The sequence below is a fragment of the Chromohalobacter sp. genome (genome assembly GCF_039830575.1).
Taxonomy (GTDB): Bacteria; Pseudomonadota; Gammaproteobacteria; order Pseudomonadales; family Halomonadaceae; genus Chromohalobacter; species Chromohalobacter israelensis.
The window spans coordinates 57,672-169,095 of record NZ_JBDOOX010000003.1; the positions used below are offsets into that span (position 1 = coordinate 57,672).

The 111,424-nt window shown below is 64.4% G+C and carries 113 protein-coding genes (2 of these 113 only partly in view); 55 read left to right on the forward strand and 58 right to left on the reverse strand.

From position 1 onward, the window contains the following. A protein-coding gene (locus tag ABGX75_RS01200) for a glucan biosynthesis protein D (RefSeq protein ID WP_110060906.1) crosses the window boundary here: on the reverse strand, positions 1–1,111 show its 5' portion. Its footprint begins 542 nt before the window's first position; 1,111 of the gene's 1,653 nt are visible here — the first part of the coding sequence; the start codon lies at positions 1,109–1,111; the stop codon falls past the left edge of the window. Positions 1,112–1,304: 193 nt separating this feature from the next. Then, positions 1,305–1,838: a lactoylglutathione lyase gene (gloA, locus tag ABGX75_RS01205; protein ID WP_110060907.1), complete on the reverse strand. Its 534-nt coding sequence runs from the start codon at positions 1,836–1,838 to the stop codon at positions 1,305–1,307. A 205-nt stretch (positions 1,839–2,043) separates the two neighbouring features. On the opposite strand from gloA, the gene ABGX75_RS01210 reads away from it, so the two are divergent. From ABGX75_RS01210 to ABGX75_RS01225, 4 genes are all read left to right on the forward strand, one after another. Continuing rightward, positions 2,044–4,140 (forward strand): FUSC family protein, encoded by a 2,097-nt coding sequence (locus tag ABGX75_RS01210; protein ID WP_347410881.1) that lies wholly within the window; start codon positions 2,044–2,046, stop codon positions 4,138–4,140. After that, a complete protein-coding gene (locus ABGX75_RS01215) occupies positions 4,130–4,345 on the forward strand; it encodes a DUF1656 domain-containing protein (RefSeq protein WP_181396247.1) in 216 nt (71 codons plus the stop codon). Before ABGX75_RS01210 ends, ABGX75_RS01215 begins: the two co-directional genes overlap by 11 nt. 12 nt (positions 4,346–4,357) lie before the next feature. Beyond that, entirely contained in the window at positions 4,358–5,302 is a 945-nt protein-coding gene (locus ABGX75_RS01220) for an efflux RND transporter periplasmic adaptor subunit (protein ID WP_110060910.1), read from the forward strand. Between the two features lie 201 nt (positions 5,303–5,503). Next, positions 5,504–6,667, forward strand: coding sequence for a zinc-dependent alcohol dehydrogenase (locus ABGX75_RS01225; RefSeq protein WP_035414942.1), 1,164 nt, complete (start codon positions 5,504–5,506; stop codon positions 6,665–6,667). A gap of 145 nt (positions 6,668–6,812) precedes the next feature. On the opposite strand, the gene ABGX75_RS01230 is transcribed toward ABGX75_RS01225, so the two are convergent. Further along, entirely contained in the window at positions 6,813–8,132 is a 1,320-nt protein-coding gene (locus ABGX75_RS01230; protein ID WP_347410880.1) for an MFS transporter, read from the reverse strand. Positions 8,133–8,307: 175 nt separating this feature from the next. Between ABGX75_RS01230 and nfsA the strand changes: the two genes are divergently transcribed. Further along, positions 8,308–9,039 carry an oxygen-insensitive NADPH nitroreductase gene (gene nfsA / locus ABGX75_RS01235; protein WP_110060912.1) on the forward strand — a complete coding sequence of 244 codons (732 nt, stop codon included), beginning with the start codon at positions 8,308–8,310 and terminating at the stop codon, positions 9,037–9,039. 62 nt (positions 9,040–9,101) lie between these two features. Here nfsA and ABGX75_RS01240 read toward each other — a convergent pair whose 3' ends face one another. Then, on the reverse strand, positions 9,102–10,457 hold the full coding sequence (locus ABGX75_RS01240) for a PepSY domain-containing protein (protein ID WP_347410879.1): 1,356 nt from the start codon (positions 10,455–10,457) through the stop codon (positions 9,102–9,104). A gap of 114 nt (positions 10,458–10,571) precedes the next feature. Beyond that, positions 10,572–10,967 (reverse strand): DUF2946 domain-containing protein, encoded by a 396-nt coding sequence (locus tag ABGX75_RS01245; protein WP_347410878.1) that lies wholly within the window; start codon positions 10,965–10,967, stop codon positions 10,572–10,574. A 265-nt stretch (positions 10,968–11,232) separates the two neighbouring features. On the opposite strand from ABGX75_RS01245, the gene ABGX75_RS01250 reads away from it, so the two are divergent. Next, on the forward strand, positions 11,233–11,952 hold the full coding sequence (locus tag ABGX75_RS01250) for an aspartate/glutamate racemase family protein (protein WP_179152503.1): 720 nt from the start codon (positions 11,233–11,235) through the stop codon (positions 11,950–11,952). Between the two features lie 14 nt (positions 11,953–11,966). Then, positions 11,967–12,317, forward strand: a complete 351-nt coding sequence (locus tag ABGX75_RS01255) for a DUF427 domain-containing protein (RefSeq protein ID WP_179152502.1) — start codon at positions 11,967–11,969, stop codon at positions 12,315–12,317. A gap of 88 nt (positions 12,318–12,405) precedes the next feature. Here ABGX75_RS01255 and ABGX75_RS01260 read toward each other — a convergent pair whose 3' ends face one another. Further along, positions 12,406–12,966 (reverse strand): XRE family transcriptional regulator, encoded by a 561-nt coding sequence (locus ABGX75_RS01260; RefSeq protein ID WP_287124404.1) that lies wholly within the window; start codon positions 12,964–12,966, stop codon positions 12,406–12,408. Between the two features lie 114 nt (positions 12,967–13,080). Between ABGX75_RS01260 and rhtA the strand changes: the two genes are divergently transcribed. Continuing rightward, positions 13,081–13,974, forward strand: a complete 894-nt coding sequence (gene rhtA / locus ABGX75_RS01265; protein ID WP_347410877.1) for a threonine/homoserine exporter RhtA — start codon at positions 13,081–13,083, stop codon at positions 13,972–13,974. Positions 13,975–14,023: 49 nt separating this feature from the next. On the opposite strand, the gene ampC is transcribed toward rhtA, so the two are convergent. Then, positions 14,024–15,190, reverse strand: a complete 1,167-nt coding sequence (gene ampC, locus ABGX75_RS01270; RefSeq protein ID WP_287124405.1) for a class C beta-lactamase — start codon at positions 15,188–15,190, stop codon at positions 14,024–14,026. A 215-nt stretch (positions 15,191–15,405) separates the two neighbouring features. Here ampC and folE2 point away from each other — a divergent pair, with 215 nt between their 5' ends. Next, positions 15,406–16,320, forward strand: a complete 915-nt coding sequence (gene folE2 / locus ABGX75_RS01275) for a GTP cyclohydrolase FolE2 (protein ID WP_347410876.1) — start codon at positions 15,406–15,408, stop codon at positions 16,318–16,320. Between the two features lie 98 nt (positions 16,321–16,418). Here folE2 and ABGX75_RS01280 read toward each other — a convergent pair whose 3' ends face one another. Beyond that, positions 16,419–17,246, reverse strand: a complete 828-nt coding sequence (locus ABGX75_RS01280; RefSeq protein WP_287124407.1) for a metal ABC transporter permease — start codon at positions 17,244–17,246, stop codon at positions 16,419–16,421. After that, positions 17,243–17,965, reverse strand: a complete 723-nt coding sequence (locus ABGX75_RS01285; RefSeq protein WP_287124408.1) for a metal ABC transporter ATP-binding protein — start codon at positions 17,963–17,965, stop codon at positions 17,243–17,245. The genes ABGX75_RS01280 and ABGX75_RS01285 overlap by 4 nt, the downstream gene beginning before the upstream one ends. Before the next feature lie 126 nt (positions 17,966–18,091). Here ABGX75_RS01285 and ABGX75_RS01290 point away from each other — a divergent pair, with 126 nt between their 5' ends. Continuing rightward, on the forward strand, positions 18,092–19,078 hold the full coding sequence (locus ABGX75_RS01290) for a zinc ABC transporter substrate-binding protein (RefSeq protein WP_347410875.1): 987 nt from the start codon (positions 18,092–18,094) through the stop codon (positions 19,076–19,078). Positions 19,079–19,190: 112 nt separating this feature from the next. After that, complete coding sequence (locus ABGX75_RS01295; protein ID WP_347410874.1) at positions 19,191–19,898, forward strand: metal-binding protein ZinT; 708 nt, start codon at positions 19,191–19,193, stop codon at positions 19,896–19,898. A gap of 64 nt (positions 19,899–19,962) precedes the next feature. On the opposite strand, the gene ABGX75_RS01300 is transcribed toward ABGX75_RS01295, so the two are convergent. Beyond that, complete coding sequence (locus ABGX75_RS01300) at positions 19,963–20,844, reverse strand: DMT family transporter (protein WP_128689648.1); 882 nt, start codon at positions 20,842–20,844, stop codon at positions 19,963–19,965. Between the two features lie 123 nt (positions 20,845–20,967). Here ABGX75_RS01300 and ABGX75_RS01305 point away from each other — a divergent pair, with 123 nt between their 5' ends. The 7 genes from ABGX75_RS01305 to ABGX75_RS01335 all read left to right on the forward strand — a co-directional run bounded on the left by ABGX75_RS01305 (position 20,968) and on the right by ABGX75_RS01335 (position 26,301). After that, positions 20,968–21,867, forward strand: a complete 900-nt coding sequence (locus tag ABGX75_RS01305; protein ID WP_035414983.1) for a LysR substrate-binding domain-containing protein — start codon at positions 20,968–20,970, stop codon at positions 21,865–21,867. 100 nt (positions 21,868–21,967) lie between these two features. Next, positions 21,968–22,492 (forward strand): NlpC/P60 family protein, encoded by a 525-nt coding sequence (locus ABGX75_RS01310; protein WP_347410873.1) that lies wholly within the window; start codon positions 21,968–21,970, stop codon positions 22,490–22,492. Between the two features lie 116 nt (positions 22,493–22,608). Continuing rightward, positions 22,609–23,646, forward strand: coding sequence for an ABC transporter substrate-binding protein (locus ABGX75_RS01315; RefSeq protein ID WP_347410872.1), 1,038 nt, complete (start codon positions 22,609–22,611; stop codon positions 23,644–23,646). Further along, a complete protein-coding gene (locus tag ABGX75_RS01320; protein ID WP_347410871.1) occupies positions 23,643–24,404 on the forward strand; it encodes an ABC transporter permease in 762 nt (253 codons plus the stop codon). Before ABGX75_RS01315 ends, ABGX75_RS01320 begins: the two co-directional genes overlap by 4 nt. Next, positions 24,401–25,183 carry an ABC transporter ATP-binding protein gene (locus ABGX75_RS01325; protein ID WP_347410870.1) on the forward strand — a complete coding sequence of 261 codons (783 nt, stop codon included), beginning with the start codon at positions 24,401–24,403 and terminating at the stop codon, positions 25,181–25,183. The genes ABGX75_RS01320 and ABGX75_RS01325 overlap by 4 nt, the downstream gene beginning before the upstream one ends. After that, positions 25,180–25,482, forward strand: a complete 303-nt coding sequence (locus tag ABGX75_RS01330; protein WP_110060928.1) for a hypothetical protein — start codon at positions 25,180–25,182, stop codon at positions 25,480–25,482. Before ABGX75_RS01325 ends, ABGX75_RS01330 begins: the two co-directional genes overlap by 4 nt. A gap of 186 nt (positions 25,483–25,668) precedes the next feature. Next, a complete protein-coding gene (locus tag ABGX75_RS01335) occupies positions 25,669–26,301 on the forward strand; it encodes a peroxiredoxin (protein ID WP_035414992.1) in 633 nt (210 codons plus the stop codon). Positions 26,302–26,886: 585 nt separating this feature from the next. Here the strand turns inward: ABGX75_RS01335 and ABGX75_RS01340 are convergent. Further along, entirely contained in the window at positions 26,887–28,176 is a 1,290-nt protein-coding gene (locus tag ABGX75_RS01340; RefSeq protein ID WP_347410869.1) for a methyl-accepting chemotaxis protein, read from the reverse strand. A gap of 114 nt (positions 28,177–28,290) precedes the next feature. After that, a complete protein-coding gene (locus ABGX75_RS01345; protein WP_035414994.1) occupies positions 28,291–29,166 on the reverse strand; it encodes a DMT family transporter in 876 nt (291 codons plus the stop codon). Positions 29,167–29,385: 219 nt separating this feature from the next. On the opposite strand from ABGX75_RS01345, the gene ABGX75_RS01350 reads away from it, so the two are divergent. Continuing rightward, on the forward strand, positions 29,386–29,970 hold the full coding sequence (locus ABGX75_RS01350; RefSeq protein WP_128689640.1) for a gamma-glutamylcyclotransferase: 585 nt from the start codon (positions 29,386–29,388) through the stop codon (positions 29,968–29,970). Positions 29,971–30,018: 48 nt separating this feature from the next. Here the strand turns inward: ABGX75_RS01350 and arfB are convergent, their stop codons facing one another. Both arfB and ABGX75_RS01360 read right to left on the reverse strand, forming a co-directional pair. Then, positions 30,019–30,432: an alternative ribosome rescue aminoacyl-tRNA hydrolase ArfB gene (gene arfB / locus ABGX75_RS01355; RefSeq protein ID WP_035414998.1), complete on the reverse strand. Its 414-nt coding sequence runs from the start codon at positions 30,430–30,432 to the stop codon at positions 30,019–30,021. A 76-nt stretch (positions 30,433–30,508) separates the two neighbouring features. After that, on the reverse strand, positions 30,509–30,682 hold the full coding sequence (locus tag ABGX75_RS01360) for a hypothetical protein (RefSeq protein ID WP_011505482.1): 174 nt from the start codon (positions 30,680–30,682) through the stop codon (positions 30,509–30,511). 339 nt (positions 30,683–31,021) lie between these two features. On the opposite strand from ABGX75_RS01360, the gene ABGX75_RS01365 reads away from it, so the two are divergent. Next, positions 31,022–31,387 (forward strand): hypothetical protein, encoded by a 366-nt coding sequence (locus ABGX75_RS01365; protein ID WP_179152488.1) that lies wholly within the window; start codon positions 31,022–31,024, stop codon positions 31,385–31,387. 11 nt (positions 31,388–31,398) lie between these two features. Next, positions 31,399–33,441, forward strand: a complete 2,043-nt coding sequence (locus ABGX75_RS01370; protein ID WP_347410868.1) for a pyrroloquinoline quinone-dependent dehydrogenase — start codon at positions 31,399–31,401, stop codon at positions 33,439–33,441. Between the two features lie 180 nt (positions 33,442–33,621). Here the strand turns inward: ABGX75_RS01370 and ABGX75_RS01375 are convergent, their stop codons facing one another. Then, positions 33,622–34,212, reverse strand: a complete 591-nt coding sequence (locus ABGX75_RS01375; protein ID WP_011505479.1) for a manganese efflux pump MntP family protein — start codon at positions 34,210–34,212, stop codon at positions 33,622–33,624. Between the two features lie 339 nt (positions 34,213–34,551). Between ABGX75_RS01375 and ABGX75_RS01380 the strand changes: the two genes are divergently transcribed. From ABGX75_RS01380 to ABGX75_RS01390, 3 genes are all read left to right on the forward strand, one after another. Next, positions 34,552–35,049 (forward strand): TspO/MBR family protein, encoded by a 498-nt coding sequence (locus ABGX75_RS01380; RefSeq protein WP_011505478.1) that lies wholly within the window; start codon positions 34,552–34,554, stop codon positions 35,047–35,049. 121 nt (positions 35,050–35,170) lie between these two features. Next, positions 35,171–35,704, forward strand: a complete 534-nt coding sequence (locus ABGX75_RS01385; protein WP_035415002.1) for a 2,4'-dihydroxyacetophenone dioxygenase family protein — start codon at positions 35,171–35,173, stop codon at positions 35,702–35,704. Positions 35,705–35,978: 274 nt separating this feature from the next. Continuing rightward, positions 35,979–36,065 (forward strand): YHYH domain-containing protein, encoded by an 87-nt coding sequence (locus ABGX75_RS01390; protein WP_240673397.1) that lies wholly within the window; start codon positions 35,979–35,981, stop codon positions 36,063–36,065. A gap of 234 nt (positions 36,066–36,299) precedes the next feature. On the opposite strand, the gene ABGX75_RS01395 is transcribed toward ABGX75_RS01390, so the two are convergent. From ABGX75_RS01395 to ABGX75_RS01410, 4 genes are all read right to left on the reverse strand, one after another. Next, positions 36,300–37,040 (reverse strand): dienelactone hydrolase family protein, encoded by a 741-nt coding sequence (locus tag ABGX75_RS01395; RefSeq protein WP_347410866.1) that lies wholly within the window; start codon positions 37,038–37,040, stop codon positions 36,300–36,302. 226 nt (positions 37,041–37,266) lie between these two features. After that, positions 37,267–39,216 (reverse strand): tripartite tricarboxylate transporter permease, encoded by a 1,950-nt coding sequence (locus ABGX75_RS01400; RefSeq protein WP_347410865.1) that lies wholly within the window; start codon positions 39,214–39,216, stop codon positions 37,267–37,269. A gap of 79 nt (positions 39,217–39,295) precedes the next feature. Next, a complete protein-coding gene (locus tag ABGX75_RS01405) occupies positions 39,296–40,414 on the reverse strand; it encodes a tricarboxylate transporter (protein ID WP_347410864.1) in 1,119 nt (372 codons plus the stop codon). Between the two features lie 65 nt (positions 40,415–40,479). Next, complete coding sequence (locus tag ABGX75_RS01410; protein ID WP_205687167.1) at positions 40,480–41,613, reverse strand: 4-oxalomesaconate tautomerase; 1,134 nt, start codon at positions 41,611–41,613, stop codon at positions 40,480–40,482. Between the two features lie 144 nt (positions 41,614–41,757). Here ABGX75_RS01410 and ABGX75_RS01415 point away from each other — a divergent pair, with 144 nt between their 5' ends. Continuing rightward, positions 41,758–42,666, forward strand: a complete 909-nt coding sequence (locus ABGX75_RS01415) for a LysR substrate-binding domain-containing protein (protein WP_347410863.1) — start codon at positions 41,758–41,760, stop codon at positions 42,664–42,666. Between the two features lie 56 nt (positions 42,667–42,722). On the opposite strand, the gene ABGX75_RS01420 is transcribed toward ABGX75_RS01415, so the two are convergent. The 3 genes from ABGX75_RS01420 to katG form a co-directional block, all read right to left on the reverse strand. Further along, positions 42,723–43,484 carry an SDR family NAD(P)-dependent oxidoreductase gene (locus tag ABGX75_RS01420; RefSeq protein ID WP_347410862.1) on the reverse strand — a complete coding sequence of 254 codons (762 nt, stop codon included), beginning with the start codon at positions 43,482–43,484 and terminating at the stop codon, positions 42,723–42,725. A gap of 37 nt (positions 43,485–43,521) precedes the next feature. Then, complete coding sequence (locus ABGX75_RS01425) at positions 43,522–44,274, reverse strand: sulfite exporter TauE/SafE family protein (protein WP_218781741.1); 753 nt, start codon at positions 44,272–44,274, stop codon at positions 43,522–43,524. 289 nt (positions 44,275–44,563) lie between these two features. Next, entirely contained in the window at positions 44,564–46,717 is a 2,154-nt protein-coding gene (gene katG / locus ABGX75_RS01430) for a catalase/peroxidase HPI (RefSeq protein ID WP_347410861.1), read from the reverse strand. A 313-nt stretch (positions 46,718–47,030) separates the two neighbouring features. Here katG and ABGX75_RS01435 point away from each other — a divergent pair, with 313 nt between their 5' ends. Beyond that, entirely contained in the window at positions 47,031–48,347 is a 1,317-nt protein-coding gene (locus tag ABGX75_RS01435; RefSeq protein WP_347410860.1) for an aspartate aminotransferase family protein, read from the forward strand. 84 nt (positions 48,348–48,431) lie between these two features. On the opposite strand, the gene ABGX75_RS01440 is transcribed toward ABGX75_RS01435, so the two are convergent. Beyond that, on the reverse strand, positions 48,432–49,892 hold the full coding sequence (locus tag ABGX75_RS01440) for a PLP-dependent aminotransferase family protein (protein WP_347410859.1): 1,461 nt from the start codon (positions 49,890–49,892) through the stop codon (positions 48,432–48,434). A 286-nt stretch (positions 49,893–50,178) separates the two neighbouring features. Between ABGX75_RS01440 and ABGX75_RS01445 the strand changes: the two genes are divergently transcribed. The 4 genes from ABGX75_RS01445 to ABGX75_RS01460 all read left to right on the forward strand — a co-directional run bounded on the left by ABGX75_RS01445 (position 50,179) and on the right by ABGX75_RS01460 (position 53,250). Beyond that, positions 50,179–51,069, forward strand: coding sequence for a transporter substrate-binding domain-containing protein (locus ABGX75_RS01445; RefSeq protein ID WP_110060999.1), 891 nt, complete (start codon positions 50,179–50,181; stop codon positions 51,067–51,069). Positions 51,070–51,151: 82 nt separating this feature from the next. Continuing rightward, positions 51,152–51,793 (forward strand): amino acid ABC transporter permease, encoded by a 642-nt coding sequence (locus ABGX75_RS01450; protein WP_011505465.1) that lies wholly within the window; start codon positions 51,152–51,154, stop codon positions 51,791–51,793. Between the two features lie 10 nt (positions 51,794–51,803). Then, positions 51,804–52,469, forward strand: coding sequence for an amino acid ABC transporter permease (locus ABGX75_RS01455; RefSeq protein ID WP_347410858.1), 666 nt, complete (start codon positions 51,804–51,806; stop codon positions 52,467–52,469). Next, the gene (locus tag ABGX75_RS01460) at positions 52,462–53,250 is read left to right on the forward strand and encodes an amino acid ABC transporter ATP-binding protein (protein WP_110060942.1); all 789 of its coding nucleotides are present in this window, start codon (positions 52,462–52,464) and stop codon (positions 53,248–53,250) included. The genes ABGX75_RS01455 and ABGX75_RS01460 overlap by 8 nt, the downstream gene beginning before the upstream one ends. 26 nt (positions 53,251–53,276) lie before the next feature. Here ABGX75_RS01460 and ABGX75_RS01465 read toward each other — a convergent pair whose 3' ends face one another. Further along, a complete protein-coding gene (locus ABGX75_RS01465) occupies positions 53,277–54,692 on the reverse strand; it encodes an amidase (RefSeq protein ID WP_347410857.1) in 1,416 nt (471 codons plus the stop codon). 169 nt (positions 54,693–54,861) lie between these two features. Here ABGX75_RS01465 and ABGX75_RS01470 point away from each other — a divergent pair, with 169 nt between their 5' ends. Next, positions 54,862–55,575, forward strand: a complete 714-nt coding sequence (locus tag ABGX75_RS01470) for a UTRA domain-containing protein (protein WP_011505461.1) — start codon at positions 54,862–54,864, stop codon at positions 55,573–55,575. A gap of 19 nt (positions 55,576–55,594) precedes the next feature. Here the strand turns inward: ABGX75_RS01470 and ABGX75_RS01475 are convergent, their stop codons facing one another. Further along, positions 55,595–56,836 carry a D-alanyl-D-alanine carboxypeptidase gene (locus ABGX75_RS01475; RefSeq protein WP_011505460.1) on the reverse strand — a complete coding sequence of 414 codons (1,242 nt, stop codon included), beginning with the start codon at positions 56,834–56,836 and terminating at the stop codon, positions 55,595–55,597. 370 nt (positions 56,837–57,206) lie between these two features. On the opposite strand from ABGX75_RS01475, the gene ABGX75_RS01480 reads away from it, so the two are divergent. Then, entirely contained in the window at positions 57,207–58,016 is an 810-nt protein-coding gene (locus ABGX75_RS01480; protein ID WP_347410856.1) for a drug/metabolite transporter, read from the forward strand. 6 nt (positions 58,017–58,022) lie between these two features. Here the strand turns inward: ABGX75_RS01480 and ABGX75_RS01485 are convergent, their stop codons facing one another. Next, complete coding sequence (locus ABGX75_RS01485; RefSeq protein WP_347410855.1) at positions 58,023–58,904, reverse strand: LysR family transcriptional regulator; 882 nt, start codon at positions 58,902–58,904, stop codon at positions 58,023–58,025. Positions 58,905–58,991: 87 nt separating this feature from the next. On the opposite strand from ABGX75_RS01485, the gene ABGX75_RS01490 reads away from it, so the two are divergent. From ABGX75_RS01490 to ABGX75_RS01500, 3 genes are all read left to right on the forward strand, one after another. Beyond that, positions 58,992–59,741 carry an NAD(P)H-dependent oxidoreductase gene (locus ABGX75_RS01490; protein WP_287124429.1) on the forward strand — a complete coding sequence of 250 codons (750 nt, stop codon included), beginning with the start codon at positions 58,992–58,994 and terminating at the stop codon, positions 59,739–59,741. A 119-nt stretch (positions 59,742–59,860) separates the two neighbouring features. Continuing rightward, complete coding sequence (locus ABGX75_RS01495) at positions 59,861–60,136, forward strand: hypothetical protein (protein WP_011505456.1); 276 nt, start codon at positions 59,861–59,863, stop codon at positions 60,134–60,136. A gap of 146 nt (positions 60,137–60,282) precedes the next feature. Next, positions 60,283–60,681 (forward strand): YkvA family protein, encoded by a 399-nt coding sequence (locus ABGX75_RS01500; protein WP_347410854.1) that lies wholly within the window; start codon positions 60,283–60,285, stop codon positions 60,679–60,681. Positions 60,682–60,777: 96 nt separating this feature from the next. Here the strand turns inward: ABGX75_RS01500 and ABGX75_RS01505 are convergent, their stop codons facing one another. Further along, a complete protein-coding gene (locus tag ABGX75_RS01505) occupies positions 60,778–61,554 on the reverse strand; it encodes a ferredoxin--NADP reductase (protein WP_011505438.1) in 777 nt (258 codons plus the stop codon). 142 nt (positions 61,555–61,696) lie between these two features. On the opposite strand from ABGX75_RS01505, the gene ABGX75_RS01510 reads away from it, so the two are divergent. After that, positions 61,697–62,623 carry a LysR family transcriptional regulator gene (locus ABGX75_RS01510; RefSeq protein WP_011505437.1) on the forward strand — a complete coding sequence of 309 codons (927 nt, stop codon included), beginning with the start codon at positions 61,697–61,699 and terminating at the stop codon, positions 62,621–62,623. 106 nt (positions 62,624–62,729) lie between these two features. Here ABGX75_RS01510 and ABGX75_RS01515 read toward each other — a convergent pair whose 3' ends face one another. Both ABGX75_RS01515 and ABGX75_RS01520 read right to left on the reverse strand, forming a co-directional pair. After that, positions 62,730–64,571: a methyl-accepting chemotaxis protein gene (locus ABGX75_RS01515; protein WP_035413965.1), complete on the reverse strand. Its 1,842-nt coding sequence runs from the start codon at positions 64,569–64,571 to the stop codon at positions 62,730–62,732. Between the two features lie 99 nt (positions 64,572–64,670). Beyond that, entirely contained in the window at positions 64,671–65,105 is a 435-nt protein-coding gene (locus ABGX75_RS01520; protein ID WP_011505435.1) for a host attachment protein, read from the reverse strand. A gap of 263 nt (positions 65,106–65,368) precedes the next feature. On the opposite strand from ABGX75_RS01520, the gene ABGX75_RS01525 reads away from it, so the two are divergent. Beyond that, the gene (locus ABGX75_RS01525; RefSeq protein WP_011505434.1) at positions 65,369–65,863 is read left to right on the forward strand and encodes a hypothetical protein; all 495 of its coding nucleotides are present in this window, start codon (positions 65,369–65,371) and stop codon (positions 65,861–65,863) included. A 34-nt stretch (positions 65,864–65,897) separates the two neighbouring features. Here ABGX75_RS01525 and ABGX75_RS01530 read toward each other — a convergent pair whose 3' ends face one another. The 8 genes from ABGX75_RS01530 to hemE form a co-directional block, all read right to left on the reverse strand. Beyond that, positions 65,898–66,626, reverse strand: a complete 729-nt coding sequence (locus ABGX75_RS01530; protein ID WP_035414284.1) for an amino acid ABC transporter ATP-binding protein — start codon at positions 66,624–66,626, stop codon at positions 65,898–65,900. Positions 66,627–66,712: 86 nt separating this feature from the next. Further along, positions 66,713–67,795, reverse strand: coding sequence for an amino acid ABC transporter permease (locus ABGX75_RS01535; protein WP_258305764.1), 1,083 nt, complete (start codon positions 67,793–67,795; stop codon positions 66,713–66,715). 28 nt (positions 67,796–67,823) lie between these two features. Then, positions 67,824–69,002, reverse strand: coding sequence for an amino acid ABC transporter permease (locus ABGX75_RS01540; protein ID WP_011505431.1), 1,179 nt, complete (start codon positions 69,000–69,002; stop codon positions 67,824–67,826). Positions 69,003–69,154: 152 nt separating this feature from the next. Further along, positions 69,155–70,183: an amino acid ABC transporter substrate-binding protein gene (locus ABGX75_RS01545; RefSeq protein WP_011505430.1), complete on the reverse strand. Its 1,029-nt coding sequence runs from the start codon at positions 70,181–70,183 to the stop codon at positions 69,155–69,157. A gap of 125 nt (positions 70,184–70,308) precedes the next feature. Further along, a complete protein-coding gene (gene speE, locus ABGX75_RS01550) occupies positions 70,309–71,172 on the reverse strand; it encodes a polyamine aminopropyltransferase (RefSeq protein WP_035413969.1) in 864 nt (287 codons plus the stop codon). Between the two features lie 98 nt (positions 71,173–71,270). Beyond that, positions 71,271–71,639: a hypothetical protein gene (locus tag ABGX75_RS01555; protein ID WP_035413970.1), complete on the reverse strand. Its 369-nt coding sequence runs from the start codon at positions 71,637–71,639 to the stop codon at positions 71,271–71,273. 3 nt (positions 71,640–71,642) lie between these two features. Then, the gene (locus tag ABGX75_RS01560; RefSeq protein WP_052046718.1) at positions 71,643–72,122 is read right to left on the reverse strand and encodes a DCC1-like thiol-disulfide oxidoreductase family protein; all 480 of its coding nucleotides are present in this window, start codon (positions 72,120–72,122) and stop codon (positions 71,643–71,645) included. Next, positions 72,115–73,176 (reverse strand): uroporphyrinogen decarboxylase, encoded by a 1,062-nt coding sequence (gene hemE / locus ABGX75_RS01565; protein ID WP_035413971.1) that lies wholly within the window; start codon positions 73,174–73,176, stop codon positions 72,115–72,117. The genes ABGX75_RS01560 and hemE overlap by 8 nt, the downstream gene beginning before the upstream one ends. Positions 73,177–73,373: 197 nt before the next feature. On the opposite strand from hemE, the gene ribA reads away from it, so the two are divergent. The 3 genes from ribA to ABGX75_RS01580 all read left to right on the forward strand — a co-directional run bounded on the left by ribA (position 73,374) and on the right by ABGX75_RS01580 (position 76,790). Next, a complete protein-coding gene (gene ribA, locus ABGX75_RS01570; RefSeq protein WP_035413972.1) occupies positions 73,374–73,997 on the forward strand; it encodes a GTP cyclohydrolase II in 624 nt (207 codons plus the stop codon). 84 nt (positions 73,998–74,081) lie between these two features. Next, positions 74,082–74,765, forward strand: a complete 684-nt coding sequence (locus tag ABGX75_RS01575; protein ID WP_110060952.1) for a hemolysin III family protein — start codon at positions 74,082–74,084, stop codon at positions 74,763–74,765. 165 nt (positions 74,766–74,930) lie between these two features. Beyond that, on the forward strand, positions 74,931–76,790 hold the full coding sequence (locus tag ABGX75_RS01580) for an ABC transporter ATP-binding protein (protein WP_347410853.1): 1,860 nt from the start codon (positions 74,931–74,933) through the stop codon (positions 76,788–76,790). A 32-nt stretch (positions 76,791–76,822) separates the two neighbouring features. Here ABGX75_RS01580 and ABGX75_RS01585 read toward each other — a convergent pair whose 3' ends face one another. Then, on the reverse strand, positions 76,823–77,323 hold the full coding sequence (locus ABGX75_RS01585; RefSeq protein ID WP_011505422.1) for a YetF domain-containing protein: 501 nt from the start codon (positions 77,321–77,323) through the stop codon (positions 76,823–76,825). 366 nt (positions 77,324–77,689) lie between these two features. Here ABGX75_RS01585 and ABGX75_RS01590 point away from each other — a divergent pair, with 366 nt between their 5' ends. Next, positions 77,690–78,952, forward strand: a complete 1,263-nt coding sequence (locus ABGX75_RS01590) for a NupC/NupG family nucleoside CNT transporter (protein ID WP_110060953.1) — start codon at positions 77,690–77,692, stop codon at positions 78,950–78,952. 112 nt (positions 78,953–79,064) lie between these two features. Continuing rightward, complete coding sequence (locus ABGX75_RS01595) at positions 79,065–79,919, forward strand: outer membrane protein OmpK (protein ID WP_287124442.1); 855 nt, start codon at positions 79,065–79,067, stop codon at positions 79,917–79,919. A 97-nt stretch (positions 79,920–80,016) separates the two neighbouring features. Here the strand turns inward: ABGX75_RS01595 and ABGX75_RS01600 are convergent, their stop codons facing one another. The 3 genes from ABGX75_RS01600 to ABGX75_RS01610 form a co-directional block, all read right to left on the reverse strand. Next, entirely contained in the window at positions 80,017–80,334 is a 318-nt protein-coding gene (locus tag ABGX75_RS01600; RefSeq protein ID WP_043557825.1) for a hypothetical protein, read from the reverse strand. 124 nt (positions 80,335–80,458) lie between these two features. Then, on the reverse strand, positions 80,459–80,779 hold the full coding sequence (locus ABGX75_RS01605; protein ID WP_011505418.1) for an SMR family transporter: 321 nt from the start codon (positions 80,777–80,779) through the stop codon (positions 80,459–80,461). Then, positions 80,776–81,150: an SMR family transporter gene (locus ABGX75_RS01610; protein ID WP_287124444.1), complete on the reverse strand. Its 375-nt coding sequence runs from the start codon at positions 81,148–81,150 to the stop codon at positions 80,776–80,778. Before ABGX75_RS01610 ends, ABGX75_RS01605 begins: the two co-directional genes overlap by 4 nt. A 130-nt stretch (positions 81,151–81,280) precedes the next feature. Here ABGX75_RS01610 and ABGX75_RS01615 point away from each other — a divergent pair, with 130 nt between their 5' ends. Then, a complete protein-coding gene (locus ABGX75_RS01615) occupies positions 81,281–81,892 on the forward strand; it encodes a TetR/AcrR family transcriptional regulator (protein ID WP_187290067.1) in 612 nt (203 codons plus the stop codon). 27 nt (positions 81,893–81,919) lie between these two features. Here the strand turns inward: ABGX75_RS01615 and ABGX75_RS01620 are convergent, their stop codons facing one another. The 4 genes from ABGX75_RS01620 to ABGX75_RS01635 are packed head-to-tail and all read right to left on the reverse strand — an operon-like array spanning position 81,920 to position 85,646. Continuing rightward, complete coding sequence (locus tag ABGX75_RS01620; RefSeq protein ID WP_011505415.1) at positions 81,920–82,906, reverse strand: alpha/beta hydrolase; 987 nt, start codon at positions 82,904–82,906, stop codon at positions 81,920–81,922. 22 nt (positions 82,907–82,928) lie between these two features. Further along, a complete protein-coding gene (locus tag ABGX75_RS01625; protein ID WP_011505414.1) occupies positions 82,929–83,531 on the reverse strand; it encodes a class I SAM-dependent methyltransferase in 603 nt (200 codons plus the stop codon). A 46-nt stretch (positions 83,532–83,577) separates the two neighbouring features. Next, the gene (locus ABGX75_RS01630) at positions 83,578–84,975 is read right to left on the reverse strand and encodes a heavy metal sensor histidine kinase (RefSeq protein WP_011505413.1); all 1,398 of its coding nucleotides are present in this window, start codon (positions 84,973–84,975) and stop codon (positions 83,578–83,580) included. Beyond that, on the reverse strand, positions 84,975–85,646 hold the full coding sequence (locus ABGX75_RS01635) for a heavy metal response regulator transcription factor (protein ID WP_011505412.1): 672 nt from the start codon (positions 85,644–85,646) through the stop codon (positions 84,975–84,977). Before ABGX75_RS01635 ends, ABGX75_RS01630 begins: the two co-directional genes overlap by 1 nt. 142 nt (positions 85,647–85,788) lie before the next feature. On the opposite strand from ABGX75_RS01635, the gene uraH (ABGX75_RS01640) reads away from it, so the two are divergent. Continuing rightward, a complete protein-coding gene (gene uraH / locus ABGX75_RS01640; protein ID WP_011505411.1) occupies positions 85,789–86,196 on the forward strand; it encodes a hydroxyisourate hydrolase in 408 nt (135 codons plus the stop codon). An 82-nt stretch (positions 86,197–86,278) separates the two neighbouring features. Here uraH (ABGX75_RS01640) and djlA read toward each other — a convergent pair whose 3' ends face one another. The 4 genes from djlA to ABGX75_RS01660 are packed head-to-tail and all read right to left on the reverse strand — an operon-like array spanning position 86,279 to position 90,244. Then, positions 86,279–87,052, reverse strand: a complete 774-nt coding sequence (gene djlA, locus ABGX75_RS01645) for a co-chaperone DjlA (RefSeq protein WP_011505410.1) — start codon at positions 87,050–87,052, stop codon at positions 86,279–86,281. 25 nt (positions 87,053–87,077) lie between these two features. Next, positions 87,078–89,039: a 1-deoxy-D-xylulose-5-phosphate synthase gene (gene dxs / locus ABGX75_RS01650; RefSeq protein ID WP_011505409.1), complete on the reverse strand. Its 1,962-nt coding sequence runs from the start codon at positions 89,037–89,039 to the stop codon at positions 87,078–87,080. Positions 89,040–89,058: 19 nt separating this feature from the next. After that, positions 89,059–89,952, reverse strand: a complete 894-nt coding sequence (gene ispA / locus ABGX75_RS01655; protein ID WP_035413987.1) for a (2E,6E)-farnesyl diphosphate synthase — start codon at positions 89,950–89,952, stop codon at positions 89,059–89,061. Next, positions 89,939–90,244, reverse strand: a complete 306-nt coding sequence (locus ABGX75_RS01660; protein WP_011505407.1) for an exodeoxyribonuclease VII small subunit — start codon at positions 90,242–90,244, stop codon at positions 89,939–89,941. Before ABGX75_RS01660 ends, ispA begins: the two co-directional genes overlap by 14 nt. Positions 90,245–90,549: 305 nt before the next feature. On the opposite strand from ABGX75_RS01660, the gene serA reads away from it, so the two are divergent. Continuing rightward, positions 90,550–91,800 (forward strand): phosphoglycerate dehydrogenase, encoded by a 1,251-nt coding sequence (gene serA / locus ABGX75_RS01665; protein WP_011505406.1) that lies wholly within the window; start codon positions 90,550–90,552, stop codon positions 91,798–91,800. A 101-nt stretch (positions 91,801–91,901) separates the two neighbouring features. On the opposite strand, the gene ABGX75_RS01670 is transcribed toward serA, so the two are convergent. The 3 genes from ABGX75_RS01670 to ABGX75_RS01680 form a co-directional block, all read right to left on the reverse strand. Further along, a complete protein-coding gene (locus ABGX75_RS01670; RefSeq protein ID WP_156961547.1) occupies positions 91,902–92,069 on the reverse strand; it encodes a hypothetical protein in 168 nt (55 codons plus the stop codon). A 79-nt stretch (positions 92,070–92,148) separates the two neighbouring features. Then, positions 92,149–94,185: a TonB-dependent receptor gene (locus tag ABGX75_RS01675; protein WP_347410852.1), complete on the reverse strand. Its 2,037-nt coding sequence runs from the start codon at positions 94,183–94,185 to the stop codon at positions 92,149–92,151. Between the two features lie 138 nt (positions 94,186–94,323). Continuing rightward, the gene (locus tag ABGX75_RS01680; protein ID WP_347410851.1) at positions 94,324–95,538 is read right to left on the reverse strand and encodes an amino acid deaminase; all 1,215 of its coding nucleotides are present in this window, start codon (positions 95,536–95,538) and stop codon (positions 94,324–94,326) included. A 104-nt stretch (positions 95,539–95,642) separates the two neighbouring features. Between ABGX75_RS01680 and ABGX75_RS01685 the strand changes: the two genes are divergently transcribed. The 5 genes from ABGX75_RS01685 to ABGX75_RS01705 all read left to right on the forward strand — a co-directional run bounded on the left by ABGX75_RS01685 (position 95,643) and on the right by ABGX75_RS01705 (position 101,218). Then, positions 95,643–96,506 (forward strand): MurR/RpiR family transcriptional regulator, encoded by an 864-nt coding sequence (locus ABGX75_RS01685; RefSeq protein ID WP_179152461.1) that lies wholly within the window; start codon positions 95,643–95,645, stop codon positions 96,504–96,506. Between the two features lie 23 nt (positions 96,507–96,529). Next, positions 96,530–98,029: a D-aminoacylase gene (locus tag ABGX75_RS01690; protein WP_347410850.1), complete on the forward strand. Its 1,500-nt coding sequence runs from the start codon at positions 96,530–96,532 to the stop codon at positions 98,027–98,029. A gap of 28 nt (positions 98,030–98,057) precedes the next feature. Beyond that, the gene (locus ABGX75_RS01695) at positions 98,058–98,450 is read left to right on the forward strand and encodes a RidA family protein (RefSeq protein ID WP_011505400.1); all 393 of its coding nucleotides are present in this window, start codon (positions 98,058–98,060) and stop codon (positions 98,448–98,450) included. A gap of 166 nt (positions 98,451–98,616) precedes the next feature. Next, on the forward strand, positions 98,617–100,107 hold the full coding sequence (locus ABGX75_RS01700) for a sodium:solute symporter family protein (RefSeq protein ID WP_011505399.1): 1,491 nt from the start codon (positions 98,617–98,619) through the stop codon (positions 100,105–100,107). Positions 100,108–100,255: 148 nt separating this feature from the next. After that, the gene (locus tag ABGX75_RS01705) at positions 100,256–101,218 is read left to right on the forward strand and encodes a rhodanese-related sulfurtransferase (RefSeq protein ID WP_301968657.1); all 963 of its coding nucleotides are present in this window, start codon (positions 100,256–100,258) and stop codon (positions 101,216–101,218) included. Positions 101,219–101,300: 82 nt separating this feature from the next. Here ABGX75_RS01705 and chrA read toward each other — a convergent pair whose 3' ends face one another. Beyond that, positions 101,301–102,533, reverse strand: coding sequence for a chromate efflux transporter (gene chrA / locus ABGX75_RS01710; protein WP_347410849.1), 1,233 nt, complete (start codon positions 102,531–102,533; stop codon positions 101,301–101,303). A gap of 194 nt (positions 102,534–102,727) precedes the next feature. Here chrA and ABGX75_RS01715 point away from each other — a divergent pair, with 194 nt between their 5' ends. Together ABGX75_RS01715 and ABGX75_RS01720 are read left to right on the forward strand one after the other, a co-directional pair. After that, positions 102,728–103,198 carry a DUF2243 domain-containing protein gene (locus ABGX75_RS01715; RefSeq protein ID WP_287124454.1) on the forward strand — a complete coding sequence of 157 codons (471 nt, stop codon included), beginning with the start codon at positions 102,728–102,730 and terminating at the stop codon, positions 103,196–103,198. Positions 103,199–103,212: 14 nt separating this feature from the next. Next, positions 103,213–103,977: a cytochrome c oxidase assembly protein gene (locus tag ABGX75_RS01720; protein ID WP_011505391.1), complete on the forward strand. Its 765-nt coding sequence runs from the start codon at positions 103,213–103,215 to the stop codon at positions 103,975–103,977. A 28-nt stretch (positions 103,978–104,005) separates the two neighbouring features. Here ABGX75_RS01720 and ABGX75_RS01725 read toward each other — a convergent pair whose 3' ends face one another. From ABGX75_RS01725 to puuE, 3 genes are read right to left on the reverse strand one after another with little or no spacing between them, the layout of a single operon-like run. Then, positions 104,006–104,494 (reverse strand): ureidoglycolate lyase, encoded by a 489-nt coding sequence (locus ABGX75_RS01725; RefSeq protein ID WP_011505390.1) that lies wholly within the window; start codon positions 104,492–104,494, stop codon positions 104,006–104,008. Positions 104,495–104,516: 22 nt separating this feature from the next. Continuing rightward, positions 104,517–105,365 (reverse strand): bifunctional allantoicase/(S)-ureidoglycine aminohydrolase, encoded by an 849-nt coding sequence (locus ABGX75_RS01730; RefSeq protein ID WP_011505389.1) that lies wholly within the window; start codon positions 105,363–105,365, stop codon positions 104,517–104,519. Positions 105,366–105,382: 17 nt separating this feature from the next. Next, entirely contained in the window at positions 105,383–106,318 is a 936-nt protein-coding gene (puuE, locus tag ABGX75_RS01735; protein ID WP_287124455.1) for an allantoinase PuuE, read from the reverse strand. 275 nt (positions 106,319–106,593) lie between these two features. On the opposite strand from puuE, the gene ABGX75_RS01740 reads away from it, so the two are divergent. From ABGX75_RS01740 to ABGX75_RS01750, 3 genes are all read left to right on the forward strand, one after another. Then, the gene (locus ABGX75_RS01740) at positions 106,594–107,325 is read left to right on the forward strand and encodes an aspartate/glutamate racemase family protein (protein ID WP_011505387.1); all 732 of its coding nucleotides are present in this window, start codon (positions 106,594–106,596) and stop codon (positions 107,323–107,325) included. A gap of 222 nt (positions 107,326–107,547) precedes the next feature. Further along, on the forward strand, positions 107,548–108,897 hold the full coding sequence (locus ABGX75_RS01745; protein ID WP_011505386.1) for an NCS1 family transporter: 1,350 nt from the start codon (positions 107,548–107,550) through the stop codon (positions 108,895–108,897). Positions 108,898–108,944: 47 nt separating this feature from the next. Further along, a complete protein-coding gene (locus ABGX75_RS01750; RefSeq protein WP_347410848.1) occupies positions 108,945–110,402 on the forward strand; it encodes an NCS1 family nucleobase:cation symporter-1 in 1,458 nt (485 codons plus the stop codon). A gap of 43 nt (positions 110,403–110,445) precedes the next feature. On the opposite strand, the gene ABGX75_RS01755 is transcribed toward ABGX75_RS01750, so the two are convergent. Together ABGX75_RS01755 and uraH (ABGX75_RS01760) are read right to left on the reverse strand one after the other, a co-directional pair. Beyond that, a complete protein-coding gene (locus ABGX75_RS01755) occupies positions 110,446–111,189 on the reverse strand; it encodes a GntR family transcriptional regulator (RefSeq protein ID WP_035414002.1) in 744 nt (247 codons plus the stop codon). Between the two features lie 50 nt (positions 111,190–111,239). Beyond that, positions 111,240–111,424 carry the 3' portion of a hydroxyisourate hydrolase gene (gene uraH / locus ABGX75_RS01760; protein WP_011505378.1) on the reverse strand. The gene runs 172 nt beyond the window's last position, so 185 of the gene's 357 nt are visible here — the last part of the coding sequence; the start codon falls outside the window, past its right edge — the gene reads right to left on this strand; the stop codon is at positions 111,240–111,242.

Here is a 111,424-nt window from a genome sequence, read left to right on the forward strand (position 1 = left end):
CCCCCTTGCCCCAGTCGCTGCGCGGCTCGATCCACAGGCTGGGACGTTCGTGATAATTGCCGATCACGTCTTCGTAGGCCTCGAAATCGCGCTCGGTCTGCAGCAACCCGAAGCCCTTGGGCGACTCATCGGCGAAGGCGTTGTACTGCAAGACCGGCGGATTGTTGAGCGGTCGGCACACCCACTCCCCGTTGCCCCGCCACATCGTGAGACGGTCGGAATCGTGAATCTGCGGATGAATGGTGTCGCACATGCGGCGCTGGTGCGTGCCACAGCTGAACATGCTGGTCATCGGGGCAATGCCCAGCTGCTCGATGGCCTCGCGAGGGTACAGGTGCTTTTCGATATCCATCACCACCCGCGTCGGCTGGCAGTCGATCACGAAGCGGTAGGCGCCGGCCACCTTGGGCGAATCGAGCAGGGCATAGGCGGTGAAGGTGGTGCTGTCCGGGGCGGGGGTCTCCAGCCAGAAGCGCGTATAGGTGGGGAACTCCTCGTCTTCCGACTCGGCGAAGGTATTGACCGCCAGACCGCGTGCCGAGATGCCGTACTGATAGGTATCGTCCACCGCACGGAAGTAACTCGCGCCGAGAAAGGAAACGATATCGCGCTCGGTCAGCGAGGGTACCTTGAAGACCCGGAAACCGGCGAAGCCCAGGGTGTCCTCGCCCTCGAGCTGGGCGACATCGACGTTCGCACCGTCGTAGCGAAAGATGTCGGGGTCGAAGTGAATCTCGCGCGCCTGGTGCGAGTCCGGGTCGAGGGCGTACATGCGCACGGGTTGGTTGAAGCCCATGCCCACGTGGAAGAACTGCACGTCGAGCTTGCCATCCAGGTCATGCCACAGCGAGTGCCCGGCATCGTAGCCGATGGCGTTGTATTGCTGGGGCGTGAGAGATGCCAGGGTCTCGGGCAGCTCGCGCATGTTGTTGCGATACGGCGCATTGGCCATTTCCCGGGCCAGACGCTGCAACCAGTCGAAACTGAAACGTTGCGCCTCGCCGTCGGCGATGGCGGGCATCTGACGCGTCGCCGCCAGCAAGGGCGCGGCGGGCAGTCCATAAAAGGCCGCCAGGGCCAGTGAGCGCTTGAGCAGGGTTCTGCGGTCCATTATCGGGGGCCTTCCTCTACCAAAGTGGGCGTTTCCTTGCCACGTGCCTCTCTCTGACGTTATCCCACACCAGCGGTTCCCGCATCATGTCTCGCTTGCGTACTTTCAACGTAACCGCGCACCTGGCGGACACGCACAAAAAACCCGGTGCCATGCGACACCGGGCGTTCGACGCTAGCCGTGCGGCGCGCCGTTATTGGCCGAGCTCCCTGGAGCGTTCCGGCTGAACGACCTCGATCCAGTACCCGTCGGGGTCTTTGACGAACACCACGTCCTTCATCTTGCCCTCGTCGGGACGCTTCTTGAATTCGACCTGGTTGGCGTCGAACCACGCCACCGCAGCGGGCAGGTCCGGTACCGAGAAGCAGATATGCCCGAAGCCCTGGGGCTCGGCGTTACCGTCGTGGTAGGCGAAACCTTCCTGATCCTCGGTGCCCCAGTTGTGGGTCAGCTCGAGGATGCCCTTTTGCGAAAGGGTATACACATTGCGCTCGGCGGTGTCTTCCGGCACGGCGTCGTTGTCGTCCACGTTGGCCAGGAAGTACAGCGAGAACTGCATCTCAGGGAAGTCGAGCTTACGCAGCACACGCATGCCGAAGACGCGCGAATAGAACGCCAGCGAGCGCTCGGGATCCTTCATGCGCAGCATGGTGTGGTTGAAACGAAACCCCTGGGTTTCGGCCGACGGCGTCTGCACGCCGGGATACTGTTCACCCTGGAAGCTCATGGCGTCCTCCTGATCGCGGGGATGTGAATCGGTGTCTGGTCGGGAAGGAAGATGAGGGCGCTCGATGAAATTTCCAGGGGGCATCGGCTGGCGCGAGCCTGCAGCATTAGACAAATGTCCCACGGACTGGGATAATTCGCAGACTAATATTTATCTGGCTTTTTCTCTGATCGCCTCGGCCGTTCGGCCGGGGCCGGATATCGTTATGCTGCGTATTTCCACCGATCACTGGCTGCTGGCGTTACGCACGGTACTGGCCGTCTGGCTGGCCCTGTTCCTGGCGTTGCGTCTGGACTTGTACCAGCCCGCCTGGGCCATCCTCGCGGTGATGATCGTCACCCTGCAGCCGGTGATGTTCACCGGCGGCACGCCGCCCATCGGCATCATCATCGGGCGCGGCGTGGCACGGTTCTTCGGCACCCTGTTCGGCGCCGTGGCCGGGCTGGTGCTGATCGCGTTCTTCGGCCAGCAGCCGATGTTGTACCTGCTGTTCTCCGGGGCCTGGCTGGCGTTCTGCATGTACTGGGTGATGCTCGAACAGGACGAATACCTGGGCTACGTGATGATGCTCAGCGGGTATACCGCCACGCTGGTGTCGTTGACCGCCCTCGGCACGGGGGTCGAGGACATCTGGTCCATCGCGCTGGGACGCTTCACGGAAACCGCGCTGGGCATCGGCTGCGGCGTCTTGATGCATCTGCTCATCGCACCGCGTTTCGGGAGCCGGGCTCTCCCCGAGGCGCTCTCGGGGTTTCTGAAAAACGCCGCCGAGGAAACCCTCGCGGCCCTGGACAGCCCACGCCCCCGCGCGACGCAGGACGCACGTCTCAAGGCGCTGCTCGGCGACTATCAGCAGTTCGAGAAGCTACGCGGTCTCACCCGCCTGGAAACCCGGCGCTTGAGTCGTTTCATTCCCGCGCTGGACCGCTTCGCCAGTGACAGCCTGGCGCTGATCACGGCCATCCGCGAACTGGAAACCGCCCTCGACTACCTGCGCGCCTGCGAGGACGGCGAGCACTGGCTGGCGCAATTGAACGCGCATGCCGCACCGCTGCTTGCCACCATCGCCGAACAGCCGGCCGGCGAGCCGCTGGAAAAACTGACGCTGCCGGATTTCGCGTGGGACCCGGAGCGCGTGAGCCCTCGCAGCCGGGTGCGCGCCGAACTGGCCCGCCAACGTCTCGGGGAAGTGCTCGGCCTGCTCCAGCACGGCCGGCGCCTGCGCCATGCACTGAACGCGCCGGCCTCGGCCCGGGTGCACGCCCTGCCCCGCGAAAAGCGTACCCGCACCACGCACAACGAGCACTTCGTGGCCCGTTACAACGCGCTGCGCGTGTTCGTCGCTTTCGAATTGCTGGGCCTGTTCTGGATACACAGCGGCTGGCACTCCGGGTATCTCGCCATGATGCTGCTGGGGGTGTTCACCATGCTGTTCGCCAAGGCGCCCAATCCCGCCGCCGTGGTCTATCAGTTTCTGTGGGGCACGCTCGCCGCCGTCACTCTGGGCGCAGTCTTGCTGTTTCTGGTCCTGCCGGTGATCAACGGGTTCCCGTTGCTGGCCATCGCCATCGGCATACCGGTCATGGTCGGCACGCTTCTCACGCCACGTCCGCGCTGGGCGGCCATGGGCCTCTCCGGGGCCATCACGCTGATGACGCTGCTGAACCTGCACAGCACCTACACCTTCTCACCCACGACCTACATCAACGGCGGCCTCGCCTCGTTGATCGGCACCACCACAGCGATGTTCACCTATGCCCTGATGCGCCAGCGCTCGCCCGCCGAGCGCATACACACCTTGCTCGGCGCCTACTGGCGAGGCGTGGCGCGCTTGATGTGCGAGCCCGCGTTGCCCAATAGGGCACGCCTGGAAAGCCGTCTCTACGACCGCCTGGGCCGCCTGGTGGCACTGGGCGGCTCGGACGACACGCTGCGCGAGGCACTCGATCTGCACGCCCTCGCCTTGTGCGTGTGGCGCATTCGGCGGCTGCGCGAAGAGCTCGCGCCGCACCGCCGGGAGCTCGAGGCCTGGCTGGACGATATCGGCCAGCGCCTGGTGGCGCGGCGACACCACTCGCCCGAGGTCTGGCACGAGCTTTCCGATCAGGCCCGTCAATGGGTCGACCGCTTTTATCACGAGCCCCGGCTCTCCGTCGCCACGGCGGGGGAAATCGCCATGCTGGGGCATCTCATGCGCGAGGCGCCCGGCGTGACGCTGGAGGCCCAGGCCGACGACGCCCCGACCGCCCCGCATGACCGCCGTGCAACGCCGCCCCGACAGGAGACGCCGCATGTTCGCTGAATGGACGTTTCTCGGTTTTCTGATGCCGCCGCTGGCCGTTCCCGTCCTCGTCACGCTCGGCCTCTACCTGCTGCTGCGGCGCGTGTTCACGCGCCTGGGTGTCTATCACTGGTTCTGGCAGCCGGTGCTCGTGGACATCGCACTCTACGCCCTGTTGCTGTGGTCGGTACTCGCCCTCGCCGGTGCCTTGCCGATCGCCCACTAGAAGGATGACGCCATGACGATCTCCTCGCGCGCACGCCGATACGTGCGCCCGCTGCTGACCCTGGCGATACTCGCGCTGGCCGTGATCGCCATCGCGCAGATCTGGAACCACTACATGCATGACCCCTGGACGCGCGATGGCCGCGTTCGGGCCGACATCATCAACCTCGGGACCGATGTCTCGGGCCTGGTCGAAAACCTTCAGGTCGAGGACAACGACTTCGTGCATGCCGGCGACGTGCTGTTCACCATCGACAAGCAGCGCTACGCGCTGGCGCTGTCCGAGGCCCGCGCCAACCTCAACAACCTCGAGCAGCAGCGCGCGGAGGCCAAGGCCGCCAACGCCCGGCGTCAGAAGCTCGGCGACTACGCCTCGCAGGAAGATCGCGACGACGCACGCTTCGCCTACTCCAGCGCTCAGGCTCAGGTCGAGCAGGCCGAGGTCGCGGTCGAGCAGGCCAAGCTCGACCTCGAACGCGCCACCGTGCGCGCCCCGGTCGACGGTTATGTCACCAACCTGCTGCTGCGACCCGGCGAGTACGTCTCGGCCGGCGAGGACGCCGTCACCCTGGTCGATGCCGGCAGCTTTCACGTGCTCGGCTATTTCGAGGAAACCAAGCTCGACGCCATCGACATCGGCGCCCCGGCGCGCATCCAGCTGCTCGCCAGCGACACGCCGCTCTGGGGGCACGTCGACAGCATCGCACGCGGCATTGCCGACAAGAGCCTCGACAGCCAAGGCACGGGGCTGGCGAACGTCAGCACCTCCTTCGACTGGGTCCGGCTCTCGCAGCGCATCCCCGTGCGCATCGCCCTCGACGATGTCCCCGAGGACATCGACCTCGCGGCCGGGCTCACCGCCACGGTCTATCTCAACGACACGCGCAGCGAACACCGGCAGGCCCCGGACTGGCAGCGCACCCTCACCCGCTGGTGGGAATCGCTGGTCAGCATTTGAGGCTTGCCCCGAACGACGCTTGACAGGCCTTGGGGCTGTTCTAGGTTGAAGGAGCCAACGGCTGCGAAGGCCGAAGTAAACATTTGTAATTAAAGGAAATTTACTGCCTCGTGTTGAGACGGCATCGACCTTGTCTCGTCCGCGGGAGGGCGGGAGCAAGGCCGATGGCACGGAGTCAGTCAGCGACAAGGAGTCATTACCGTGAAAGCACTGACCTGGCACGGCACTCACGATGTTCGCGTCGATAACGTGGATGACCCCAAGATCCAGGAACCGCGCGATGCGATCATCAAGATCACCGCAACCGCGATCTGCGGTTCCGACCTCCACCTCTACAACGGCCTGATGGCGGGTATGCAGGCAGGCGACATCATCGGCCACGAGTTCATGGGCGAGGTCGTCGAAACCGGCTCGGCGGTGAACAATCTGAAAAAGGGCGACCGCGTGGTCGTGCCTTTCACCATCGCCTGCGGCGATTGCTTCTTCTGCAACAAGCACTTGTATTCACTGTGCGACGAGTCCAACCCCAACGCCGACATGGCCGCCGACGCCATGGGCCATTCGCCGTCCGCGTTGTTCGGTTACTCGCACATGCTCGGCGGCATTCCCGGCGGCCAGGCCGAATATGCGCGCGTGCCCTACGCGGACGTCGGCCCGATCAAGGTCGAGTCCGACCTGCGCGACGATCAGTTGCTGTTTCTCTCGGACATCTATCCGACGGGCTATCAGGCGGTCGACAACTGCGACATGGAGCCCGGAGATACCGTGGCCATCTGGGGATGCGGCCCGGTCGGCCAGTTCGCCATTCGCAGCGCCTGGATGCGTGGCGCCGGCCGTGTGATCGCCATCGACCGGGTTCCCGAGCGTCTCAAGCTGGCCAACGAGAAAGCCGGAGCGGAAGTCATCGACTTCGAACGGGACGACGTCTACAGCAAGCTGCTCGAGATGACCGGCGGACGCGGGCCGGACTGTGCGATCGACTGCGTCGGGGCCGAGGCTCATGGCCGGGGCGACCCCGAAGCCGAGCGCCGCAGCGCGGACTCGACGGAGGAGAACCACCCGACGGCGCTCAACGAGATGGTCATGTCGGTCCGCAAGGGCGGCCGCCTGTCGCTGCCGGGGGTGTATACCGACAAGGTCGACGGCTTCGCGCTGCACGCCTTGATGAACAAGTCGTTATCGGTCAAGAGCGGGCAAACCCACATGCAGCAGTATCTCAAGCCGTTGCTCAACACGGTGGAACAGGGGCTGATCGACCCTTCCTTCATCATCACTCACCGCTATCCGCTGGCCCAGGCGCCCGAGGCCTATGCCAACTTCAATGCCAAGCAGGACGGCTGCATCAAGGTGGTGATGACACCCTAGGACGGGCTGCCCGAGCGCATGGCGCCCGGGCGGGCAGGAGGCCGATGCCCCGCTGCATGTGAGCTTCTCCCGAGGGCCGAGCATCCGGCCCGGCCTTCGGGGACCCACCACGCCACGGGCGCGGCGATCCGCACGCCCGCTCGTTTCAGGCGCCGTCGGTACGCTGCGCTTCCTCCTCGGCTTCCAGCGCCAGTTCCAGTTGCCCTTCTTCCTGCGCGGCTTCTTCCGTCCAGGCCGTGCCCAGCGGCGTGGTGTCCGAGGCCACCATCACGTAGTGGCCCTGCTCGGGCGATTCGCTGGTGGGATAGTGACGAATGCAGTAAAGCCCGAACAGCACCATGATGATGTGCATGACGGCCAGGTCCCACAGGAAACCATCCGGCCCCAGCCATTCCATCAGCACCCCGGCGCTGGCCGGCCCCAGAATCGCGCCGATGCCCAACGCCAGGACGAGACTGGCACTGGCCGCCACGGTCTGCTGATCGGTGAGGAAGTCATTGGCGCAGGCCAGAAAGATCGAGTAGAGCGTGAGTGTGGTCGCACCCAGCAACGCCCCGAGCAGCGTCAAGGCCATCGGCGACCAGCCGCTGACGAGCGCACCGACCAGCGCCAGCATCACCGCGACCAGGGCGACGCCGACGATCACCCATTGGCGGTCGGCCTTGTCGGACAGCTTGCCCAGCGGCCACTGCAGGATCGCGCCGCCGAAGATGAAGGCGCTCATGAAGACCGAGACCTGGGCGACGCTCAAGCCGCTGTTGGTGGCGAACACCGCCCCCATGCCGAACACGGCGCCATTGGTGATGCCGGTCATGAAGCAACCCACCGTGCCCAGCGGCGAGAGCCGGTACAACGCGCGCAGGCTCATCGCCTCGGGCTGACTGAGTTCGGGCTGCGGCGTGTAGCTGATCAAGATCGGCACCAGGGCGAGCGAGACCAGGATCGACACCAGCAGGAACAACGCCATGCCCGAGGGGTCGGCACTGCCCAGCAGCAGTTGCCCACCACCCATGCCGAGATAGCTGATCACCATGTAGATCGCCAGCAGGCGCCCGCGCAGCCGGTTGGAGGCATAACCGTTGAGCCAGCTTTCGGCGACGACGTAGAGCCCGGCATACGTAAAGCCGGTGACGAAGCGCATGGCCGCCCACACCAGAGGCTCGACGAACAGGGCATGAATCAGGATCGCCACCGAGGTGATCGAGGCCAGCGCGGCGAAGACCCGCACGTGCCCGACCTCGCGCAGCTTGCGTGGCGTCAGCACCGAGCCGACCAGAAAGCCCACGAAGTAGGACGACATCACCAGTCCCGTGACCGTGTTGCCGAAATCCGCCGCCGAGGCCCGCACCCCGAGCAGCGAGCCCTGCAGACCATTGCCCATCATCAAAAGCCCGACGCCGAGCAGCAGCGTCCATAGGCTCCAGGCAGCGGACAAGGTGGTGGGACGAGTGGTGGCGGCCTTCATCGCGGGGCTCCCGGTCGGTAAAACGATCATACGCGCGCCAGGATAATACTCGGTCCCGTCGAGGGATACGGCGGGACACGCCACGGCGTGCGACGCGACATGCCTCGGATGAGACACGTCAGTCAATGCGGTATACTGCTTAGTAAGCTAATTAAATCACTCAGCGCGAGGTTGCATGAATCCCGTCATCGAACTGCTCAACGCCCACCGCTCGATCCGCCGCTTCACCGATCGCAAGATCGCGCCTGAATTGCTGCGGGAACTCATCCAGGCCGGGCAAAGCGCCGCGACGTCCAGCCATGTTCAGGCCTACAGCGTCATCCACGTGAAGAATCCGGCCAATCGCGAGACCCTCGCCGAACTGGCGGGCGGGCAGGACTACATCGCCACCTGTTCCGACTTCCTGGTGTTCTGCGCCGACATGAAGCGCCCCGCCGAGGCCGCCGAGCGCGCCGGCGCCGATGCCACCCGCGGCATGACCGAACAGCTGCTGGTCGCCAGCGTGGACGCCGCGCTCATGGCGCAGAACGTCGTCGTGGCCGCCGAGTCCGAGGGGCTGGGCATCTGCTACATCGGCGGCATTCGCAATAACCCGCAAGCCGTGAGCGATCTGCTGCGCCTGCCCGAACATGTCTACCCGGTCTTCGGCCTGTGCCTCGGGTATCCGGATCAGACCCCGGAGGTCAAGCCGCGCCTGCCGGTCGAGGCCATCCTCAAGGAAGACTACTACCGTGACGATCAGGCCCAGGTCGACGCCTTCGACGCCACCATGCGCGAGTACTACCAAGCGCGCAGCAGCACGCAGAAGGACACCACCTGGTCGCAGAACCTCATGCCGCTGTTCGAGCACAAGGTGCGCCCGCACATGCGTGACTTCCTCGTCTCGCGCGGTTTCGAGATGAAATGAAGACGGCCGCGCCCGCCCTCGCGCGACACGGGCGGGCGCAACGGTCATCGGCGACTGCCTGGCTAGGCGGTCGTCGCGGCGCGCCTGGCGCCGCGGCGGCGTACCAGCGCATCCACCGCCGCCATGACGATCATCGAGGCCCCCACCAGCGGGAAGATCACGCCGCCGATGGCGAGCAACGCCAGCACGCCGCGCAAGCGACGGGGATCCTTGGGTTCAGGGGGAATCCCCAGCTTGCCGCTCGGCCGGCGCTTCCACCACATCACGCCCGACGAGACGCACAGCAGCACGATCCCCGCGCAGGCCAGCGCCAGAATCAACTGATTGGCGAGCCCGTATTGCTGCCCCATGTGCACGTTGATGCCCCACTCCAGCGACTTGCCCAGCGGGCCGTAGTCGGCGTAGCTCATGTCCAGCAGTGGCTCGCCGCTATATCGGTCCAGATGCACGACCCGCTGTCGTGAAAGATCGTCGGGGTAGATCGAGCCGGTATAGACGCCGACAGGGCTGCTCGGCAGGCTGACGGCATATCCTGGGGCCAGCCCCAGCGCGTCGAACGCCTTCACTGCGCCGTTGAGGCCGATGCCCGGCGCGCCCTCGCGCCCAGGCGTCGATTCCGGCAGCCGTGCCTGCTCCAGCGACCAGGTGGTCATCTCCCGCTCCGCCAGTCGTTCGTCGGAGACCGGGACGTTGACGCGCACGCCATCCGGATAGCCGAAGTTGTGACCGTTGGCGAGTTCGTTGACCTTGCTGCCCCACAGCGTGGACCACGGCATGCCGGTCATCGCCAGAAAGAGAATGAAGCCCCCGACGAAGATGCCGGTGACGGCGTGAAGGTCACGCCAGAACAGTCGCTTCGCCGGGGTCGCACGTACCGTCATCACGCCGCCGCGTCGGCCACGCGGCCACCACAGATAGATCCCGGTCAGCACGAGCAGGATCGACCAGCCGCCGACGATTTCGATGATCAAACTCGCCGTCTCGCCGAAGTAGCTGAGGCTGTGGATGGTGCGCACGATCCACATCACGCTGCCGCGATAGGGAATCGTGCCGGTGACCTCGCCGGTGTAAGGGTCGACGTAGACGGCTTGCTTGCCGTCGGCGGTGGTGACGTCGACCTCCGCGGCTAGGTTGGAGGCGGCAGGAGGCACGTAACGGAACGCCTCGCCGGGATGCGCCGCCATGGCGGCATCCAGCTGTTGCTGCGGCGATACCGTCGGTGACGATTGCGCCTCGACGCGCACGATGTCCGCGTTGAGCCACTGGTCGATCTCATCCTTGAAAAGGTAGAGCCCGCCGGTCACCGCCAGCAAAATAAGGAAGGGAATCGCGATGAGACCCGCGTAGAAATGCCAACGCCAGACCGCCCGATAGAGGTCGCTGGCGTCACGTGAAGAACGCGCAGAAGTACGAGACATGAAGCCCCCGAATAGCGTGCCATGGCTACCGGTCGGTAGCCGATTCCATCCTGTGGCCGACGACACCGGCGCAGGCACGACATGCAGACGCGCCACGCTCGGCGTCGAGACCATTCATGCGTGATGGCACGCGTACGGCGGCGCGCGGGTCAGCGCATTGGGGAAGGTGGTCGTCACCGCCTGGGACGCGAGCACTCTCGGCACGCGCGGCGCGATGACGGCGGCGTTGTCCGCCATGGAGGCAGTGGAAGCCCCTTCGAGGACCGGAAAATGGCCGAACAGGGAACAATAGAGGCACTGATCGTGCAGGCCGATCGAAGCCACGTGACCGCCCCGCGTATGGTCACCGTGCCCGGCCTCTGCATGCATCATCGCGTGCGAGGGCATCGCATCGTGCCGCAGGGAAGCACTGGCCTGCCCGACCACCGGGCCGCACACCACCAGCAGCATGGCGAACAGGCTCAGCCAGGCGGTAACACGACGCAGGGACGTACGCAGGGAAAAGGGCATGGGACTCGACCGTGGGACCTTCAAACAGACGCCATACTAGCGCAGCCCCGGCGTCGACACAGCCGGATGCGCGGCAGTGAAAAGCGTCGTCGAACGCGCTCCCCGGGCGCAACCCCGGCCGAAAGCGCCCTCGCGTGCCATCATCGGGGAACGGGTGCGACAATCCGTCTCGCGTCATGCTCGCACCTCGAACGAAGCGGCCCGCCGGTCTAAGCTCGACAATGCCACGGCTTGCTTCATTCAACTACGCAAGGAGCGTGTCATCATGCGAACCATCGGTTTGCTCGGCGGAATGAGCTGGGAGTCCACCGAGAGCTACTATCGGGCGCTGAACGAAGGCGTGAAACAGGCGCTGGGCGGCTTTCATTCGGCGAAGATCGCGATGGTGAGCGTCGACTTCGCCGAGATCGAGACCCTGCAGCGCGACGGACGCTGGGACGCGGCCGGGGAAGCGCTGGCCGCCGCCGCGCGCCAGATCGAGCACGCCGGCGCGGATTTTCTGCTGATCGCCACGAACACCATGCACAAGGTGGCACCGCAGGTGGAAGCGGCCATCGACATTCCGCTGCTGCACATCGCCGACGCCACGGCCGAAAGTCTGGTCGCCGACGGCATCACTCGGGTCGGGCTGCTGGGCACGCGCTTCACCATGGAGCAGGACTTCTACAAGCAACGCCTGAGCGAGCGTTACGGTATCGACGTGGTCGTGCCCGACGACACCCAGCGCGAATGCGTGCATCGGGTGATTTTCGAGGAGCTGTGCCTCGGGCGCATCGAATCCGCCTCGCGAGATGCATTTCTCGCCGTGATCGACGCCTTGCATGCGCGGGGCGCACAGGCGGTAATTCTCGGCTGTACCGAAATCGCCATGTTGATCAAGGCAACCGACACTCAGGTACCGCTCTACGACACCACGGCGTTGCATGCCCAGGCCGCCGTGAAACGCGCCCTCTCCGGCTCCCCCTTGTCGGAAGACACTCAATAAGCCCGGGAGGCTCCATGTCAGCAGACACCACGCAAGACCGCATCAGCCTGCACCCGCATACGCATCGCGTGCGGGTATGGAACGGCGCCACCTTGCTCGCCGACAGCACGCGCGCCGTCGAGCTGCGCGAGAAAGGGTATCCCCCGCGCCAATACCTGCCCGAAAGCGACGTGCAGATGGCGCAACTGTTGCGCTCCACCACCGTGACGCACTGCCCCTTCAAGGGCGACGCCACGTACTACCGTACTGACGACCATCCCGACGTCGCCTGGCAATACGCCGAACCACTGGCGGACATGGCGGCGATTGCCGGCCGGCTGGCATTCGACGACAGCGTGGTGACGGTGCAGGTGGACGCCGAGTAAGCGGGCACGCGCGCGTGCCATCAGCCAGTCACGAGGCCACGCAGATCGTTATTGGTACCTGGATCGGTGCTTGAATGGATACTTGGCGTCAGTGCACCACGTTGCGGATGAAGCGCAGACGCCCCGTACCCTCGTTGCGGTAACGGTGGAACTGGTCGCTGGGATAGACGTGAAAGTCACCGGCCTCGATCGTTACCTCGCGGTCCGCGAGCTCCAGGGTCAGCGTGCCCTCGATCACCACCAGCATCTCGTGCCAGCCGGTGCCGTCGGCGACGGACTCGTAACTCTCTCCGGGCTCCATCGACCAGGACCACAGCTCGACCTCCTGTCGCGCCGGCTTGCTCGCCAGCAGCCGGGCGTGACTGTCGGGAAAACGCCCCACCCAGGCGACTTCGTCGATGCGCGCCGAGTCCTCGCTGCCCGGCGGCTGAACCAGGGCGTAGAACAGTACCCCCAGCGCCTCGGCAAGTCGATCCAGCGTGCTCAGGCTGACGTTGACGTCGCCCTTTTCGATATTGACCAGCATGCGCCGGCTCACGCCGGCCCGCTCGGCCAGTGCCTGCTGGCTCAGCGACGCCCCCTGGCGCAGGCGTCTCACGTTGGCGGCAACGTGCACCAGGACATCGGGACGCTCGCTAGACTTGTGCACTATATTGCCCATCCGTACAATCGCGATTCTCTCGAATGCCAGCGTCCGGCCATGTCGGCAGGATGCGACTGGCGCCGTCAGGAAGGCATCATGCCGCAGCACCAAGGAGGTGTCATGTCAGTCGCCGTGCGTGAATTCGTGGCCAAGGTCTGGCCGGTGGCCATGTTGATCGTGGCGATGTGCTCCATCCAGACCGGGGCGTCCATCGCCAAGACCTTGTTCCCGGTCATCGGCGCCACCGGGACGACCTCGATTCGCCTGATCCTCGCGGCGGGATTGCTGCTGATCGTGATGCGGCCCTGGCGCCAGCGGTTCAGCCGCCGCGCCTGGAAGTCGACCGTGATCTACGGCGTCGCCCTGGGCGTCATGAACCTGCTGTTCTACCAGGCGCTGCAGACGGTACCACTGGGGATCGCGGTGGCGCTGGAGTTCACCGGGCCGCTCGCCGTGGCGGTGCTCTCCTCGCGACGCTGGCTGGATCTGCTGTGGGTGGCATTCGCCGTGCTCGGCCTGGCGTGCCTGCTGCTGCTGGGCGATGAGAGCAACGGCGCGGTCGACCCTTACGGCGCAGCCTGTGCGCTGGGAGCCGGCGTCTGCTGGGCGCTGTATATCCTGTTCGGACAAAAGGCGGGCTCGGTCAATGGCGCCCAGAGCGCCACGCTGGGCATCACCATCGCGGCGGTGGTGATCGCCCCCGTCGGCCTGATCGACGTCGGCCCGGCGATTTTCGCGCCGGAGGTCCTCCCGCTGGCATTCGCCGTCGCCGTGCTTTCCACCGCCCTGCCCTACACGCTCGAAATGGTGGCACTACCGCGCCTGCCGACCCAGACCTTCGGCACGCTGATGAGTCTGGAACCGGCGATCGGCGCGCTCTCCGGCCTGCTGTTCCTGAGCCAGCTCCTGAGTGGCCTGCAGTGGCTGGCCATCGGCCTGATCATCGTCGCCTCGATCGGTACCACGCTGACGGTGCGCCGGCGCGACACCTTCGAGACCCCGGCGCCGGACTGAGCGGCCGGCCGCTTGGGCGTCGCTTCCAGGCCCAGCGGCCCCTCATGCCCTACGGCGTATCGAGGACCCCGAGACCGGACAGGATGCGGTAGGCCGCCTCGACGCGCGCGTCATTGGGATAGTTCTTGTTGGCCAGCATCACCAGCCCCGTCTGTTCGCCGGGAAGCATCACGATGTAGCCGCCGAAGCCGTTGGTGGAGCCGGTCTTGTTGACCCAGACATCATCGCGTGGCGCCTGCGGCGGCACGATCGCCTCGGCCGCGTTGGGCTCGAGGATCATGTCGTACCCGTTGCCGGCGCGCAGGGTATCGAGCGCTACGGGCAGCGGATACTGCTCCCAGATCAGGGCCTGGGTCATGTCGCCGACCCGGTAATGACCCTGGCGGGTCGCATCGATGGCCTGCTGAAGCTCGGCGTCGACATCCGCGAGATGCAGGTTGGCTCGCACCAGCCCGGCCAGATCGGCGGCCGTGGTCTTGAGCCCGTAGGCTTCGTCGTCGAGCACGCCGGGCGAGACACGGATCGGCTGGCCGTCCTTGGCCTCGCCCATGGCGTAGTGCGCCATGCGCGCCTCGGGAACGTCGTACCAGGTGTCCCGCATGCCGAGCGGCGCCAGCACCTTGGCGCGCATCGTCGGCACGAATTCGCCCCCCAGGCTCGCCGCCGTCTCCAGCCCCAACAGGCCGATCCCCAGATTGGAATAGGTACGGCTCTCGCCGATGGGCTGGCTTGGCTGCCAGTCTCGATACCAGGCCATCAGCGATGCATGGTCGGTCACTTCGTCAGGCACGAACAGCGGCAGCCCGCCACCGGTGTGAGTACCGAGGTTGAGCCCATCGATCCTGTCGAAGGCGCTGCCTTCGAGCTCAGGCAGGTAACGGCTCACGGGCGCCTCGAGGTCGAGCTTGCCCTCGACGGCGGCCAACGAGGCCAGGGTCGCGGTCAAGGTCTTGCTGAGCGAGCCGATCTCGAACAGGGTGTCGTCGTCGACCGGTGTGCCGGTCTTGCGGTCGGCGACACCGTAATGGGCGATCGTCGTACCCTTCGGCCCGACGAGGGCGACCGCCATGCCGGGGATCTGCTGCGCCTCCATCAATGATGCGACGATGGGGTCGAGCACCTCGCGAACCTGCTTGTTCGATGCCTGGTCCTGCGCCTGCGCCACGCCACTTGCTCCCAGTAACGTCAGCGATACACCCAGCAGCCATCCTTTCATTGCGCTTCCTGCTCCCCTGTCGATAAGCCAAATTCCCGAGCCGGTATCATGCTTCAAAAGCATGGCCGCTGGAATGCTTGGGCCAAAGGCGTGTTATGGTATAACGTATTGTTTCATGCTGCCATGTCACGAGCGGGTGTCACGGACACCGACACCGCACGTGTGCCGCATGGCGGACACTGCCCGCCCCTTTCCAGCCTGGGACTGAGAAACGCATGCAAGAGCCCATGAACTCACAGACATTGCACGACGTGGCAAACGGCGTATCCGACCTGGAAGGTCCGCTGGCCTGGGTCGGGATGGAAGACATCGCGCTGCCGTTTCGTCTGGCGAACAGCGCCGTCAACGGTCGCGCCTCGGCCGGTGTTTCCCTGGATGCGACCTCGGCGCGAGGCATTCATATGTCGCGTCTCTATCTGGCACTGGAGGCCATGGAACACGAGGAGGTGACGCTGTCAGGCCTGGGCGCGGTATTGCAGCGCTTCCTGGCGAGCCATGATGGTTTGGCCCGCACGGCCTTTCTCGACCTGAGCGGTGACGTTCTGATCAAGCGCCCTGCATTGATCAGTCCACGCGCCGGCTGGAAGGCGTACCCCTGCGCATTGCGCTGCCGACAAGATGCACAGGGCATGCAGGCGATCCTCGAGATGACGATCGGTTACTCCTCGACCTGTCCTTGCTCGGCGGCCCTCGCGCGCCAATCGATCCAGCAAGCGTTCGACGAGGACTTCACCGACATGCCGATCAGCCACGATGCCGTCAGGACGTGGCTGGGCAGCGAGCAGGGTATCCTGGCGACGCCGCATAGCCAGCGCAGCCAGGCGCACCTCTCACTGCGCCTGGCCGACGACCTCGAGACCCTGCCCGTGACGGCGCTGATCGACACGGTCGAGGACGCACTGGGCACGGCCCTGCAGACGGCCGTCAAACGTGTCGATGAGCAGGCGTTCGCCCTGGCCAACGGTCATAACTTGATGTTCTGCGAGGATGCGGCGCGCCGTGTACGGCATGCCCTGCAAGCGCGCGACGAGGTGCAGGGCTTCCGGGTACGCATCGTGCACGCCGAAAGCCTGCATGCGCATGATGCGGTCGCGCATGCCGAATGGAACTGGACATCCGCATCCCCCTGATGCCGGGGCGTGCAACCCCCATGCGCCGGGCCCGCCCAATGAAGGCGGGCTCGGCGTCTCGGGCCCGCTCTGATGTGCCAGGCTCGACCTGAATCGTCTCAGCCCCCGGCGCGGGATGCCATGGCCCGCCACAGCAAGCGCCGGGCATTCGCGATCAGGCCCGCCAGCGCAAACAAGACCGCCGCGAGACTGACGATGGTGGGGCCCGTCGGTGTATCGAACCAATAAGCCGTCTGCAGCCCGCCGACGGCAGCCGTCATGCCGACCAGGGCCGCGGCCACTACCATGGTCTCCGGCGTGCGGCTGAACGTGCGTGCCGTCGCAGCGGGAATGATCAACAAGGCAGCGATCAGCAAGACCCCCACGACCTTCAACGCAACAGCCACCACGATGGCCAGCGACAAGGTGAGGATGAGCTGTTCACGGCGTGGATCGATGCCGCTGGCATAAGCCAGATCCGCGTTCAGCGTCGCGGTCAACAGGCGCGACCAGCGCCAGCCCATCAGGGCCACGACCAGGGCAGCGCCGCTCCAGATGATCGCGAGATCACCCTTGCCGACGGCGAGAATATCGCCGAACAGGTAGGCCATCAGGTCGATGCGCACGCCGGAGACGAACGACACCGCGACCAGGCCCAGTGCCAGCGACGAATGCGCCATGACACCCAGGAGCGTATCCATGGCGTATCCCTTGCCGCTCAGCAGCGAGACGAGCGTGGCCATGAGCAATGACACGACCAGCACGCCGGCGAGAATCGAGGTCGACAGCAACAGGGCGAGTGCCACCCCCAGGATGGCCGCATGCGCGGTCGCATCACCGAAAAACGCCATGCGCCGCCAGACCACCAGGCAGCCCAGCGGTGCGGCCGCCAGGGCGACGCCGACGCCAGCCAAGGTGGCGCGTACCAGAAAGTCGTCGAGTATCACGGGGAAGGCTCCAGGGAGGTCGGCGTATGGTGATGGCGGTAGCGCGCCATGCCGTCGTCGTCATCGTGGCCGAACATGGCGCGATAGGCCGGCGAGGCCGCGACCCCTTCCGGGGTTCCCGCGCAGCAGATGGACCGGTTCAGGCATATCACGCGATCCGAGGTGCGCATCACGACATGCAACTCATGGCTGACCATCAGCACGGCACATCCCAGTTCCTGGCGCACCCGCTCGATCTGACGATAAAAGTCGGCCATTCCCTGATGATCGAGTCCCTGGGTTGCCTCATCGAGGATCAGGAGATCGGGCGACGAAAGCAGCGCACGCGCCAGCAGCACACGCTGAAACTGTCCGCCCGAGAGTTCACTGATCTGACTATCGGCCTGTGGCGTGACCCCCGCTCGGCGGAGCGCCGATTCGATGTCGTGTGCCGAGTGCCGACGCGGGAGTCGCATCAAGCGCGATACCGTCATCGGCAAGGTGGCATCGAGATGCAGACGCTGGGGCACGTAGCCAACGACCAGGCCCGGCGCCTTCTCGATACGCCCTCGACGGGGCGTCAATGCGCCGATGATGCTTTTCAGCAGGGTCGTTTTGCCCGAACCGTTGGGGCCGACGATGGTGACGATTTCGCCCCGGGCGAGATCGAGATGAATGTCCTCCAGCACCAGGTGCCCCCCGAATGCGACATCCAGTGCGTCGATCGACAGCAGTTTCATGAAGGCTCCGGACACATGCGTCATGACTCCGCGATGCAGGAAGGGTTGCTTTCGGCTTCAAAGATTATGTTATAACATAACTCTAACGCCTTCAATTGCCATCCACATTACTTGGAGAATCGCTCGATGCCTCGCTTCAGCCCCTATCTGGCAGCATTGATGATGTCGCCGGCTGCCGCTTCCGCCGCCGTTCCCTCCGTCGCGGTGGACATACCGCCGGTCTACTCGCTGGTCGACCGTGTCATGGGAGACCTGGGCACTCCGTCCCTGCTGATTCAGCAGGGCGCCTCGCCCCACCATTACGATATGCGCCCATCCGAAGCCGAAGCGCTCGAGAATGCCGATGCCGTCTTCTGGATCGGCGAGGACCTGACCCCATGGCTGGCGCACGCGATGAACACCCTGGGCGACGATGCTCTCAGTATCGAGCTCATGGACCTGCCCGAGACGCAGACGCTCGCCTACCGGCAGGGAGCCACCTTCGAGCCGCATCAGCATGATGATGGAGAACACGATCACGCTCACAGCCATGACCATGGTCACAGCGGCGACCATGGCGGCCATGATCACCCTCATGGTCACTCCCATGAAGGACAAAACCCTCATGTCTGGCTCGATCCGCGAAACGCCCAGGCCTGGCTGGACGTCATCGCCGACGAGCTCGCCCGCCTGGATCCCGCGCATGCGGACACTTACCGGAACAACGCCCGCCTTGGCAAAGACGAGCTGAACACCCTGACTAAAGCGCTGCAACAACAGCTCGCCAATGCCAGTTCCGCCAATTTCATCGTCTTTCACGATGCCTACCAGTATTTCGAACACCGCTTTGATGTCCATGCCGCCGGTGCCATCTCGCTGGGCGATGCGCGCAAGCCCAGCCCGTCGCGTATCGCAGAGCTCCATACGCTCGTCGACACGCATGACATCGACTGCGTGTTCAGCGAGCCCCAATACAACCCGGAACTCGTGAAAAGCGTCTTTGGCGATACCGGCGTGAACACTTCCATCGTGATCGATCCGCTGGGTACCGATCTCGCGCTAGGGGACGATCTTTACCCGAACTTGATGCACAAGCTTGCCGATGCCGTCTCGCAGTGCGCGAGCGATGCCTGATGGAAGCGCGCCCCCGTGGCATGGCATTTTGCCTAGCGCCACAGAAAGATATGTTATAACGTATTAAATGCTTTTTCATTGAACTGAAGCTGATTCACGCAAGGAGATCAGGATGCGTCACCTATCCGCTCATGCCGCTCTCGCGCTCGGCCTGCTATCGCTGGCGAGCGTGCCAGCTGCCGTCGCGCAGCAGGATGACCACGACCACCATGCACATGAGCACGATCACAGCCACGATCATGACCATAAGCATGAACACGATCACTCCCACGATCATCACGACCGCGATATCTACGCCGGTTACTTCGATGATGATCAGGTCGAGGACCGCGCCTTGTCGGACTGGGAGGGCGACTGGCAGTCGGTCTATCCCTATCTGCAGGACGGCACGCTGGATGACGTCTTCGCGCACAAGGCCGCACAAAGCGATGACAAGACGGCTGCCGACTACAAGCAGTACTACACGACCGGCTATCGCACGGACGTCGACCGCATCGTGATCGAGGGCGATCAGGTCTCGTTCTACGGGGATGATGGCAAGCGCACGGGGGAATATGCCTACGACGGCCATGAAATCCTCACCTACGAGGCGGGCAATCGCGGCGTGCGCTACATCTTCGAGCGTGACGGCGGCAGCGCCGACGCGCCTCGCTACATCCAGTTCAGCGATCACGCCATCTATCCCACGGATGCCGACCACTACCATCTTTACTGGGGCGACGATCGCGCCGCCCTGCTGGACGAGGTCACGAACTGGCCGACCTACTACCCCTCCCATCTGGACGGTGACGCCATCGCGCGGGAAATGATGGCGCATTGACCGGGCCTGTACATGCCACTCGGCATCCCCGGCGACAGCCGCCCCGAACGGAGCGGCTGTCGTCTCAAGAACTCACCGCTCCCTGGGGACGTCTCGTCAACTGAGTAATGACGGCACTGCCCAGCACGCCCACGAAGGCGATGACCAGCGGCAGACTGAACGCGGCACGCCCCACCAGGATCAGCAGCACCGACGACATGACGGGCACGAAATATGTCAGCACGCCCAGCAACGTGGAGGAGCTTCTCAACAGGGCGTAACCCCAGGTGATGAACGCCAGCCCATAAGGGCCGACCCCGATGAGCGCCGCCACGCCCCAGTCCATCGCCGTCGCGTGCTCGGGAGCGGTTTCGAACGCACGGTGCAGCCCCCAGGATGCGACGGCGGCAGCGGCGAACAGGTGCTTGTAGTCCACCCAGGACAAGGCGGCGCGCCCCCGAAGATAGAGGGAGAACATGATCCAGGAAGCGCCGGAGGCCATGCCCTGCATATAGCCCAGTGCCGAGGTCGATTCGCCCTGAGCGTTCGAGAGCACCAGCGGCACCAGCCCCGAAAACGCCACGGCCGACCCCAGCAAGGTACGCGCCCTGAGCCCACGCCCGGCGAGCACGTCCGCGACGAGCATGAAGCCCAGCGGCCAGAGGTACGTCACGAGGGTGATCTTGGCCGGGTCGCCCTTGCCCAGGGCCGAAAAGTAGAAATACAGCGCGCCCGTCAGGCCACCGACCCCCATCAGCCAGAACTTTCCGTCGCGCCAGGCAGCCACGCCGGACGACGCACCACGCCATCCCATGAGCAGTGCCATCAGCGCAGCCGCCCCCATGGCGACGGCCGCCGTCAGCATGGGAGGCAGTGTGATCAGATCGCGCAATACCGGCAGGCTGGCCCAGAGCGTGACGGTCAGAAGGCCCGCCAGTAGCCCGGCGGAGGTACGTTTGCTGGTCATGGCCCGCTCCTGTCGACGACGAATGAACGTTGGTGGTTAACAACGCGGGCAGTCTGGGGCCACATGAATTATCATGAAAACGAAGAGTTTCGATATTTCGATCATGATTCGTGATGGTGCTGAATGGCCAACTTTCGTCCCCTGGATCTCGTGGTGCTCAACACCTTCGTCACGGTGGTAGACAAGGGCGGATTCACCGCGGCGGCAGACGCCCTGCACCTGGCGCAGTCGACGGTCAGCGCACACATGAAGCGCCTGGAAGACACCTTCGGACAGCCCCTGCTGCAACGCGGACGCAAGACGCCCGTTCCCTCGCCGGCGGGGGAACGCCTGCTCTCGCACGCACGGCAGATGCTGCGCCAGAACGCGCTCGCCTGGCAGGATGTCAGCGAGCAACGGCTGGATGGCGTGGTACGCCTGGGAATACCCGACGATTACGTGGTCTACCTCCCCGAGGCGCTGTCCGAGTTCGAGGCCCAGTACCCGGGGGTCGAGCTGCAGGTGGACTGCGGACTCAGCGTGGACCTGGTGCAAAGCGTGCGCGCCGGCAGCCTGGACCTGGCGATCACCACGCGTCAGCCCAAGAGCCCGGGCGGGGAGGTGCTGTGCCGAGAACCCACGGTATGGGCCGGTGCCGCCGGACACGACACCCAGCGCCGTACACCGCTGCCACTGGCGGTTTCCAAGGATGGTGTCTGTATCTTTCGGGAGCGCGCCCTGGCGGCGCTCGACGCCATGGGCATCCCCTGGCGGATCGCCTACACCAGTGCCAGTCTCTCCGGCCTCACGGCGGCGGTGCGCGCGGGGTTGGCCATCACGGTGCTCACGCCTTCCATGCTGGGCGCCGGTCTGCGCGTCATCGGCAGCGGCGAGGGCCTGCCCGAGTTGCCCATGACCGAGATCGCCCTGCACCGCAGCCCCGGCCGTCCCAACGAGGCGACACGCCAACTCGCCCTGAGCCTGCAGACCCACATCCAGGCCCGTTCGGCGACACTGCCGGGAACCGCCGCCCCAATGTCCTGACATGCCTCCGATGGCGCCCGCCAAACTCACGTTGGCGCCGCGTTTTGTCTACACTGCTGGCAATCCCACCGCCAACCACATGCCGAAAAGAGGAGCTCGCATGGGGCGTTCCCGCTCATCGTCGTCACCGTTCATTCCTTGTTCATCGCGTCACACCCTCGTGTGGGTGGTCATGCTGCTGGCCCTGCTCGCCGGATGTTCGTCGAGTCAGCGCATCGCGACCCAGGACCCCGGCCCCATCGATGCCGAGAATCTCTCCATGGAACGCGCCTTGATCCTCGCCAGCGCCAAGCAAGCGCTGGGGACGCCCTACCAATGGGGCGGCAACTCCCTGGAAAGCGGCGTCGATTGCTCCGGGCTGGTGCAGATGAGTTACGCCGCGGCCGGCATTCAGGTGCCGCGCACGTCCAACCAGCAATACCAGGCGCTCGATCATCGCGACCGGGCACGTCCCGGGGATCTGCTGTTCTTCGGCGCCGGGGGGCGGGCCACGCATGTGGGGATTTACCTGGGCGACCGACGGATGATCCATGCCCCCGGCAGTGGCCGCGAGGTCACGGTCTCCTCGCTGGATATCCGCTACTGGCGCCAGCATTATCTGGGCGCCGCCGGTCCGGCTCCCTGAGCATCACGCGAATAGCGCGCATATTCTTATAACCAAATCGTCGTTCGGGTCTTTTTCGTTATTATCGGCGAGTCGCTATAGTGGCGAACCTATCGCTTATCCCCCGGAGACTCGCCATGCGACGACTGTTTCACTGGATCGGCGCGCTCGCGCTGACTGCCCTGCTGCCGAGTACGGCCCTGGCCCAGAACGACGAAACGACGACTCTCGAGGTCGGCTACATGCCCATCCTGCCGGTCGCGCAGTTATTCGTCATGGAGGGCGCCGGCTGGACCGACGAGGCGGGGCTGGATCTCGAGTTGACGCGCTTCTCCAGCGGCCCAGCCATGGTGCAGGCGCTGGCATCCGGCAAGCTCGACGTGATGAACTTCGGTATTGGGCCGGCCATGGTCGCCCGAGCCAACGGTGTGCCGATCAAGGTGCTCGCCGCCAGCATCCAGGAGCAGATCGGGCTGATCGCCCGCGGCGAGCTCGCCAATGCCTTCGAAGGCAACGATCCGGCGGCCGCCATCGCCCAGTTCACCGAGACGCAGGGCCGCAAGCCCAAGATCGCCACCTTCCCCAATGGCTCGGTGCCCTACACCGTGCTGCGCTACTGGCTGGAAGAGCAGGTCGGGCTCGACGCGGACGCCGTGGATATCGTCACCATGGGAGCCTCGAGGGTTCAGCAATCGCTGCTGGCCGGCGCGGTGGACGCCGCCTCGACCCTCGAGCCGATCCTCAGCGTCGTGCAGCAACGCGATCCCGACGCTCGGGTCGTGGCACGCGGCAACGACATGCTGCCCCACCAGCCCGGCGCGGTGCTGGCAGTGCGCGAGGCCGTGCTCGAGGAGCATCCCGAGGCGATCCAGGCTCTGGTCGCGCAGCACGTCCGCGCCACCGAGATGCTCGAGAACGATCCCGCGCAGGCCGCGCCGTACGTGCGCGAGTTCGTCGGCAAGCGGCTCATCGACGAGGAAACGGTCACCGCCGCCTTGTCCTCGCCGTCGTCCAACTACCTGGCCGACCCGCACATGATCATCGACGCCACGCGTACCATGGCCGATTTCCAGCGTCGCATCGGCACGCTGAAGAAGCCCGTGGACGTGGATGCGCTCTTTGATACGTCGGTCTATGACGCCGTGATGCCCTCGACGGAGAACGCAGCGCCATGACGCGTCCCGCACGCCATCGACGCACCCTGATCAGCGCCGTCAGCCTTGCCGCCCTGGTGGCGATCTGGGAGGCGGCCCTGCGCGTGGGCTGGCTGCCGAGCAACCTGGTACCGTTGCCCTCGCAGATTCCCGGCGTCCTGTGGGCGGAAGTGCTGGACGGCATCTGGCTCGACGTCGTGTTGTCGAGCCTCTCCCATTACAGCATCGGCCTGGGGATCGGCTCGGTGCTGGGGATCGCGGTCGGCATGGCCGCGGCGCTGCTGCCCCGGTTCGATGCCGCCCACAGCTGGCTGGCACGCTTGCTGCGGCCGATTCCGCCGCTGGCCTGGATTCCCTTCGCGATCATCTGGTTCGGCGTGACCGAAACCGCCGCTGCATTCATCATCAGCATCGGCGTGTTCTGGATCAATTACTTCACCAGCTACAGCGCGGTGCGCGCCATCGACGACGGCTACTACGAAGTCGCCCGGGCCTTCGGCCAGGGCGGCTTCAGCGCGCGACTGACCAAGATCAGCCTGCCGGCGGCGGCGCCGGGCATCCTCGGGGGACTGCGTGCCGGCCTGGGCCAAGGCTGGATGACGGTGGTCGCCGCCGAGCTGTTCGGCATTCCCGGCATCGGCCAGCGCATGATGGAAGCCTCGGGCCTGCTCGCCACCGATGTGGTGGTGGTCTACATGCTGACCATCGCCGCGCTCTACGCCCTGTTCGACTTCCTGTTCATGCGCATTCAGCGGAGGGTTCTACGGTGGCAGCAATGAATGACGCATCCGCGCCCGTCCTGACGGCACGCGGCGTACGTCTGGGCTTTGCCGACGACGTCGTGCTCGACGACATCGACCTCGAGGTGGCCCCGCGCGAATTCGTGGCCATGGTCGGCGCTTCGGGCGTCGGCAAGTCCACCCTGCTGCGCGCCTTCGCCGGCTTGCTGGCCCCGCAGCGTGGCGACGTCCATCTCTCCACCGCCGAGGCATCGGCCAGCCGCGCCTGGTCGATGGTCTTCCAGGCGCCGCGCTTGTTTCCCTGGCGTCGCGTGCGCGCCAATGTCGAGCTGGGTCTGGAAGGCCTGGGCCTATCGCGCGACGAGCGCCGTGCCCGTGCCATGGAGCCGCTGTCGCTGGTCGGGCTCGAGGAACTCGCCGAGCGCTGGCCACGCACGCTGTCCGGCGGTCAGCAACAGCGCGTGGGCATCGCCCGCGCACTGGCGGTGCGGCCTCGGGTGTTGTTCATGGACGAGCCGTTCTCCGCACTCGACGCTCTGACCCGCCAGCGCCTGCAGAGCGAACTCACCGAGCTGCGCCAGCGCAGCGACGCGGCGATCGTCTTCGTCACTCATGACATCGAGGAGGCCGTCCTCCTCGCCGACCGCGTCGTGGTGCTGGCCAAACCCGAAAAAGGCGCGCCGGCCACGGTGCGTGATATCGTCACCATCGACCTGCCGCTCGCCCGGCGCCGCGAGCAGAGCGGCTTTCGCGAACACGTGCAGCGTCTGGAACAGCATATCGGCGTTGCCGCCACCCCCGAGGAGACGACGTCATGAGTGCCTTGCGTGTCGTATTGCATGCCCCCACCGTCGATGGCCTCGCCCGCGCCCGGCGCAATGCACTCAACCTGACCCGGGCACGGCCCGACACCGAGGTGCTGATCGTAGCCAACGGCGCCGCCGTGGCCGCCGCCCTGGACACGCCCGACCCGGCCACCGATGCCTGGCTGCGGCTGTGCCGCAATACCCTCGCGGCCCAGGCGCTGGACAACCCCGACGGCCTCGGGGAAGTCGAGGCCGCGGTGGTCACGCTCGCCGACCTGCAGGCGCAGGGCTGGGCCTATATCCGCGCTTGAGTCTCGCGCCGCCCCCTTGTGATCCCCGGGGGGCGTCACCACGTGGTGAGTAGGCAAGGGCGCGGGAAGCGCCTCGTCTGGGCAAATATCCAAGATGCATTTGCTTAGCGAAATCCGTTGTTTCCCATGCCCTGGTTTGTGATGCGAAGCTCAGTGTTTCGCGCCAATCAGTGAAAGGAGGACGCCATGGCACTACAACTCGGCGATATTGCCCCGGATTTCACCCAAGACAGCACCGACGGTACGATCAACTTCCACGAGTGGGCCGGCGACAACTGGGTCATCCTGTTCTCGCATCCCAAGGATTTCACGCCGGTATGCACCACCGAGCTCGGTGAGGTGTCGCGTCTGAAGCCGGAATTCGAGAAACGCAATGCCAAGGCTATCGGGCTTTCCGTCGACCCGCTGGACGATCACAAGGCGTGGGAAGGCGATATCAAGGAAACTCAGGGCCATGGCCTGAACTTTCCGCTGCTGGCAGACGCCGACCGCAAGGTCAGCTCGCTGTACGGAATGATTCACCCCAACGCCAACGACACCCTGACGGTGCGTAGCGTCTTCATCATCGACCCCAGCAAGAAAGTGCGCCTGACGCTGACCTACCCGGCCAGCACCGGTCGCAACTTCGCGGAGATTCTGCGTGTGCTGGACAGCCTTCAGTTGACCGACAGCCAGAAGGTCGCCACGCCGGTGAACTGGACCGAAGGCGACGACTGCATCATCGTCCCCTCGGTCGACAACGAGACGGCCAAGGAACTCTTCCCGCAGGGCTGGGACGAGAAGAAGCCGTACCTGCGCATGGTCAAGCTGCAGAAATGACCTTCTGCCGATGATCCGCCTCGTCAGGCGCCATCCGGCGCCATGACCCCATCGCCCGTGGCCTGGACCACGGGCGATTTGTTTCATGCACGTTGTTCCGCATGAGACACCCCTTGCCTACGGAGACTCAAGTGGGTATCCAGGAACTGGCGAATGGTCGGGATGATCACCTCGCCATGGGTTTCCAGAGCGAAGTGCCCCGTGTCGTAAAGGCGAATGTCGCCATCGACGGCCCGAGCCAGGCACGTTTCAGACAGCGGCTAGACCACGGAGGAGCGGCGTTCGGCCGACACGCGGCGCGCCGTTCGGGCCATGCGCACCAGGCACGCTGCTCGATAAGCAACGAACAACAACAAGATCGCTATCTTGAACGAGGTCTTGATCCGCATCGTCGTACCCGGCTCGGCGTCTCATGGGGAAGGAGTACGACGAGTTAATCAGAAGGATGTTAAGGAATGTTGACGCCGTGGTAGCCGGCCGCACCCAATATCGACCTCCCGGGGGCAGACTTGAGTATGACCGGCAAGTTTTAATGAAAAAATCTCTGATGCAGGTCCTTGCCGCGGGTACCGACGCGGCCAGGCTTCATGCCCAGGCGGCGTGCGCCTCGACCTGGTGGTGCGCTGGCAAGGCTCGGCGGGGCGCTGCGTCACGCGACGCGGGCACTTCCTGCGACGCTTCCATGAGACGGAACCGGTGTACCACGCTGGCCAGTCGGGACGACTGATCGCGCAGCGAGGCCGCCGCGGCCGCGGACTGCTCGACCAGGGCCGCGTTCTGCTGGATCATGCGATCGATGCGCTCCACCGAGTGGTTGACCTGCTCGATACCGCTGGACTGCTCGCCGGCGGCACTGCTGATCTCGCTGATCGCGCCACTGACCCGCTGCACCCCGGCGACGATCTCCTCGATGGTCGTCCTTGTGGCCTCAGCCTGGCTCACGCCGGCGGCCACCGTTTCGCCGCTGTCGCGAATCAGCGTCTTGATCTCGTTGGCCGCCGTGGCGGAACGTCCCGCGAGATTGCGTACCTCACTGGCGACCACGGCGAAACCTCGGCCCTGGCCTCCCGCGCGGGCGGCCTCGACCGAGGCGTTCAGGGCCAGCAGGTTGGTCTGAAAGGCGATGTCGTCGATCAGCCCGACGATGTCGCCGATACGCCGCTCCGCCTCGGCGATGGCATGCATGCGTGCGACCACATCCTTCACCGCTTCGCCACCGCGCACGGCCGCCTCGGCGGTATGCGTGGCCAGCTCGTCGGCTCGCTGCGCGGCCTGTGCGGTCTGCTGGATGCTCTCGGTCAACTGGGCGATGGCGGCGACGCTCTGCTGCAGGTTGCCCACCGATTGTTCGGTGCGCGTGGCGAGGTCCTGATTGCCCAGGGCGATTTCCTCGCTGGCGATGGCGACGCTATCGCTGGCGTCGCGCACCTGAGCGACCATGCCGCCGAGGCCCGTCTGCATGGTGCCCAGAGCCTCCTGCAGCTCGCTGATTTCATCACGCCCCTGGCAGGCGATCGGCTGAGTGAGATCTCCCCCGGCGATGGCGGTCGCATAGTCCTTGGCCTCGCGCACCGGCGCACAGATCGCCCGCATGTTGAGCCAGGTCAGCGGCGCCACGACCAGAACCGTCACCAATCCGGCGACCACGAACAACAACAGCGAGCCCTGCGCCACCTCGACCAGCCGCGCGGCCATGACACCGGCCTGGGTCTCCTGCACGAGCCCCTGATCCAACAGCCCCAGGCTGGCGTCGTACAGGCGGTATATGCCCCACACCCCGGTACCGCCCAGCACGCCCAGCAACGCCAGAACGACGACGATCGCCCCCACCATGCGAACGCGCACCGAGAAACGGCGCATGAGCGACATCAACATGAGTTCCCTGCCCCTTGAATGGTCGAAAGTCATTCCACCACTGTGACAGAGCACGCATCGCGAACCTTGATGTACGTCAACTACGCGAGGATTCGCCGGCAGGGAACCTCAGGGTCAGGTCGTCGGCCGGGCCTTGATCGCCACCTGACGCTCGTACAGCGCGATGGCGACGCCGCTGCCGATGATCACGGCGGCGCCGACGAACACCCAGACATCGGGCACCTCGTCCCACAACCACCAGCCCAGCAGTACGGCCCAGACCATGGCGGTGTAGTCGAAGGGCGCGGCCAGCGCCGCCGGGGCGTAGCGAAACGCCAGCGTGATGCACGACACCGCGCCCACACCGAAGATGCCGGACCCGATGAAGCCCAGCCATGCCAGACCTTCGGGCATCTTCCAGACACTGGGCAGCAGCAGGGCACTGAGGATCAGCGGCACCAGGGTGGCATAGAAGACCATCGCCCACAGGCTCTCCTTGCCACCGTAGCGCCGTGCGGTGATCATCATCAGGGCATAGCACACCGCCGCGCCGACGACGATCAATGCACCCCATTGGAAGCCCGCCGCGCCGGGGCGCACCACCACCAGCACACCCGCGAAGCCGACCAGCGAGGCAATGAACGGCAGGCGTTCGACACGCTCCTTGAGCAGTGGGCCGGACAGCAGCGTCACGAACAACGGTGCGGCGAAGGCGATCGCCGTGGTTTCCGCCAGCGGCAACAGGGTCAAGCCAGTCACGAAGCAGAACATGGTGCCGGCGAAGATCATCCCGCGCAGCAGGTGTATCCCCGGCCGCCGGGTCTTGAGCTTGCGCCAGCCGCCGTTGAAGCGCGCCAGCAGCGCGATCAACGGCAGCGAGATCAGGGTGCGAAAGAAGATGATCTGGATCGGCTCGTAGGTGGCGCCCAGCCACTTGGACACGGCATCGCCCAGCGCCAGGCACAACACTCCGGCGCACATGATCAGGATACCCAGCAGCGACGACGACATACCCACCTCCAGGAAAGGTACGGGAAACGGCCAACGAATCGGCCCCTGAGCATAGCCGAATCGCAGACGCACCGCGATGGTGCAACATCGCGCCTTGAGGTTTCAGGACGCAAGCCGCACATCGGCGGTGAAACGTGCATAATCGACGTGTGCACGTCCCGTGCGGACGGCACGGAGGCCCGCACGCTCGTTCATTCACTCGAGGAACTGCAGAGAGCCATGACGCTCGATACCACCGCGATCAATCAGCAAATGACCCACTTCGACGATCACGAGGCGATCTGGCTGTTCGGCTATGGCTCCTTGATCTGGAAAGCCGATTTTCCGTTTCTGGAGCGTCGCCCCGCACATATCGTCGGCTGGACACGGCGTTTCTGGCAGGGGTCGCACGATCATCGCGGCACGCCCGAGGCACCGGGGCGCGTCGCCACCTTGACCGAGTCGCCCGGGGCTATCTGCCATGGCATGGCCTATCGCATCACGCGGGACGTGCTCGGCCCACTCGATGTCCGCGAGAAAAACGGCTATCTGCGCGTGGTCACGCCATTGCACTTCGACGACAGCGGCCATGCGGAAAGTCATGAGGGCTTGGTCTATCTCGCCAGCGAGGACAACGCCGCCTTTCTAGGCCCGGCGTCGAACGCCGAGATCGCCCGGCAGATCGCCGAATCCCACGGCCCCAGCGGACCCAATCGCGATTACCTGCTCAATCTCGCCGACGCCTTGCGCGAGATGGGCCACGACGATCCGCATATCTTCGCCCTGGAGCGCGAACTGCTTGCTCTCCCCAAGCAGCCGGCCTGAAAGCCGGCCGTTCACGAGGCAACCGCCACGGACATGCGCGGCGCGGCCTTATACCTCCACCTTGCCGCGCAAAGCCTTGGTCTTTCCCTTGCGAGTTTTCTTGTCGACGCGGCGACGCTTCGCGCCCTTGGAAGGCTGGGTGGGACGGCGTACCTTGCGTTGCTGCACCGCGCCCTGGATCAGGGCCTTGAGACGCGCGAGCGCCTCTTCCTTGTTGGCTTCCAGCGTGCGGTGGCGCTGCGCCTTGATGATGACCACGCCATCCTTGCTGATGCGCTGATCGGAAAGCGCCATCAGCCGCTCCTTGTAGAACGGCGGCAAGGACGAACGCGGGATGTCGAAACGCAGGTGTACCGCCGAGGCGACCTTGTTGACGTTCTGGCCGCCGGCACCCTGCGCCCGAATCTGACTAATGTCGATTTCCCAATCGGCGAGCGCCACCGTATTGGAGATCGTCAGCATGGCGTGGCCCTCGTGACGGATGAATGAGTCCCGTCAGGCTACACCACCGGCGCCTCCCCCGGGCAATCGCGTGATATCAGGCAGCGTCGTCGTCCTGGCGATTGTCTTCGTTCAGCGTGGAGACCTTCGCCGTGGCGTCATGGACACTGACGTGTTGATTGGCTTCGCTTTCCGCGACCAGCGAGAACGGCAGCAGCGCGGAGACGACGATGGTTGCCAACATCGAGAACAGCTTGTTGAGCGCTTTCATGACCACTCCTTGAAGATGGTGGTGATGCGGCGTTTTGTCGCAATACACGATTAGCATGCTAAAAGAATTGGCGGACGTCAAGCGTTCCGTCCTCAGTCAGATTTTCTGCCACACTCATGGGATGACCGGTGCCTATATTGTTAGCCGTTAAACTATTTTGGCATCAGAGCCACAATTGCTCTGCATTTTTTACTAAAATACCCATGTGAGCTACGACCAAAGGCGTAGCCAACGGCTCATCCGTTTCGCTCACACCCTTGAGCCCGGCGCCATGTCGGACCAATGGCGGAATCAAGAGCTAGGTGATCATTCTGTCCCACACAAGGAGACAACAACGCCATGCCACAATCTCGCTCGCAAAGATTGGGCGCCATCGTGCTGCTGGTAGCCTCGCTCGTCGGGCTGGCCATCGCACTTTATGCCTATTTCATGCCGCTGACCGGTGTGACGGGCACGCTCGGCGCACTCGTCGCCATTATCGCCACCCTCATCCTGGCCGTGCTGTCGCTCGCCTTGCCCGCCTTTAAAGGGAACGGCGCTCGCAACGCCTGGCGCGTACTGATTTTCCTGGGGCTCGCCGGCACCTGTTTCGCGGGGCTCCTCCTGCAACAATGGTGGCTTTGCGTGGCCATGGTCGTCGGCCTGATCGGCTTGATTCTCGACATGGTCCTCGCCAATCGCCCTGCCCATCCCGCCCATACATGAGGAGCCGATTCATGCCGACACTCAGATTCAGCGCGCAACTCCTCGGCACCACGGCGGCGCTGGCGCTATTGTTGACCCCGACTGCCCTGCTGGCACAGGAGACGTCCGCCGAGCAGGACGCCTCGAACACGCAGAACACGAGCGCCCAGGACAACGGCGCGGCACCGGAACAGGCTCAGTCCGAGCCGGTGCCACTGGTTCCCGGCACACCGACGTGGGATAGCTTCCACGGCCAGCTCAACGCGCAGAAATACAGCCCCCTGGATCAGATCAACGCCGATAACGTCGGCGACCTGGAAAAGGTCTGGGAAGTGCATACCGGCGATGTCTCCGATGGCTCCGGCGACCTGCCGCCCACGGTATGGTCCGCGACACCGGTGTTCGCCAACGACACGCTCTATATCGGCACGCCGTTCTATCGCATCCTTGCGCTCGATCCCGCCACCGGCGAGCAGAAATGGAGCTTCGACACCGAGTCTTCTCTCGAGGCACTGACGCAACCCGCGCTCAAGAGCCGCGGCGTTGCCTACTGGGAAGCGGATGATCCGGTCGAGGGCGAGTCCTGCCAGAAAATCGTCTACCTCGGCACCATGGATGCGCAGCTCTTCGCCGTCGATGCCGACACCGGCGAGAAGTGCACGAGCTTCGCCGATAACGGCGTGCTCGACGTCAATCAGTGGAACGATACCCATGACAAATGGCCGCTCTCGCTGCTGCAGCCGCCGACCGTGGTGGGCGATCACCTGATTCTCGGCTGGGCCGGCAAGGATTGGGCGTTCGAGCAAGCGCCTCCCGGCACGGTGTTCTCCATCAACGCCCGCACCGGCGAGCGCGAATGGAGCTTCAATGCTCTCTCCGAGGAAATGCGCGAGAAGAGCGGCACCGCCAACGTGTGGACGCATATGTCCGCCGACGAGGAAAACGGCCTCGTTTATCTGCCGATCTCCTCGCCATCGCCCAACTACTGGGGCGGCAACCGCACCGAGGACGTGCCCCTGGCGACCTCGACCACCGCGCTCGACGTCGATACCGGCGAAGTCGTCTGGTCGCGTCAGTGGGTACACCACGATGTCTGGGACTATGACATCAATGCGGCGCCGACACTGATGGACATCACGGTGGACGGCGAAGAAATCCCCGCTCTGGTGCAGGCCACCAAGATGGGCTTTCTGTTCGTGGTCAATCGCCTGACCGGTGAGGACGTCTGGCCGATCGAGGAGCGCCCGGTGCCGCAAGGCGACGGTTCCGTCAAAGGCGAAGAATACGCGGACACGCAACCCTTCCCGACCAAGCCCGCGCCGCTTCTCGACCAGGCCGAGAAGCCCGAAGTCTGGGGGCTCGCCGATGCCGTCAGCTTCGGTCAGTGCTCGGCCCTCTGGGATGACCTGGCCTACGAAGGCATGTACACCCCGCCCACCACCCAGGGTGAAGGTGCACTCACCTACCCGGACAGTGCCGGCGGTGTGCAATGGGGCGGGGTCGCCTTCGATCCGCAGAGCCAGACAGCCATCGTCAATACCTCGCACATCGTGCAGTACGTGAAGCTCTACGAGCGCGAGGCCTACGAGAAGGCCGACAGCGGCTCGGGCAACGAAAGCGGTTTCGCGCCGCAGACGGGCGCGCCCTACGGCATGCGTCTCGAAGTCGCACTCAACTGGCTCGGCATGCCGTGCTGGAAGCCGCCCTTCGGCGAGATCGTCGCCCTGGACATGAAAACGGGTGACGTGAAATGGCGCCGTCCCATCGGGGCGTCTCAGCAGTACGGCTTCTTCATGCCCGAAAGCTGGGGCTCGCCCACCATCGGCGGCCCGGCGGTCACCGCAGGCAACGTGATCTTCATCGGTGCCTCGATGGATGCCAAGCTGCGTGCCTACTCGCTCGAGACCGGCGAGGAACTGTGGGAAGACCAGGCCGAAGCGCCCGGCGTCTCGAATCCCGCGGTCTACGAGTACGAAGGCCGTGAATACGTCGCCTTCATCGCCGGCGGCAACTCGATCCTGAAGGATCAGGTCGGCGATCAGGTCGTCGTCTACGCCCTGCCGGAAGACGAGTGATTCCGACAGCGAGTGGACAGTAGCGACAGAAGGTCGTGATCAGCAGCAAGACGACGGGGTGGGCCATGAGGCCCACCCCGTTTTCATTGGCTTGCGACTTAGTGCGGATGTGGCGGGAATGCGTCGGCCTGGCGGCGGCGTCGTGGAAGCCGTCCAGACCATGGCTCCCGCGCGAAAGGGTCACGCCGACGCGAGGCCCGCCAGATGTTCGTAGAGCACGGCGATACCGATGCCGATGAGGATCAAGCCGCCCAGTATCTCGGCCCACTTGCCGACGATGGTACCAATGGCACGCCCGAGCAGCGTGCCGAGCGTGACCATCAAGGCCGTTGCCAGCCCGATCGCCACCGATGCGGCGATGATGTTGATATCCGTCAGCGCCAGGGTGATGCCGACGGCCATGGCATCGATGCTGGTGGCCAGCGCCGTGAAGGCAATCAGCCATATGGAGCGATTCTCCGGCTGGGTTTCGGCCGCCTTGATCGCTGCGCAGTCTTCCTTCTTCACCCCTGCCCAGATCATGTGACCGCCCAGCAACGCCAGCATGACGAAGGCGATCCAGTGATCGACGCCGGAGACGAAACGCATCGCCACGTGGCCCAGCGCCCAGCCCAGCAAGGGCATGATCGCCTCTACCACGCCGAACACGGCGCCTATGCGCAGCGCACTCAGCAGACGCACCTTCCTCAGCTCGGCTCCCCGGCCGATGGAAGCGGCAAAGGCATCTGTCGACATGGCGAATGCCAACAGAATCAAAGAAGCAGGATTCATGTGCTCTCCATGGTGTGCGTCAGGCGGAGCTGAGGTCTCGCTTTCACTCCAGAAACCCCATTATTTTTGTCAACTTTTTCACAGCCTATACCCGGCGCCCCTGCATGGCAATAACTACCTGAAAACAAAGAAAAAATTAACCATGATTGATCAGTATCGTGATGGTTAATACTGTGAGAGCAAGCTTCGAATGACTAACCGAGGTTGAATCATCCCCCTTCGGTTACGAAGGCAAGACAAGTCCTGCGACGTTTCCGCGCAACGTCAGAAAAACCCTTGGCATATCACCGAGATATCGCCCAATCTGATACACGTTTCGATGGGCAAAGGGATATCGCCATGCGTGCATTTTCGACTCGCCACCAACTGCTAGGCCTGGTCGGCTGGCTGGTAATCAGCTTTATTACCGCCGGCATCGGCGCTATTGCCTCGGTGGATGCGACTCAGTTCTATGCCGATCTCACACAGCCCGACTGGGCCCCTCCCGCGGGCGCGTTCGGACCGGTGTGGACGACTCTTTTCGCGTTGATGGGCATCGCCGCCTGGCTGGTATGGCGGGAAGGTGGCTGGCGCCGCCACCAAGGCGCGCTGACGCTATTTCTCGTGCATCTCGCCGTCAATGCGCTGTGGAGCTGGCTGTTCTTCGTCTGGCACCTGGGGGCATTGGCCTTCGTCGAGGTCATCCTGCTGTGGGGCATGATCCTCGCCACGCTCATCGCCTTCTGGCGCGTGCGCCCGTTGGCCGGGCTGCTGCTGGTGCCCTACCTCGCCTGGGTCTCGCTGGCCACGGCGCTGACCTACACCGTGTGGCAACTCAACCCGCAGTTGCTGGGATGAATGGAAGAGACAGCCATCATTGAGGCAGGCCCATGCGTCCTGCCTCATGCGAAAGCCTACTTTATCTCTCGCACGGGACCGGGCATGACTGTGCACAGGACACAACGCACAGGAGCCTGACATGCCCACCCACGCCACCACCGAATTCTGGAAGGACCTCGCTCCCATCGCCGAAAGCTTCAAGCCCGATGCCAGGCCCGAGGTCCACATCGCCAACGCCCCCACCGACGACGAGCGCTACTACGTGCCGTTCTCCGACACCGTTTCCTCCCGGCCGCTGTGGATTTCGCCCTCGCAAAACCGCTGGTGCGATGTCCTCATGGCCAAGGGCGCCGGGCTGGTCAACCGTCACTACCATCCCCATGAAGTCTTCGCCTACACCATCTCCGGCAAATGGGGCTACCTGGAGCACGACTGGGTCGCCACCGCCGGCGATTTCATCTACGAAACACCCGGCGAAGGACACACCCTCGTCGCCTACGACCATCCCGACCCGATGCGCGTCTTTTTCATCGTCACCGGCCCGCTGATCTGGCTGGACGAAAACGGCGACTCCTGCGGCCACTTCGACGTGCATGACTACATCGCCCTCTGCCGCGACCATTACGACAAGGTCGGCCTCGGCGCCGACCTGGTGGACAGCCTCTTCCGCTAACCAACCCGCGACTCACCGCCGCCACGCCGCTGCACATTCTGCGGCGTGCATTTTTCATGCAGCTTGACTACGGTGAACATGTCGCTAGGTATAATTAGGTCAAGAAAGTCAATGATGAAACTCGCGCCTGCCCTGGGTAACCAGGTGGCGATAAGAAGCAGCTAGCATCCAAATGGAGCCTGGGTGTTTCAATGCACAAGGAATCATTGGACAATTTTTCCAACAAGAAGAGGCCATTATGACAAAACTAATAGCATTCTTTTTCGCTTCAATGATGATTGTTGGCGTCGCTCATGCACACTCTGGAGGAACCGACGAAAACGGCTGTCACGCAGGTTCCAAGCCGTATCACTGTCACTAACCAGGGCATCACTGCACCGAGCTGATATGCTCGGTGCAGTGCTAGGACCACCTTCAGATCAAATGTCAAAAGCGCTCCGCTCTCGCTTTTACGAATCGCCCTCCGGCACCGTCTATATAAACTTTAACCGATATTTAAAAAGGCCCATACGGTACTGCATGCAAGTGTGGCTGCTGTGCCTTGAACAACGTCGAATTCATGCGCCTTTTGGGCTACCGAAGACTCAAGACACCGTTACAGCGTTTCTTCCAGAAGCTGGGACAGTCGCTTGTGGTGCAGGGCGTCGGCGGCTGCATCGTAGGAAGGAGCGTCCTTGGCCGTGAAGCCGTGGGCTGCACCCTTGTAGAGTTCGGTGATGAAGTGCACGCCGGCGGCGGCAAGCGCTTCATCCATGCGGGCGATCTGGTCCGGGGGCAATAGCTCGTCCTTGTCGGCATGGCCGAAATAGACACGCCCTTCGATGGCACCAACGACGTTCACGAGACTGTTCGGATCGTTCGCCTCGGCCAGCCGCGCCGAATGGAAGCCGGCCGCAGCCGCCACACGGTCGGCGTGCTCTGCCGCCATGCGCAGCGCAAAGGCGCCCGTCATGCAATAGCCGACCACACCGATCTTGCCGTCCGCGAACTCGGTCTCGTGGTCGATACCGTCCAGCAGGGCGGCGAAGTCGCGGGATTGCGCCTCGGGCGTCAGGTGGGCGGCATACTCGAGCAACGTCGGTCGCACATCCGGATCTCGGAAGGACTTGCCCTCCGGCACGATGTGACCGCTTGCATCGCGGTAGTAGACGTTGGGCATCAATACGGCATAGCCGTTATTGGCGATTTGCTGGGCCTTCTCGTGGTAGCAGGGACGCAGGCCACCGATATCGGTGAACAGCACCACGGCCGGAAGGGGGCCGTCGGCGTGCTCGGGCGTGAAGATATGCGCGTCGATAGTGCCGTCGGCGGCGGGGATTTCGATAGCACGAGACATGGCTGAGCTCCGGATTGTCGATGTCGAACGTCACTAGAGACGAATCTAACCGCAGACAGCCCCGGATGACGAGGTCATGGCGCCACTGCGCTGTCGATCATCCGGCCCGCCCTCGCCCGTTACCGCCCCAAGGGAGCGCGCCGCCAGGCACGCGACGCAAGACGCCCCCTTTCATTGGTGCCGCGGGCCAGCCCTTGACCCGCAGCACGTGCATGACAGCGCTGTTTCAGCCGAACAGCCAGGGATCGACCAGCCCGCTCGGATAGGTCAGTGTCAGGAACTCGGCCATGCCCATCAGGAAGGCCGTAACGCCGAGCGCCATGATGGCCGCCACCCAGGGCTTGAGGCGCGCGATGACCAAGAGGAACACGAGGCAGAACAGTGTCGCGGCAGTGATGAAGCCCAGTAGTTGCATGGCGCCGACCAGAGCGAAGAAGCCTGCCAGCCAGAGCCCTTGCTGGCCGATGGCTTGAGGCTGCCACTGGGGACGGTGCATCAGGCAACGCGCAATCTCCAGAAGGCAGGAGACGGCGAGGATCGCGATGGCCAGCCGCGGCATGATGCCGCCGATCAGGGTCAGGTCGGCCACGTCGATCCAGGCAATGGCCGCCGTACCAAGCAGGGCGGCGAAGAGCACTACGTCGATGCCCCCCAGGGTCGGAGGCTCGGTGCGGGCCGTGGCGGCAGCGCCGACCGAGGCGGCCTGGCGACGCTTGATCCAAAGCGAGCGCAGCAGGGGAATGAAGAGAGCCGCCAGGATCAAGGCGCCGATGATCAACACGCCGGGGCGCATGAAGGCCTCCGTGCCCTGGAACTGCACCGCCTGGTAGAAATACCCCTCCGCGCCCGGCGCCAGCACGAAACCGATCAGGAAGGCAGGGCGCGACCAATTCGCCTGCTTGAACAGCACGCCCAGGATGCCGACCGCCCCCAGGGCGAGCAGGTCACCCGCGGAACGCGTGGCCTGGAAGGCGGCGAACATGATCAGCACCGTGATCAGCGGTGCCAGCGTGGCGAAGGGAACCCGGGTCAGGCTGGCCACCGGACGCGCCAGCACCAGGCAGAGCGCGGCGCCCAGGATATTGGCCAGGGCCAGCGACCAGATGATGGTATAGGTCAGATCGAGGTGGGTCTCGATCATGCCGACCCCCGGCTGCAGGCCGAGCAACAATAGACCGCCGAGGAATACCGCGGCCGTTCCCGAGCCCGGCACGCCAAACAGCAGGGTCGGCACCATGGCCCCGCAGGCGCAGGCATTGTTGGCGGATTCCGGGGCGATCACCCCGCGAATGTCTCCCTTGCCGAATTCGGACTTGTCCTTGGCGCTCTGCACCGCATGGCCGTAGGTGAGCCAGTCGACCACGGAGCCGGCCAAGCCGGGAATCGTGCCGATCAGGCTGCCGATGGCCGCACAGCGCGCGACGAGCCCGCGTTGCTCACGAACGTTGCGGATGCCTGCCCGCCAGCCTTCGCCGAGCTCACAAGGCTCTTCGGCGATCGAACCGCGCTTCACGAGGAGGTCGACGATCTCGGGGAGAGCGAAGATCCCGAGCCCCACCACCACCAGGGGCAAGCCATCGTAGAGATAGTCGAGTCCGAAATTCATGCGGAACTCGCCGGTGGCCGGTGCCATGCCGATGGCGCCCACCAGCAGGCCCAGGCCGCAGGCGGCCAGCCCCTTGAAGAGGTCGCGCCCGGAGAGCACGGCCACCATGGACAGGCCGAGCAGGGTCAGCATGAAGAGTTCGGAGGAAGAGAACGACAGCACCAGCGGACGGGCGATCAGGATAAAGCCGGTCAAGATGACGGCACCGATGATGCCCCCGATCATCGAAGACAGAAAGGCGCTGGACAGCGCGCGTGCCGCCTGGCCACGCTTGGCCAGCGAGAAGCCATCGATGACCGTTGCCTGGGATGCGCTGGAGCCGGGAATCCCCAACAGTACCGAGGCAAAGGTATCGCCGGTGGGAATCACGGCGACCAGGCCCATCAGCATGCCCAGGGCCACAGCCGGCTCCATGCCGTAGAGAAAGGGCAGCAGCAGCGACATGCCGGCGATGCCACCGAGGCCGGGGATGATGCCGACCACGAGGCCGACCAGCACGCCCAGCACCATGAAGAGCAGATGGGACAGTGTGAAAAGCTGTCCCAGGCTGGAAAGAAAGATATCGAGCATGGCGTATGGCTCTTGTTTTATGTGGCCGGAGGGAGCCTGGATGACCGGCCCCGGTGAGACCGGTACATCCGGCTGCGCATCAGATCTTGGCGCCGTGTTCCGACTCTAGCCAGTCGGCCAGCCAGTCGCGCGTGGCGTCATCGATGGACATGGCATCATCAAGATGGCGCTGGACGGTGTCGCCGATCACCGGTGTGTAAGGCCCCAGCTGTGCGTCGGCGGCTTTCTTGAACGCCTTGGTATCCACGAAATCTCGTGCCGCCTGGCGATAGGTCTCGATCAGGGCCTGCGGCGTGTCCTTCGGCACCATGATCAACTTCTGCAAGGCATAGCCGGAGGCAAAGAACTTGCGAAATGCCTCATACTCATTGCCCGACGGCGCCTCGCCATGCTGCGCCTGGTAGACCTCGTTGAAAGTGGGCAACCCCGGGAAAGCCGGATCGCGCACGATCTTGCCTTCGTCGTTCAGCACCCCTAGCGAGAAGAGCGGTACTGCCTTGCCGGCCTTGACCAGCGGCTCGACGTTGCTCAGATAAGCGGAGGTCGTCTGGAAGTCGATGTCGGCTTCACCACGCTCGAACGCCAGGCGGCCCTCGCCCCGACTGCGCATGCCGAACACTGCTTGCACGTCGGCACCCAGCATGTCCAGCGCGATCAGGACAGGCAGCTCGACGCCGGTGGGGTTCTGTGCCGCCAGTTTGACCGGCTGTTCCAGCAGGGCGTCCAGCGCCATCTCGGCCGACTCGCCGAGACTAGGCTGGGCATAGACCACTCCCCCCGTCGGCGTGGCCAGGATGGGCGTCCAGTCGCTGTAGTCGTAACGCACGCGGGGATCGCCGAGCATGGCCGGATACTGGGTCGAGGCCGAGGTCCCCAACCAGTCACTGCCATCCGACTTGGCACGCACGGTGAACAGATTGGCGCCGTTGATCGAGCCACCACCGGGCACGTTGTCGATCATGATGGTCGGTTCGCCCGGCAGAGACTCGCTGAGCCAGGGCGAAAAGAAGCGCGCCCACACGTCTGTCCCTCCGCCGACACCGAAGGGAATGGTCCACTTGATGTTACCGGGCACCTCGACATCCTGGGCCTGTACGGCCGTCGTCAGTCCCAGTCCAGCAATCGCGCCCCCTAGCAATAATGCTTTCTTGAGTCGCCCGAGCGAAAGGCAGGCAGTTGCAGTCTTTTTGGTTGGCATGGCGTTACTCCTGACGTGTTGTAGTTGTCATGGTCGATGACCGACATCCCTGCGGATGCAAGGATTCAGCTGGCTCTTGAAGTCAGCATATCCTGACCAGGAGCCGAAGGAAGCGAGTAGAAAATGGTCCCGCTCATGATCTTTCTGGCGGTGCGGATAAGGGAAACGCGGGCAATGTCGACGGGGTTTCCGTTGCGGTGCTCGACATCCAGATCGATGAATCCGGAGGGATGTTCCAGGCTGACTTGTGACAGCTGACCATCCGCCGCCAGCTTTCCCGTCTCCACCACGATGCGGTTGGCCACGGTGCCCGGCACACTGACGGCCGTGGCCACCGCAATGGCGCCAGTGACGGCAATGGCCTTGTGGCAGCGATGAGGCACGAAATAGCGAGTGCACAACGTACTGTCGTCGTCGATCGGTGCCGATACCAGCACCGGCTTGGGCAAGACGCTCTGGCTGACATCCCCCAGCCCCATTCGCAGCCCCGCCTCGCGACGAACCGACTCCAGTCGCTCGAGCATGGCAGAATGAGCATCCAGTTCAGCGGGAGACTCCCGGCCACTGAGGCCCAGGTCGGCCGCGCTGACCATCATGATGGGAGTGGCAGCGTCGAGGCAGGTGACCTGGAGGCCATCTATCGTGTCGATGGCGTTACCGGTCGGCAGCAGCGCCCCCGTCTTGGTGCCGACGATATCCAGGAAACCGAGCTGGATGCCGGCGGCACATCCGGGGACGCCGCTGATCGTCGTATCGCCCTCGTAAGCGACCTGCCCTCCCGGGGTCGGCACATGACACTCGATCAACCGCTGGGTGTTGAGATTGCGCACCCGAACGGTCGTCATTCCCTCCTGGAGCGCTACCAGCCCCGTTTCGAGGGCATACGGACCGACGGCCGAGAGCATGTTGCCGCAGTTCGGGTTGAAGTCGACACGTCGATTGAGCACATCGACCTGCGCGAACAGGTAATCGACATCCGCCTCGGGGTGCGATGAACGCTCCACAATGGCGACCTTGCTGGTCAGCGGGTCGCCGCCTCCAATGCCATCGACCTGCAGAGCATGGCCCGATCCCATCAGGCTGATCAGGATCTCGGCTTGCGCCGCCTGGTTATCGGGAAGGTCCCTCATGCGCAGGAAAGGGCCTCTGGAGGTGCCACCGCGCATGATCATGCAGGGAATGCTGTTCATCATCGTCATGCCATATCGCGTCGAAAAGTCGTGATATGAGCATGTCAGGGCACTTTTCATGCCTCAAATGCAAATAGAATCGTCGATCAATTCGAAAAATGCATTAATGTGCTAAAGTCATTAATACACTTCATCCCATGCAAGAAAAACGACATGCTACATCGCCTGGAATTCCTCGATTTACAAGCCTTCATTCTGGTCGCAGAGCTGGGATCCTTTCACGAAGCCGCACAACGCCTCCATCTCTCTCAGCCGGCGCTATCCCGCCGAATTCAGAAGCTCGAAGAAATCCTGGAAGTCGAGTTGCTGGAACGCACCACCCGGCGAACGCGGCTGACCCCCATCGGCACGGACTTCCTGCCCCGGGCGAGACGCATGATCGAGGAGTACGAATCGTCGATCCTGGGCATTAGAGAGCTGGCCACGCATCAGAAGGGCACGGTCACCATTGCCTGCATCCCCACCGCGGCGTTCTATTTCCTGCCTAGTGTGATCCGTGGATTCAGCGAAGCCTGGCCCGGCATCCGCATCCGGATACTCGACGTGAGTGCCAAGGAAGGGCTGGAGAGGGTCATCAGCGGCGAGGCCGACTTCGGTATCAACATGTTCAGCGCCCAGAGTCCGGAAGTCTCTTTCACCCCACTGCTGAAAGACCCTTTCGTCCTGGCATTGCGTGCGGACCATCCCCTTGTCGATAAGCCAAGAATCGAATGGTCGGATCTTGAACAGGTCAGGTTGATCACGGTGAGCCGGGACAGCGGTAATCGCATCCTGCTGGACAACACCCTGTCGGCGGAAGGCATTCGATTGAACAGCTTCTACGAAGTCCAGCACCTTTCCACTTCGCTGGGCCTGGTCGAGTCGGGGCTGGGCGTGGCCATATTGCCTCGCATGACCATGCCCGGCGCCGACCATGACTCGCTGCGCGCACGTGAACTCCCCAAGCCGCGCATTCAGCGCACGATCGGCCTGGTAAGAAGCAACTCGCACAGTATTTCCAGCACGGCCCAGCTGTTTATCGACATGCTGCTCGAGCGCTGGGGCAACTCCGCCTGCACCTGAGATAGCCCGATAGGCAGCCTGCTCCGGTCTCACGATCGGAGCTCGGCGCTTTTCCCTCACGCATCGTAATCGATGGCAAACGCGGACCAGGCCTGGCGCGTGGGCATGACTTCCAGCCGATTGAAATTGACATGCGGCGGGAGTGTGGCGATGTAGAACATCTGCTCGGCGATATCCTCGGCAGTGAGCGCAGTGGTGCCGCGATACAGCGCGTCGGCAGCGACCTGGTCACCGCCGGTGCGCACGAGGGTGAATTCGGTCTCGGCAATGCCGGGCGCGAGGTCGGTCACGCGCACACCGGTGCCGAGCAGGTCGCAGCGCAGGTTGTAGCTGAACTGTTTGACGAAGGCCTTGGAGGCGCCATAGACGTGGCTGCCAGGATACGGCCATTGGCCGGCGATGGAGCCGACATTGACGATGGTGGCGCCCTCGCCGACGTCGATCAGCGTGGGCAGCAACGCATGGGTGACATTGACCAGCCCCGTGACGTTGGTATCGATCATGGTGTGCCAGTCGCTCCGGTCGGTGTGTTGGGCGGGCTGCGGCGCCAGCGCGAGGCCAGCGTTGTTGAGCAGCGTGCGCACCCGCGTGAAGCCTTCCGGCAACGCGGCCACGGCGGCATCCACGGCATCGCTGTCGCGCACGTCGAGGGCGACGATATGCACCGGCACCCGCCCCTGGAGCTCTTCCTTCAAGGCTTCCAGGCGCTCGAGACGCCGCCCGGTAAGCACCAGCGACCAGCCCGCGGCAGCAAAGCGATGCGCAGCGGCGCGGCCGAACCCGGACGTCGCACCAGTGATGAAGACACAATCCGTCATGCCGATTTCCTCTTGTCGTGATGATGATGTTGACGCGTCAGCCAATCGCCTCGCGGAGCAGTACCCACAGCGAGAGCGCGATCAACAGTGGCGCGACGCTGAACTTGAGCGAGCGCGGCGGCGCGCGTTCGAAGCGCCACTGGCCCAGGACATTGCCGAGCAGGGCCGGTAGCAGTAGCCATGCCGCCCATTGCCAGGTGCCGGCCGTCAGAGCACCGGCCAGCCCCAACCCGAGCAGGGAGGCGCTACTGCTGGCGGCGAAGAAAACGATGGCCGTGGCACGCGCCGAAAGCGACGGCATGCGGCGATACAGCAGGTACAGCATCAACGGCGGCCCGCCCGAGGAGGCCAGCGTCATGCACAGTCCCGAGAGCCCGCCCGCGCCAAGCACCACGCCACGCGCTTGCGCACCGCGACCGGGCGCGGCGACATCCCGCTGGCAGAGCAGGGCCACGGCACCGCTCAGCGCCAACAGCGCGACGACGATACGCATCGGCGCAGCCGGTACGCTCGCCAGCAGCCACACGCCGAGTCCGGTCGCCATCGCCATGCCCAGCAACAACGGACGCAGGCAAGGCCAATCGGCATGACGCAGGGCACGTCGCCACAACCCCAGGCTCGTGACGAGGTCCAGCAGCAACGCCAACGGCACGGCCTGAATGGGCGGCATGAACAGCGTCAAGCCAAGTGCGAGCAGCATGGCGAACCCGAAGCCGCAATACCCGCGCACGCCCCCCGCCAAGAGCGCGAGGCTCATCGCGGCGACAAGCGTAGGTAACGTCGGGGGCACGGCGACTCCTCGGGAACGGGAATGAATCACTGGCACCGCAGCCTATCCAAGGCCGTGAATGCCACGGTAGAGCCAGTTGCGGCGCCTCGATGGGACATCCCGACGTCAGGAAGGAATCGGCATTGGCCGATCGTCACTCGCAGAGACAAGTGCGCAGGACGGTCCGAGCCGAGGGGGCAATCGGATCACGTCAAGTGGAAGGAAGCGGTAGCGCGACACGGCGCACTTCGTTCTGAAGGGCCGTGTCACGTTTCCCGGCACGTCAGGCGCTAACCGGGAAAGGAGAGAGTCACGCGACGTCGAAACGGTCGGCGTTCATCACTTTCGTCCAGGCGGCGACGAAGTCGTTGACGAATTTCTCTTCATTATCGTCCTGTGCATAGACTTCCGCGTAAGAACGCAGCAGCGAGTTGGAACCGAAGACCAGATCAACGCGCGATGCTGTCCATTTGACGGCATCCGTTTCCCGGTCACGGATCTCGTACACGTTGTTGCCCGCCGGCTTCCAGGTATTGCCCATGTCGGTCAGGTTGACGAAGAAATCGTTGGTCAACTGCCCTTCACGGTCGGTGAAGACACCGTGCCTGGTGCCACCATGATTGGTGCCCAGCACTCGCATACCGCCGATCAGCACGGTCATTTCCGGCCCGGTCAGCCCCATCAGTTGGGCGCGATCGAGCAGCATTTCCTCCGGCTTCACCACGTAGTCTTGCTTCTGCCAATTACGGAATCCATCGGCCAACGGTTCCAGCGGCGCGAAGGAGGCGGCATCGGTCATCTCGTCGGTGGCATCGCCGCGGCCTTTCAAGAACGGTACATGCACGTCATGGCCCGCCGCTTTTGCCGCTCGTTCGATGCCCACGCTGCCCCCCAGCACGATCACATCGGCGATGCTGGCACCGGTCTCGGCGGAGATCCGCTCATAGACGTCGAGGACCTTGGCAAGACGCTCGGGCTCATTCCCCGGCCACGTCTTCTGAGGCGCCAGGCGGATGCGCGCACCGTTGGCGCCCCCCCGCATGTCGGAACCACGATACGTGCGAGCGCTGTCCCAGGCCGTACTGACCATTTCACCGATGCTCAGGCCGCTTTCCGCGATTTTCTGCTTCACGACCTCTTCGCAATAGGCGATGCTGCCCGCCGGGATCGGGTCCTGCCAGATCAGGTCATCTGCGGGTACGTCGGGGCCGATATAGCGCGCCTTCGGGCCCAGGTCGCGATGGGTAAGCTTGAACCATGCCTTGGCAAAGGTTTCAGAGAAATACTCTGGATCGTCCATGAATTTCCGGCAGATCTCGTTGTATACGGGGTCCACCTTCATCGCCATGTCCGCATCGGTCATGATCGGCATACGGCGAATCGACGGATCCTCGACATCAACCGGCATATCCTCTTCGGCAATGTCGACTGGCTCCCATTGCCACGCACCCGCCGGGCTCTTCTTGAGCTCCCACTCGTGGTTGAACAGCATATCGAACCAGCCCATGTCCCACTGGGTCGGGTTCTTGGTCCAGGCGCCTTCTATACCGGACACGACGGTATCGCGACCGATACCGCGGCCTTTGGTATTCATCCAGCCAATGCCCTGATATTCCACATCGGCCGCTTCCGGCTCCGCACTGAGGTTCTCCGCCTCACCGTTGCCATGGCATTTGCCGATCGTGTGGCCACCGGCCGTCAGCGCCGCTGTCTCTTCATCGTTCATGGCCATGCGAGCGAAGGTCTCGCGTACCTGCTCGGCGGTTTTCTGCGGATCGGGTTGTCCGTTCACCCCCTCGGGATTGACGTAGATGAGCCCCATCTGCACCGCTGCCAGCGGATTTTCCATGGTGTCCGGCTTTTCGACATCGGCATAACGCTCATCGGAAGGTGCCAGCCACTCCTTCTCGTCGCCCCAGTAGATGTCCTTTTCCGGATGCCAGATATCTTCACGACCGAAGGCGAAGCCGTACGTCTTCAATCCCGCGACTTCATAGGCGATGGTGCCGGAAAGGACCATCAGGTCGGCCCATGAAATCTTGTTGCCATACTTCTTCTTGATCGGCCACAGGAGGCGGCGCCCCTTGTCGGTATTCACGTTATCCGGCCAGGAGTTGAGCGGTGCAAAGCGTTGATTCCCTGTGCCACCGCCGCCACGGCCATCCGCCAAGCGATATGACCCTGCAGAGTGCCATGCGACACGGGCAAACATGCCTACGTAGCTTCCCCAGTCCGCAGGCCACCATGCCTGACTATCCACCATCAGCTGGCGGAGATCGTTCTTCAGCGCTTGAACGTCAAGCTTCTTGACCTCCTCCCGATAGTTGAAGTCGGGGTCCATCGGATTGGTTTTACGGTCGTGCTGGTGCAGGATATCCAGGTTAACACCTTCCGGCCACCAGTCTTTATTGGAGGTCCCCGTGGAGGTATTGCCGCCGTGCATTACCGGGCATTTTCCGCTCATGTTGCATTCCCCTTAATCGCGCTTGCGCTTGGTGATACCAACGGTATCCATGGTCGTCACCTTCAATAACGCACACGGCCTTGGGTGACGGCCGTGCGTTATCGACGTCTCCCTTTTTTAAAGCATCCCTCTCATAGTAAAAATTTGTATTTTGCTACCTGCCGGATAGGAATAAATCATTACAGTGCACGCGCGGTGCCACCCCGCTGTCACGGCGCCGGCCTCTTTCTGGCTCTATCGGGGCAGGAGTTAAGCTGCATAGGCTTGTGCGATAACCGTCACCGTTCCTCGCCGACCGCACAGGACTACGCCCATGACCACGACCAACGATCTCGTTCATCAACTCGACCGCCAGCACGTGTTTCACTCCTGGTCCCGGCAGGGACAGCTCGATCCGCTGGTGATCGCCGGCGCCGAGGGGTGTCGGATGTGGGATTACGCAGGCAAGGAATACCTGGATTTCAGCAGCCAGCTGGTGAACACCAACATCGGCCACCAGCATCCCAAGGTCATTGCCGCCATCAAGGAGCAGGCCGAGACCCTGGCCACGGTGGCTCCGGCGCATGCCAACCTGGCGCGCGGCGAAGCCGCCAAGCGCATCCTGGAGCGTGCCCCCCGGGGCTTCTCCAAGGTGTTCTTCACCAACGCCGGGGCGGATGCCAACGAGAACGCCATCCGCATGGCGCGGAGCTACACCGGACGCGACAAGATTCTCTCGGCGTATCGCTCCTACCACGGCAACACCGGCTCGGCCATCGCCGCCACCGGAGATCCACGCCGCGTGCCCAACGAGTTCGCCCGGGGCCACGCGCACTTCTTCAATCCGTATCTCTACCGCAGCGACTTCTGGGCCAGCAACGCGGAGGAAGAGTGCCAGCGCGCCTTGCAGCACCTGCGCCGGGTCATCGAATGCGAGGGGCCGGAAGCGATCGCCGCCATTCTGCTCGAACCGATTCCCGGCACGGCCGGTGTGCTGACTCCACCGCCGGGATACCTGCGCGGCGTGCGCGAACTGGCCGACGAATTCGGCATCCTGCTGATCTTCGATGAAGTGATGGCTGGTTTCGGGCGTACCGGGCGCTGGTTCGCCTTCGAGCACTTCGATGTCACCCCGGACCTGATCGTGTTCGCCAAGGGCGTCAATTCCGGTTACGTGCCGGCCGGCGGCGTCGTGGTCTCGGATGCCATCAGCCGTCATTTCGACGCGCACATGTTCTTCGGCGGCCTGACCTACTCCGGACATCCGCTGGCGATGGCCGCCATCGTCGCCACCCTGGATGCGATGCGCGAGGAAGGCGTGGTGGAAAACGCCGCACGCATCGGCGACGGCGTGCTCGGCCAGGGCCTCGAGCGCCTGGCGCACCGGCATGCCATCGTCGGCGAAACACGCGGGCTGGGGGTCTTTCATGCCCTGGAACTGGTCAGCGACCGCAAACGCCGCACACCGCTTGCCGCGGATGCGATGAACGAGATCAAGCATGCCCTGCTCGCCGAGGGCATGCTGCCGTTCGTGGCCGAGAACCGTATTCATGTGGTCCCGCCGTGTATCGTCAGCGAGGCGGAAATCCAGCAGGGACTGGCGATTCTGGATAACGTTTTGGGCGAGATGTCAGCCAAGCACGCCGCTTGATTGCCTGGGTCGCGGGCGGCATCGCCACCGCAAAGCTAGATAACATGCGCCAGGCCTTTGCCCGGCGTCGTCGCGGGTACGCCGCTACTCTAGCGTTCTCGCTAGGCGTTCGATGCCCGGTTCGATGCGTTCGGCGTCGATGGCACCGAACCCCAGGCGCATGAAGTTGCGCGGCGGCACGCGCTCGAAGAAATGCTGAAAGCCCGGCTCGATGAGTACCCCGTTCTGCGCGGCCTGCCAGGCCAGGCGCTGGGTGTCCACATTCTCCGGGGCTTCCAGCCAGAACACGCTGGCATGATCGCCGCCGACACGCCGGCAACCGGGCAGGTGCCTGGCAATGGCATCGTTCATGCACTCCCAGCGATGGCGCATCTCGTCGGCGAACTGCCGCAGATAGCGGTCGTAATGTCCCTGGGCGAGAAACTGCGCCAGCTGTTGCTGCAAGCTCGAGGGCGGGTGGCGATACATCAACCGCCGCAGCGCGCGCAGCTCGTCGATCAGCTCGGCGTCGGCGACGAGATAGCCCAGCCGCAGCCCTGGCGAGAGCGGCTTGGACAGGCTGCTCATGTAGATCACCCGCCCACCGGCTCGGCTGGCCTTCAGCGCCGGCTGCGCGTGACGATCGAAGTTCACCTCCGCGTCGTAATCGTCCTCGAGCACGATCTGGTCGAAACGCTGAATCTGGTGGATGAGACGTTCGCGACGCTCGCGACTCATGGTGGTGCCGGTCGGTCCCTGGTGGCTGGGCGTCACGTAGAGGTAATCGCAATGCCGCGTGTCGGCATCGAGTTGCATGCCCTCGCCGTCGACAGGCTGATAGTGCAGCTGGGCTCCCTGGCGCAGGAAGACGTTGACTGCTTCGCGGTAACCGGGGTTCTCGACGGCGACCCGCGTCTTCCGGTCGAACAGCAACTGCGCGATCAGAAACAGCGCATTCTGCGCCCCCAGGGTCACCAGGATCTCGTCGCTCTGTGCATGGATGCCGCGCTTGGGCAGCACCCGGGTACGCAATTGCTCGACCAGCATGGGGTCGTCCTGGTCGTAGCGGTCGCTGAGCCAGTGACGCTCGCGATTCCCACCCAGCAGACGACGGGCCGTCTCCCGCCATTGTTCGAGGGGAAACAGCCGGGCATCCAGTTGCCCGTACACGAAGGGAAATTCGTAATCCATCCAGTTGCTGGGCCGCAGCACGCCCTGCAAGTGACTGGGGCGATGCGTGAAGCGCTTGCTCCATGATGGTGCGTCGCGCACCGGCTGGCACATGGTCTGCGCCAGTTCCAGGGCATCGCTGTCGTGGTAGGCGTCATGCAGGTAATACCCGCTGCGTGGACGGCTGATCAGATAACCATCCTCGACCAGCCCCTCGTACACCAGCGCCACGGTATTGCGCGAAATCCCCAGTTGCAGGGACAAGCGGCGACAGGACGGCAATGCCTCGTCCGCCGGGATGGTGCCGGTATGGATGGCATCGAGCAGCGCTTCGCGCAGTTGCTCCTGCAATCCTCGCTGAGCATCGAAATCGAGATGAAAGTAATGGTCGAGCATCGTGCATCTCCCGATGAGGCATCACATCGAAAGCGATGCAAGGAACACGCCATGACGTCTCGATCGCTGCCTGGCGGCATGGTTAGGCATCGAAACATCTGGCCAACCGGTGTCCCTCAACTGGCTCTATAGCGACCAACGTCGAATTCTTTAGGGTGGAATCACCAAGATCGCCATTGCCGCTAGCGCGGCGAGCCGTCTTCGGTCTCAGCCAACGAGCTCAACAACAACAGCAACAGCGAAGGTGATTATGATGCTTCCCACGACTCGCTACGCAGGTCGCCCGATGGATTCCACTCTCCGCCACCGCGTCTCCAGGACGCGCGTTTCGAGGACCCTGGCCGCCACCGTGGCCGGCGCCTTGATGTCGCTTTCGCTGCCCGCCCTGGCGGCGGATCTGGCGGAGATCCAGGAGCGCGGTTACATGGAAGTCGCCACCGAGGATAACTACGCCCCGTTCAACTTCATCGAAAACGGCGAGGCCAAGGGCTTCAACGCCGACATGCTCGAAGAGCTGCGCGATTACGCCGACTTCGAGATTCGCCAGGAAATCCTGCCATGGACCGGCCTGCTCGCGGCGGTCTCCAACGACCAGTACGACATGGCCTTGACCGGGGCCTCGGTCTCCGACGAGCGTCTGCGGGTCTTCAACTACACCCCGCCCTACGCCTCGGCGCAGCACTTCTACATCAAGCGCGCCGATGACGACAGCCTGCAGAGCGTGGCCGACCTGAGCGGCAAGACCCTCGGCGTGCAGGCGGGCAGCGTGCTGCTCTCGCGGCTGCCCGAGCTCGAGCAAATGCTCGAGGAGCAAGACGGCGAGCTGGGCGAGGTCGTGGAGTACGAGTCCTATCCCGAGGCCTTCGCCGACCTGGCCAATGGCCGCCTGGATTACGTGATCGACTCGGCGGTGCCGGTGAACACCCTGGTCGCGTCCAAGCCGGAGATCTTCGCCAAGGGTCAGGCGGTATCCGGGGCGGGCTACGTCTCCTGGCCGATTCCCAAGGATAGCCCGGAGCTGCTCGACTACATGACCGAGTTCCTCGCCCACATGCAGGAAAGCGGCCGCCTCGCCGAGCTGCAGGAAAAATGGTTCGGCGAAAGCTTCTCCGACCTGCCCAGCAAGCCGCTGACCAGCGTCGAGCAATTCCACGAACTGGCCGGGCTCGACGACTGATCGCCCAGTCGCGCCCAGTGTCGATGCGGCGCCGTGGTCCGCGCCCGGCGCCGCCCTTCTTCCTTAGCTCGGGGAACCTGTCATGAACGCCAGTGCCTGGCAAATGTTGCTGGAAGGGGCCTGGACCACCGTCTGGATATCCGCCGTCTCGATTGCCATCGGGGTCGTGGCGGGCCTGGTCATCGCCCTGATTCGCCTCGCGCGCATTCCCATCGTCGACCAACTGCTCGTGCTCTACATCAGCGTGGCCCGCGCCACTCCCCTGGTGACGCTGGCACTGTTCATCTTTCTCAGCGCCCCCGACCTGGGGCTCGACCTCAACCGTAGCGTCGCCGGCATCCTGGCCTTGACGCTCAATACCACGGCCTTCAATGCCGAGATCTGGCGCAGCGCCTTTCGCAACTTCTCCCGCGACCAGCGCGAGGCGGCCATGGCCACGGGCATGACGCCGTGGATCACCTTTCGCCGCATCATGCTGCCGCAGATGGTGATCACCAGCCTCCCCGGGCTGGTCAACGAGATGTCGTTTCTGATCAAGGGCAGCCCCGCCATCGCGGTGATCGGCATCGTCGACCTGACCCGCGTGACCAACCGCATTTCGGCCGTGACCTATGAGCCGCTACCGCCGATTCTCGTCGCCGGCGCGCTCTACATGATGGTGATCGGCTGCCTGGTCTGGCTGCAGCGCATCTTCGAGCGCCGCGCCAACCGGCTGGCCATGTGAGGAGGCGGCAATGAGCAACTGGGACATCCTGTGGGAGGCGCGCGGCGAGTTCTTGATCGGCTTCTGGCGCACGCTGGAGATCTTCGGCCTGTCGATCGTCGGCGCCTTTCTGATCGGCTGCGGCCTGTTGTACCTGCTCGAGGGCAGCCGCAAGCGTCTGACCATGCCGCTGCGCATCGTCATCGATGCCATGCGCATGCTGCCGTTCCTGATCCTCGTCTACCTGCTGTATTACGGCCTGCCGACCTTCGGCATTCGCCTGGATGCCTGGTGGTCGGGCGTCGGGGCGCTGGCGGTGTATCACGGCATGTATTTCGCCGAGATATTCCGCGGCAACCGTCTGACCTTTCCGCCGGGACAGCTCGAGGCCGCCAAGGCGCATGGCTTCACCAAGGGCAAGATGTTTTTCCGCCTGATTCTGCCGCAGGTCATCATGCAGACCCGGCCATTGATGGGCAATCAACTGATCTACGCCCTCAAGGACACGGCGTTTCTGGTGATCATCACCGTGCGCGAACTCACGGCGGCGGCCAACAGCCTGTCGAGCACCTATTTCATTCCCACCGAGGCGTTCATCGTCGTCATCGGTTTTTACTGGGCGCTCAGCGTGGCGATGGAAATCATCATCAAACAATGCGGGCGTTTCGGCGCCAAACGGGGGTTCGACAATGTCTGACGCAAACACGTCCGAGACGGCCGCGGTTTCGATCCGCCATCTTTCGAAGAGCTTCGATGACGTCGAGGTGCTGCGCGACGTCGAACTGGAGGTCAAGACCGGCGACGTGGTGACGATCATCGGCTCGTCCGGCTCGGGCAAGTCGACGCTGCTGCGTTGCATCAACTGGCTGGAACAGCCCGACCGGGGCAGCATTCATATCGCCGGGCAGCGCATCGGCGTCAACGACGCCGGCCGGCCGATGCCGGTGCGCGAGCTCGCCAAGGTGCGCGCCAAGACCGGCATGGTATTCCAGGGCTTCAATCTATGGCCGCACCTCAACGTGCTGCACAACGTCACCGAGGCACCGATCCACGTTCAGGGGACGCCCAGGCGCGAAGCCGAGGAGCGGGCCATGGCACTGCTCGAGAAGGTCGGCATGGCCCACAAGCGCGACAGCTATCCCAACACGCTCTCGGGCGGCCAGAAGCAGCGCGTGGCCATCGCCCGGGCCCTGGCCATGCAACCGACGGTGATGCTCTTCGACGAGCCCACCTCGGCGCTGGACCCGGAGCTGGTGGGCGAGGTACTGGCGGTGATCAAGGATCTCTCCGCCGAGGGCTACACCATGGTCATGGTCACCCACGAAATGGCCTTCGCGCGTGCGGTGTCCGATCAGGTCGTGTTCCTGGAAAAGGGATTGATCATCGAGCGGGCCGATCCGGAGACCTTCTTCACCGCGCCCCGGACCGACCGCGTGCGCCGGTTCCTCGAGAATCACGACACGCCCTCGCCGGCCTGAGCCGGCGAGGGCCACGGGCGCAAGGTTCAGCCTTGCTGGGCGGGGTCGGGCACCGTCGGGAAACGCGGCGGATGCGCCTGCATGAAGGCGTGGCAGGCGCGCAGCACGCGGATATCGTCGAACTTGCCCCCGGCAAGCTGGAAACCCACCGGCATGCCCGCGTCGGTGAAGCCGCACGGCACGGAGGCGGCGGGTTGCTGGCTGAGATTGAAGGGATACGAGAACGGCGTCCATTCCTCCCAGTCCTGCATGCCGCTGCCCGGCGGTACTTCGTGGTTGGCCTCGAACGGCGACACCGCCACCGAGGGCGTCATCAACAGGTGATACTCCTGATTGAAGTGTTCGAGTCGCTGGGTCAGACGCGCACGGGCCTCCAGCGCGCGGAAGAAATCCAGCGCACTCCAGCGTTCGGCGATGCGCGCATTGGCCACCAGCCCGGGGTCGAGCAGGGTGCGCTCATGCTCGGTGGATCGCGACCACACCTCCAGCGAGGCGGTGAACCACAGCTGCTGGAAGGTCGCGATCGGCGACTCGAAGCCGGGATGGATTTCCTCGACCTCGGCCCCCAGGGCCTGGAGCTTCTCGGCCGCCTCGCGCACGCGGGCGGCGATCTGCGGTTCGACCTGGGCGTAGCCGAGATCCGGCGAGTAGGCGATGCGCAGGCCGCGCAGGTCGCAATCCAGGTCCACGCCCCAGTCGTCGGGCTGACCGCGCGTGGCGTACGGGTCGCGGTAATCGTAACGGCCGATCACGTTGAGCATGCGCGCGGCATCCGGCACGTTGCGCGTCAACGGACCGATATGCGAGAGCGAAGGTTCCGTGGCGGGCGGCCATTGCGGCGTCCAGCCGAAGGTCGGCTTGAAACCGAACACGCCGGTGAAGGCGGCGGGAATGCGGATCGAACCGCCCGAATCGCCGCCCTGATGCAAAACGCCCATGTTGAGAGCGGCGGCAGCGGCCGCACCGCCGGAGGAGCCGCCCGGCGTCAGCCGCGTGTCCCATGGATTGTAGGTGGCACCGAACACGCGGTTGTCGGTGACGGCTTTCCAGCCGAACTCGGGGGTATTGGTCTTGCCCAGAAAGATGGCGCCCGCCTCGCGCAGCATGCGCGCCGGCGGTGCGTCATGCTCGCAGGGCGTCTCTTTGGACGTCAGCGATCCATCGCGGGCCGGCATGCCGGCCACTTCGGTCAAATCCTTCATCGACACCGGCACCCCGTCGATGGGGCTCAGCGGCTTGCCCTGTCCCCAGCGACGCGCCGACGCCTTGGCGGCTTGCTCGGCGCCTTCGTGGTCCACGTGGACATAGGCGTTGACGGCATCATTGAAGCGTTCGATACGCGATAGGGCGGCCCGCGTTGCTTCCAGCGGCGAAGCCTCCCCCGATTCGAACAACGCGGTCAACTGCCCGGCATCCATCATGCCCAGATCCGTCTCTTGCATGACACCCTCACATCCCTGTTTGGTGAATGGCACGCGATTGCGTGTCAGAGGCCTAGGCTAGACGCGTCACCCCTGCAAGGCAACGCGAGTGGAGCAGCGCGCACGATGGCCGATGCCCGTACCAACGCTTATCATCGCTGCCAACGATGCCGTCAGCCTGGGAAGCCCAATGCCCGACACGCCGTTCTATCTCCAGTTGTGCGACCGCCTGGTGGCGCTGATCGAGTCGGGGGAGCTGGGCCCCGCCAGCCGCCTGCCCGCCGAGCGCCTGCTGGCGGAGCGCTTCGCCACGACGCGGGTCACGCTGCGCCAGGCGTTATCGCAGCTGGAAAGCGAGGGACGCATCCATCGCCGCAACCGACGCGGCTGGTTCGTCTCGCCGCCCCGCGTGGACTATGCCCCCGACCGCGACCAGAGTTTCACCCAGTACGTCACGGCACAAGGCCGGCGCCCGTTCACCCAGGTGCTGAGCGTGTGCCATCGCCCGGCACCGCCCACGGTGGCGCAGGCGCTCGCGATTCCTCCGGAACACACGGTGCTGCAAGTCCAGCGGCGGCGTTATATCGACGACCGGGCGGTTCTGCTGGAGCGCATCTGGCTACGGGACGATCTGCTGCCGGGGCTGAGTGAAGTCGATTTCACTGCGTCGCTCTGGCAACGCCTGCACGATGACTACGGCATCGACCAGTTGCGCAAGTCGCTGCGACTCTACCCTACCGCGCTGACCGGCACCGAGGCCGAGACGCTCGGCGTGCATAGCGGTTGCGCGGGGCTTTGCGTGACGCGGACCACCTATGACCGTGACGGCCGCGCGCTCGAATACGACGAGGACCACTGGCTGCACGACGCCATCTGCATTCGTGCCGATGTCGACATGACGTAGCGTCCTCGGCGGCCGCCCATCAGCGACCCGACGCCACCACCACGCAGTCGATTCCCTCGCGTGCCAGCTGCTGACAGGAACGGCGCGCCTGGCTTTCCTCGAGATCCACCAGCTGTGCCCGGAAGATGCTGCGCGCTCCTTGGGTCGAAGACACCGCAACGCGGCCACCCAGATCGAGGAAGTCGGCAGCCTGGTCAGCTTGGTGACGCGCTCGCATGCGATCGCTGAAGGCGCCCACCTGCACCGCCCAGGCACCGCCGGTCGAACGTTCCGCGGTCGGCGTCGGGCGGGCGTCGCCCTGTTCGCTCTGCGCCTGGGCGATCAGCTCGCGGATGGGATCGTCGCGCGTCGGCGCCGGCGAGGCCGGGGACTGCAAGCGCTCGCCGTAGATATCGGCCTGGGCGACCCAGTCGCCCTGGGCGAGCGATGCGACACGCGCGAAGCCGCTATCGAGCAGTTCACGCATGTGGGCATCGCGCGATTGCGCCGTGAAGCCGCCCATCACCACCGAGAGGATGCGGCGCCCATCGTGAACGGCAGAGGTCGCCACGTTGAAGCCCGAGGCGCGAATGTAACCGGTCTTGAGGCCATCGGCCCCCGCATAGCTATCCAGCAGCCGGTTGTGCCCCTGGTAGCGCTTGCCCTGCCAGGTGAACTGGGTCTTGCCGAAATACGGGTAATAGCCGGGGAAATCCTGCATCAGCCGCAGCGCGAGAATGGCCATATCCCGCGCCGTCGTGACCTGGCCCGCGTCGGGCAGGCCCGAGGCGTTGCGAAAGGTCGTGTCCATCATGCCCAGAGCACGCGCCTTGTCGGTCATCTGGCCGGCGAAGACCGACTCGCTGCCGGCCAGCCCTTCGGCCACCACCGCCGCCACGTCATTGGCTGACTTGACGATGAGGATGTTGATGGCGTCCTCCACCTTCACCGTCTCGCCGGGCGTCACGCCCATCTTGGAGGGCGGCTTCGCCGCGGCGTACTGCGACACCGGCAAGCGGCTCTCCAGGCTGAGCGTATCGTCCTCGATCGCCTCGAAAAGCAGATACAGCGTCATCATCTTGGTCAACGAGGCCGGGTAGCGAGGCGCATCGGCGTTGTCGGCATGCAGGACGGCGCCGTTCTCGGTATCGATCACGATGGACGCGTAGCGCGGGTTGGGGGCCGCTTCGGCCACGGACAGCGTGCACAACGCGATGGCGAACACGACCAACAGGATCAGGGCGGGCAAAAGCCGCGCACGCTGGGAATGCAGGGACGTCATGTTGTATGTCCTTCAAAGAGGGCCCGCCACGGGCCCATCCGCCAGATTTGCCGCGACATTTGTTATGGCGACGCCACAAAGTGCAATGACATAGGGATTATGGGCGAGAGGCCGTCTCTGTACAGCCCCCAGGGCGCATTTTGGCCACTATTCGTGACATTTCGCAATTCAATGTCGCCCGATGGTGAAGACGGCGCGTCTCAGGGCGGCGCCTGGACGACGTGCCCGACAATCTGGTATATACCAGAAAGCATCGCATGCTCGATCCGCCGGAGTCTTTGTCCTGAGCCCTTTCGCCCTTGCCCTGATCGTCGTTTCCGCTGCCCTGCATGCCGGCTGGAACCTGCTCGGCAAGCGCGGCGTCCCCTCGTTGGCCTTCTTTGCCCGTGCCATGGCGGCCGGCAGCGTGCTGTACGCCCCCCTCTTGTTGTGGGGCCCCGCACCGATGCAGCTGCCCTGGTCCTTCTGGGGCTGGCTCGTCGCCACCGGCGCCTGCCAGGCGCTTTACATGGGCGGGCTGGCCTGGGCATACGCCCGGGGCGACGTCAGTCTGCTCTACCCCATGGCGCGCGCGTTGCCGGTGCTGTGGGTCCCTGCCGTTGCGCTGCTAGTCTTGCCGACTCCAGCCCTCGATCTCGACGACGGCCTCGGCATGGGCCTGATCGCCATCAGCGCCCTGATCATGCCCCTGACTCACTGGCGTGCCTTCCGCCTCGAGAACTACCTCACCCCCGCGCTGGGTTTCGTCCTGCTCGCCGCCGCCGGCACCACCGGCTACTCGCTGATCGACAAGCGCGCCCTGAGTCTGATGACCGCCAATGGCTATACCCCGCTACAAGCCGGGTTGCACTACATGGTGCTGCAGGCCATGACGACCTGGCTGTGGATGTGGCCGTTGGTGCGGGCGTTGCCCAGCGAACGTCTCGCGGCACGACGGCTGCGTTACACGTCCGCCGCGCATCGCGCCTGGCTGGCGGGCGCCATGATCCTCGGTACCTACGGCCTGGTGCTGATCGCCATGTCCTCCAGCGCGGACGTCAGCCACGTCGTCGCCCTGCGCCAACTCTCGATTCCCCTCGGCGTTCTCGCCGCCGTCTACTGGTTCAAGGAGCGCCTGCCGCCCCTACGCCTCGGCGCCATCGCCATCATGCTGACCGGCCTGGCGCTCGTGGCATGGTGAAGCAGCTCAGGACGCCGCCGTAGTGCCCAGCAGACTCGCTTGTCGAGCCTTCAGGGAGTCGGAGAGATAAGCGAACAATGCTTGCACCCTGGCGGTGTTCCGCAAATCGGGATGTGTCAGCAACCAGAGCTCCGCCTGCAGCTCGGGCAGCGGCTCACTGGCCCGGATCAGGTCATCCGCCATATCGGCGAGATAACACGGCAGTACACCACGCCCCATGCCACTTCTCACGCCCGCGAGCATTCCCAGCATGCTGTCGACATGATACCGGCATTGAGCATCAACCCCCTGGCGTGCCATCCACCTTTCCAGTACGGGATATCCCAGATGCGGGTCGGGCCCGACCCAGCCGCTCGTCTCTCGATGGCACCGGCTGACATAGACAGCTTGCGCAATCTGCCCCACCTGGCGACCGATGAGCGTCTCGGGCGGCGCCGAAGTCGGGCGAATCGCGACATCCGCATCACGCCGGGACAAATCATAGGTACGGTTGGAGACCTCGACCTCCAGGACGATGTGTGGATAGGTGCGCTGGAAGCCAGCCAGCTCATCGCTCAACATTCCCATGAGCAAGGTGTCCGTGGTGGTCACCCGCAGCGTCCCCGACAGCCTGGCATCACGTCCCATGAGACGACGTTCGACGGCCTCGATGTCCAGTGCGACACGCGCCGCTGTCGTCGCAAGGTCGTCACCGGCGAGTGTCGGCACGTACCCGGTACGATGGCGCTCGAATAGCCGAACCCCCAATCGGGACTCTAGCGCCCCCAGCCGGCGAAACACTGTGGCATGGCTAATCCCGAGCGTCCTTCCCGCGCCAGCGAGAGAACCACTGTCGGCGATCGCCTGCACTATTTTCAGGTCCTCCCAAGGCACACCCTTTTCATTCATGCAAAGTCCACTTTCATTCGTGGGGAATTTTATTTCTTCCATGCAAAGACTAGCGTAACGATGCCGTTGTCGTTAGAGGACCTAACCATGAACATTCTGATCGTGCACTGTCATCCCGAGCCACGTTCCTTCAATGCCGCACTGACCGACATTGCCATGACGTCCCTGACCCGAGAGGGGCATGAAGTGCATGTTTCCGACTTGTACGCCGAGGGCTTCGACCCTGTCGAACGAGCCTCTCACTTCGAAAGTCGCGCGGATCCCGAGTATTTTTCGGCGCTCACCGAACAGCGCCATCATGTGCAGTCGGGTACCCTTCCCTGCGACGTCCAGCGGGAAATCGACCGGCTGCAACACGCCGACCTCGTCATCTTGCAATTCCCGCTCTGGTGGCATGCACAGCCCGCCATGCTCAAGGGATGGTTCGATCGTGTGTTCGTCTACGGGGGGCTTTATTCGGGGACACGTCGCTACGACCGTGGACCATTACAGGGAAAACGCGCCATGTGCTCGGTCACGACAGGGGCACCGGAGCCCACCTTTTCCCCCACGGGGCGTAGTGGCGATATCGTATCGCTCATGTGGCCACTCCATTGCTCCCTCTACTATGTCGGGTTCGATGTCCTCCCTCCGCAGATCACTTATGGGGTGCAAGGTGGCGGGCTGAGCTACCAGGAAGACGCCGCTTTTCAGTGCCACCTGGAAGACGCCAAGCAGCAGTGGAGCCAGCGCCTGCGCCACTGGCAGACGGATCGACCGATTCCTTTCACGGGATGGCAAGACTGGAACGCGCAAGGCGAGACTCTTCCAGAGCACCCGTTGCGCTGGCGGATCTAGTCACAACACACAACGGCAGCATGCAAATAGCGCTTGAGCCGACCCGGGCACGGCACCTACCTTGTGGGGTGCCGGCACAGAGAGGTGCCGCGTTCCTTCAACGATCAGGAGATGACGAAATGGAAATCATCATCGAAAACGCCGGTATGGAAGCCGACGAGTTTCACGCGATGGCCGGTGGCGAAACCGGCGAGGCCTTGCGCAAGACGGCCAAGAACTATCTTGGCAGCCAGAACGTCACCGAGCATCAGCTCGAGGAGCTGCGCATGGCAGGCGGTGAGGATTACGAGGCGCTGCGCCGCGACATGACTCGTCATGCACTGAGCGTGGTCAATGTGCCCCAGGACGCCGCGATCTCCCTGGATATCGCCTTCAAGGGCGGCGCCAAGGCGTGACCCGCAAGCCCACGCCCAGGTAATGCAGCGGCATGGGAGCACGCGCTCCCATGCCGGGTGGACTTGCGCTATCATGATTTTTCCCTGCCCCGCCAATTCCCGCTTGCTGTCATCCGCGACGGCACCGTCTGTCGCGAGGAGTGTGCATGACGTCATCCCATGAGCCCGTCGATACGCTACCGGTGCCCGCCACCGCCAGTGTCGCGCCCGAGGATGTGGCCGCGTACGAAGAAACGTTCCGCGAACCGCGCTTCTGGCACAAGATCACCCGCTATGGGCGTTGCGCCGGCCGCGAAGTCACGCGCCGCGCGCTGCAGTTGTACTTCGTCATGCAGCGTCCCGACGTACCGTTGTGGGCCAAATCCACGATTCTCGGTGCGCTGGGCTATTTCATCTCGCCTTTGGACGCCATTCCCGACCTGATCCCCGCCGGCGGTTACGTGGATGACGCCAGCGTGCTCGGCGCCGCCTTGATCGCGGTGTCGGTGTACATCGACGACGACGTCAAGGCCCGCGCCGAGCAGGCCATGCCCAAGTGGCTGTGAGTACCTATAGAAAAAGCCCCCGACAGTGTCGGGGGCTTCTCGATCGAACGTTTCATGCACGCATCGGCCGGGCCGTCGCCGATGACAAGGGCCCGATCACTTCTCGACGAAGGCACGCTCGATGACGTAGTCACCGGGCTCGCCCATGCGCGGCGAGATGTTGAAGCCCATGTCGTCGAGCATGGCGCTGGTTTCATCGAGCATCGCCGGGCTGCCGCAGATCATGGCGCGGTCCTGCTTGGGGTCGAGCTCCGGCAGGCCGGTATCGGTGAAGATACGCCCACCGCGGATATGGTCGGTCAGACGCCCCATGGTGTGGAATTCTTCGCGCGTCACGGTGGGGTAGTACACCAACTTCTCGCGGATTTCGTCACCGAGGTATTCATGCGCCGGCAGGTCCTGGGTGATGAAGTCGGCGTAGGCCAGCTCGCTGACCGAACGCACCCCGTGTACCAGCACGATCTTCTCGAAGCGCTCGTAGACTTCCGGGTCCTGAATCAGGCTCATGAACGGTGCCAGACCGGTACCGGTGGACAGCAGGTACAGGTTGCGCCCCGGCAGCAGGTCGTCGACCACCAGAGTGCCGGTGGGCTTGCGGCTGACCATGACCTGATCGCCGACCTTGAGGTGCTGCAGGCGTGACGTCAGCGGGCCATCGGGGACCTTGATGCTGAAGAACTCGAGATGATCTTCGTAATTGGGGCTGGCGATGGAATAGGCACGCAGCAGCGGCTTGTTGTCGACTTCCAAGCCAATCATGACGAACTGGCCATTCTTGAAGCGCAGGCTGCGCTCACGCGTGGTGCGGAAGCTGAACAGGGTATCGTTCCAGTGATGAACGCTGAGAACTTCTTCAAGTGCCAGTTTGCTCACGACAGCTCCTTACCTTATAACCAAAAAGAATTTTCTATGCATTTGGGAGTTGCGGGAATTATAAGACTGGCCCAACATATCTGTTAAATGAATTATCTGAATATCGCTTATTCACTCCCTGGATATAGAGTCGGAAACCACCATGCGTTACACCCTGCGACAGCTCGAGGTCTTCGTTGCCATCGCGCAGCATGAAAGCGTCTCTCTGGCGGCGCGACGCCTGGCGATGTCGCAGTCGGCCACCAGCACGGCCCTCGCCGAACTCGAGCGCCAGTTCGACTGCCAATTGCTCGACCGCATCGGCAAGCGACTGAAGCTCAATGCGCTGGGCTTTCAACTCCTGCCCAAGGCCGTGGCCCTGCTCGACCGCGGCGAGGAGATCGAGGAGCTGCTCAAGGGGCAGCGTGGCATCGGCTCGCTGGACGTCGGCGCGACGCTGACTATCGGCAATTATCTCGCCACCCTGCTGATCAGCGACTTCATGCGCCGCCACCCCGGGAGTCGCGTGCGCCTCCACGTGCGCAACACGGCCTCCATCGTCGATCGCGTCACCCACCACGACCTGGACCTGGGGCTGATCGAGGGCGACTGCCAGCACGATGACATCGTCATGCAGCCCTGGGTCGAGGACGAGCTCACGGTGTTCTGCTCGCCGCGGCATCCCCTGGCCAACGCCGGTGAGGCGGATCTGGAAGCGCTGATGCGCGAGGACTGGATCATGCGCGAGGAAGGCTCCGGCACGCGCCGTACGCTGGATCAGGCGATGCGCCACCGACGCGGCCGGCTCAACGTGCTGCTCGAGCTGGAACACACCGAGGCGATCAAGCGTGCGGTGGAATCGGGACTCGGCATCGGCTGTGTCTCGCACCTGGCCCTGCGCGACGCCTTTCGACGCGGCAGCCTGGTACCCATCGCCACCCCGGAGCTCGATCTGACGCGCCAGTTCACCTTCATCTGGCATCGCCACAAATACCTGACCACCGCCATGCGCGAATTCCTGCGCCTGTGCCGCGAGATGACCGCGGGGGTCCAGCGCAGCGACGAGATCGACCTGCCCGCCGTCCCGTGAGCCCCCTCAGGATCAGCCTGCCGACCGGTGCAACATCGCCCGCACCGCAACGAAAACGGCCCATCGGCGTCTGCCGATGGGCCGCAATGACACGGTTTCGTATCGATCAGGACTGAGGAAGCGCCGGGCGCGTCTGCGCGTGTCCGTCCTCACGCAGATTGAAGCGCCCCACCACCTCGGCCAGCCGCGCTGCCTGATCGCGCATCTGCTCGGCTGCCACGGTGGATTCCTCGACCATGGAGGCATTGTGCTGGGTCATTTGATCCAGGTCGTTGACGGCCTGGTTGACCTGGGTCACGCCCTGACTCTGCTCTTGCGTGGCGGCATTGATCTCGGCCAGCACATCGGAAACACGCGCCACGGCAGTGACGATTTCCTGCATGCTGTCTCCCGCCGTGCGCACCAGGTCGGTGCCTTCGCGGGTCTGGGCCACCGAGGTGTCGATCAGCTTCTTGATGTCGGCGGCCGCCGACGCCGAGCGACTGGCCAACTGACGAACCTCGCCGGCGACCACCGCGAACCCGCGTCCCTGCTCACCGGCGCGCGCCGCCTCGACCGAGGCGTTGAGGGCCAGCAGGTTGGTCTGGAAGGCGATTTCATCGATCAGACGCACGATGTCGGAGATCTGGGTCGTCTGTGCATCCACCGCTTCCATGGTATTCACGGCCTGGCGGGCGATCTCGCCACCCCGATTGGCGGCACTCGTGGCCTCCTGGGAAAGCTGATCCGCCTGGCGCGCCGACTGGGCGGTATTTTCCACCGTGCTGGCGATCTGCTCCATGGCGGTGGAGGTTTCCTGGAGGTTGGAGGCGGCCTGCTCCGTCCGCCGAGACAGATCCTGGCTGCCATTGGCGATTTCGCTGGAGGCCTCGTTCACCGAGGAACTGCTGGCACGTACCTCGAGCAGCACGTCGTTGACGGTATCCGCGAAGCCATTGAACCCCTGGGCGATCTGCGCCACCTCGTCGCGGCCGTCTATTTCCAGGCGACGCGTCAGGTCGCCTTCGCCGGAGGCGATATCGAACATGGCATCCCGTGCCTGACGCAGACGGCGGAAGATGGGAGACAGCAACGTCCACAGCAACAAGGCGGCGATCAAGCCGGACAGCACCATGGCCACCAGCGTGGAGTGCAACACGCCCTGCACCCCGGCATTGGCCTCGGCCTGATCCAGCGCGATCAACAGACGCCAGTTGGTCCCGGGCACGGGAACGCCATAGAGCAGCACGTCACGCCCTTCGATGACCGTTTCGCGCGGTTCTCCATCATCGATCAGCGTATCCAGCCATGCCGGCGTGAGCGTCTCGTCCAGCGCCGACGCGGATTCCAGCATCAGGTCGGCGTCGCGATAGGCGACGATATTGTCGTCACGGTTCACGAGCATCGCGAAGCTGCTCGGCGTGGGGTGGATCGAAGTCACATTGTCAGTCACATCCGCCAGGCTCACGTCGGCACCGATCACCGCCCGGGTCTCGCCGTCTTCGATGACCGGCGTAGTGAACGCGACCACCAGGCTGTCGGTCACCATGTCCAGGTAAGGCGGACTGACCACCGTATCGCCGGTCTCAACGGCCGATTGATACCAGGGACGCTGGGTGGGATCGTAATCCTCGGGGGGCTGCCAGTTATCGTTGGTGATCAGCCGCTTGTCCGGCAGGCCGACATAGACCTGACTGAAGCCGCCGGCCGCAGCGGTCTGTTGCAAGGCGGGAACGAAGTCGTCGTTGTCGAGCGCCGGAGGGAGCGCTTCGATCAAGCGTTTCTTGCTGGCCGCCCAATCCGCGATGGCATCGACATTGCCGCGTGCCACGGCGCTCAACATGTCGATATTGGTGACGCGCTGCTGCTGACTCACCAGCCAGTAGCTCACGCCACCGGTAACGGCCAGGGCGACCAGGATCATGGCGACACAGGCCACCATGATCCGGGTGCGTAGCGATGTGAACATAAATGAGTGCCTATCGTTGGGGGATGCCTCTTTTATTAACGGCACTCATGGGAAAAACTTTAAGCGCGATGATTCTTCATGTTCTTGCGAATCTTCGCATCAACCGAGAGGCGGTCGAAACTTCTCGGCCAGGTCTTCTTCGCTGGCCCCGGAAAGATCCTTGTCCAGCGTATGGATGACACATTCCTGGGTGGGCTTGTCGAGCTTCTGCCGCAATAGCCCGAGGAAATGCGGCGCGGCGGCGATGATGAACTCATCCGCCTTGCCTTGGGTGCGCGCCTGACGCATATAGTCCGCGACTTCCTTGGCGAAGAAGGCGGCATGTTTTTCCATCGTGGCGTCGTCATTGCCGGACTGGCGAGGGGAGTGCGTGGCGCTATCGTCGGCCTCCCCCTTGCCGCCGGTGCGCAGGTCGCCGGTGTGCAGACGGCCCTCGGGGTGGACCAGGGTCTCGACCTCACGCACGACACCTGCCTGGTGGGCGAAGATGCGTGCACGCGCGGCATTGGCAGTCACGATATAGCGCTTGTTCATCCTTTTCTCCTTGGGCCGGGGCTCCCCCGGCGTCACTTGACGGATCGCGGAGCTTCCTGCTCCGCCTGGCCCACTAGCCACGGCGGGCAGCGGCCCTCTAAGCGTCGAAACCCGGCGAGCATCTGTCAAACCCCGCGCTGTCGTGACACCGCGACGCTCGCGTGGCGAGATACCGATAGGTTCGCGCGGGGCGCAAACCTGCTAACATCCTGCGCCGAACGGGAACCACCGGCTTATGTGCGCCATCTGCCAGGGAGAGCGATATGCGCGACTTCATCATGATGCGTCGCCCGTTACCGCGACGGACGTTGATCTTTTCTCATTGCCTGCTGCAACTCGGCCTCCTGCTGGCGGGCGGAGTGTGGCTATGGCGCCATTCGCCGAGTGTCAGCGGCGCATCCTGGCAGGCCAGCTGGCCCATGATGGCGCTCGGCGGCGGTGCCTTGCTGCTCGCCATGGCGTTGTTGCGCCTGCTCGCCGAACTGTGGATGGCACCTCACCACATGCTGGCACGCCGCGGTGGTTTCGCCCCCGGCGATGTGATGACACGCGCCATCGACCGACGGCCGGCCATGCACGACCCGGAACAGTCCTGGATCGGCACGGCCAGGCCGCTCGACCCGGACGAAGGCGTGGTCGGGCAGGCCCGGGTGACGCAACCGCGACAGCCGTTGGCGGCGCGGCATGACACCACCTCGCGCCAGGACGCCGCCCCGCAGCGCGCCGATGCCAGCCAGCGTCAGGAGCCCACCCTCTAGGCAGGGTGGGTCCGTCACCGGCGTCGCGTCTGGCTCAGTGTCCGAGAATCTGGCTGAGAAACAGCTTGGTACGCTCGGAACGCGGCTGGTTGAAGAACGTTTCCGGCGGGGCTTCCTCGATGATCTGTCCCTGGTCCATGAAGATGACCCGGTCGGCTACGGTCTTGGCGAAGCCCATCTCGTGCGTGACGCAGAGCATGGTCATGCCTTCGCGGGCCAGTTCGATCATGACGTCGAGCACCTCCTTGATCATCTCCGGGTCGAGCGCCGAGGTCGGCTCATCGAACAGCATCACCTCGGGCCGCATGCACAGCGAGCGGGCGATGGCCACCCGCTGCTGCTGGCCGCCCGACAGCTGGCCGGGATATTTGTGAGCCTGGTCGGCGATCTGCACGCGCTCCAGATACTCCATCGCGGTCTTCTCGGCCTCGGCGCGCGGCTTCTTCTGCACCCAGGTCTGTGACAAGCAGCAGTTCTCCAGCACGCTGAGGTGGGGAAACAGGTTGAAGTGCTGGAACACCATGCCCACGTTGCGGCGGATCTGCTCGATGCGCTTGACGTCCTGGGTCATGGGCACGCCATTGACCACGATCTCGCCTTGTTGATGGCTTTCCAGGTGATTGATGCAACGGATCAACGTCGACTTGCCCGATCCCGAGGGGCCGCAGATGACGATACGTTCGCCGCGGGCGACCGTCAGGTCGATATCGCGCAAGACGTGAAAGTCGCCGTACCACTTGTTGAGGCCGGTCATCTCGATCATCGGCGTGTCGCCGTGTGAGGTCGCTGTCGCTTGGCTCATGATGCAGTTCCTTGGCGTTATCGTTATATCGATTCGGTCGGTGTGGTTCAGCTCGTGTGGCCCGTCTGCAGGCGCCTCTCGATGTACTGGCTATAGCGCGACATGCTGAAACAGAACACCCAGAACACCAGCGCGGCGAACACGTACCCCTCGGTGGCGAACCCGAGCCAATCACTGTCGGTCAGCCCCGCGCGAATGATCGCCAGCAGGTCGAACAGCCCGATGATCAGCACCAGCGAGGTGTCCTTGAACAGCGCAATGAAGGTATTGACGATGCCGGGAATCACCAGTTTCAGGGCCTGGGGCAGCACGATCAGCCCCATGCGCTGCCAGTAGCCCAGCCCCAGCGCCTTGCCCGCTTCATCCTGCCCGCTGGGAATGGCCTGCAGCCCGCCCCTGACGACCTCCGCCATGTAGGCGCTCCAGAACAGCATGATGCCCACCAGCGCCCGCAGCAGCTTGTCGAACTCGACCTGGGTCGGCACGAACAACGGCAGCATCACCGAGGCCATGAACAGCACGGTGATGAGAGGCACGCCCCGCCAGAACTCGATGAACACCACACTCACGGCACGCACGAACGGCAGGTTGGAACGACGGCCCAGCGCCAGCACGATGCCGATCGGCAACGAGCCGACGATGCCGATGGTGGCCACGGTCAGGGTCAGCATCAGACCGCCCCATTCACGGGTCGGCACGTACATCAGACCGAAGTGACCGCCGAGCAGCAGCACGTAGGCCGCTATCGGGAAGCCGATCACCGCGATGACCGCGGCCCACCGCTTGCCCGGCACCCTGGGGATCGCCAGCCAGGCCAGCAGTCCCGCCATCAGGGCGAAGACGATATCCACCCGCCAGCGGGCGGCTTCGGGGTAGAAGCCGTAGATGATCGATTCGAAACGCGCGCTGATGAAGACCCAGCAAGCGCCCTCCCCGCTGCAGGCCTGGCGAGAGTCGCCGATCCAGTCGGCCTGGATCAGTGCCCACTGCACGAACGGCCAGAGCCCCCAAGCCAGCAGCCCGATGGTGACCACCGTCACCACGCTGTTGATGGGGCCATTGAACAAGTTGCGATGGAACCACCGCCAGATGCCACGGCGCGCATCCGGCGGACGTCGCGCTTCGATCATCTCATCACGCATGAATTCACCGGACATCTCAACGCTCCTTGAGTAGCGTGCGCGCGTTATACATATTCATCAGCGCCGATACGATCAGGCTGATCGTCAGATACACGGCCATGGTCATGGCCACGATCTCGATGGCCTGGCCGGTCTGGTTGAGCGTCGTCCCCGCGAAGACGGCCACCAGATCGGGATACCCGATCGCCGTGGCAAGCGAGGAGTTCTTGATCAGGTTCAGGTATTGGCTCGTCAATTGCGGCACGATGACGCGCATCGCCTGCGGAATCACGACCTTGCGCAGCGTGATGGCCTCCGGCAGGCTCAGGGCGCGCGACGCCTCGACCTGACCGCTGGGCACCGACAAGATACCGGAACGCACGATTTCCGCGATGAAGGACGCGGTGTAGATCGATAGCGCCAACCAGAGGGCGGCGAGTTCGGGAATCACCGTGACGCCACCGCTGAAGTTGAAACCCTTGAGCTCGGGAATCGACCACTCGAGCGGCGCCCCCGTCAGCAGGAATACCGCCAGCGGCGTTCCGATGATCAACCCCGCGCCCAGCCAGTAGATCGGCAAGGCCTGGCCGGTCCGCGCCTGGCGGCGTTTCGCGTAGATGCCCAATGCGATCGCCGCGACGATGCCCACCAGCAAGGCCCAGGGCGTGGCCGCGAAACCGCTCAACGGCTGCGGGTCGGGGATGACCAGGCCGCGCACGTTGATGAAGACCACTTCCATCAGGCTCAGGCTGTCACGCGGGCTGGGCAGCGCCTGCAGCACCGCGAAATACCAGAACAGGATCTGCACCAGCAGCGGAATGTTGCGGAATATCTCGACGTAGGCACCGGCCAGGCGAGCCAGCAACCAGTTCGGCGACAACCTGGCGATGCCGACCGCGAACCCGATGATCGTCGCCGCCACGATGCCCATTGCCGACACCAGCAGCGTATTCAGCAGCCCCACCAGGAAGGTGCGGCCGTACGTACTGTCACCGGAGAACTCGATCAAGGTTTGCGGGATCGAAAAGCCCGCTCGTTCATCGAGGAACCCGAAGCCGGTGGTGATGCCTCGGGCTTCGAGGTTCGCCATCGTGTTGCCGACGATGAAGGCGATCAACGCCACTAACGCCGCCAGCAACACGCCCTGCAGCAATAAGGCACGAAACGTCGGATTACGCCACAACGCAACCCGATCGCCGGAAGGAGAACGCGACATGTCGATCCTCTAATACACTGGCACGAGAAGGCACCCCGCAGATCATGCGGGGTGCTGGGAGCGTGGGCGAAATACTCGCCCACGCGGCGTACTTGAAGACCTCGGTACTCGACAGCGTCGGTACTTAGAGATCCCGGTACTCACAGGCCGTATCAGCGAATCGGCGGTGCATAGAGAATCCCGCCTTCGTTCCAGAGGGCGTTCATGCCACGCTGAATCTTCAGCGGCGAGTCTTCGCCCACGGTGGTCGCGAACACTTCGCCGTAGTTGCCGACGTTCTTGATGATGTTGTACGCCCAGTCGTTGGGCAGACCGAGTTGCTCGCCATAGTTGCCATCCTTGCCCAGCAGGCGTGCTACCCCGGGGTTGGGCGGGTTATCGCGCATTTCGTCGACGTTGTCGCTGTTAACGCCCATTTCCTCGGCGTTGACCATGGCGAAGATGGTCCACTGCACGATATCCAGCCATTGGTCGTCCCCCTGGCGCACCACCGGCCCCAGCGGTTCCTTGGAAATCAGCGTCTCGAGGATCTCGACGCTATCCGGTTCGGGCAATTGCAGGCGCAACGCGCTCAGCTGAGAAGTATCGGAGGTCAGCACGTCACAGCGCCCGTGAGCGAACCCCTGAGCGGTCTGGTCGGGCGTGTCGAACGTGACGGTCTTGATCTCGATATCGCGGGAGGGAAAGTAATCGGCCAGGTTCAGCTCGTGCGTGGTGCCGGACTGAATGCAGATGGAAGCGCCGTTGAGGCCTTCCAGGCTCTCGATATTCAGATCCTTGCTCACCATGAAACCTTGACCGTCGTAGAAGGTGGTCGCGGTGAAGTTCAGACCGAGAGAGTTGTCACGCGTCGCCGTCCAGGTCGTGTTGCGTGACAGCACGTCGATTTCGCCGGACTGCAGCGCGGTGAAGCGCTCCTTCGCGGTCAACGGGGTAAAGACGACGTTATCGGGATCGCCGAAGATCGCGGAGGCGATGCCCCGGCAGGTTTCCACATCGAGCCCTTGCCAGTTGCCGTCGGCATCCGGTGCCGAGAACCCGGCCAGACCTACGTTGACCCCGCAATTGAGGTTGCCACGCTCCTTGACGTCGTCGAGGGTCGCCGCCTGGGAGGCAGTCGCGAAACCACTGAGTAGCAGGGCAGCCGGAACGGCAACAATGAACTTGTTCTTATAAAGCATGCAGAAGCTCCTTGCGTTTATTGTGGTGGCTTATACGAGAGCCACGCATCACATTAGCAAAGAGCTTGCCATCCCAGCCAATATACCTAAGTCACGTGTCATTAACGCCTTTCACACGTTTCGCATCACGCCGATAGTGCACGACGCATGAACGGCGGCAGCGCCAATGCACCACGATGGGTCTCGACGCTGTAGTACTCGAGCGGGAATTCCACCGCGGCGGCATCCCGTTCGCGAAAGCGCGTCACGTCACTGCCCTTGCCGGCCAGAGTCGCGCTCCACCATCCGGAGGGGTAGACCGGCTGCGGGAACGGCAGCGTGGCGACGCTATCGAAGCCCGCGCGTTGCATGTCGGCGCGCAATTCGCGAATGATCGAGCCGGTGTGATACAGCGGCGACTCGCTTTGCTGCACCAGCACGCCGCCGTCGGCGAGCAGCCGGTGGCAACGCGTCAGGAAGTCGACCTCGAACAGTCCTTCCGCCGGCCCCACCGGATCGGTCGAGTCGATGATCATGACGTCGACGCTGCCTTCCGGCGCGCTCTCGACCCATTTGACACCGTCCTCGAACTTGAGCGTGGCGCGCGGGTCGTCGTTGGAAGCCGTCAACTCCGGGAAATAACGCTGCGAGGCGCGCGTGACTTCTTCATCGATATCGATCTGCACGACCTGCTCGACGCCGGGGTGCTTGAGCACCTCGCGCAGCGTCCCGCAATCGCCGCCGCCGATGATCACCACACGCTTGGGCGCGGCATGCGCGAACAGCGCCGGATGCGCCATCATCTCGTGATAGAGAAAATTGTCGCGCGTGCTGAGCATCACGCAGCCGTCGAGCACCATCAGATTGCCGTAGGTCTCGGTCGCGTAGACCTCCAGGTGCTGATAGGGACTCTGCACCTCGTGCAGCTTGTCCTTGATCATGAGGGAAAAAGCACTGCCATGGCTGTCGAACACTTCGGTGAACCAGCCCTGATCGAGACGCTCGGTCATGGGAATCCTCGTCATCGCCCTAGTGAAAGCCCTCGAGGGGCCGGAGTCGCGGCGTTCACGGCCTGCCGCGAACGCACCGGAAAACCGCGCAACATAGCCTATCCGTGCGCAACAAGAAAGCGCCGCGGCAACAGCCAGCGGCAGGCTGCCACGGCGGCGAGCGCGCCCAGCGCATTGGCCAGCGCATCGGCGCCGTCGGCACCGCTGCGCCCCGGCACGCCCAGCTGCAAGCCTTCGACGAGAAGACCGTAACCGATGGCCAGGCCCAGCGCCGTCACCGCGCGCAGACCGCCCAGGCGCAGCAGCGCCGCCAACCCCGCATAGGCGATGAAATGGTTGAACTTGTCCCAGGGCAGCTCCTGGGGCATGTCCGCACCGGGGGTCAGGCTGCCCCAGGCGATCACGGCGACGCTGACGACGGCCAGCGCCAGGCACAGCAGGCGAAGATGACGCAGGGAGACACGCATGACTCACGCTCCTGATGATGAATGGACCGAGGCCGCGTCGTCGCTCGCCAGGGCACGGGGCAACGCCAGCCGTCGGCAGACCGACGCATCCAGACGCGCCACCCAGTGCCCTTCGACCTCGCGCGACCAGTCGGTCGCCGGCGCCAGCCGATGCCGTCGGCGCCCGACGGCATGGTAGGCACCGTCGCGCCAGGCACGCGGCAACCAGCGCAGGCCCGCCAGGCCACGCCAGGGCCATCTCAGCCCTTGCGCCAGGCGCCACAGCGCCGCACTGTCGCGATGCAGCTCACCCTCGCGCACCAGCCAGACGCTATCGAGCTGGCCGGGGTCGACCCCGAAATGCTCGCCCAGGCGTCGGGCCGGCGCGTCGTGCAAGCTCGCCAGATACACCGGCGCCCGCGCGTGGCGCAGCACGAAGTGTGCCGCACGCCGACACAACGGGCACTCGGCGTCGAGCACGAGCAGCATGGCACGTTCAGCCATGATAACGCGGGCTGAGTTCATGCAGTGCCTCGATGAAGGCAGCGACATGATCGGGATCAGTGAATTGGCTGACACCATGCCCCAGGTTGAAGACATGGCCGGGGCCACTGCCATAGCTGGCCAGAATGCGCGCCACCTCATCGCGAATCGCCTGGGGCGAGGCGAAGAGCACATTGGGATCGAGATTGCCCTGCAGCGCCACGCGATCCCCGACACGGGCCCGGGCGTCGCTCAGCTCGGTGGTCCAGTCCAGGCCCACGGCATCGGCGCCGCTGTCGGCGATGGTCTCCAGCCACTGGCCACCCTGCTTGGTGAACAGGATCACCGGCACGTGGCGTCCCTCGTGCTCACGGATCAACCCTTCGACGATGCGCGCCATGTAGGCCAGCGAGAACTCGCGGTAGGCCGGCGTCGACAACACGCCGCCCCAGGTGTCGAAGATCTGCACGATCTGGGCTCCGGCACGAATCTGCGCATTGAGGTAGTCGGTGACCGACCGCGCCAGCTTGTCGAGCAGCGCGTGCATCGCCGCGGGATCGCCGTACATCAGTGTCTTGGCGTGCCGGAAGTCCTTGCTCGAGCCGCCTTCGATCATGTAGGTCGCCAGCGTCCAGGGGCTGCCCGAAAAGCCGATCAACGGCACGCTGTCCGCCAGTTCGTGGCGAATGGTGCGCACCGCGTTCATCACATAATCGAGATCCCGCTCGGCATCCGGCACCGGCAAGGCGTCCACTGCCTCGGCGCTGCGCACCGTCTTGCGAAACTTGGGGCCTTCGCCCGTTTCGAAGTACAGCCCCAGATCCATGGCGTCGGGAATCGTGAGGATATCGGAAAACAGGATCGCCGCATCGAGCGCATAGCGGCGAAGCGGCTGCATGGTGACCTCGCACGCCAGTTCGGCGTTGCGGCACAGGTCCATGAAACTGCCGGCCTGGCCGCGCGTCTCCCGATATTCGGGCAGATAACGGCCCGCTTGGCGCATCATCCACACCGGTGTGCGGTCTACCGGTTGGCGCGCCAGGGCACGCAGTAGGCGGTCGTTTTGCAATGGCATGGAAGCTCCAGACGTCGGTTTTGCCCACCATTGTAACGAATGCCGCGCGCGGCGACTTGATTCACGGTGACGCATCCCCATCTAGCATCGATATCTCGCCACACACGCGGGATGAACCGCGCGCCACGGCCTGCTAGAATACTCGCCCCCGGACGCGTCCGCTTTCCGCACCGCCATGTGCTCCACCGAGGTTCATCGTGACGATTCGCTTCATCGCCGCCTCCCAACTGCCCACGCCATGGGCGACATTCACCATGCACGGCTTCGAAGACGATGCCACGGGCAAGGAGCACGTCGCCTTGACCCTGGGCGATGTCTCGACGTCCGAGCCCGTGCTGGGGCGCGTGCACTCGGAATGCCTGACCGGTGACGCACTGTTCTCGATGCGCTGCGATTGCGGCTATCAGCTGCAGGAAGCGCTCAAGCGCATCGCCGACGAAGGACGCGGCGTGCTGCTCTACCTGCGCCAGGAAGGGCGTGGCATCGGCCTGCTCAACAAGATCCGCGCCTACCACCTGCAGGATCAGGGCTACGATACCGTGGAGGCCAACGAGCATCTCGGGTTCGGCGCCGACATGCGCCGTTACGACCTGTGCGTGCCCATGCTCGATCATCTGGGCGTGCAGGCGCTCAAGCTGATGACCAACAACCCGCGCAAGGTCGACGCCCTGACGCGCGATGGCGTGCGCGTCGCCGAACGCCTGGCGATCACCGCCGGGCGCAATCCTCACAACGAGCATTATCTCGCCACCAAGGTCGGCAAGCTCGGCCACATGATGGCGCTGGGCGACCCCGCCGCCAGGGACGACCGCGAGCACTGAGGTTTTCTTCCCGGCGCGGCGAACTACACTGACGGGTATGCTGTCTTGAGGGTGTCATGCCCTCATGTAGTCCGGGAGTTTGCCATGTCGCATGCCTCGCAGCCTTCCCCGCCGGAAGGCGATGTCCCTTATTCGCGCCTCGAGGAGGCACTGCACAGCATCAGCCACGGCATCGGCGCCGCGCTGAGCCTCGCCGGCATGGTGGTCCTCATCGTCGTGGCCAGCTTGGCCTCCCACGTCGATCCGTGGAAGATCGTCAGCGTGAGCCTCTATGGGGTCTGCCTGCTGCTGCTGTATACCGCCTCGACGCTCTACCATGGCTTGCGTCACGCACGCCTCAAGCGCCTCTTCCAGGTGTTGGATCACTGCGCGATCTATCTGCTGATCGCCGGGACTTATACCCCATTCCTGCTGGTCAACCTGCGCGGCCCCTTGGGGTGGACGCTCCTCGCCACGATCTGGAGCCTGGCGCTGGGCGGCATCGCGCTCAAGCTCATCTGGCCGCACCGCTTCGGCATGCTCCGCGTGGGCGTCTATCTGCTGATGGGCTGGATGATCGTGCTGGCCGCCGGCGAGCTCGATGCGCGCCTCAACACCCCCGGGCTCGCCCTGCTGGTCGCGGGCGGCATCACCTACACCGTGGGCGTGGTGTTCTATGCCATCCGGGCGATCCCCTTTCACCATGCCATCTGGCATCTGTTCGTGATCGGCGGCAGCGTGTGCCACTACTTCGCCGTGTATACCGCCGTGCTGCCCTTTCAGGCGTGACCCTCACCTCCCGCCACCGCCGACGGCGCCCCTTTCCCCCGTCGACGCACCGTGGCGAGAGCGCATGATGCCGGCCCACGGATTGCCAATCTCCTCGCGGCCACTATGATCGTTACGACCGGCGGCGTGCCCGTCGGTCCGTCACGCCTGCCCACGAGGATCGTCATGTTCCGCTGGTTCGAAAACCGTCTCGCCCCCTTTCCGCCCGAAGAGCCACAACGGCCGCCGGACACGCTGATCGCCTTCTGCTTGCATTACACGCGCGGCGCCTGGCCCTACCTGCTGACGGCAACGGTGCTGATGGCGCTCATCGCCGGCATCGAAGTGTGGATGTTCGGGTTTCTCGGCAATATCGTCGATTGGCTGGCCGCCCAGGACCGCGAGACGTTTCTCGCCGACCAGGGCTGGAAGCTGACCGGCATGGCGCTGATCGTGCTGGTCCTGCTGCCCGGCATGGTGTGGCTGCATTCGCTGTTCCAGCAGCAGACCCTGATGGGCAACTTTCCCATGCGCATCCGCTGGCAGGCGCACCGTTACCTGCTGCGACAATCGATGGGCTTCTATCAAGACGAATTCGCCGGACGCATCGCCACCAAGGTGATGCAGACGGCGCTGGCCGTACGCGAGTGCGTGATCAAGCTGTTCGACGTGCTCAACTACGTCAGCGTCTATTTTCTCGGCACGCTGCTGCTGGTGGGCAACGCCGACTGGCGGCTGGCACTTCCCCTGGTCGCGTGGCTGGCCGGTTACCTCGTGCTGCTGCGGGTGTTCGTGCCGCTCATGGGGCGTGTGTCCAAATCCCAGGCCGACGCGCGATCGCGCATGACGGGTCGCATCGTCGACAGTTACAGCAACATCCAGACGGTCAAGCTGTTCTCTCATGCCCAGCGGGAAGCCGCCTTCGCCAAGGAAGGCATGCATGGCTTCCTGCTCACCGTGCATCGTCAGATGCGGCTGGTCACCGGCCTCTACGGCCTGCTCTACCTGCTCAACGCACTGCTGCTGTTCAGCATCGGCTGGCTGTCGATCCATCTGTGGCTGATCGAGGCGGTCAGCGTGGGGGCGGTCGCCGTGGCCCTGGGGCTGGTGATGCGGCTGTGGGGCATGTCGCAGTGGATCATGTGGGAAGTCTCCGCGCTGTTCGAGAACATCGGCACGGTGCAGGATGGCATGGCGACGCTCTCCCTGCCTCGCCAGATCGAGGACTCACCCGAGGCGAAACCGCTCGCCATCGATCGCGGCGAGGTCGTGTTCAACCATATTCGCTTTCACTACGGCAAGGGCAGCGGCGTCATCGACGACCTTTCGCTCCATATTCGCCCCGGCGAGAAGATCGGGCTGATCGGCCCTTCCGGCGCCGGCAAGTCGACCCTGGTCAACCTGCTGCTGCGCTTTTTCGAGCTGGAAGGGGGCGCGATTCGCATCGACGGACAGGACATCGCCGACGTGACGCAGGAAAGCCTGCGCGCGAAAATCGGCATGGTGACGCAGGACACCTCATTGCTGCATCGCTCGGTGCGCGACAACCTCCTCTACGGCCGGCCCGACGCCACCGACGACATGGCGTGGCAGGCGGCGAAACAGGCCCATGTGGCGGAATTCATCGAGTCGCTGCGCGACATCCACGGACGGCGGGGCTTCGAGGCCCATGTCGGCGAACGCGGCGTCAAGCTCTCCGGCGGCCAGCGCCAACGCCTGGCCATCGCCCGCGTCATGCTCAAGGACGCGCCGATTTTGATTCTCGACGAGGCCACCTCGGCGCTGGATTCCGACGTCGAGGCCGCGATTCAGGAGAACCTCGATCAGCTGATGCGGGGCAAGACGGTCATCGCCATCGCCCACCGCCTCTCCACCATCGCGGCCATGGACCGGCTGGTGGTCATGGAGCAAGGACGCATCGTCGAGCAGGGCAGCCATGCAGAACTGATCCGCCAGAACGGTCTCTATGCACGGCTATGGCGACGCCAGTCGGGCGGTTTCCTGGAGGCCGCCACCACGCCCTCCTCGGCGCACGAAGCAAACTGAGCGCGCCTGGACGGCAAGGGCTGTCGGCGACGTCACGACGTCGGCAGCCCCGCCACGCCCTGCAAGGCCGAATCGCTGTCGCCGGCCTCGGGAATCACGCTGAAGGTACCGTCGGTCTCCAGCACCACCGCATACACACGCTCCACGTCGGCGATGCCGTTCTCGCGGATCGCCGCGCGCACCTCCGCGTCGACGACACGCTCCTGAGCCATCGTCTCGGCACGGAACCGTCCCTGGAAGAGCAGTAACGTCGGCTGCGACTTGACCAGATTCTTGACCCGCCGAGAGCGCACCGATGTGAAGGTGATGGCGAACTGCAGCGCGACGATCAGCACGAACGCCGTGATGCTCTGCGCCAGCGAGACCTGCGTCGAGACCAGCGCCGTCGACAACGTCGACCCCAGCGCGATGGTGACCACGAAATCGAAGGCGTTCCACTTCGACAGCGTGCGCTTGCCGGACAGGCGGATGATGACGATCAGGACCAGATAGCTGATGACGCCGATGACCAGCGTGTGCACGACCGGATGCATGGGAGACTCCAGACCAGGGATGAAGGATGCGCCCGTCAGCGTAGGCCCCTGATGCACGCCCGGCCACTCATATCGCCTTGCGCGCCGCATTCGGCGGCGACGTGCCGGACCTCCCCCATGCCGGTCACGCGCACCTCAGCGCGAGCCGCTTTTGATCGATTTTGCACATTCTCTTGTTAAGACAACGACATGGAACACGATTGCTGTTTTTCGAGTCACGACTTCATGGGAGAGAGTTGACATCACCTGGGGCGTGTTACTTTAATAGCATCAAACTGTGACTCTAATAACAAGACGACAAGCCAACACTGGCGTATGCCGTTCCCTGTATAACAACCCACAATCGAACGTCATCAGGATGCTGACATGACCACTATCATGAGCCTGGTAGGGATGGCGACGCTGATCCTTATCGCGGTGCTGTTTTCCTCCGATCGCAAGTCGATCCGGTTGCGTACGGTTGGCGGTGCCTTTGCCATCCAGGCCGCCATCGGCGCCTTCGTGCTTTACATTCCCTTCGGACAAGCCGTCCTGGCAACGCTCTCGGAGGGAGTCAGTCAGGTCATCGTCTATGCCGACGATGGCATCAACTTCTTGTTCGGCGACCTGGCCAACCCCGAGAGCGTCGGATTCGTCTTCGCCTTCAAGGTATTGCCGGTCATCATCTTCTTCTCGTCGCTGATCGCCGTGCTCTACCACCTGAAGATCATGCAGTGGATCATCCGCCTGCTGGGGGGCGCACTTCAGCGCGTGCTGGGCACCTCTCGCACCGAATCGATGTCGGCCACGGCGAATATCTTCGTCGGTCAGACCGAAGCCCCCCTGGTCGTGCGCCCCTTCATTGCCTCCATGACACGCTCCGAGCTGTTCGCCGTCATGTGCGGGGGCCTGGCGTCGGTGGCGGGCTCGGTACTGGCGGGATACGCGAGCCTGGGCATTCCCATGGAGTACCTGATCGCGGCTTCCTTCATGGCGGCGCCGGGCGGTTTGCTGTTCGCCAAGCTGCTGATGCCGGAGACCGAAAAGCCCGATGACAGCATCTCGCGAGCCGAAGAGAAGATCGAGGAAGACGAAAAACCCGCCAACGTGCTCGACGCCGCGGCCACCGGGGCCACATCCGGCATGATGCTGGCAGCCAACGTGGGGGCCATGCTGCTGGCGTTCATCGGTCTGATCGCATTGCTCAACGGCATTCTCGGCGGCGTGGGCGGCTGGTTTGGCATGGAGTCGCTGAGTCTGGAAATGATTCTCGGCTGGCTCTTCGCGCCGCTGGCCTTCCTGCTGGGCATTCCCTGGAGCGAAGCCACGCTCGCCGGCTCGTTCATCGGTCAGAAAATCGTCGTCAACGAGTTCGTCGCCTTCATCAACCTGGCGCCGTACATCTCCGGCGATACCGTCGTGGCCGCCACCGGCGAGGCCATGTCCAAGCACACCGCCGCCGTGCTGTCCTTCGCGCTTTGCGGCTTCGCCAACCTGTCCTCGATCGCCATTCTCCTCGGCGGGCTCGGTCTCATGGCGCCCAACCGCCGCCAGGAAATCGCCCGCTACGGCCTCAAGGCCGTGCTCGCCGGTACGCTTTCCAACCTGATGTCGGCCACCATCGCCGGGCTCTTCATCAGCTTGGCATGAGGCTGTCGACGCCTCCCCACGGCGTCGACGGGAATCCCGCGCCGGATCGACCACCGGGCCCGGCGCGTCTTTCGACCGCAACGCAACAACCATAAAGATGGAAACCACGACCATGACAAAGACGACAACAAGCAAGTGGCTCGGCGCCACGTTCCTGGCCACCATGGTCTGCAGTAGTCCCGCCCTGGCCGCGGATTACTCGGACGGCATTCACGAAGACGACAACCTGTGGTTGACCTTCAACCTGATGCACAGCGAGGACAATCGCCTGCCGTTCCGCAATGCCCAGGATACCTATGTGGAAATGGAATTCGGCGGGCGTTCGGGCATCGTCGATCTCTACGGCTATGTCGACATGTTCGATGCCCTCGACGACGGCAGCGACGATCAGAATGGCGGCGACAACGTATTCATCAAGCTCGCGCCGCGCTTCTCGCTGGACGCCATGAGCGGTCGCGACCTCTCGGTGGGGCCGGTCAAGGAGTGGTACATCGCCACCGTGACCAACATCGGTGACAACGGCCCGAGCGGCGGCCTGTGGGAGCACTACGTGGGCCTGGGGTCGGATGTGGCAGTGCCCTGGTTCGGCGAAATCGGCCTCAACCTCACCGCGCGCTACGTGCGCGAGAACTACGGTGGCCCGGACGAGAATTCCTGGGACGGCTTCATGGTCTCCACCGACTGGTTCAAGCCGTTCTATACCTTCGGCAACGGCGACTTCCTCGCCTACCAGGGGTATCTGGATTACAAGTTCGGCGCGGACACCGTGGCCGATCAGGCGGGACGCAGCAGCAACAGCCTGGAATGGTTCAACGGGCTGTACTACCACGCGGATCGCTTTGCCATCGGTTATGGCCTGAAGCTGTACAACAACATGGCCTTCTATCGCGACGACACCGACGCCTCCGGCGTCCGTCAGGACACCTCAGGGCCCGGCCATTACTTCAGCATCAACTACAAGTTCTGACCCGTTCGCGTGTCCGCCTTACCGGCGGGCACGCATCGTCCCGATGTCATCCAGCGAGGCACGCATACAACGCGCAAGGCGTGGTGAAACGTCCCGGTTACCAGCCGGCGGGCGCACCGAGGTCACGGTTGTTGTCGGACAGGATCTCCAGCCAGCTGCGATCATCATCGGCGCGATCGGCGTCGTGGGCATCCGCATTGACGGCTCGCTGGCTGTCCGCCATGGCGACACTCATGCCGGCATCGCGATAACCTGCCGCATCGGCGTGACGCACGCTCGACCCGGTCGTCGTTTGAGACGCCACTTGCAGCGGTTCGTGATTCACGGCAGCGGCTTGTTGGGAAGCCGTGCTGGCCTGGGCGGCCAGTGGCAGGGCGGCGGCCAGAAGTGCAATAGCAGTGATGGAACGTGCCATGGGAATGTCTCCTTGTCGTGAGTGAACACGACACATTCTATTAGCCCGCTAAACATTATCCTACTATAGTCTTGCTATCGCACTTATAGTCTTGGTCTATGGGGTAGATAGAAAACGCCGTGACTCAAGCCAGCAGCTTGAGCCCCACTACGCCCAGGACAATCAGTGCGGTAAAGGCGATTCGCAGGGGATGGCGTGACTCTCCCCAGTATAGCATTCCCAGCAAGGTGCCACAGACAGTCCCGATGCCGGTGAACACGGCATAGGCGATGCCCAGGTCGATGCCGCGCATGGCCAGGGCCAGGAAGCCGAGCGCCGTGCCGAACCCTAGTGTCATGAGCAAGCCGCCGGCCAGCGCCCGGCCTCGACTCACCCGCGCGAAACCGACGACCCCGAGTACTTCGAAAATTCCCGCGCCCAACAGGGCCAACCAATGCCAGGTCATGACGATACTCCTTCCCGTGAGGCGTCGGTACGCGAGACCGATGCCGACGCGGCGGGCTTGCCGCTGAATTGATGCAGGCCGATGACTCCCACCAGAATCAGCCCGATGCAAGCCAGCGAGGGCCAGGAAAAGCGTGTCCCGAACAGCCAGGCATCGGCCACCACCGTGCCTGCCGCCCCCAGGCCCACGAAGACCGTATAGACGGTACTGGCCGGCAGAAAACGCACGGCACGTACCGCCAGCAACAAGCTCATGGCGGCCACGATCACGGTCGCCAGCCACTCGAGAGGACTGCTGGCGAGTTTCAAGCCCGTCGCCCAGCCGACTTCGGCCAGCGCCGCCAGCGGCAGAATCAACCAACGCATCGTCATCCTTTTCTCCTCGATCGCCGACGCCTCGCGTCTTCCGGGGGCAACGCCGGTTGGCGTCACGCAACTAACTAACGGTCGTTAGTATAGAGTTTGCGCCATGACTTGGCAATCGCGTGCCCGAGCCGCGATCATGAGGACCTTCACGCAGGCTCAGGAATTTTTCGTGCATACCCGTGACAAGCTCAAACAAACCGGCCTCGCCCTGTTCGCCCGGCACGGCTACGAAGGCACCAGCCTGGCGCACATCGCTGCCGAAACGGGCATCAAGAAGCCGTCCATCTACAATCACTTCCCCAACAAGGCGGCGCTCTTCCTGGCGATTTTCGAGGATGTCGAAAGCGGCATCGTCACGCTCATCGACGACAGCCTGACCCACTCCCGCGGCTTGCCCACGCGCGCGCGCTTCGAGCGCCTCATCCGTGCTTGCGCCACGTTCATCCGACGCGAGCACCAGGGCGTGTTCTACAAGCGCTACCTGCTGTTTCCTCCCACCGACGTGGCCGCCGACGTCGCGGCGATCTCCAACGACAACGAGAACCGCATCAATGCGCACCTGCACACGCTCTTCACGGAAGGCCGCCAATCCGGCGAACTGCGGGCACTGCCCGAGGCACAGTTCATCGCCGCCTTCTACTGCTTGATGGACGGTCTCTTCGCCGAGAACTTCTACTACGACGCCGATACCTTCGAGCAGCGCCTGGAGGGGGCCTGGGCAGTTTTCTGGGCAGGTCTGGAGGCCTGATCGTGCCGAGTCGAGGGGCTGGGCAGTTCAGGCCGTCGTCGCCAGGTGACTGCGCTCGGCCATGCGCCGAATGAACGCCACCGTGGCCTCGGGCCGCGTGATCGGCAGCATGTGCCCCGCGCCGGGCTCCAGGTGCAGCAGCATGTCGGGGTAGCGACGCTGCATGGGGCGGGTATGACACGCCGGGTCCAGGATGCGGTCGTGCGTGCCGAACATGATCCCCAGCGGCACCTTCAGCGCCGCGTAGCGGCGCACTTGCCGGGGCAGTTCGTGCTCGAGCATTGCCAGGTCGGTCGACGCCGCATGGAAGGCCTGGGGTCGCAGCGCCAGGATACCGCCGCCACGCACGGCGTAATCTCCGGGGACCGGCTCCGGCGCGAACACCTGCGCCAGGGTCCGCCGCGACGTCCAGCTTGTCAGGGGCACGGCGAGGGTATCGGCCATCCAGCGCCGCCGGCGTGGCGAGCGAATCGCCAAGAGCCGCATCGGCGGCGGCACATCATCGACCCGTTCGATCAGAGGCGCGAGCAACGCCAATCCCGCGACATCGTCGGGGAACTCCAGGGCCAGTGTCAGCGCCAGCGTGCCTCCCATCGAATGCCCCACCAGCAGCGGCCGCTCGACGCCCAGCGCCCGCCAGGCCTCGTGCACGGCGCGCGCCTGACAAGGCAAGCGGGCACGCTCGTTGTCGGTGGTGTCGGAATAGCCCGAACCCGGCCGATCGAAGGCGATGACACGATAGTCGTCACGCAACGCCTCGATCACGGCATAGGTAAAGTGCTGCAATTGACCGCCCAGGCCATGAATCAGCACCAGCGGTGGCCCGCTCCCCGCCTCGACGTAATGCAAGCGTCCGCCGGGGGTCTCGATGAAGGCGCCTCGCGGCGGCAATCGCGCTTCGGCGTCACGAGCCAGGGCACGTGTCATGCGCCTTAGCCCGAGGAGACAGGCCACGACAAGCAGTAAGCCGCAAAGCAGTACGCCGAAGAGCACGCCCCAGCCCGCGATCAGCATCGTGCGTCTCCGGCGGCGCGACTCATGCCCGGACCTCCGGCTTGCGGAACGCCTGATAACAATGCTGGTTGCGTTCCAGGGCGATCACGCTGTGCTGATCGAGGCCCGGAATCGTGCCGGGATGCAGCGCCTCGAGCGCCGTCACGGCTTCCGGCGGCACGGCGTTGTACGGCGGGATATCGTTCCAGCCCAGCAGGAGATGGCCGCCGGGACGCAGGCATGTCGCCACCGCCGAGAACGCGGCTTCGATGTCATCGGGTGCGTTGAGTCCCCAGCCAAGCACACCGTTGCAGATCACGGCGTCCAGGCTGGCGGGGGCGAAGTGCCGTTCCATGGAGGTCATGTCGGCAACCACGTGGCGCCGGCTCCCGAAGGGCGATTTGGCGGGGTCGACATCCAGCGTCGAGACGCGTGCCCGGGCGAAGAATTCGGGGTAGTCGCGCGTGTACCAGGCGCATCCCACCAGCAACACATGGCCGGCGCCGACATCCGCCGCCAGCGAGGGCAGGATGACTTTCTCCAACAGCTGACGATCGCCATAGCGATACCCCACTCGCCATCCCAGCCCATCCAGCACGCCCAGCAGGTGCGCCACGGCGCGATAGGTCTTCAGTCTCGCTGGCATCCGCGTCTCCCGGGTTGCGCCGTGCAGGCGATGACACCGTTCAGAGTTACCGGCGCACCGGGCAGCTGTCAACGCGGTCATCGTCATCCGCTGGCAAGCTCAACCAGAAGACGTTGACGGCCGCGTCGCTTTCGCACCAGGCCTCGCCCCCATGCAGCTGCGCCACGGAACGCACGATGGCCAGCCCCAGGCCACCGGTGCCCACCGGCCGGGATCGCGCCGGATCGCCGCGATAGAAGCGCTCGAAGAGCCGCGCCCGCTCCGCATCGGGAATCGGTTCCCCGTGATTGACCACCCCGAGGTGCCAGTCCCCGGCCTCTCGCCGCGACACCAGACGGATCTCGGTACCGCTGCGTCCATGGCGCAGCGCGTTATCGATGAGGTTGGCGAGCGCCCGGCGCAGCAGGTCGAGATTGGCCGTCACCCGCCCCTGCATGTCGCTCGCCAGCTCGCGACCGTCCTCGTCGGCCATGCCCTCGAAATAGTCGCAGAGCTGGTCGGCGAGGCCTCGCAGATCGACCGTTTCACGGGGCAGCACCCTCGCAGGCTGCTCGGTGCGTGCCAGGAACAGCATGGTCTCTATCATGCGCGACAGTCGCTCGTACTCTTCGACGTGAGAGCCCAGCAGTTGACGGTATTCCTCTGCCGTGCGCTCCCGCTGCAAGGCCTGCTGGGTCGCCCCCAGCAGATTGCCCAGGGGCGTACGCATCTCGTGGGCGAGATCCTCGGAAAAGCGCGACAGCTGGGCGAACCCTTCCTCCAGGCGCGCCAGCATCTGGTTGAGCGCGCGACTCAGCTCGCGCAACTCCGCCGTCTCGTCGTTCGCCTCCAGGCGCCGATGCAGATGCGCCACGTCGATCGTGCGCGCCCGCGCGGCCAGCCGTCTCACCGGACGCAGACCGCGGCGCACGACGACCCAGCCCAGGCCGCAGGCCAGCACCGCGCCCGCCCCCATGGCGAGCCACAACCGCAACCGATAGGCGGCCAGCATCCGCTCGCGCTCATCGAGCGTCTTGCCGGCCACCAGGGTCAGGCGGCGCCCGTCATGCTCAAGACTGCGCCAGGCCAGGCGCGTCGACCCGGCAGCAGGATGCTCCCCGAGTCGTCCCTCCGGAGCCGGCGGCAGTTCCGGCACCGGCAGGCCCGGGGGATTGACCTCGATCAGCGGCACGCCGCGCGCATCGAGCATCCACAGCAGGCTCTCGCGATTGCCCAGCATGTTGGCATAGAGCAACGGGCGGCGGCGCAGCGCCGCGATGCTCTCGCCGTCGTCCAGAAGCGCTTCCATGCGTTCGAGGCGACCCTGCAGCATCTGGTCGTCGCGCCAGGCGATCTGTTGGCCCAGGGCATGGTAGAGATAGGCGCCCAGGCCGCCGAGCAGCCCCAGACTCACCAGGGCGAACAACAGCGACAGACGCATCGACAGAGAGGCCGGCGCGCGCATCAACCGCGGTCCTCCAGCACGTAGCCCATGCCCCGCTCGGTGTGAATCAGCCGACGCGTGAAGGGGTCGTCCACCTTGGCCCGCAACCGCCGCACGGCCACCTCCACCACATTGGTGTCGCTGTCGAAGTTCATGCCCCACACCTCGGAGGCGATCAAGGTCCGTGACAATACCTCGCCCTCGCGCTCGAGCAGCAGCTGCAGCAGCGCGAACTCCTTGTTGGTCAGCGCAAGCCGCGTCTCGCCCCGCGTGACCCGGCGTTTCAGCACGTCCATGTGCAGATCGGCCACCTGGAAGCGCTCCCGCTCCCGCAGCGGACCACGGCGCAGCAGCGTCCTCACCCGGGCCAGCAGCTCGACGAAAGAAAAGGGTTTGACCAGATAGTCGTCAGCGCCCAGCTCCAATCCCTTGACCCGGTATTCCACGGCATCCCGGGCGGTCAGGAACAACACCGGCACCTGGCCATGGCGACGGATCAGCCGCAGCAGTTCCCAGCCGTCGAGCCCCGGCAACATGACGTCGAGGATGATCAGCTCGAAGTCGGCCTCCTCGATCAGGTGCCGGCCGTCCAGCCCGTCCCGGGCCACCTCGACCCGGTATCCGGCCTCGCCCAGCCCCCTGGCAAGGTAGTCGGCGGTCTTGCTTTCGTCTTCCACCAGCAGGATGCGCATGCAGCATGCCTCTCGCTAAATGACGCCACAGGCTAGCCCGTCGCGCGCGGGCTGCCCATTACAAAGTCGTAATCCTGCCGTCAGGCCGGTGACGGCAAGGCGCTGCCAAGATGACACCTTCATCACGACAGGAGGTCTACCCATGCGTCTATCCCGCACGCTGATCGCCGCCATCGGCCTCGGCGCCACCGCCCCAGCCCTGGCTGCCGACAACCCGCTGAGCGTACACGTGCTCGACATCCAGTCCGGCCAGCCGTCGCCGGGGATCGAGGTCCAGCTCGAGAAGCGCACCGAGAGCGGCTGGGAGTCCCTGGCGACCGGCATCACGGCCGAGTCGGGCCGCATCTCGGCGCTCTATCCCGACGACCGGGACTTCACGGCGGGTGTCTACCGCGTGACCTTCGAGACCGGTGACTGGTTCGCCGAGCACGATACCCGGACCTTCTTCCCCGAGATTCCGGTGCCCTTCGAAGTGACCGACCCCTCGCAGCACTACCATATTCCGCTGCTGTTGAGCCCCTACGGTTATTCCACCTACCGCGGCAGCTGACGCCGCACCGACTCGCCGAAAGCAAGAAGCCCCCGGCCTTGGCCGGGGGCTTCTATGCGTCGTGGGCGAAGCGCCGCGGGGGTCAGGCGTTCGCCTCTCGGGCCTTCTTGATCAGGTCGTACGCGTGGGAGATTTCCTGGGTACGCGCCTCGGCCATGTCGCGCATGCTTTCCGGCAGCCCCTTGCCCGCCAGCTTGTCGGGATGGTTCTGGCTCATCAACCGACGATAGGCCCGCTTGAGCTCGGCATCGCTGGCATCGGACTCCACGCCCAGCACCCGGTACGCATCGGTCAACGACTGCTGCGAAGGCGCACCGCCCGGCTGTTGCTGTTCGCCACGCAGCATGGCCTCGATCTGGGCGATCTCGGCTTCGCTGCAGCCCAGGCCTCGTGCCACGCGCAGCAGCATGTCGTGCTCGGCGGGGTGCAACTGGCCGTCGGCGGCGATCGCCGAGAGCTGAACCTGCAGGAACATCTGCAGCAGCGCGCGCTGTCCGCCGGTCACGCGGCGCACCGTTGCCAGCTCGGCATCGAGATCGAAATCGTCGGCCTTGCCGCGTTCGAAGGCGGCGTTGGCGCGCTCTCGCTGCGCCTCGCTCAACCGCAGCCGCTGGAACAGCGTCTCGACGACGCGCAGCTCATCGCCACTGACGTCGCCATCCGCCTTGCAGATGCAGCCCATGACCGCGAACGTCGAGTCGAGAAACTGATCCTGCATCTTCGACAGTTTGGAGACCACCACGCGACGCACCAGGCGCCGCGCGACCCAGAAGCCCAGCACGGCACCGATGATCAGTCCCGGCAATTTCCCGAACATGAAGCCGAGGCCGGCTCCAATCAATATGGCGATCAGCATGAAAATCTCGTCTTGTCGTTAAGTGTCAGTCATCGGCACGCGACGTTTCCAGGCGCCGACGCACGGCGGTTTCGATGCCCTCGGCATCGAGCCCGCACGCCGCCAGCAACTCGGCGGGTTTGCCGTGCTCGACGAAATCGTCCGGCAGCCCCAGGTTCAATACTTCGACCTGGACACCCTCGGCGGCCAGGAGTTCATTGACGCCGCTTCCCGCGCCACCGGCGACGACGCTCTCCTCGAGGGTCACCAGCAGCCGGTGGTCGCGCGCTGCCGCGAGGATCGCCTCACGATCCAGCGGCTTCACGCTGCGCATGTTGAGGTGCGTGGCATCGAGACGCTCGGCCACCTCGCCGGCAGGGCCGTTCATGCTGCCGAACGCCAGCAACGCCACGCCGCCTTCGCGACCGCTGCGCCGTGTCTCGGCCTCGCCGATGGGCAGCGCCTCCAGGTTCGATGCCACCTGCGTGCCGGGACCGGTGCCACGCGGATAACGTACCGCCGCCGGTCCGGGGTGATGGTACGCGGCGCTCAGCATGGCTCGACACTCGGCCTCATCGGCGGGCGCCAGCACGATCATGCCGGGAATGCAGCGCAGGAAGGAAAGGTCCAGCGCACCATGGTGAGTCGGGCCGTCCTCGCCCACCACGCCGGCACGGTCGATGGCGAAGGTCACATCGAGCGCCTGCACCGCCACGTCGTGGATCAACTGGTCATAGCCGCGCTGCAGGAAGGTCGAGTAGATCGCCACCACGGGCTTCATCGCCTCGCACGCCATGCCCGCCGCCAGCGTCACCGCATGCTGTTCGGCGATCGCTACGTCGTAGTAGCGCTCGGGATACTCGCGCGAGAAGCGGATCAGGTCGGAGCCCTCGCGCATCGCCGGCGTGATGCCAATCAGACGCGCGTCCACCGCCGCCATGTCGCAGATCCACTCGCCGAAGACATTGCAATACTTGCGCGGCTTGGGCTGGGGCTTGGGCTGGGCTTCCGGCTCCGCCGTGGCCGCGTTGGGCGAGCGCGGCTCTTTTTTGGGCGGCGGCTCGCTGGTGGTCTTCTCGAGCTTGGTGATGGCGTGGTAACCGATGGGATCGGCCTCGGCGGGACGAAAGCCGCGCCCCTTGCAGGTCTTGATATGCAGGAACTGCGGCCCCTCCAGATTCGCCATGTTGCCCAGCGTCTGCACCAGCGTCGGCAGGTCATGACCGTCGATGGGACCGATGTAGTTGAATCCCATCTCCTCGAACAGGGTCGCCGGGCTGACCATGCCCTTGACGTGCTCCTCGGTGCGCCGGGCCAGCTCCAGCGCGCCCGGCAGGTGCGAGAGCACGCGCTTGCTGTTCTCGCGCATCACCGTGTACGGCTTGCTGACCAGAATGCGTGCCAGATAGCTCGCCATGCCGCCGACGTTCTCGGAGATCGACATCTCGTTGTCGTTGAGAATCACCAGCATGTTGGCATCGACATGGCCGGCATGCGCCAGCGCCTCGAATGCCATGCCCGCGCTCAAGGCGCCATCGCCGATGACCGCACACACACGACGCCGTTCGCCCTTGGTCCGCGCCGCCAGCGCCATGCCCAGCGCCGCCGAGATCGAGGTGCTCGAATGACCGACACCGAAGGTGTCATAGGGCGACTCGTCGCGCTTGGGAAACGCCGCCAGACCCCCGAACTGCCGAATGGTCGACATCTGCTCGCGACGCCCGGTCAGGATCTTGTGGGGGTAGGCCTGGTGACCGACGTCCCACACCAGGCGGTCATACGGCGTATCCAGGATGTGATGCAGGGCCACGGTCAACTCGACCACACCCAGGCCGGCGCCGAAGTGTCCGCCGGTACAGCCGACGCTGTACAGCAAATAGGCACGCAACTCGTCGGCCAGCTGGCGCAACTGGGTCGCGTTGAAATCGTGTAACGCCGCGGGATGCTCGCAGGTATCGAGCAAGGGCGTGGCCGGACGTTCGGCAGGAATCTCGTCGAACAGCTTCATAAGCGTTATCTACAACCGATCAGTGATCGCGGTCGATCATGTGGCGGGCCAGCTCGGCCAGAGGATAGGCACGTTCGCCCAACGGAGCCAGAGCGCTCAGGGCCTCGTCGAGCAAGCCTCGTGCCTTGGCACGGGCGCCATCAAGGCCGAGCAAGGCCGGATAAGTAGGCTTGGCACGCGCCGCATCGGCGCCGGTGGCCTTGCCCAGGGTCGCGGCGTCGCCGGCGACATCGAGAATGTCATCCTGGATCTGGAACGCCAAGCCGATGGCCGCCGCGTAGGTGTCCAGGGCCGCCACACGAGGGTCGTCCTCGTCGGCCGCGGCCAGGGCGCCCAGACGCACGGCGGCACGAATCAGCGCACCGGTCTTGTAGCCGTGCATGGTGGCCAGCGCGTCGACATCCAGGCGCCCGCCCACGGCGGAAAGGTCCAGCGCCTGTCCGGCGGCCATGCCTTCGCGTCCCGAGGCGTTGGCCAGCGCACGCACCATCGCCCCCAGGCGCGGGTGACGCGTCTCGGCCAATACCTCGAAGGCCAGCGTCTGCAGGGCGTCACCGGCCAGAATCGCCATCGCCTCGCTGTAGGCACGATGTACGGTGGGACGGCCACGACGCATGTCGTCGTCGTCCATGGCCGGCAGGTCGTCGTGCACCAGCGAGTAGGCGTGGATCAGCTCGACGGCAGCGGCCGGCGCATCCAGGGCCTTGTCCTCGGCGCCCAGCGCATGGCCGGCCGCGTAGACCAGGATCGGGCGCAGGCGCTTGCCGCCCCCCAGCACGCTGTACCGCATGGCGGCGTCGAGCTCGCCGGAGACGGGCGCCGCACGCTCGACGATACCGGCGAGCACCTGCTCGGTGCGCGCACGGGCCGTGGTCATGATGTCGCGGTCGCTCAAGGGCTCAACGCTCACCATCGGCCTCCCCGGTCTCGAACGGTACCGTCTGGAAGCTGCCATCGGGCTGCTCCAGCAAGGCCTTGACGCGCAGTTCGGCGTTTTCCAGGCGCTGCTGGGCGTCCCGCGTCAGGTGGACGCCGCGCTCGAACGCCACCAGCGAGGCTTCCAGAGAGAGCTCCCCGGATTCCAGCTGGGCCACCAGAGATTCCAGCCGCGCCAACGTGGCCGCGAAGTCCTCCGGCGCGCGTTCATCAACATCCGTTTCGTCAGGCTGGGCGGCGCCGCTGATCGACGCATCCGTTTCCGCCATGGCGCTTCTCGCTCATCCGTGCGGACCGATGGAGGCGGCCCGGCTTGCCAAGATTTGGCCCCACAGTATACACCCAAGCCCCGGGGACGCGTCTGCCCCGGCGAGTACGACACGCGCCGCCCGTGTATCGCGCTCATGTGCAAGGTGCAGCGATTTCATCCGCAACGCGGTCGCCTGTGCTACGATATGGCCCCTGTCGCTGGGCGCCCCCCACCCTTTTCTCGCCTCGGGTCGCCCCAATGGACAGGCCACCACCATACCGATAGACATACGTCGCATCAGTCGACGAAAGGGTTGAACCGACAATGGCCAAGACGTCTCTGGACAAGAGCAAGATCAAGATCCTGCTGCTCGAGGGCATTCACCAGTCCGCCGTGGACAACCTCCTGAATGCCGGTTACACCAACATCGAAACGCTCTCCACTTCCTTGTCCGAGGACGAGCTGGTCGAGAAGATCCGCGACGTCCACTTCATCGGCCTGCGCTCGCGCACACAGCTCACCGAGCGTGTGTTCGCCGCCGCCGAGAAGCTGACCGCCGTGGGCTGCTTCTGCATCGGCACCAACCAGGTCGATCTCAACGCCGCTCTCGAACGCGGCATTCCGGTCTTCAACGCGCCGTATTCCAATACCCGCTCGGTGGCCGAGCTGGTCCTCGCCGAAGCCATCATGCTGCTGCGCGGCATTCCGGAGAAGTCCGCCCGCGCTCACCAGGGCGGCTGGTTGAAGTCGGCCAAGAATTCCCACGAGGCACGTGGCAAGACACTGGGGATCATCGGCTACGGCAGCATCGGTGCCCAGTTGTCGGTGCTCGCCGAGTCGCTCGGCTTCGACGTCCTGTATTACGACGTCATCACCAAGCTGGCCATGGGCAATGCCCGTCAGGTGGGCTCGCTCGAGGAGCTGCTGGCACGCGCCGACGTCGTCAGCCTGCACGTCCCCGACGTGCCGTCCACGCGCTGGATGATCGGCCGCGACCAGCTGGCATTGATGAAGCAGAACGCCATCTTCATCAACGCCTCGCGCGGCACCGTGGTGGACATCGAAGCCCTGGCGGAAGTGCTGGAGAGCGGCAAGCTGCTCGGCGCGGCCATCGACGTCTTCCCCGTCGAGCCCAAGGGTACCAACGAAGAGTTCGTCTCTCCGCTGCGCGGCAAGGAAAACGTCATCCTGACCCCGCACATCGGCGGCTCGACCCTGGAAGCCCAGGAAAACATCGGGATCGAGGTGTCCGAGAAGCTGATCACCTATTCCGACAACGGCACCACCATCACCTCGGTCAACTTTCCCGAGGTCGCGTTGCCCGCCCACCCGGACAAGCATCGCCTGCTGCACATCCACGAGAACGTGCCGGGCGTGATGTCGGAGATCAACAAGGTTCTCAGCGACGAGGGCATCAACATCTCGGCGCAGTACCTGCAGACCAACAGTGGCGTCGGCTACGTGGTCATCGATGTCGACAAGGCATATGGCCCCAAGGCGCTGGAAGCGCTCAAGCGCGTCAACCATACCCTGCGCCTGCGCGTGCTCTACTCCGAGAGCAACTTCGAGGCGTAACGGTGCGGCGCACGCCCTGCCCCGACGCAACACGGCCCCTCCAAGGAGGGGCCGTTTTCATGGCGCCTGCCTGGCGACACGCCCTGAGGGGCGTGTCGCGCTCAAGGCGTTTCCGCAGAGCGCGAGACATCCGCCGGGTTGCTGGTCGGACCGGTCTGCGGCACGCCCGTCTTGACCTCGCGCTGGCCGTCGTCGTAGGTGTTGATCGTGCAGCCGGCAAGTCCTGCCACCAGCAGCACAGCACCTGCCATTGCCAATAGATAACGCATGAGTTCCCTCTTTTATCGCTTATCGATCCCGAGCCCACCGGCCGATGCCATCGACCAGTGAGCGATTGAGGCGACGCGTCTAGAACGCGACTTCCATACCAGCGTAGACGGTCCGTCCCGATGCCGGTTCGAAATAGCGGTCGTTATTGGCATTGATCCGCACATTGGCGAAATGCTCGCGATCGAAGAGGTTACGCACCCCCACGTAGCCCTTGAGCAAGGTATCGCCACCCAGGTGCCAGCCATCGCCGGCGCGCAGGTGGACCAGCCAGTAATCGTCGACCGCCACATCGTTGGCGTCGTCCGCCACCATGTCGCCGATGTACTGCGTCTCGAGCGTCGCGAAGCGCTCGTCGAAGCCCTTCCAGGTCAGCCGGTTCATCCAGGTCTGCTCCGGCAGGCCGGGGATGCGGTTGCCCCCGTAGTTGCCATCCTGGGTGTCGTATTCATCGAATTCGTACCTGGCCAGCGTCAAGGCACTGTCGAGACGCCAGCTCGGCGTCATCTGCCAGCCCAGCGCCAGCTCGATACCATCCCGCGAGGAATCGCCGGCATTGCGGTAAAAGTCCCGCCCATTCTCGTTGTAAGGCACCAGCTCGTCGCGCACACGCACCGAGAACAGCGCCAGATCGTAATCCACGCCATTGTCGAAATTCCCCCGCAGCCCGATTTCGCGATTCCAGGCCTTCTGTGGCTCGACGGCAGGATTGAAGCCGCCCACGCCACTGGGGTTGGCGAATTCAGAAAACGTGGGAGTTTCAAAAGACGTGCCGGTATTGACATAAGCCTGATGCGTCGGCAAGTACCGATAGCTCAAGCCCGCCGAGCCGCTCCATTCGCGGAAGGTACGGTCGCCGCTCTGGTCGCCGTCGCTGCCGAAATCATCGTCGATGTCGAAGTCGACGCGGTCGTAGCGGGTCCCCAGCGATAGCGTCAACTTGTCGGTGAGATCCAGATCGCCCTGGGCGAAAATACCCAGCGAAGTGGCCGTCTGGGTCTCGTCGGCGGTGTCACCGCCGACCGTGCCATCGAACTCGACGTTACGCCGCCAGCGATCGTCCTCTTGACGCGCCACATCGACACCGACCACATATCGCAGCGGCAGCTCGCCCAGCAGCAGATCCTGGTGATACTCGGCACTGCCCCCGAAGTAGTCACGCTCGTAGCCGAGGAGACTGTCGCCGGGATAGGGCAGTTGCTGTTCGAAGTCACGCTGTAGATAGAAGCCCTTGACGTACAGCTCGCCCGGCCCGGCGGACAGATCCTCGTACTGCAGCCCCAGCACCTGCTGGTCGACGTTCTGGCCCGTGTCGTATTCCTCGGTGAAGTCGCCGGCCTGGTTACGGTCTTCATCGACCTGCTCGCGCGTCAGTCCGCCCGGGTCCTCGGAGCGCGGATTGTCCAGCAAGTTGACGATGGCCGTCAGTGCCCGGTCATTGCCCAGCTCACGGCGCACCTTGGCGTTCAGATGGTATTTCTCCACCTGGCTCTGATCCCGGTACCCGTCGAAATTCAGCGCCGACACACTCACATGGTGCGACCAGGGGCCGTTCACGCCGCCATCGCTGACGCGATATTTCTGGTAGCCGTCGCTGCCGATCTCAGCGCCCAGGCGGGTCTTCTGATCATCGCGACCATCGGCCGTGGTCACACTGAGAACGCCCCCTGCCGCATTACCGTAAAGCACCGAAGACGGCCCACGAATCACCTCGATCCGCTCGGCGCTGTCGAGGTCGATGGCATCCAGCTGTGCCTGCCCATCGGGCAATGTGTAAGGAATGCCGTCGGTCATCACCGTGACCCCGCGCACACCGAACGGCGCCCGCGCGCCGAAGCCACGAATCGCCAGGCGCTCGCCCTGTGCGAAGTTGTCACGGTTTTGCAGGAACACCCCAGGCACGGTCACCAGCGACTCGTCGAGCCGAACACGCTGCTGGCCTTGCGCAATGCTGTCGCGGTCGACCACGGAAACGGCGGCGGGTGTGGCATAGAGCTCGCGATCGAGGCGCGGCGCCGTCACCTCCATCACCTCCGGCGAGATCGTCTGGGAGAACGCGGCGCCGGAAGCGCTCAAGGCGCCAAGCAGCAAGGAAGCAGGAAGGTAGCGATGGGTCATGGCGATATCGACAGGTCGGGTCTACCGGAGGCGGTATGCCACCGGTGGACGAATTCATTAAGCGGGGGTGCATATTAGCATATCGCATGTACCCCCGCCTTACGTCTCATCGCCATTTTACGGCATGCCTTGCATCACTCAGAAATGCGTCGTCATCACTTCCTTCACTGCCAGCGCTTCATCGACGCATAGTACGCGCCGCCACTTGTCGAACGTCAGGCAGGGGTGGGACGTGCCGAAGGCCAGCACATCGCCTACCGCGATATCGGCGTGCTCGGGAATCTCGAGAAACGCATGCTGATCCATGATGTGCGTCGTTCGCCAGCCGCTGACGTCCACGCTCACCGTACCTCCCGCCTCCCGTGGATAGCGGCGTAGCGGCAACGGCAGATCAGGCTCGTGCCCGATATCGCGCTTGCCCAGCGCAATGATCGCCAGGCCCGGTTCGGGCAGCGACTGCACATGAGCAAAGACTTCCAGCGCCGGGCGCAGCTCCCCCTCCAGGCCGGGATCGCGCGCCTTGATCGCCTCCATCGCACCGGCATAGAGCTTGTGATCGTGCACCACGTAGCAGCCCGGCCTCAGCACCGGCGTGTAGTACTCGCGCAGCTCCGCCCTGTCGAACGTCTCCGCGATCAGGTCGAACCACTTGGAACCGGAAGCGGTGACGATCGGCGCCTCGCGTTGCAGAACATCACTGGCCTGCAACGTGCGGACGGTTTCGACCAACCGCTCGCCGTAGGCACGCACGGCAGCGACTTCATCGCCGCCGGCGATCATCCCCTCGTAACCTTCGATGCCGACGAGGGCCAGCGCGGGCTGCCTGGCGATCTCTGCCACCAGCGCATCGACCTGCGCGGCGTTGCGGCAGCCGCAGCGTCCGCCATCGACGCCCAGCTCGATCAGCACGTTCAGCGTGAGCTCCCTGTCGGCAAAGAACGCCCCTAGATCGCGCACGTTATCGACGCCGTCCACCACGCAGTAGTACTCCAGCCCCGCCTCGATGGCATCCGCCACCAGCGTCATGTTCGGCCGGCCGACCAGCTGGTTGGCCATCAGCACACGGTCGACGCCATGGGCATGCGCCGTCACCGTCTGCACCGCCGTCGCCAGCGTGATTCCCCAGGCGCCCGCCTCGAGCTGTCGCCTGAACAATGCCGGGGCCATGGTGGTCTTCCCGTGCGGCGCCAGCTTGGCGCCATGCCCCTCGGCGAAGCGCTGCATCCACGCCAGGTTGTGGGTCAGCGGCGCCTCGAAGACCGCCGCCGCCGGCAGCGGCACATCATGCAGCAGGTGCGCCGGACGCGACGGCGGCATGCCCTTCTCCATTTCCCAGTTCCCGGGTGCGACCATCATTTTCTCCTCGCCTCGTCATGCCTTCCGGGTATTTACTAACACAAAAAATAAAAATATGTTAGCGGGTAACAAGCCCGTCAGTCACCGAATATGGATCGCTCGTGAGTCAAGAATTCGACATCCTGTCGCATATCACCGCCTGCTTGCCGAGCCTGCGCGTGTCGGAGAAAAAAGTCGCCACGCTGGTTCATGACGACATCGACTTCGTCACGGAGGCGAGCATCGGCGAGATCGCCAGGCGCGCCGAGGTGAGCGATGCCACGGTCACGCGCTTCGCGCGCGCAGTGGGTTGCCGCAATGTGCGCGACTTGAAAACACGCCTCACTCGAGCCCTGGCGGCTGGCCGCCGTTTCATTCAGGAAGCCAACGAGGAAGACGGCCTCGGTGTCATCTACGACACCGCCGCGCAGACGCTTTCGCTCAACCGTGAGCTGATGGAACAGGCCGATGTCGAGGGCGCGGTGGCAATGCTCGACGACGCTCGCCAGATCCTGGTGTTCGGCGCCGGCGGTGGATCGACCGTCATGGCGCAGGAGATGCAGTTCCGGCTGGTGCGGCTGGGTTACGCCATCAGCGCCTATCCGCAAGCGCTCTTGCCACGCATGGTTGCCTCGACCCTGGAGCCCGACGATGTCGTCGTCACGCTCTCGGTGACCGGCTACACCCCGGAGATCGTCGAAGCGGCCGAGCTGGCGCGCCAGTACGGCGCCCGTGTGCTCGCCATCACCGCCGTGGGGTCGCCGTTGGCCGACACCGCGAACATCGTCCTGCCATTGGCCGCCCGGGAGACCGATTACATTTATTTCCCGTCGTCGTCGCGCTACGCCATGATGGCCGCCATCGACATGCTGGCACTGGGTCTTGCGCTCCGTCACCGCGACCGTACCCGCGACAAGCTGCGACGCCTCAAGATCACCCTCGACGCTCACCGCGGCGGCGACAATCGTCAGCCGCTGGGGGATTGAGCCATGCAGGCCCAGGAGTCGCCATGCACGTCGATTTACTGATTCGTCACGCCACGATCCTCGACGGCCGTGGAGGCGATGCCTTCACCGCCGATGTCGCCATTCAGGACGAGCGGATCGTTGCCCTCGGCACGCTGGTCGACACCAGCGCCAATGACGTCATCGACGCCAAGGGCCTGACGCTTGCGCCCGGCTTCATCGACGTCCACACCCACGACGATACCAATGTCATCCGCACGCCGGAGATGCTTCCCAAGCTCTCCCAGGGCGTCACCACGGTGGTGGTCGGCAACTGCGGCATCAGTGCCAGCCCGGTCACGCTCACGGGCGACGTGCCCGACCCCATGAATCTGCTCGGCCGCGCGGAAGACTTCCGTTACCCCACCTTCGCCGCGTACGCCCAGGCGGTCGATGCATCGACACCCAGCGTCAACGTGGCAGCGCTGATCGGCCACACCAGCCTGCGCAGCCAGGTCATGGATCGCTTCGATCGTCCTGCCAGCGACGACGAGATCGCCGCCATGCGCGAGCAGCTGGAGACGGCGCTGGCCGAGGGCGCCGTGGGCATGAGCTCGGGCCTGGCCTACCGCAACGCCTTTTGCGCTCCGACCGAAGAGATGAATGCGCTGGTCGAGGCGGTTGGCCGGGCCGGCGGCGTCTATACCACGCATTTGCGCGACGAGTTCGCCGGGCTCCCAGAGGCGATGGACGAAGCCGTCGCCACCGCCCGGCACGGTCAGGCGCCCTTGGTGATCTCGCACCTGAAATGCGCCGGTGCCGGCAACTGGGGCAACGCGCCCAAGGCCCTGTCGAAGCTCGATGACGCTGCGCGCACCCATGGCGTTCACTGCGACTGCTACCCCTATACCGCCGGCTCCTCGACACTGGACCTGGGCCAGGTCACCGACGAAATCGACATCTTCATCACCTGGTCCGATCCGCATCCGGAGGTGGCCCGTCAGTCTCTCGGGGCCATCGCCGAGCAGTGGGGGCTGTCGCTGTTGGAAGCCGCCGAGCGTCTGCAACCGGCCGGTGCGGTCTACCACAACATGAGCGAGGCCGACATGCGCCTGGTGCTGTCACATCCGCTGTCGATGGTCGGCTCCGACGGCCTGCCCAACGACCCGCATCCGCATCCGCGCTTGTGGGGCACCTTTCCGCGCGTGCTCGCGCATTACAGCCGCGACCTGAAGCTGCTGTCGCTGACCGAAGCCGTGCGCAAGATGACCGCGCTCTCGGCGGCCAACTTCGGCCTCACCGACCGCGGGATCATACGGGTCGGCGCCTTCGCCGACCTGGTGCTGCTCGATCTCGAGACACTCGAGGATACCGCCACCTACAGCACCCCGATGTCGCTCGCCCGAGGCATCGAGCTGGTCATCGTCAACGGCTGCATCAGCTACCGCCACGGTCAGGCGAGCGGCAAACGTGCCGGACGGCTGCTACGCCGCAACGCTCGGCTTTCGCCAGCCCCGGTTTCCACAGGCATCCACGACGGGCGCGACAGCGCCACATTTCCCTGAGCATTTCAGCCGAACAGGAGAATAGAAGATGAGTATTCAGCGGTATGGCGTCGAAGGAGGCGTCGGCACAGGCGGTCAGAAGCTGCCCTTCGCACGCGCCACCGAAGCGGGCGGTTGGCTGTTCGTCTCGGGCCAGACGCCCATGACGGACGGCGAAGTCGTCGAAGGCAGCATCGTCGAACAATCCCGCCTGGCCTTCGCCAACTGCCTGAAGATCATGGAAGAGGCCGGCTATGGCGTGGAGCACGTCGTGCATGTCACCGCCGTGCTGACCGACGCACGCTACTTCAGTTCATTCAACAAGGTATTCAAGGAGGTGTTCGGCGAGCATCCCCCGGCGCGCATCTGCAGCGTTCAGGACCTGGTGGTCGACTGCAAGGTGGAGGTCGACGTCAAGTGCTACCGGGCGGACAGGGCCTGAGCGATCCCTGGGCGGACGCATAGCGTCGTTCGGGGAAGAGAACGGAAAAGAAAGATGGCCGCGCCCCGGCAAGGGCGCGACCGACAGCGTAAAACCCCATAGGCCATGACATTCCACACTGCCCCGGCCGCGGCAACGGCCGGGACAACAATTATAAGAGGCTATTATGAACAGTCACGTATTCCTCGGTGCCTTCGTCACCTACGTGGTGGCCATGATCGCGTTCGGGTGGTGGGTCTCCCGCCATAGCCGAAGCAATGGCGATGACTTCCTGCTCGGTGGGCGCAGCATCCCGATCTTCCTGACGATCGGGACCACCGTCGCCACCATGGTGGGTACCGGCTCGAGCATGGGCGCGGTCGGCTTCGGCTATGCCAACGGCTGGGCCGGGGCCCTCTACGGCATCGGCGGCTCCATCGGCGTGCTGCTGCTGGCGGCGTGGTTCGCCCCCGTACGCAAGCTGCGCTTCATGACCATGAGCGAGGAGCTTTCCTATTATGTCGGCGCCAACCGCTGGGTGCGCAACATCGTCGCGGTGCTGATCTACATCGCCTGTATCGGCTGGCTCGGCGCGCACATTCTCGGTGGCGGGCTCTATCTATCCTGGATGGCCGACATCGACCTCACCACCGCCCGCGTTCTGGTGGCGCTGGGCTTCGGCATCTACTGCGTGATCGGCGGTTACATGGCCGTGGTGTGGACCGATACCGTCCAGGCGGTGATATTGTTCGTCGGCTTCATCGTGATGGCCATCATCGCATTGTTCGAAGTGGGTGGATTCTCGGGACTGGGCGCCAACATGGACGTCGCCACCACCAGTTTCCTGGGCATCGACAAGATCGGCGTGGTGCCGGCACTGTCGCTGGCGGCGGTCATCGCCGTCGGCGTGCTGGCAACCCCCTCCTACCGTCAGCGCATCTACTCCGGCAACTCGGTCCATTCCGTACGCAAGTCATTCGTGATCACCGGCATTCTTTACATGATCTTCTCGATTATCCCGGCGATCATCGGCATGGCCACCCACGCGCTCAACCCCGGTCTGGACAACAGCAACTTCGCCTTCCCGTTTCTGGCGACCGAGATCCTGCCACTGTGGCTGGGTTTGTTGCTGCTCGTCGCGGGCCTCTCGGCGACCATGTCGAGCGCCAGCTCGGACGCCATCGCCGGCGTCTCGATCCTGTTGCGCGACGTCTACGTGCTGTTCACCGGGCATACGCCTTCGGCGCACAAGGTCGTCTTGCTTTCGCGTCTCGCGCTGATCGCCACCATCGGCCTGGCGCTGCTGTTCGCATTGACCTCCGACAACGTCATCGACTACATCACCAGCATGATCGCCACGGTCATGGCCGGCATGTTCGTGTGTGGCGTGCTGGGTCGCTTCTGGCCGCGCTACAACTGGCAGGGTGCCGTCGCCACGCTCATCGCGGCCTCCGCCACCTCGCTCGCCGTCATCGGCGTCGATAGCTGGAGTGCCTTCTGGGGCAACCCGAGCATTCCCGCCGTGCTGGTCGCACTCCTCGTGGGTGTCGTGGTCAGCCTGATCACCCCCGCCTCGAAGGTGACACCGGAGCAGGCGCTCAAGATCATCGACGACGAGCGTGAGCGCATGGAGATGACCGAGGACCCCGCCGAGGCCATTCACCACAAGACGGCATAACCCCCTCTCTTCCCCTCGCCGCCCCCCGACGGGGCGGCATCCTGACGCAGATGCATCCCCCTACTGGAATGCGTAAAATACGCGCCTCGGCCCATTGCCGAACCTTACCCGGTCCGTCCTTTACGGGGACGATTACCAGGAGACAGACATGACCGATTCGCACGACACGCCGCCCATCGTGGTGGCGGCGCTCTATCAGTTCGTCACCCTCGACGATTACGAAGCCCTGCGCGAGCCCCTGCTCGAGACGATGCGCGCCCACGACGTGAAAGGCACCCTGCTGCTGGCCAATGAAGGCATCAACGGCACCGTTTCCGGCACGCGCGAGAGCATCGACGCGCTGCTCGCCTGGCTGCGCGCCGACCCGCGCCTGGCCGCGGTCGACCACAAGGAATCCTACTGCGACGCGCATCCTTTCTATCGCACCAAGGTCAAGCTCAAGCGCGAGATCGTCACCCTCGGCGTCGAGGGGGTGGATCCCAACCAGAAAGTCGGCACCTATGTCGAACCCGAGGACTGGAACGACGTCATCGCCGATCCGGAGGTCCTGGTCATCGACACGCGCAACGATTACGAAGTGGAAATCGGCTCGTTCGAGGGCGCCATCGACCCACAAACCAAGACGTTCCGCGAGTTTCCCGACTACGTGAAGGCGCACTACGACCCCGCCAAGCACAAGAAGGTGGCGATGTTCTGCACCGGCGGGATTCGCTGCGAGAAAGCTTCCAGTTTCATGCTGAATGCAGGCTTCGAGGAGGTGTATCACCTCAAGGGCGGCATTCTGAACTATCTGGAGAAGGTGCCCGAGTCGCAGTCGCGCTGGCAGGGCGAATGCTTCGTGTTCGACAACCGCGTGACCGTGCGCCACGATCTCGCCGAAGGCGAATACGACCAATGCCACGCCTGTCGCCGGCCGATCTCCGAGGCCGACATGGCCTCCGAGAAATACGAGCCCGGCGTGAGCTGCCCGCATTGCTGGGACAGCCTGCCGGAGAAGACGCGCGCCAGTGCCCGCGAACGCCAGCGTCAGATCGAGCTCGCCAAGCAGCGCGGCGAGCCGCATCCGCTGGGGCGGGATCCGCGCCGCCAGCCGGCCGACAGCGAGGCGTAAGGCCCCGCCTGTCGCAAGCGATGGCCGAGCCGACGCCACGACGTCGGCTCGAATCGTCGCTTACCTTCACGTCCGCACGCACTCACGACAGCGTAATGACGATCCCCCCGAGCGCCAGGATGGCCACGACCGCCCAGGCCGGCCATTTCCAGACGCTCAAGAGCAGAAAGCCCACCAGGGCCAATGCAAATTCGTGCGGCCCGACCACCACGCTGGTCCACACCGGCTGGTAGAGAGCGGCCCCCAGAATGCCCACCACGGCGGCATTCGCGCCTCGCATCAATGCCTGCACGCGTTCCAGGCGCCTGAAACCGTTCCAGTAGGGCAGCACGGCCACCAGCAATGCGAGCCCCGGCAGGAAGATCATGATGAGCGCCAAGGCCGCGCCCAGCAGCGGCACGGACAACGCCCCCATCTCGGTGCCGAGATACGCCGCGAAGGTGAACAGCGGCCCGGGCACCGCCTGGGCGGCGCCATATCCCGCGAGAAAACTATCGGGCGTGACCCAGCCCGACTGGACGACCTCGCTTTCCAGCAGCGGGAGCACCACATGCCCGCCCCCGAAGACCAGCGCACCGGCCCGGTAGAAGGCATCCGCCATCGACAGCACCGGGGACGACGACACCCAGGCCAGCCCGGGCAGCCCGATCAGCAAGGTGACGAAACACACCGCTGCGATTCGGGCGGCGCGTCGAGATACCGGGAAGTGCAAGTCTCGCGACAGGGGGTCGCCTTGGTCTTGACGCACCTGGTCTCGATACGCCGAGTCCCGGCACAACAGCATGCCGCCCACCGCACCGGCGAGAATGGCCGCTATCATCCCCGCCGGACCGCCGATCAGCACGACGATCAGCACCGCCGCCAGCGCAATGCCGGCACGCCGCTGATCCGGGCACAGCTTGTGCGCCATGCCCCAGACCGCATGGGCGACGATCGCCACAGCCGCCACCTTGAGCCCATGCAGGATACCCTCGCTGACAGGCCCGTCGAAGGATGCAGCCCCTGACGCGAACAAGACCAGCACGAGGGCCGAAGGCAAGGTGAAGGCCGTCCAGGCGGCGGCGGCTCCCCATCCCCCACCTCGCAACAGTCCCAGAGCGAAGCCGACCTGACTGCTGGCCGGGCCCGGGAGAAACTGACACAGCGCCACCAGATCCGCGTAGTCCGCTTCCGACAGCCAGCGGCGACGCGTGACGAACTCGGCACGGAAATACCCCAGATGGGCAATGGGGCCACCAAAGGAGGTCAGACCCAGCACCAGAAAGGCAAAGAAGACTTCCTTGATACGTTCGATGGAATGACGAGCATCTCGCATGGAACCGGCTCCCGAGCAAGCGGATGAGGAGAAACCAGCGCTTACCGTGCCCGCCCTTATCGTTGAACGCCACCATGGCGGTGTTTCGTGTTCTCCGGGACGTCTTCGCTTTACCACATGGCCTCGACTGCCTACATTGCAGAGGCGCTCAAGGAGTGAGCGCTCACGAATTCATTGACCGGCAGGAGGCCTGCATGTCATCCCTTCCCTATCCCAGCCACGCCGATCCGCGCCGCACCCTGCTGGCCAGCGCGTTGATCGGCATCGGCTGCATGGCGGCAGTCGACGAAATCATCTTCCACCAGTTGCTGGCCTGGCACCATTTCGTCGATCGCGACACGGCCTTCGCGCTGGCCTCCGACGGTGTGCTGCACGCCATCGAGCTGGTCCTGCTGGTGGTCGGCTTCTTCATGATGATCGAGTTGCACGGTGCCGGCCGCCAGGCGCCCGGCTACCGTGGCCCCGGATTCCTGCTGGGCGCGGGGGGCTTCCAGGTTTTCGACGGTGTGGTCGATCACAAGATCCTGCGCCTGCACCAGGTACGCTACGTCGATGACCTGTGGCGCTACGACATCGCCTGGATCGGTTTCGGTGTCGTCGTCCTGGCGATCGGCTGGCTGTTGCTCAGGCGCGCCCGGCGCGGTCACGCTACAAGTCAGCATTAGCCTCCGACGTGTACATGCCCAACGTCGCGCAATGGCTCGCGCTGCTGGCCGCAACGCTGTATCTGGCCGGCGTGTGGCGCACCCGACACGCCGGCAAGCCATGGTCGCCCTGGCGCAGCGCCAGCTTCGTCGTCGGTACCATCACGCTCGCCGTGGCGTTCGCCGCCCCGGTCAATGCCTTCGCGCACCACGACCTGCGCGGGCACATGTTGCAGCACCTGCTGGTCGGCATGTTCGCGCCCCTGGGGCTGGTATTCGGTGCACCGATGAGCCTGCTGCTGCGCAACCTGGCGCCGCCCCGAGCACGGGCAATGGTCACGCTGCTGGGCAGCATGCCGGTGCGGATAGTCAGCCATCCGCTGAGCGCCGCGCTACTCGATATCGGCGGCATGTATCTGCTGTATCTGACCCCGCTGTACACCCAGAGCATCGCCACCCCCTGGCTGCACCACGTCATCCATCTGCACTTCGTGATCTCCGGCTGCCTGTTCAGTTGGGCGATCGCCGGTCCCGATCCGGCACCGCATCGGCCGCGCTGGCGAACACGCCTGGGCGTGCTGATCCTGGCCATCGCCACCCACGCCACGCTCGGCAAACTGATGTACGCCTGGCTGCTCCCGGCAGGCACCGGCGCCAGTCCCGGCGAGATCCAGGCAGCCGCGCAATGGATGTACTACGGCGGCGACCTGGCCGAGCTCTTACTGCTGGTGGCGTTGATGCAGCAATGGTTGCGCGAACGGCAACGCGCCGCACGCGGGAAGCCGCTGCCCGCGGGATGAATGTCGGCGACTGTCTACGACGAGAGCCTCAAGGCAGGCTCACACGCATCGCCAGCGGGAACTCGTCGCAGTTGTCGCCCGCTCCGCCACGGTCGACCACCAGAAACTCGCCTTCCACGTCGAGCACCGAGTGAATGGCATGCCAGGTGCCGGCGCGGTAGTTGACCCCCTGGCGACCATCGGTGACGAAGGCCCGTACCCGTGCCGGGTCCACGGCCTCTCCCGGTGGCGCGACGACGACGATGAAGCGCTCCCCGTGCAGCGGCATGAACGCCTGACTGCCCAGCGGATGACGTTCGAGAAAGTCCAGCGTCAGCGGCAGTGTCACGGGCTGGCTGACGAAGAGGCTGATCAGCGGCCGAGCCCCCTCGCCGAGCGTTTCGATCCGCGCCAGGTCGTGATAGCGCTGGGTGCGACCGCCGTTGATGGGAAAGCCGTCGGCGTCCCGGCGGTCGATGACATCGCCGAACGGCGCGAAGGCTTCGGCAGTCAGGGGCTGGGCGGTAAGTTCGAGCATGCGTTCTCCTCGGAGGATTGTCTCAGCTCAAGCGCAGCTTCATGTGCCGGTTCACATCCTTGTAGAGCAGATAGCGAAACGGCCCCGGCCCGGCGGCGTAGCAGGATTGCGGACAGAAGGCCCGCAGCCACATGTAGTCGCCGGCCTCGACCTCGACCCAATCCTGATTGAGGTGGTAGATCGCACGGCCCTCCAGCACGTAGAGCCCATGCTCCATGACATGGGTTTCATCGAACGGGATCACGCCCCCGGGCTGGAAGGTAACGATGTTGACATGCATGTCGTGGCGCACGTCCTGGGGATCGACGAAGCGTGTCGTGGCCCAGCGGCCGTCGGTATCCGGCATGGCAATCGGCGCGATGTCGTTGTCGCTGGTGACGAAGGCTTCGGGCACTGCCAGCCCCTCGACGAACTCGTAGGCCTTGCGTATCCAGTGGAAGCGCACCGGCGCGTCGCTGCCGTTGCGCAGCTGCCAGTCGCAGCCCGGCGGCAGATAGGCATAGCCTCCCGGTCCCATCGCGTGCGCTTCCCCCGCGATGGTCAGCGTCATCTCGCCCTCGACCACGAACAGCACGCCCTCGGCGCCTTCGTCCGGCTCCGGCCGCTCGCTGCCGCCACCGGGCGAGACCTCCATGATGTACTGCGAAAACGTCTCCGCGAAGCCGGAAAGCGGCCGCGACAGCACCCACAGCCGGGTCTTCTCCCAGTGCGGCAGGAAACTGGTGACGATATCGCTCATCACCCCCTTGGGAATCACCGCATAGGCCTCGGTGAAGACCGCGCGACCATGAATCAACTGGCTCTGCGGCGGCAAACCGCCATGGGGGGCGTAGTAGGTTCTTTCAGGTGCGTCGTGGCTGCGTTGTGACATGAGAGGTTCCTCGCTTTTCAAGCCGGGTGCGTTGCCGCCCAGTGACGCGCGATATCCACACGCCGGGTTATCCACACCCGGTCATGGGTCTCGAGGTGATCGAGGAAGCGCTGCAGCGCGCGGAAGCGTCCGGGGCGGCCGATCAGTCGGCAATGCAGACCAATGGAGAGCATCTTCGGTGTTTCCGCGCCTTCTGCGTAGAGCACGTCGAAGGCATCGCGCAGGTACTGGAAGAAGGGCTCGCCGTGGTCGAAGCCGGTGGGCGAGGCGAAGCGCATGTCGTTGGTATCCAGCGTGTAGGGCACGATCAGGTGGCGGTGCGTCTGGCCCTGACTGTCCTGGACGTCGCTCCAGAACGGCAGATCGTCACCGTAGTAGTCGCTGTCGTAGAGAAAGCCGCCCTGATCGAGCAACAGCCGCCGTGTATTGGGGCTGTCGCGGCCGGTGTACCACCCCAGGGGCGCCTCCCCGTACAAGCGGCGGAACACGTCGATGGCACGCTGCATGTGGTCGCGTTCGAGTGCTTCCGGCACGTTCTGGTAGTGAATCCAGCGCCAGCCGTGGCAGGCGATCTCGTGGCCCAGTTCCTGGAAGGCCTGGGCCACCTCGGGATGACGCTCCAGCGCCATGGCAACGCCGAATACCGTCAACGGCAACCCGCGGCGCTCGAACTCGCGCAGCACGCGCCACACCCCCGCCCGCGAACCGTATTCGTAGATCGACTCCATGCTCAGGTGGCGGTCGGGATAGGCCTCGGCCCCGGCGATCTCGGAGAGAAACTGTTCGGAGTGGCTATCGCCGTGCAGCACGCTGTTCTCGCCACCCTCTTCGTAGTTGAGGACGAACTGCACGGCGACGCGGGCCTGGCCCGGCCAGTTCGCTTGCGGTGGCGTGCGGCCATAGCCGACGAGATCGCGTGGGTAAACCTCGGACGGATCGGTGGAGGATGCCATGCCCATGAAGACTCCCGGTTTATTGTTGTGCCGCTCGGATTACCTTAGCGTGCGTTGATGTATACAAAAAATCAATCCCTCGTCGCGCCCTTGCCGGTGCCTCGACTCACGGGTCGACGAAAACGCCATCCGGCGGATCTCGGCGGCTCGAGGCATGCCTGGCGCGGCAGCCGTCCGACATCAGGTCGATCCGGCATTGACTTATTTTGTATTCAATACTAGAAATTTTGTAGACAAAACATGCGCGGTCCAGTCGCGCACCCACGGAATGCCCCATGCGCTTGCACCTCATCAACCCCAACACCAGCACCGGCATGACGACACGCATCGGCGAGTCCGCCAGCCGCATCGCGGCCCCGGGTACCCGGATCGTGGCCACGCAACCGGAAAGCGGCCCGGTGTCCATCGAGGGTCACTTCGACGAGGCGATCAGCGCCGTGGGCGTGACCGAGGAAATCGCCAAGGGCGAGCGCGACGGCAGCGATGCCTACATCATCGCCTGCTTCGGCGACCCTGGGCTGATGGCGGCCCGGGAGCTGACCCGCGCGCCGGTGCTGGGCATCGCCGAGGCCGGCTTTCACGTGGCCAGCCTGATCAGCACGCGCTTTTCCATCGTCACGACGCTGAGCCGCACCGGCATCATCGCCGAGCACCTGCTGCAGGCCTATGGCTTCGCGCATCATTGCCGTCGGATCCGTGCCGCGGAAATCCCCGTGCTCGACCTGGAGGACGATGGCGACGCCGCCCTCACGCGGGTGATCGAGACCTGCCGGCGCGCCCGGGACGAGGACGGCATCGGCGCCATCGTGCTCGGCTGCGGCGGCATGGCCGATCTGCGCGCCACCATCGAAGAAGCAGTGGGCATCCCCATCGTCGAGGGGGTCACCGCCGCCGTGAAATTGGCCGAGGCGCTGGTCGGCCTCGGGCTCGGCACCAGCAAGCATGGCGACCTCGCCTTTCCGCGTCCCAAGTCCTTCACCGGCCATTTCGCCCATTTATCACGCTAATGCCCGCAAACGGGGGGAGCCACGTTTTCGCGCCACGACCCATACTCGCTAACGCTCAAGCCTGAAGCAGCCTAAATCATCGCCGGCGTCCTCTTACCGATAATCACAACACCAGGGCGCCTGAAAGATAGCCACACAGCAGCACGCTACGCCACTCGGACGTCCCCCAGCGGGGCGCACAACAACAAATCGCGGGGCACGGTCCCGCCCGAGGAAAGCGTCATGACAAGCGACTCCGCCACGTCGGAAGGGCCGCGCCCTGCCGGCAAGGCACCGGGACAAGAATCCCTGGACCCACAGCGTACCCGCATCATGGGACGCCTCTCCTATCTACTGGCCTGGTTTGGCGGCTGCGTGTCGATCGGCACCTTCGCCATGGGCTCGAGCATCGTCGGTACGCTCAACCTGTTGCAGGCCTCGCTGGCGATCGCCATCGGCTGCTTCGTGATCGGCGTCGCGCTGACGATCAACGGCGCCGCCGGCTACAAGTACGGCATTCCTTTCATGGTCCAGGCACGCAGCGCCTTCGGCTTTACCGGCACGCGCTTGCCGGGGCTCATCCGCGCGGTGCCGGCCATCGTCTGGTACGGATTTCAGAGCTGGATCGGCGCCGGCGCCCTGAACGCCGTCTCGTCGACCCTGCTGGGCTTCGACAATCTGGTGTTCTATTTCATCGCCTTCCAGCTCTTGCAGATCGCCCTGTCGGTGTTCGGCTTCCAGGGCATCAAGTGGCTGGAAAACATCGGCAGTGGCTTCATCCTGGCCTCGCTGGTCTACATGTTCTTCAGCGTGCTCGACAAGTACGGCGATGTGATCGGCGAACAGCTGATCGACATCGACGGCACCTGGGGACTGCCCTTCTGGGGCGCGACGATGCTGTTCCTGGGCATCTACAGCACCATGATCCTCAATGCCAGCGACTACTCCCGCGAGCTCAAGCACGGCAGCGGGCCGGGGCTTCTGACCACGCTCTACGCCATGTCGATTTTGCCCTGCACGCTGTTCATGGGCTTGATCGGGCTAATGGTCTCCGGTGCCACCGGCGTCGCCGATCCCATCGATGTCTTCGCCAATGCCGTCGACAATCCACCGCTTCTGATCACCACCCTGCTGTTCATCGCCTTCGCCCAGGTCACCACCAACGTGCTAAACAATGTGGTGCCCCCCACCTACGTGCTGATGGACGTTTTCAAGCTGAAATTCCGCAGCGCCACCGTGATCGTGGGGTTGCTGGCCTTCGCGACCTTTCCCTGGGAACTGGTCAAGGACGATTCCGCGGCCGGACTGCAGCTGTTCGTGCAGACCTATTCGGCGTTTCTGGGGCCGATCTTCGCGATCATGGCGGTGGATTATTACCTCATTCGCCAGCGCACGCTGGATCTCGACAAGCTCTATGACGCGCATGGCCCTTATCGCGGCATCAATTACGCCGCCTGCATCGCCACGCTGATCGGCGCCCTGGTGGCGCTCAACGTCTCGGCGGTCTCGTGGTACGCGAGCCTGCTGCCGGCCGGCCTCGCCTATTACCTGCTGATGCGCCACTGGCCGGCCTGCCGGCGTTTCAACCAATGACGATCACGCTGTCCTCCACACGATGCCTACCGACATAGAGCGCTGCCATGAACGATAACGACCTGCGCCTCACGGCGCCCGATGCAAGTCTCTACAACGCCGATCTGGCGCCGCTGCCCCATGCCGAACGCCGCTGGGGCGCCTTCGAGATCTTCAATGTCTGGGCCAACGATATCCAGAGCCTGTTCGGCTATACCCTGGCCGCGTCATTGTTTCTGAGCTACGGCCTCAACGGCTGGGCGGTCATGGCCGCCATCATCCTCGCCGGCCTGGTGGTCATGGTGCTGGTCAACCTGACCGGACGCCCCAGCGTCAAATACGGCATTCCGTTTCCGGTGGTGGTACGCGCCAGCCTCGGCGTGCACGGCGCCAACCTGCCGGCGATGCTGCGCGCGGTGATCGGCATCTTCTGGTACGGCGTGCAAACCTACTTCGCCTCCACGGCCGTCACGCTCTTGCTGGCCGCGCTGGGCGTGCCGGAGGGCGGCCAGTTCCTGGGGCTGTCGAGCGTGGCTTGGCTGGCCTTCGTGGTGGTGTGGGTCTTTCAACTGGCGATGTTCTGGGCGGGCATCGAGCGCATCAAGCACTTCCTCAACTGGGCCGGGCCGCTGGTCTACGCGGTCATGATCGTGCTGATGGGCGTGGTCTGGTGGCAAGCCGGCGCCTCGCTGCTGCCGGCCATCGGCAACATCTTCAGCGGCAACAGCGACGCCGCCGGCAGCGCCGTCGGTGCCTTTTTCACCGTTGTCGGCACCATGATCGCGTACTTCGCCGCGGTGGTGATCAACTTCGGCGACTTCGCGCGCTTCGTGAAAAGCGAGCGCGCCATGCGGCTCGGCAACTGGCTCGGGCTGCCGCTCAACGTCGCGGTGTTCTCGTTCATCGCCCTGATCATCACCGCCGGCACGCTCGCCTTGTTCGGCGAGGCACTGACCAACCCCTCGGACATCGTCGACCGCGTCGATAGTCTGCCGCTGACGATCGTCGCCGCGCTGACCTTTTTCGCTGCCACCGTGGGTATCAACCTGGTCGCCAACTTCATTCCCCCCGCCTATGACTTGTCCAACCTGTTCCCGCGCCGCATCAACTTTCGGATCGGCGGGCTGATCACGGCGATCATCGCCTTCTTCATCGGGGCCTTGTGGGTCAGCGTGATCAGCCGGATTGGCATTCCCGGCTTCGTCAACGCCATCGGCGCCGTCATTGCGCCGTTCTACGGCATCATCGTGATCGACTACTACGTCATCCGCCGAGGCCGACTCGACGTTCAGGCGCTGTTCTCCACCGCACCGGGCAGTGCCTATTACTATCAGAATGGCTGGAACCGACGCGCCCTGATCGCCTTCGCCGTCGGCGCGCTGTTCTCGCTGGCCTCGGTCTGGGTGCCGGCGCTCGCCGCGCTGGAAGGGTTCGCATGGCTGCTCGGCGCGAGCCTGGGAGGTGCGTGCTACTACGCCCTGATGCGCGGGCACGACGTGTCCACCGCCCCGCCGGGAGTGCCATGAAGGCCTGCGATATCTTGAATGTCCCGCCGGCGACGGCGGGGCATCAGCCGAGCGCGCCGTCGAAGATCCGCTTCAGGTCCGGGGTTTCTTCAGGCGCCTCGGCAATGGAGAGCGAGGCTTCGATGGCCTTGAGGTGGCGCTGCATGAAGGCGCGGGCACGCTCGCCGTTGCCGTTTTCGAGGTGGCGGATCAGTTCGTCGTGGTCGTGCGACTCGCAACCGAGGTGGCCGGTGTTGCCGTAAACCGCCAGGATCAGCGACGAGCGCGAGCATAACCGGCCGACGAATTCGCTGAGCGTGGCGTTGCCCGCCAGCTCGGCCAGACGCACATGGAAGGCCGCCGACAGCTTGATCGCCTCGCTCTGCTTGCCGGCCTTGAGTGCCTGACGCTCGCGGCGCGCGTCGTCGCGCAGCCGCGCCACATCCGCCGCCGTGGCCCGCTGCACGACCTGCTCCATCAGCCCGCACTCGACCAGTTGCCGCGCGGCGAAGACATCGCGCGCTTCCTCGGCGGTCGGCCGCGAGACGCTCGCGCCGCGACGTGGCGTCAAGGTGACGAGATGCTCCAGGGCCAGGCGTTGCAGGATCTTGCGGATGCCGGTGCGGCTGACACCGAAGACGTCCGACAGGGCATCCTCGCGCAGACGCGCACCGGGCTGCAGGCGATGTTCGATGATGGCGTCGCTGATCGCACGATAGATGGCGTCATGACGCTGCGCACCGTCGCCGGCCTTGCCCTCGTTGCGACGCGTTTTCTTGGCGGCATGCGCCTGACGTGACTCGCTCATTCACGGCTCCCGAATGCATTTGCGCTGATCATCGCATTGCCCGCCCGACATCAGCTACCGCGGTAGGTGGAATAACCGAAGGGGGACAGCAACAGCGGGACATGGTAGTGGGCGCCCGCATCGTCGATGCCGAAGCGCAGCGGAATCCGCGCCAGAAAGCGCGGCCCCGTCGGCGGGACCTCGTCCTGGCGATCGAGATACTCGCCGGCCTCGAACAGCAGCTCGTACTCGCCCA

Bases quoted from the DNA above. Each gene is read 5' to 3' on its own strand.
- ABGX75_RS01675 (WP_347410852.1), bottom strand. From the start codon at position 94,185: ATGACCCATCGCTACCTTCCTGCTTCCTTGCTGCTTGGCGCCTTGAGC.
- ABGX75_RS01245 (WP_347410878.1), bottom strand. From the start codon at position 10,967: ATGCCCTTTTCCCTGCGTACGTCCCTGCGTCGTGTTACCGCCTGGCTG.
- rhtA (WP_347410877.1), top strand. From the start codon at position 13,081: ATGTCAGTCGCCGTGCGTGAATTCGTGGCCAAGGTCTGGCCGGTGGCC.
- ABGX75_RS01450 (WP_011505465.1), top strand. From the start codon at position 51,152: ATGAACGCCAGTGCCTGGCAAATGTTGCTGGAAGGGGCCTGGACCACC.
- ABGX75_RS01740 (WP_011505387.1), top strand. From the start codon at position 106,594: ATGCGCTTGCACCTCATCAACCCCAACACCAGCACCGGCATGACGACA.
- dxs (WP_011505409.1), bottom strand. From the start codon at position 89,039: ATGAAGCTGTTCGACGAGATTCCTGCCGAACGTCCGGCCACGCCCTTG.
- ABGX75_RS01610 (WP_287124444.1), bottom strand. From the start codon at position 81,150: ATGACGATGCGTTGGTTGATTCTGCCGCTGGCGGCGCTGGCCGAAGTC.
- ABGX75_RS01750 (WP_347410848.1), top strand. From the start codon at position 108,945: ATGAACGATAACGACCTGCGCCTCACGGCGCCCGATGCAAGTCTCTAC.
- ABGX75_RS01405 (WP_347410864.1), bottom strand. From the start codon at position 40,414: ATGCCAACCAAAAAGACTGCAACTGCCTGCCTTTCGCTCGGGCGACTC.
- ABGX75_RS01410 (WP_205687167.1), bottom strand. From the start codon at position 41,613: ATGACGATGATGAACAGCATTCCCTGCATGATCATGCGCGGTGGCACC.
- ABGX75_RS01515 (WP_035413965.1), bottom strand. From the start codon at position 64,571: ATGTTCACATCGCTACGCACCCGGATCATGGTGGCCTGTGTCGCCATG.
- ABGX75_RS01240 (WP_347410879.1), bottom strand. From the start codon at position 10,457: ATGTCTCGTACTTCTGCGCGTTCTTCACGTGACGCCAGCGACCTCTAT.
- ABGX75_RS01635 (WP_011505412.1), bottom strand. From the start codon at position 85,646: ATGCGCATCCTGCTGGTGGAAGACGAAAGCAAGACCGCCGACTACCTT.
- ABGX75_RS01220 (WP_110060910.1), top strand. From the start codon at position 4,358: ATGACGATCTCCTCGCGCGCACGCCGATACGTGCGCCCGCTGCTGACC.
- ABGX75_RS01320 (WP_347410871.1), top strand. From the start codon at position 23,643: ATGACGCGTCCCGCACGCCATCGACGCACCCTGATCAGCGCCGTCAGC.
- ABGX75_RS01335 (WP_035414992.1), top strand. From the start codon at position 25,669: ATGGCACTACAACTCGGCGATATTGCCCCGGATTTCACCCAAGACAGC.
- ABGX75_RS01445 (WP_110060999.1), top strand. From the start codon at position 50,179: ATGGATTCCACTCTCCGCCACCGCGTCTCCAGGACGCGCGTTTCGAGG.
- ABGX75_RS01475 (WP_011505460.1), bottom strand. From the start codon at position 56,836: ATGACGTCCCTGCATTCCCAGCGTGCGCGGCTTTTGCCCGCCCTGATC.
- ABGX75_RS01375 (WP_011505479.1), bottom strand. From the start codon at position 34,212: ATGAATCCTGCTTCTTTGATTCTGTTGGCATTCGCCATGTCGACAGAT.
- ABGX75_RS01715 (WP_287124454.1), top strand. From the start codon at position 102,728: ATGTCATCCCTTCCCTATCCCAGCCACGCCGATCCGCGCCGCACCCTG.
- ABGX75_RS01580 (WP_347410853.1), top strand. From the start codon at position 74,931: ATGTTCCGCTGGTTCGAAAACCGTCTCGCCCCCTTTCCGCCCGAAGAG.
- ABGX75_RS01585 (WP_011505422.1), bottom strand. From the start codon at position 77,323: ATGCATCCGGTCGTGCACACGCTGGTCATCGGCGTCATCAGCTATCTG.
- ABGX75_RS01300 (WP_128689648.1), bottom strand. From the start codon at position 20,844: ATGACCAGCAAACGTACCTCCGCCGGGCTACTGGCGGGCCTTCTGACC.
- ABGX75_RS01395 (WP_347410866.1), bottom strand. From the start codon at position 37,040: ATGTCTCGTGCTATCGAAATCCCCGCCGCCGACGGCACTATCGACGCG.
- ABGX75_RS01590 (WP_110060953.1), top strand. From the start codon at position 77,690: ATGACCACTATCATGAGCCTGGTAGGGATGGCGACGCTGATCCTTATC.
- ABGX75_RS01365 (WP_179152488.1), top strand. From the start codon at position 31,022: ATGCCACAATCTCGCTCGCAAAGATTGGGCGCCATCGTGCTGCTGGTA.
- ABGX75_RS01310 (WP_347410873.1), top strand. From the start codon at position 21,968: ATGGGGCGTTCCCGCTCATCGTCGTCACCGTTCATTCCTTGTTCATCG.
- ABGX75_RS01420 (WP_347410862.1), bottom strand. From the start codon at position 43,484: ATGACGGATTGTGTCTTCATCACTGGTGCGACGTCCGGGTTCGGCCGC.
- uraH (WP_011505411.1), top strand. From the start codon at position 85,789: ATGCGTCTATCCCGCACGCTGATCGCCGCCATCGGCCTCGGCGCCACC.
- ABGX75_RS01400 (WP_347410865.1), bottom strand. From the start codon at position 39,216: ATGCTCGATATCTTTCTTTCCAGCCTGGGACAGCTTTTCACACTGTCC.
- ABGX75_RS01230 (WP_347410880.1), bottom strand. From the start codon at position 8,132: ATGAAGGCCGCCACCACTCGTCCCACCACCTTGTCCGCTGCCTGGAGC.
- ABGX75_RS01510 (WP_011505437.1), top strand. From the start codon at position 61,697: ATGCGTTACACCCTGCGACAGCTCGAGGTCTTCGTTGCCATCGCGCAG.
- ABGX75_RS01470 (WP_011505461.1), top strand. From the start codon at position 54,862: ATGCCCGACACGCCGTTCTATCTCCAGTTGTGCGACCGCCTGGTGGCG.
- ABGX75_RS01345 (WP_035414994.1), bottom strand. From the start codon at position 29,166: ATGTCGTCGTCGCTGCTGGGTATCCTGATCATGTGCGCCGGAGTGTTG.
- ABGX75_RS01315 (WP_347410872.1), top strand. From the start codon at position 22,609: ATGCGACGACTGTTTCACTGGATCGGCGCGCTCGCGCTGACTGCCCTG.
- ABGX75_RS01330 (WP_110060928.1), top strand. From the start codon at position 25,180: ATGAGTGCCTTGCGTGTCGTATTGCATGCCCCCACCGTCGATGGCCTC.
- ABGX75_RS01520 (WP_011505435.1), bottom strand. From the start codon at position 65,105: ATGAACAAGCGCTATATCGTGACTGCCAATGCCGCGCGTGCACGCATC.
- ABGX75_RS01620 (WP_011505415.1), bottom strand. From the start codon at position 82,906: ATGCTGATCGCGGGCTGGGGCGTGCTCTTCGGCGTACTGCTTTGCGGC.
- chrA (WP_347410849.1), bottom strand. From the start codon at position 102,533: ATGCGAGATGCTCGTCATTCCATCGAACGTATCAAGGAAGTCTTCTTT.
- hemE (WP_035413971.1), bottom strand. From the start codon at position 73,176: ATGCCATTGCAAAACGACCGCCTACTGCGTGCCCTGGCGCGCCAACCG.
- ABGX75_RS01725 (WP_011505390.1), bottom strand. From the start codon at position 104,494: ATGCTCGAACTTACCGCCCAGCCCCTGACTGCCGAAGCCTTCGCGCCG.
- ABGX75_RS01495 (WP_011505456.1), top strand. From the start codon at position 59,861: ATGGAAATCATCATCGAAAACGCCGGTATGGAAGCCGACGAGTTTCAC.
- ABGX75_RS01370 (WP_347410868.1), top strand. From the start codon at position 31,399: ATGCCGACACTCAGATTCAGCGCGCAACTCCTCGGCACCACGGCGGCG.
- ABGX75_RS01595 (WP_287124442.1), top strand. From the start codon at position 79,065: ATGACAAAGACGACAACAAGCAAGTGGCTCGGCGCCACGTTCCTGGCC.
- ABGX75_RS01720 (WP_011505391.1), top strand. From the start codon at position 103,213: ATGCCCAACGTCGCGCAATGGCTCGCGCTGCTGGCCGCAACGCTGTAT.
- ABGX75_RS01755 (WP_035414002.1), bottom strand. From the start codon at position 111,189: ATGAGCGAGTCACGTCAGGCGCATGCCGCCAAGAAAACGCGTCGCAAC.
- gloA (WP_110060907.1), bottom strand. From the start codon at position 1,838: ATGAGCTTCCAGGGTGAACAGTATCCCGGCGTGCAGACGCCGTCGGCC.
- ABGX75_RS01490 (WP_287124429.1), top strand. From the start codon at position 58,992: ATGAACATTCTGATCGTGCACTGTCATCCCGAGCCACGTTCCTTCAAT.
- ABGX75_RS01460 (WP_110060942.1), top strand. From the start codon at position 52,462: ATGTCTGACGCAAACACGTCCGAGACGGCCGCGGTTTCGATCCGCCAT.
- ABGX75_RS01290 (WP_347410875.1), top strand. From the start codon at position 18,092: ATGCCTCGCTTCAGCCCCTATCTGGCAGCATTGATGATGTCGCCGGCT.
- ABGX75_RS01465 (WP_347410857.1), bottom strand. From the start codon at position 54,692: ATGCAAGAGACGGATCTGGGCATGATGGATGCCGGGCAGTTGACCGCG.
- ABGX75_RS01605 (WP_011505418.1), bottom strand. From the start codon at position 80,779: ATGACCTGGCATTGGTTGGCCCTGTTGGGCGCGGGAATTTTCGAAGTA.
- djlA (WP_011505410.1), bottom strand. From the start codon at position 87,052: ATGCTGATCGCCATATTGATTGGAGCCGGCCTCGGCTTCATGTTCGGG.
- ABGX75_RS01350 (WP_128689640.1), top strand. From the start codon at position 29,386: ATGACGCTCGATACCACCGCGATCAATCAGCAAATGACCCACTTCGAC.
- ABGX75_RS01485 (WP_347410855.1), bottom strand. From the start codon at position 58,904: ATGAATGAAAAGGGTGTGCCTTGGGAGGACCTGAAAATAGTGCAGGCG.
- speE (WP_035413969.1), bottom strand. From the start codon at position 71,172: ATGACCGAGCGTCTCGATCAGGGCTGGTTCACCGAAGTGTTCGACAGC.
- ABGX75_RS01630 (WP_011505413.1), bottom strand. From the start codon at position 84,975: ATGCGCGCGCCGGCCTCTCTGTCGATGCGTCTGTCGCTGTTGTTCGCC.
- ABGX75_RS01500 (WP_347410854.1), top strand. From the start codon at position 60,283: ATGACGTCATCCCATGAGCCCGTCGATACGCTACCGGTGCCCGCCACC.
- ABGX75_RS01730 (WP_011505389.1), bottom strand. From the start codon at position 105,365: ATGTCACAACGCAGCCACGACGCACCTGAAAGAACCTACTACGCCCCC.
- ABGX75_RS01210 (WP_347410881.1), top strand. From the start codon at position 2,044: ATGCTGCGTATTTCCACCGATCACTGGCTGCTGGCGTTACGCACGGTA.
- ABGX75_RS01705 (WP_301968657.1), top strand. From the start codon at position 100,256: ATGACCGATTCGCACGACACGCCGCCCATCGTGGTGGCGGCGCTCTAT.
- ABGX75_RS01530 (WP_035414284.1), bottom strand. From the start codon at position 66,626: ATGATCGAGATGACCGGCCTCAACAAGTGGTACGGCGACTTTCACGTC.
- nfsA (WP_110060912.1), top strand. From the start codon at position 8,308: ATGAATCCCGTCATCGAACTGCTCAACGCCCACCGCTCGATCCGCCGC.
- ABGX75_RS01670 (WP_156961547.1), bottom strand. From the start codon at position 92,069: ATGCGTTATCTATTGGCAATGGCAGGTGCTGTGCTGCTGGTGGCAGGA.
- ABGX75_RS01435 (WP_347410860.1), top strand. From the start codon at position 47,031: ATGACCACGACCAACGATCTCGTTCATCAACTCGACCGCCAGCACGTG.
- ABGX75_RS01555 (WP_035413970.1), bottom strand. From the start codon at position 71,639: ATGCGTGTCTCCCTGCGTCATCTTCGCCTGCTGTGCCTGGCGCTGGCC.
- ABGX75_RS01250 (WP_179152503.1), top strand. From the start codon at position 11,233: ATGCGAACCATCGGTTTGCTCGGCGGAATGAGCTGGGAGTCCACCGAG.
- ABGX75_RS01440 (WP_347410859.1), bottom strand. From the start codon at position 49,892: ATGCTCGACCATTACTTTCATCTCGATTTCGATGCTCAGCGAGGATTG.
- ABGX75_RS01615 (WP_187290067.1), top strand. From the start codon at position 81,281: ATGAGGACCTTCACGCAGGCTCAGGAATTTTTCGTGCATACCCGTGAC.
- ABGX75_RS01745 (WP_011505386.1), top strand. From the start codon at position 107,548: ATGACAAGCGACTCCGCCACGTCGGAAGGGCCGCGCCCTGCCGGCAAG.
- ABGX75_RS01380 (WP_011505478.1), top strand. From the start codon at position 34,552: ATGCGTGCATTTTCGACTCGCCACCAACTGCTAGGCCTGGTCGGCTGG.
- arfB (WP_035414998.1), bottom strand. From the start codon at position 30,432: ATGCTGACGATCTCCAATACGGTGGCGCTCGCCGATTGGGAAATCGAC.
- folE2 (WP_347410876.1), top strand. From the start codon at position 15,406: ATGCAAGAGCCCATGAACTCACAGACATTGCACGACGTGGCAAACGGC.
- ABGX75_RS01625 (WP_011505414.1), bottom strand. From the start codon at position 83,531: ATGCCAGCGAGACTGAAGACCTATCGCGCCGTGGCGCACCTGCTGGGC.
- ABGX75_RS01525 (WP_011505434.1), top strand. From the start codon at position 65,369: ATGCGCGACTTCATCATGATGCGTCGCCCGTTACCGCGACGGACGTTG.
- serA (WP_011505406.1), top strand. From the start codon at position 90,550: ATGGCCAAGACGTCTCTGGACAAGAGCAAGATCAAGATCCTGCTGCTC.
- ABGX75_RS01305 (WP_035414983.1), top strand. From the start codon at position 20,968: ATGGCCAACTTTCGTCCCCTGGATCTCGTGGTGCTCAACACCTTCGTC.
- katG (WP_347410861.1), bottom strand. From the start codon at position 46,717: ATGAGCGGAAAATGCCCGGTAATGCACGGCGGCAATACCTCCACGGGG.
- ABGX75_RS01255 (WP_179152502.1), top strand. From the start codon at position 11,967: ATGTCAGCAGACACCACGCAAGACCGCATCAGCCTGCACCCGCATACG.
- ABGX75_RS01535 (WP_258305764.1), bottom strand. From the start codon at position 67,795: ATGATCGAAGCGCGACGTCCGCCGGATGCGCGCCGTGGCATCTGGCGG.
- ABGX75_RS01215 (WP_181396247.1), top strand. From the start codon at position 4,130: ATGTTCGCTGAATGGACGTTTCTCGGTTTTCTGATGCCGCCGCTGGCC.
- ABGX75_RS01545 (WP_011505430.1), bottom strand. From the start codon at position 70,183: ATGCTTTATAAGAACAAGTTCATTGTTGCCGTTCCGGCTGCCCTGCTA.
- ABGX75_RS01600 (WP_043557825.1), bottom strand. From the start codon at position 80,334: ATGGCACGTTCCATCACTGCTATTGCACTTCTGGCCGCCGCCCTGCCA.
- puuE (WP_287124455.1), bottom strand. From the start codon at position 106,318: ATGGCATCCTCCACCGATCCGTCCGAGGTTTACCCACGCGATCTCGTC.
- ABGX75_RS01455 (WP_347410858.1), top strand. From the start codon at position 51,804: ATGAGCAACTGGGACATCCTGTGGGAGGCGCGCGGCGAGTTCTTGATC.
- ABGX75_RS01360 (WP_011505482.1), bottom strand. From the start codon at position 30,682: ATGAAAGCGCTCAACAAGCTGTTCTCGATGTTGGCAACCATCGTCGTC.
- ABGX75_RS01295 (WP_347410874.1), top strand. From the start codon at position 19,191: ATGCGTCACCTATCCGCTCATGCCGCTCTCGCGCTCGGCCTGCTATCG.
- ABGX75_RS01285 (WP_287124408.1), bottom strand. From the start codon at position 17,965: ATGAAACTGCTGTCGATCGACGCACTGGATGTCGCATTCGGGGGGCAC.
- ABGX75_RS01575 (WP_110060952.1), top strand. From the start codon at position 74,082: ATGTCGCATGCCTCGCAGCCTTCCCCGCCGGAAGGCGATGTCCCTTAT.
- ABGX75_RS01690 (WP_347410850.1), top strand. From the start codon at position 96,530: ATGCACGTCGATTTACTGATTCGTCACGCCACGATCCTCGACGGCCGT.
- ABGX75_RS01680 (WP_347410851.1), bottom strand. From the start codon at position 95,538: ATGGTCGCACCCGGGAACTGGGAAATGGAGAAGGGCATGCCGCCGTCG.
- ABGX75_RS01660 (WP_011505407.1), bottom strand. From the start codon at position 90,244: ATGGCGGAAACGGATGCGTCGATCAGCGGCGCCGCCCAGCCTGACGAA.
- ABGX75_RS01385 (WP_035415002.1), top strand. From the start codon at position 35,171: ATGCCCACCCACGCCACCACCGAATTCTGGAAGGACCTCGCTCCCATC.
- ABGX75_RS01540 (WP_011505431.1), bottom strand. From the start codon at position 69,002: ATGTCGCGTTCTCCTTCCGGCGATCGGGTTGCGTTGTGGCGTAATCCG.
- ABGX75_RS01700 (WP_011505399.1), top strand. From the start codon at position 98,617: ATGAACAGTCACGTATTCCTCGGTGCCTTCGTCACCTACGTGGTGGCC.
- ABGX75_RS01695 (WP_011505400.1), top strand. From the start codon at position 98,058: ATGAGTATTCAGCGGTATGGCGTCGAAGGAGGCGTCGGCACAGGCGGT.
- ABGX75_RS01560 (WP_052046718.1), bottom strand. From the start codon at position 72,122: ATGGCTGAACGTGCCATGCTGCTCGTGCTCGACGCCGAGTGCCCGTTG.
- ampC (WP_287124405.1), bottom strand. From the start codon at position 15,190: ATGAAAGGATGGCTGCTGGGTGTATCGCTGACGTTACTGGGAGCAAGT.
- ABGX75_RS01325 (WP_347410870.1), top strand. From the start codon at position 24,401: ATGAATGACGCATCCGCGCCCGTCCTGACGGCACGCGGCGTACGTCTG.
- ABGX75_RS01415 (WP_347410863.1), top strand. From the start codon at position 41,758: ATGCTACATCGCCTGGAATTCCTCGATTTACAAGCCTTCATTCTGGTC.
- ispA (WP_035413987.1), bottom strand. From the start codon at position 89,952: ATGGTGAGCGTTGAGCCCTTGAGCGACCGCGACATCATGACCACGGCC.
- ABGX75_RS01340 (WP_347410869.1), bottom strand. From the start codon at position 28,176: ATGTTGATGTCGCTCATGCGCCGTTTCTCGGTGCGCGTTCGCATGGTG.
- ABGX75_RS01390 (WP_240673397.1), top strand. From the start codon at position 35,979: ATGATTGTTGGCGTCGCTCATGCACACTCTGGAGGAACCGACGAAAAC.